Source organism: Terribacillus saccharophilus (genome assembly GCF_046592895.1).
GTDB classification, from domain to species: Bacteria; Bacillota; Bacilli; order Bacillales; family Amphibacillaceae; genus Terribacillus; species Terribacillus saccharophilus_D.
The window spans coordinates 1-112,970 of the sequence record NZ_JAWVPU010000001.1; the positions used below are offsets into that span (position 1 = coordinate 1).

Sequence of the window (112,970 nt, forward strand, 5' to 3'; positions counted from 1 at the left end):
GACTGCCTTACGACAGTAACTATATACTACCACCATGTTTCGAGACTGTCAACACTAGTTTCAAAGAAAAATAGATTATTAAAGAGGAAAACGTCGGAACGCCTTCCTCCATAGGATGTCTGCTTCTTATTTGAAGACTAGTTCGCCTTTCCACTCCAGCATTCCGCCATCCATATTGATCACATCGAATCCCTGGTTCTCCATGAACGCAGCAGCATTCATGCTACGGTGACCAGCACGGCACACTAGTACATATGTGTCATCAGTCGACAACTCAGATAGCTTCTCAGGTATCTGCTGAAGCGGGATATGGATTACACCAGGTATCATACCATGCTCCACTTCTTCATCTTCCCGAACATCGATCACTTTATAAGAAGATGTGCCATCTTCGATTAGTTCATCCAATTCTTCTGGTTGTATATTGCGCATTCGTAACTCTCCTTCACTTAAAATAGAATCCCTTCCGTAAAAACGGAAGGGATTCAAGCATTAATTTGCCACTACATTGACAAGCTTGCCTGGAACGACAATCACTTTACGGACCGTCTTCCCTTCCAGCCAGCTTTTCATTTGTTCGTCAGCCAGTGCGATTTTCTCAAGCTCTTCTTTGGAAGCATCATGAGGAACCATCACTTTTGCCCGCAATTTACCCATCGCTTGCAAAACGATTTCGATTTCCTGTTCCACAAGCTTCGACTCATCGTGAACCGGCCATGCTGTGTACGTAATTGTTTCTTCATGACCAAGTTTACGCCATAGCTCTTCCGCAATATGAGGAGCTACAGGGGAAAGCAGTTTGACGAATCCTTCCGCAAATTCACGCGGGATGACAGATGCTTTGTAACAATCGTTGATGAACACCATCAATTGGGATATACCCGTATTGAAGCGCAATGCTTCGAAGTTCTCTGTCACTTTCTTTACAGTTTCATGATACGTTTTTTGCAGTTCTTCCGTTTCTGTATCCTGCACTTTTTCGGAAAGCTCCCCTGCTTCTGTGATGAACAATCGCCATACACGATCAAGGAATCGACGGGAACCATCCAATCCATTTTCAGACCAAGCAATGGAAGCATCCAATGGACCCATGAACATTTCGTATAGACGAAGTGTATCTGCACCATGGGATTCGATGACATCATCAGGGTTGACGACGTTCCCTTTGGATTTACTCATCTTTTCATTATTTTCTCCAAGGATCATTCCTTGGTTATATAGCTTTTGGAAAGGTTCTTTTGTCGGTACGGCACCGATATCGAACAAGAATTTATGCCAGAAACGTGCGTACAGCAAGTGAAGAACTGCATGCTCCGCCCCACCGATATATACGTCCACCGGCAGCCATTTTTTCAGTGTCTCAAAGTCAGCTAGCTTTTCCGGGTTCTTCGGATCGATATAACGAAGGAAGTACCAGCAGCTGCCTGCCCACTGCGGCATTGTATGTGTTTCGCGTTTACCCTTCATGCCTGTTTCCGGATCGGTTACATTCACCCATTCCGTAATATTAGCAAGCGGAGATTCACCTGTACCGGATGACTTTATTTCATCTGTTTTTGGCAAAACAAGCGGAAGCTCTTCTTCCGGCACACTTGTCATAGTGCCATCTTCCCAATGGATAACAGGAATCGGCTCACCCCAGTAACGCTGACGGCTGAAGATCCAGTCGCGCAGACGGTAGCTGATTTTTTTCGTACCCTGTTTGTTTTCTTCCAGCCAAGTGATCGCCGCAGAGATCGCTTCTTGTTTATCCATACCATCAAGGAAATCAGAGTTGATATGCGCTCCTTCACCGGTATGTGCTTCTTTTTCTATATCCGCACCCTCGATGACAGCCTTGATCGGCAAATCGAAAGTCTTCGCAAATTCATAGTCGCGCTCATCATGAGCAGGTACGGCCATGATGGCGCCAGAACCATAACTCATCAGTACATAATCAGCGATCCAGATCGGCATTTTTTCGCCATTGACCGGATTGATGGCATACGCTCCGGTAAAGACACCCGTTTTTTCTTTTGCCAAATCGGTACGTTCCAAGTCACTTTTCGCTGCCACTTCTTGTTTATAAGCTTCCACAGCCTTCAGCTGCTCTTCTGTAGTGATTTGATCTACCAGGGGATGTTCTGGTGACATTACTGCAAATGTCGCACCGAATAAAGTATCCGGCCGAGTCGTGAACACATCGAAGCTTTCCTCTGTGCCTTCGATGCGGAATGTTACTTCTGCACCTTCCGAACGTCCGATCCAGTTGCGCTGCATTTCCTTCAAGCTATCCGGCCAGTCAAGTTCATCCAAGTCTTCTAGCAGTCGGTCTGCATAGGCAGTGATACGAAGCACCCATTGTTTCATTGGTTTGCGAATGACAGGGTGTCCGCCACGTTCACTCTTTCCGTCGATGACTTCTTCGTTGGAAAGTACAGTTCCAAGCGCAGGACACCAGTTCACTGCTACCTCATCCACATAAGCAAGACCTTTTTTATACAACTGAAGGAAAATCCATTGAGTCCATTTATAGTATTCCGGGTCTGTTGTATTTACTTCACGATCCCAATCGTAAGAGAATCCAAGCTCTTTGATTTGTCTTGTGAAAGTCGCGATATTTTTTTTCGTGAATTCTTCCGGGTCATTACCTGTATCAAGCGCGTATTGCTCCGCTGGTAAGCCGAAAGCATCCCAACCGATTGGATGAAGCACTTCATAACCTTGCATCCGCTTCATGCGGGATAGAATATCTGTTGCTGTATAACCTTCAGGGTGCCCTACATGCAGACCCGCTCCAGATGGATAAGGGAACATATCCAAGGCATAAAACTTTTCTTTTTCAGAGGAAGTATCCGTTTTGAACGTTTTGTTTTCTTCCCAATAAGCTTGCCATTTCTTTTCGATTTCATGATGATTGAATGACATATCGTGTGCCTCCTGTACTCTCTTCAACTTGAACAATCCTGACCGTGAAACAAAGAAAAAAGCCCCTCATCCCAATAAAGGGACGAGAGACTTCTCCCGCGGTACCACCCAACTTGGCGCTAAAAGCGCCCGCTCGAAATTCCTTAACGCGGAAAACGGCAAAAAGTACTGGCAGTTCCCTTTTGCAATTATGAAGGCGAGTTCACAAGATGCCGGGACGGCTTGCACCAGGATGCCGTCTCTCTTCAGCCAGACAGAGCTTGCTACTACTCCTTCTCCTCATCGTTCACAGTATTGTTGTGTCCAGTGTACGGAACTGCGCTGCGTTTGTCAAGATTCGGCAGCTTCCGTACGGAACACCGAAACAGCACCTTGGAGCTCTCGCGTTACACGATCAAGCTGACCGACCGTCATCGCCAGCTGCTCATAAGCTCCATACTGGGCGTTGGTGGAATGATGGACCACATCCGTCTTTGCTGTGTTTTCCTGGAGTGTGCTGCTGATTTGTTCCACCCTGCCCAGCACTTCTGCGCTCAATCGCTCAGATTGGACACTGCCGCTTTGGATTTGCTGGAGTCGATTGGATATGGACTGAAACTTTTCTTCGATCTCCATGAATGAGCTTTCCATGCTTTCCATCGAAGCTGTTTCCGCTTTGGATACCTCATGCCCGAACTGTACGGCTTCTGATAGAGTCATCGTACCCTGCCGGATTGCTCCAACAGTCCGGTAAATCGAATCCGCAGATGACTTGGATTCATCCGCAAGTTTTCGAATTTCATCCGCAACGACTGCAAAGCCTTTTCCCGCTTCACCAGCTCTGGCAGCTTCAATGGCAGCATTCAACGCAAGCAAGTTCGTTTGTTCAGCAACCGAAGATACCGATGCTACCATCTGCTCGATCTGCTGGGAATATTGAATGAAATCCTGCAACGAAGCCTCCATCAAGTCCCTGCTTTCTCCGTTCTTGACCGTAAGCTGCTGTTGATTATACACAGTCTCCCTGCCACGAACTGCTGCCTCCGATGCAAGCTTGCCAAGCGCAACGGTTTCCGTTGCAAATGTGCTGTTGGCACTTCCCTGCTTATCCATCTGCTCAATCAGCGTCACCGTCTGTTGCAAGTCCGCGGAAATACGCTGTGAACCAGACGTTATCTCGCCGACCGAGGAAGCAATTTCAGAATGAAGTCCTTGCAGATTCCGGTTATCCTTATCGATTTCTGCAGACATTCCAGCCACTTCATCACTTGCCTTTTCGATGGAACCGATCAAATTCTTCAACTGCTCCGTCATCTGTCCGAAAGCGTGATTCATTTCCCCGATTTCCAGGCTGCCAGTCTTTTTTATCGGCTCCACCGTCAAATCACCTGCTGCGATCTGGTTCGTCCTGGAGGCAAGTTCCAAAAGCGGATCCGCAATCGATTTGCTCGTCCTTCGAGATGTGTAGTTTGTGATGAGGATGAGCAGGAGCACCCCGATAACAGAGACCACGATGACAAACTTGATCTGATTTTGCAAAGCAAGCTGTTCATCTTCATATGCGGCTGTGCTGTAGGCATTAGCCATATAGATATCATTCAGCAAACCCTGGACACGGCTCGAGAGACGCAGTGCTTCCATCTCATTCACATTGGTGAGGAGGCTCGTCACTTCTCCTTGCCAGTCGTCATATTTTGATTTTCCTGCTTCAAGATATGCTGATGACTGCCCTTCGGATGATTGCAAGAGCTGTTTGAAGCTCGAATTGCTTTGCTCCATATAAGACTTTAATTCCGCGGCCGAAGCATCCGTACGGATTGTGGTCGTATTTCGCAGTACCTGCCCGGCATTGTTCAGCTGGCTGTCCAGCTGCTGAAGCTTTAAAAGATGCTGTACTTGTTCATAACTCGAAGCATTGATCCTTATCATGCTGAAAATGATAAAAGCAATGAGCACCAATGCCAATGCACTCGTCCCTGCTGCCTGCAGGAATAGTTTCCGTGTCAGTTTCATTCAGCTCACTCCGATTCTAACAGCTTTTGCGTCGCTGTATGGACTTTCCCTTCGACTGTGTCGGTGATGCTGACGACAGCGATAGGACTCAAACCGACAGCTTGCTCCTTCAAGCCGATCCTATTTTCCCCAGGCAATGCTTCACCTTTTGAGATACGTTCCAGAAAATCGAAAATAACATGGTCAATCTGCAGCTGAGCAGAAGTGACGACATTATCAGGAGCGAGATAACTTTGGTCACTGCCAGCCCCAATCGCATATATATCCGCCAAAGAAGCTTGCTCCAGCACTGCCTTGCCAGCATTTCCTGGCTCCGCAAAGAGAATCTCGGCTCCCTCGTCGATCAACTCCTTAGCAGCGGAACCACCCGAATTCTTATCATCCGGCGTCGCTTCCCCGACGAGCAATGTTGTATCCTTTGATGTATCGGCTATCCCTTGTTTGAACCCTTCCAAGTAAGGACTAGCTGGCTCACCGATATATCCTGCTTTACCATCGTTCGTAACGGTAGCAGCTGCCACACCCGCCAGATACCCTGCCTGCTCTGTATCGAATAGGTAACCGAACAGATTTTCACCTTTGAGCTCCGTACCAAAAGCTATGTAAGTAATCGCTGGATTGGCGGCAGCCTGTTCGGTGACTTCATTCTCCGCGGCTGCTTCCAAAGTGATGATCGTATCCATTCCTTCATCAGCCAATTCCTGTAATGCTTTTTCATAAGTTAGATTTGATGTGATTTCCTTGTAGGAATAGACGACATCCAGTCGATCCCTAGCCTTTGTCAATCCCTCGATCGCTGAATCATTCCATTCCTGATCTCCAAGTCCCGCTTCTGTCAAAACGATTCCGATACGTCTCTCTTCATCCAACGCAGCTGCAGCAGGGTTTGCGGAACACCCAGATAAATAACATAATATGAGGGCACAAATAGGTAATAGGATGCGCTTATACATGTCGATATACTCCCTTCTCTTTCTTCACACTACTACTATGGTCCTTATATCGACAGGTTTCTACATACATATGGTAAATTAATTGTAAATTTTCTTTTACATTAGGGAGATTTGATTTGCTAAATAAGTGCAGGTAGCGTAAAAATAAGAGAGAACATTTTGTCAGAGAGAGGATTCATGAAATGCTAAAACACGTCATCGCTTACGCTCACGAACTGATGGAGCAAGTAATAGAGCCTGGAGATACAGTTATCGATGCAACCTGCGGCAATGGGAACGATACCCTCGTCCTCAGCCGATTAGTCGGGGAAGAAGGAAGGGTGCTGGCATTCGATATACAGGAACAAGCCATTGAAATGACAAGCAAGCATCTGGCCATGCATGATGTCACGAATACGACTTTGATCTTGGATAGTCATCAGCGGGTCGATCATTATATAACTCCTGAAGATGAAGGGAAACTTGCAGGAGCCATTTTCAATCTCGGCTACTTGCCCGGCAGCAGTAAAGCCATCACCACAAATGCAGAAAGCACCATAACCGCAATCGAAAAGATCCAACAATCGCTAAAACCCGGCGGCAGAATCATCTTGGTCGTTTACCACGGGCATCCGGAAGGCGCCATCGAAAAGGAAGGATTGCTTGCTCACGTAAAAGATTACGACCAAAAGCATTATGGTGTCTTGCAATACCGTTTCCTGAACCAAAAAAATAATCCGCCTTTCATCATCGCTATAGAAAAGAAAAAATAAAAAGAAGCGCGAAACCCCTAGCTTATCGGGGTACGCGCTTCTTTCATTTTGTTGTACGCTTTGATATTCAAATGGAAAAACTTCGATTTGTTCCCGCTTGCCTTCAGCAGTGTCCTGATCATCTGCTTGCCATCCGATAGCATGCTCACTTTGCTATCGGCCAAATACAGCCCGACTAGTCCATGATGGACCATCTCATGGAATGACGCATGCGGCAGGCGCTGTACGCTTTCGTTCGTCCGCTCGATAAAGTACAAAAGCCTTTGCTTCATTTCCTCCGAATCTCTGTAATAATGGCAGAAATTCAGATCGCCTTCTTCTTCATCTTCCATTTGATCGATATAGTAATCCAGCAGAATATGCAGCCCTTGCATATAAGGGAAGTAGCTTTGGTAGATATCATCGGCCAATTGATGGTCGAGTTCCATCCCCATTCCATAAGATACGAAACAGAAGATTCCTAGAGTCGACCCGCTGCAAGCCGAGAATTCATACCACGTTAAATCGTGATATTCTTCCTGATGCTGCGAAAACCAATTTGTCAGCCTTTCGATGCGCTCTTCCTTCGCCACATGCTTATGCACTTGCAAATCACCATACAATCCGGAAAGTTTCAGCAAATAAGGCTGCATCACTTGCAGGTTGGGCTGTTTGCCGAGGATGGTTTGACAAGTGAATACAAGCGAGTGCAGATAGCCACCGTCTTCTCGTTCTTCGCGCAACGCATAATAATCTTTAAGTGGCTCACCCGGCTGAAGTGCATCCAGCATCGACTGATGCAAGAGTCGGAAATCATCGGGATCAAGTGATGTGCTACGATCACATAAGTTATCAAGATAGTCACTGATAGTCTGATAGGCTATGATGAATTTGATTGCCTGTTTCCACGCATCTCCAGCGAGAAGGCTGTAAACTGCACCGCCCTGGCAATGAAAGCGTTTGGTCCTGATGCTCTCAAGCGCTTGCTTACGCAGTTCGGGATCAGGAATCGCTTCTGCCCGCTGCTTCCATAGTTCCAATTCTTTATGTACTTCCGGGAATATTTTCCGATATACTTGATGCATTAGTAAAACTGATGACTTCGGTATTGGTTGGGCCATAATCTGATTTCGCTCCTCGAATCCGGAATTGTCGTTCTTCCAAAAAATCTATTAATTCTATAAGAACATAAACGAAGGGAGTATTCAAATGATATACGAATACGACAAGAAACGTCCACATGTTCACCATGATGCGTATGTCGCTCCTGATGCTGTCATTACAGGAGATGTCACCATCGGTAAAGACGCAAGCATTTGGTTCAAAACAGTGATAAGGGGGGATGTTTCACCTGTTATCATAGGTGAAGGTGCCAATGTCCAAGATCTCTGCGTGCTTCATCAAAGCCCTGATCTCCCTCTCATTATAAAGGATGGCGCCACTATTGGACACCAAGTTACCTTACATTCTTGTACAATTGGGGCAAATTCCCTGATCGGCATGGGGTCCCTCATCCTTGATGGAGCAGTTGTCGAAGATGGTGCGTATGTCGGAGCAGGTTCACTCGTTCCTCCCGGCAAAACAATTCCAAGCGGTAAGCTTGCATTCGGCAGACCCGCCAAAGTTGTACGGGATTTGACGGAATCCGATTATCAGGATATGGATCGCATACGAAAGGAATACATCCACAAAAGCAAACAGTATAAAGAAACAACATAAAAAAAGCCGTCCCCTCACAGGAACGGCTTTTCGATTATTATGTGGTCTGCAGTTTGCTTTCCACTCTATCTACTTTTTGGAACTCAGAAAAGTCATACTTACGTTCTACATAAATTTGATGCCATAGCATGAAGGCAAGAACAGTCCAGATCTTACGGCTGTAATCCCCTTTGCCCTGACAATGCGCATCAAGCAAATTGAGAATATAGTCTTTATGCAGCAAGTGGTCTGTCTGACTTTCATGGATAAGCGCTTTTGCCCAGCCATTCAATTCATTTTTCAGCCAATGGCGCATCGGTACAGGGAAACCAAGTTTCTTACGATGCAGCACATGATCCGGCACAATGCCTTCCACCGCTTCACGTAGCAAACTCTTCGTCGTGTTGTTAGCGATTTTCAGATCTTCCGGAATTTCACGCGCAACTCGGAATACTTCTTTATCCAGGAATGGCACACGAAGCTCCAATGAATGAGCCATCGTCATCTTATCAGCTTTCAAAAGGATATCTCCGCGCATCCATGTATGAATGTCAATATACTGCATTTGATCGACAAGCGATTCATTTTTCACATTTTCATACAATGGCGCTGTGATTTGCTGGTAGTGAACTTTATCGCTGTATGTTTTCAGAAGCTTTTTCTTGTCTGCATCTTCGAACATTTTGGCATTTCCGATATAGCGATCTTTCAGTGGTGTTGTACCACGCTCCAAGAAGCTTTTGCCGCGAACACCTTCGGGAAGGATTTTAGCCACTCTTGCAAGCAGTGCTTTGGCAGGTCCGGGAATGCTGTCGAACATACGCAGGGATTCTGGCTCGCGGTAAATATTGTATCCGCCAAACAGTTCATCTGAACCTTCCCCTGAAAGGACGACCGTTACATGTTTGCTAGCTTCCCTCGCTACAAAGTATAGTGCGACAGCGGATGGGTCAGCCAATGGATCATCCATATGCCACATGATTTTTGGGAGTTTTTCCAAATATTCTTCTGGTGTGATGATATGGGAATAGTTTTCCACGCCGAGTTTTTCAGCTGTTTCTTTTGCCACATCCACTTCAGAGAATCCTTCCCGTTCGAAACCGACCGAGAATGTTTTCAAATTCGGGTTGAATTGCTTCGCAATCGCCACGATGATACTGGAATCAATTCCGCCGGATAGGAAGGAACCGACCGGTACATCACTTCGCATATGCTTGCTTACGGAATCATGAAGCACCTCCTGGATACGTGTGATCCAAGCTTGCTTGTCCATTATTTTAGGTGAGAATGTCGCATGCCAGTAACGATGGAATTCCATCGGCTCGCCTTCACGCTTTTCGAAAAAGTGACCAGGCTCAAGCTTTTTGATACCTTCAGTCATCGTGAATGGTTCCGGTACATACTGGTAACTCAAATAATGCTGCAGTGCTTCGGTATCGACTGTTTCTGATCCTTCCAGGAGTGTGATGCTTTTCTTTTCGGAAGCGAAGAAAATCTCATCATCCGTCTCTTTATAGAAGAGCGGCTTGATGCCGAAAGGATCGCGCGCTCCGTAAAGCGTCTTCTTCTCTTTATCCCAAAGGAGAATACCGAACATACCGCGAAGCTCTTTGAAGGCTTCCGTTCCGTATGTATGGTACATCGCTGCGATGACCTCGGTGTCGGATTCCGTCTTGAACTCTGCGCCTTTTTTCAGCAGTTCTTCACGAAGCTCTACGTAGTTGTAGATTTCTCCGTTGAAAACCATCCAGATTTTCTCGTCGTCATAGCTTAATGGCTGCACACCAGCCTCGATATCAATAATACTCAAGCGGCGGAAACCGAATGAGACATGTTCGTCATGATAATATCCTTCATCATCCGGACCGCGGTGCGTGATGATGTTATTCTGTTGTTTAAATTTATCCTTATCAGCTTGCGTTAGTTGTTTTACGTTTTTTCTAATTACGCCAATCAAACCACACATTTAATGTTAGCCTCTCTTTCATTACTTCTAGCCATTAATTATAGCATAAAACAATTCGGTTCTTGAAGGAAGATTATGGGCGTCTGCACAAAAAAAGCAAGAGCGAATTGTACCGCTCTTGCTCCCGCAGCAAATTAGAATGTAAAGCTTTTCAGCTGTACAGCTCTATCCGTCTGCTCCCAAGGGAAGTTTTTATCTGTACGGCCGAAGTGACCGTATGCAGCCGTATCTTTGTAGATCGGCTGACGTAGATTCAGCATCTTGATGATGCCAGCTGGACGAAGGTCGAATAACGCACGTACTGCTTTTACCAATGCTTCCTGCGATTGTTTGCCTGTTCCAAATGTATCGATACTGATGGAAACAGGTTCTGCTACACCGATTGCATAAGCAAGCTGCACTTCACATTTTTCAGCAAGACCCGCAGCGACGATATTCTTCGCCACATAACGCGCAGCATAAGCACCGGAACGGTCTACTTTGGTAGCATCTTTTCCGCTGAATGCACCGCCGCCATGACGAGCATAGCCGCCATACGTATCAACGATGATTTTACGTCCCGTCAAACCAGCATCACCTTGCGGACCGCCGATTACGAAACGGCCTGTCGGGTTGATGATATACTTCGTATCCTCATCCAGCAATTCTGCAGGTACCACTGGCTTGATCACAAGTTCTTTCAGATCGGCATGGATCTGTTCTTGTTCCACTTCCGGATGGTGCTGCGTGGAGATGACAATCGTATCAACTCGTACCGGCTGATCGTTTTCATCATATTCAACGGTTACTTGCGTTTTTCCATCAGGACGCAAGTAATCCACGGTTTCATCTTTCCGTATGTTTGCCAATTGCTTGGACAAACGGTGTGCCAATGAGATCGGCAGCGGCATATATTCCGGTGTTTCATTGCTTGCATACCCAAACATCAAGCCTTGGTCACCTGCGCCGATTGCATCGATTTCTTCATCTGACATCAGCCCTTCACGAGCTTCAAGCGCTTGATCGACACCGCCTGCGATATCAGGAGATTGCTCATCGATCGCTGTCAATACAGCACATGTATCAGCGTCAAAACCATATTTCGCACGTGTATAACCAATTTCCTTGATTGTATTACGGACGATGCTTTGAATATCCACATAAGCGCTGGTCGTGATTTCACCTGCAACGAGTACAAGACCCGTCGTCACAGTGGTTTCACACGCAACACGAGCATTCGGATCCTTCGATAGGATTTCATCTAATATAGCATCCGAAATCTGGTCACAGATCTTATCCGGATGGCCTTCAGTAACGGATTCTGAGGTAAATAATCGACGATTAGCAGTCATTCTGCCAAATCCCCCTTCAACTACGATTAATACGGAAGTTTTACTCTTTCCAAGTATGTTATTAAGAAACTTGATAATGGGTGAAGGTCGAAAGAGCATTACATATAGTATTGCTCTTTTTCTATTATTAAGCCGTTACATGAAAAAAACCTTCCATCATAACAGAAGGCCGGCTTATTTTCCCTCTCTTATCGTTCAAGGTATCCCTTGCTCAGGTTGAGCACCATTTCACAAAATGTGACGGTTGCCGGGTTTCTTAGGGCCTGTCCCTCCGCCTACTCTGAATAAGAGTGTTTTCCGTTCGCAACTATGTTATCGAAACAGCCTGCAGAAGTCAACAAAATCATGCAAATACCGACTTTGTCGATAGGATTTAAAAACTCATTATTCAAAAGTTTTTAATTGCAATCAGAAATAGTATGTATTAATATCTTAATGTGTTACACTAATAAAAACTAAACGAAAAGGCGGGATTTACATGCGAATGATGCACGCATTATCAGCATTGGAGACGCTGCGCAACCAATCCAACGTGAAAAAGAACCTGAATGCAGCTCAATTGACAGAGGCGGCATTATCCCGCCAAGAGGCACGGTTGACAGAAACAGGCGCTTTACGCGCAGCTACTGGAAAATATACCGGCCGCTCTCCAAAGGACAAATTCATCGTCAAAGACGAACTATCCGAAAACAAAGTCGACTGGGGAAAAGTCAACCAGCCGATAAGCGAAGAAATTTTTGACAAACTGCTTGGAAAAGTCATCGAATATTTGCAGACAAAGGAAGAAGTATTTTCATTCCAAGGTTTTGCCGGAGCCGATGAACGCTATCACCTTCCGATCCAAGTCATCAATGAGTATGCATGGCATAATCTTTTCGCACGTCAGCTATTCATCCGCCCAAGCGAAGAAGAGCTGGCAGCGCATAAACCTTCGTTCACTGTCATCTCTGCTCCTGGTGTGAAAGCAGACCCACTGGTTGACGGTACCAACTCCGAAGCGTTTGTGATCGTTTCATTCAAACAGCGGGTGATTGTGATCGGCGGCACGGAATATGCCGGCGAGATGAAAAAATCGATTTTCTCCGTTATGAATTTCCTTCTTCCGCAGCGGGAAATCATGCCGATGCACTGCTCTGCAAATGTAGGGGAAGATGGTGACAGCGCCCTATTCTTCGGACTTTCCGGAACTGGTAAAACTACACTGTCCGCTGATCCGAACCGCCCTTTGATCGGTGATGACGAACACGGCTGGTCGCCAGATGGCATCTTCAACATCGAAGGCGGTTGTTATGCCAAGTGCATCAATCTCTCTGCAGAAAAGGAGCCGGAGATCCACGGGGCAATCAAATTCGGCACGATCCTTGAAAATGTCGCCGTAGACGAAGCTGGCATCTGTGATTATGACGATGGTTCCATCACGGAAAATACACGTGCAGCCTATCCGATCGATCATATCAAAGGCAGCCTGCCGAAGAGCTTGGCTGGCCACCCGAAAACGATCATCTTCCTGACTGCGGATGCAACGGGCGTGCTGCCTCCAATCAGTAAGCTTACTACCGAACAAGCCATGTATCACTTCTTGAGCGGTTATACAAGCAAACTTGCCGGCACCGAGCGAGGTGTCACAGAACCAGAAGCGACATTTTCCACTTGCTTCGGAGCACCATTCCTTCCGCTGGCACCTTCTGTTTATGCCAAAATGCTCGGAGAAAAAATCAGGGAACATCAAGCGGAAGTGTATTTGGTCAACACAGGCTGGACTGGCGGCGATTATCATACCGGCTCCCGTATGAAGCTAAACTACACAAGAACAATGGTGCAGGCTGCCCTACGCGGAGACCTACGCAATACAGAAACAAACCAAGATGCCATATTCGGTCTGCATGTCCCTGTCTTCATTGAAGATGTACCAGCAGATCTTTTGATGCCGGAAAATGCATGGGAAGATAAAGCTGCTTATAAGGAAAAAGCCCAGAATCTAGCAGTTGAATTTCACCAGAATTTCGCTAAATTCGATTTCATCGATGACGTGATCCGTCAAGCTGGCCCTCTGCACAGATAAAAAAAGAGCTGTCCTCCAATAAATCGGAGGACAGCTCTTTTTACATCGTTTTTTCGAACTTGTTTATATGATGCAAAGCACTAGGAAGTACCTTATCCTTCATCATGAAGCTATATTCTGCATGCTGAGCCAAATGGGAAGGAAATTTATCCACCAGCACGGGCCCATACGTTTCCAAGTAATTGGACTTTTTCTTCAATTCCGAGATGATGGCATAATAGACATTTTTCACGATATGCCCTGCCTTGCCGGCAACGAAGTACTGTCCGACATATTTCAGCTGCTGTACTACACCGCCGGTTTCTTCCATCACTTCCCGTAAAGCGGCATGCTCAGCCGTTTCCCCTTTTTCAACCTTGCCGCCAGGGAATTCCAATCCCCGGTCTTTGTGACGTGTGAGCAGCCATTTGCTCCCGTATCGGCAAATTACCCACACATGTTTGGGCTGGTCAGAAAATGGATGATCGGCGAAAGACATTTTCACTTCATTGTTATAGTAATCTCTGAACGTAATCATCATCCCACTGCTTTCTTCACATCAAACCAAACCTACAAGTATTTGACTGCTGCGATCTTCCAGCCTCCGTCATACAAGAATTTGATCTCGATTGTATAGTTACCGTACAATTCATCGGTATTGCTTTGTGTAATTGTAACATACTTATCGGAGTCTGTTTCCACTTTGTATGAATTATCCGGATTGAACCAAGCAGGTGTTTCTGTCGGCAGAATATATAATCCATCCGCTTCCTCCGTGAAATAAAAGTCGACGATCGGTTCGCTCACTTCCCTTGCCGCCACTTCATCAAAGCTCTTCAATAGTTCTTCTTTTGTATTATAGTTCAAAACCTTGTAATTTGAATCGATGTCTTGTGTGATCTTATCCATGAAAGCAGATGTAAGCTGATCGATTTGCTCGTCATTCAGCTCCTGCTGTTCAGAAGCCTGGTTCTTTTCAGCTCTAACTGCGGTTATATTGTCTGATTGGTATGTTAGTGTGAATGTGAGTGGGACTAGAATCATGACGATGACAGCTATTGCTTTTTTCAATGATGGCTGATTCATAGTTAGTCCTCCTTATGTAGTCTTATTATAAATATTCCTCATCTTGCCTTTTTTAAAACCCAAATATTTTGCAGGATTTCCTGTCTGTTTGTAGGATTTTGGCATCTAACCACAATTGTGATCATGTAATCAGCGCATTCACTCTCAGCGAAGCAGCCATCAATTATTAATTTTCGCATTCAAACAAAAGCACGTTTCGATTGTAAGAAAAAGGGAATTTGAAACATTGACTGCAGTTGGTCAGATTGAGGATGCCCTACATAGACAACTTCCCATACCGGGGCTTCTACCAATCCAAGTCTTAACACCCAGTTCTTGACGGAAATCTCAAGCACCTTGGAGACAACTTCACATGATCAACACATGCATAAATTGAATTGGAGGGATCAGATGACATCAGGGAAATCCAGCTTGATTCTACTTATAATGATATTGTTTTTGGCAGCCTGCAGCTCAGGGGGCGCTTCGGATCATCCGACCAAAACAACGGCTGCACCGCCAACTGGAGAGGAAATTTTAGAGCAGTCAATCAGCAGCATGACAGATGTCCCTAGCTTCAGAATGGAAAAGACAGAAGAGTTGAATATGGAAAGCACCACCGGTTATTCTCAGAGCACATCTGAAAGCGGCTGGATGATCATTGAAACAGAACCTTTTGCGATGCATTCCCGTTCGGTCAAAGATGGTGAAGAAAACCTCATGTACATCAAAGATAATTACTCCTATTTGCACAATCCCCTGAAGCAGACTTGGAACAAGGCTGATATTGCCTCTGACGAGACTGCAAGCAAAAACGCGGAACTACTAAAAGAACCGTTCAAAATCCAAGCCGAACAAATGACCAACATAGCCGATGATATCGAGGTAACAGAAAATGATAACAACTATGTTTTGAAAGCCACCGCAGATGCAAGTAAAGCTGAGAGCGTACTGGAGATGATTTCCGGCATTAGCAACGCCAGGCTTGAAGAAAATACTCAGACCGAATTCGAGAATTTCGAGTATACGATTTCCGTCGATAAAGATACACAGCTGCCGCAGCATCTAATGATGGATATCGCAATAAAAATTACAGATGGTGCCGAGTCCACAACCGTTAGCATTTTTTCAGATGTTTCATACAGTGATTATGGAGCAACAGAAAAAATTGCCTTATCCGAAGACGCTGCAAATGCACGCGATGTAACAGAAGAACGCAAAACCTGGTATTAAGTTCATTCCTCCCCAGAATAGTACAGATGTATCACGTCACTTCTAGGTACATCGCTGCCCTATCGCATCCATTTTAAAAAAAAACGTAGTAGTTTATTACTGAATGTAGAAATTTGAAGGAAATTGTGGAACGAAATCATGTAGAATACGTAAATGATTGATAAGCTTTCCATACGGACTAAATATTTACAGCAATTGTATTAAGACATACTCATCATGTAATAAAGTAACTAAGTCCGTGCAAAGTAAAAATTTTGGAGGGATTCGATGAAAAAATCAAAACACATTGGCTGGCTTGTATTGGCTCTGGCACTATTCTTGACTGGATGCGGGGCAGACAGCACTAAAACAGAGGCAGAAGCAGAAGCCAATGAGAAGAAAGTTCCGACACCGGAAGAAATCTTACAAAAAAGCTTCGAAGCTGATGAAAATCTGAATAGTTTCGATGTCGATATGACTGCTGAATCTACTGTAAAAGCTACTGGAATCGATCAGACTACTTCCACGACCATGAGTGGCTCCATCATAGATGACCCATTCACTTTCAAGCTGAATATGAATGCAATGGGGCAGGAAGTCGAAGCATATCTTAAAGATGACATGATGTATATGTATGAGCCTACCACTGCAATGTGGGTGAAAATGGATGCAGAATCAGCTGCCGGGGAATCTCTCAACACTGATCAGTTAACCAATCCAGAAGAACAGATCAAACAAGTGCAAGAGATAGCAGACAGTATTGAAGTGTCCGAAACGGATTCGACATATGTTTTGGATGTTAAAGTCGCAGAAGATAAAATGATGACTTTGATGGAAGAGCAAATGGGGCAGTCGATCGAAGAAGTACAGGAAGTGGATGATTTCACTTTCGATAAATTCAGTTACGTGATTACAATCGATAAAGAAACAAATCATATGCAGAATATGAAGATGGATATGGTAGTGAATGTCACAGCAGACGGTCAAGAAGGTACCGTCAACGCTTTAGTGGACATGAACGTATCCAACTTCAATGGATTTGATTCCATCGAACTTCCGGCAGAAGCAGAGGCAGCAATGGATATCAGCAATGCCGATCAAATGATGGAAGAAGAAGCATTTACGTATTAATGCAAAAGCACCAGGCGATGACCTGGTGCTTTTCTTCGTTTAAATATTATATTTCACATCTGCATCTTTTTCCAACTCATCAACTCTCTCAAGCATGACAGTCTGCAAATTCTGCTGTTCCATCGCTGCTTTCAGCTGATCTTTGATGTCTTCATATTTTTGCAGGTTGCCTTCTTGCTTGCTTTCTTTGGCCTGTTTTTCCATTTCTTCATAATACTTCTTCACATCGTCTTCCGTCACTTCTTTTGGTGACAGCTCGCCATCGACATATTTATTTACTAGTATGCCTTCTTTTAACCGTTCCTTGTACTCTTCTTCAGTTGTACCGGCAGCTTTTAGTGCTTCTTTGAACTTGTCTTCATTTTCAAATTGATCTTTTGCGGATTTCAATTGCTCATCCACTTCTTTATCAGAAGCCTCATAGTTTTGCTTCTCCGCTTCTTGGAAAAGCAGTTCATTTCCTACAAGACTTTTCAATACTTGATCTTTCATTTCTTTTGCAGCATCATCGGTTGTCGGATCGGAACCGCTTGCTTGCGCTTGCTGCTGTGCAGTGGATAGAAGGTTGTTATACTCTTCCCCTTTGATCTCGGTGCCATTGACAGTCGCAACTGTCTTATCTGCATCCACTTGCTGGTCTTCCATCTTCTTCTGCATTTCATCCATTTGCTTTTGTGCTTCTTCCTGGTCAGCACTGGATGCTTGATCAGATGAAGACTCATCATCATTCCCGCATGCTGCCAATACGATTGCAAGTACCAGCATCAAGCATAGGGTTGTCAAACGTTTCATAAGGTAGAAACCCCTCTCTTCGTGTATGACTACGAATGTAACATCTATTGCTAGTCAACTCAAGTATACCACGTCATTTTTAATAGAAATGTAAGAAAGGCACCCGATGCGGGCGCCTTTCCTTATGCTTGCTGCATTTTACTATTTTTATGATCTTTCACTACCAATGCTGCGTGCACGGCTCCCGGCACGAAGAAAATCAGTGTCAATACCAGATTCAATAATGCTTTGAAAGGTTTACCGGTGAATAATACAGCTACGGGCGGTACTAGAATCGCCAATAAATACATCAACATAGGTATTTCCTCCTCTTACTGCATTACTTTGGATATACCCTTATATGCTCTTCTTGACACTTAACAGCCTGTATGTATTTCTTTGGATACATGCAGCAAGTATTCCATATCCACTCCCAACCCGATTCCTGGATCATCCGGAATCTGGATACTACCCTCTTCCACTCGCAGCGGCTTTTGCAATAGATCGCGCTCGAAGTAGCGATCAGAACCAGACAAATCGCCAGGAATGGAGAATCCCGGCAAGCTGGCAAGCGCCAGATTATGGGCTTTCGAAATACCTGTCTCGACCATACCGCCACACCAGACAGGCAATCCAGCCTGCTGACATAGATCATGGATTTTGATGGCAGCAGTCAAGCCGCCGACACGCCCAATTTTGATATTGATCGTTCGGCATGCCCCCATCTCGAGAGCCTGCCAGGCGTCCTGAAAGCTTTCAACGGTTTCATCCAAACAAATAGGCGTCTGCATCTGCTCCTGTAAACGCTGATGCAGGATAATATCTCCCGGCGTGAATGGCTGTTCGATCATCAGCAAACCCAACTCATCCAAATCAGCAAGCAATCGCAAGTCTTGCTGATTGTACATACCATTGCCATCTATCATCAATGATAATTCAGGGTCGATCTGCTTTACCTGTTCAATCGCCTTGCGCTCGTCATATTTGGTGACTTTCAGTTTTGCCCGCTCAAAACCTTGGCTGCGTATCATATCAATCGACTGCTCCAGATCATCGGATAAACTGATGACAGCTCCTGCTTTTGCTTTCGTTCTCGTGCCGCCTATACAAGCTGACAGGCTCATTTCCTGCTGTTTGGCATATAGATCCCAAACAGCTCCTTCTGCTGCAGCTTTAGCCATTGGATTGCCTACGATACCAGCAAACAATTCCGGAACTTCTGACGGGTGGCTTACTTTTGCTTCAATTAAAAGTGGAAGCAGAGATTGCTGCAGCAGCATCCAGCTGGATGCTACTGTTTCACTTGTATAAAAAGGCGTAGCAAAGGCAACACCCTCACCATATCCAAGTCTGCCATCCGTATCCTGCAGCTCGACGATAATACCTTCTCTCTCATGCAAAACTCCTGCATGCGTCGTGAAAGGCTGTTTAAGCGGCAGTGTGTAACGAAACAGACGATAGCTTTTGAATTCCATCATGCCTTCTCCTCACCTAGCTGATCTTGCAGCTTATAACGCATCAGTTTGTTGCTTGCGTTCCGCGGAAGTTCATCAAGCCAGCGCCAATGCTTGGGGATTTTATAACGAGCTAGCTTCCCCTGGCAATAATCCTGCATTTCTTCCGTACTGATCTCTTTGTCTTTTACAAGGAAAGCAACTGGTACAGCCCCCCACCTGTCATCCGTTTTCCCGATGACAGCAGCCTCTTTGATGCACGGATGACTCGTCAATACACCTTCCACTTCAGCTGGATAAATGTTCTCCCCGCCTGAGATGATCAAGTCTTTTCGGCGGTCCAGCACATATAAATACCCGTCTTTGTCTGTATAGCCAATATCTCCTGTCGCAAGCCAGCCTTCCTGGAATGATGCCTCGGTTGCTTCTGGATTCCGGTAATAGCCTTTCGTCACCATCGGCCCTTTCACTTGTATTTCTCCTGGCTCCTCTGGTTTTGCCAAACCTGAATCACCAGCGATACGCAGCTGTGCCGGAACGAGCGCCTTTCCTGCTGAACCAAGCTTGCGGATACTATCCTCAGGGCTCAATGTCACGATTTGTGAAGCTGTTTCAGTCATGCCATAAGATTGGAACACAGGAATTCTGCGTTGTTTCGCCTCCTCCAGTACATGAAGCGGCGCAGGTCCTCCTCCAAGCAGCATGCAGCGGAATGAACTTGGATAAGTGATTCCTTCTGCTTCCTGCAGTTGCATCAATCGCTGCAGCATGACAGTCACGACAGAAACAATCGTCACTCCATGCTTTGTGATTGCTGTCTGGACAACTTCTTCATCAAAGCCTTGCGTCACATAAAGCGGCATCCCATAGATAGCGCTTTTGAAAAGGCTAGATAAGCCGCCGACATGAAACATCGGCAGCGGAGACAGCCATTTATCCTCCTTGGAAAGTCCAAGATTCAAGGCCGAACCAATGGCACTCCACCAATGGTTGCCATAAGTATGTTCGACTCCCTTCGGATTTCCTGTCGTCCCGGAGGTATAGATGATGCTGAATACATCATCTAAATCCAGTTCCGTATGGCGGCTGTATCCCTGGGACTCCTGCTCTGGCAGCTTCTCTATCGTTTGCACCGGAATACCTAGTGGTGAAGCCTGCTCCTCATATTTCGCTGCAAGAAGCAGCAGATCCGCTTCACTATCTTTCAGCTGAAATGACCATTCCGCCGCTGTCAGTCTGGTATTGAGCAGGATCAGCGTTGCACCGATATAACTGAGTGCATGCACAAGCACGACCATGCCGATGCTGTTATGGGAAAGCACAGCAACACGCGAGCCTGCCTGCACACCTATTCCAGCAAGTTTTTTTGCGCAGATGTCAGCTGCTTCATGAAGCTCAAGAAATGTCATTTTCTTGCCCTCTGGTGTTTCCAAAGCCAAATGCTCCGGACTTATGTCTGCCTGTTTTTGCAGCCAATGGGGAATGATTTCCGACATGTTTTCCATTCCTTTCTGTCATAAAGAAGAACCTTTGCAACATGCTGCAAAGGTTCTGGTAATTGTCTATTAAGGGAAACGCGGGAATTTCTTGAAGTCAGGCGTGCGTTTTTCTTTGAACGCGTCACGGCCTTCTTTCGCTTCATCCGTTGTATAGTAAAGCAATGTTGCGTCTCCGCCCATTTGCTGCAAGCCAGCAAGTCCATCTGTGTCTGCGTTCAAGGAAGCTTTCAAGAAACGCAATGCAGTTGGAGACATGCTAAGCATCTCTTCACACCATTTCACTGTTTCTGCTTCCAGCTGATCCAATGGAACAACTGTGTTGACTAGGCCCATATCCAATGCTTCTTGCGCATTGTACTGACGGCATAGGAACCAAATTTCGCGGGCTTTCTTCTGACCGATGTTACGAGCAAGAAGTCCAGCTCCATAACCAGCATCGAAGCTTCCTACACGAGGACCAGTTTGACCGAAGATCGCGTTATCAGCTGCAATCGTCAAGTCACAGACAACATGAAGCACATGCCCGCCGCCGATAGCATAACCGGAAACTTCCGCCACTACTGGTTTCGGGATGACACGGATCAAGCGCTGTAGATCAAGCACATTCAAACGAGGGATTTGGTCTTCCCCGACATAGCCGCCATGACCGCGGACTTTCTGGTCGCCTCCGGAACAAAATGCTTTATCGCCGACACCAGCCAGAACGATGACACCGATATTGGAATCGTCACGAGCGTATGTAAACGCGTCGATCAGTTCATTGACTGTTTGCGGACGGAATGCATTGCGCACTTCCGGACGGTTGATCGAAATCTTTGCGATTTGATTGTATTCTTCGTACAAAATATCTTCGTACGTACGGGTAGCTTCCCATGTGATTGCCATTATGATTCCTCCAATATATCTGCTTCGACATGAAGCAAGTATCTTCTTACTATTTTATCAAAAATTCGCGGTTGTTCAACATGGACGCAGTGACCGGCTTCAGCCACGATATGTAAATCGGCAGCAGGAAGCTGTTTCTCCATCTCTTGATTGATACCTACGAATTTACGATCATATGCTCCGGTGACAAGTGTCACCTGTGTTTTCAAGCTGTCAAGTTTGTCCCAATTGCTATCCTGTTTTCCTGTTCCCATGGTGCGGAGTGACTGGGCCAGTCCGCTTGCTTGCTGGGATAAACGTTCTTCCCTGATTGCTTTTTGGATCGAATCAGGCAAACTTTTTTGTGTTTCGAAAAGCGGAATGTTTTCCCAGAAATCCACAAACTGACTTACCCCTTCTTCTTCCAGCCGGCTGGCCAGACGCTCATCTTGCTGCTGTCTGGCTAGCCTCTCTTCCGCTGTCCGCAATCCTGGGGATGCACTTTCCAAAAGCATGCCGCTTACTCTGTCTGGGTAACGGCAAGCAAATGACAATGCTGCCCTGCCTCCCATGGAATAGCCAAGCAGCTTTATCTTATCGATATCATGCTCATCCAGGAAAGCGGCAATATCATCCGTGAAGCGGTCCATGGTCTGATCATCCAATATGGAAGTCTGACCGTGACCCGGCATATCGACTGCTATCACACGGTATGCTTCACTCCACGAGTCCATAAATGGCAGCCATGTTCCATGTGTACTGGTGAAACCGTGAAAAAGCAGCAGCGTGTCAGTTGCTTGCTCACTCGTGAGCTCCACATAGTGAAAATCAAGCATGACCGCTCTCCAGATAGTGCAGCAGCTTTTGTTCTGCTTGCTGCCATTTATCGCGGTGCCATATGACATTTGCTTCTCGTTCGGTACGCACTTCGATGATATGCATGCCTTTTTTATTGTAGCTTTCCTGCAGAGCATCGGCAAAGGCTTTCCGATCATTTGCCAATGTGTACGGCAATTGGTACAATCCGGCTGCATTGGCAAAATCCAAGTTTGTCGGTGTACCGAAAAGTGCCTCGAAATGTGCTGCTTCCTGCGCTTGCGGCAAGAAGCTGAAGATGCCCCCGCCATTGTTATTGATGACAACGATAGTCAGATCAAGACCGTAATTCCTTCCGAGCATCAACCCATTCATATCATGGTAAAAGGAAAGGTCGCCTATCACAAGCGTCGTGCGCTTGCCGCTGGCTGCAACACCCAGCGCTGTTGAAACGACGCCATCGATACCATTTGTCCCACGGTTGCACCAAGGCTGGATATGCTTGTCCGTGGCAAAGAAAAAGCTATCCAAATCACGTATCGGCATACTATTGCCGACGAATATATTGCTTTGTTCAGGAGTCTCCTTCAAGATGTCCTGCATTGCGATTCCTTCTGTCAGTTCAAACATTTCACTATCATCTGTCAATACTTCCCTCGCAATAGCATTCATGTGCTGCCACTGCGAAAGCCATGTATCCATGATACCAGATGCTGAATCCGCCAGTGCTTCACAAAGCTCGATGGGATCACTGTAAACAAATTGCGTGTTCATTCCAACAGGTTCCCGATATCCTGCATGTTTTTCCACGACGATATGATTGGCACCCTTATATTCCTTCATAAGGAATAAGTACGGCTTGGAAACAGGCATGGCTCCGAATCGAATGATGAAATCCGGCTGCAGCTTCTCCCGAACGGAAGCCGATTTCAAGATCGTATCATACGTTTCCATGATAACAGTTTTTGCATGCTTGCCGCTTCTTAATTGTGATAAAGGATCGGCCAGTACAGGAAGCTTCCAATTTTCCGCCAATCGGACGACCGCATCAGCAAGTGCTGCATCTTCCTGTGGTCCGACGACGATTAAACCTTTTTTACCTGTCTGAAGCATTTCAACCAGACGCTGGACATCGTTTTCATCCAAGCGGGATCTACCATATAAGGAAGGCTTGGCCGCCACCTCACCCGAAGACCACATGTTTTCTATCGTAAAATCAGGCGTAAGCGGCTCACGGAACGGAAAATTCAAATGAACCGGTCCCGGATTTCCTTCCAATGCTTGCTGCATCGCCCGCGCGGCTTGCTGCTGCGCATATCGTAGCGCTGCAGGATTTGCTTCAGGAAGCATCATTTCATGGAACCATTTCACGAACCCGCCGTACATCTGGATTTGGTTGATTGCTTGCGGGGCACCGACATCACGCAATTCATGCGGGCGGTCCGCTGTCAGCAGAATCAAAGGTATACGGCTGTAAAAAGCTTCGACAACTGCAGGCATATAATTGGCTGCAGCTGTACCTGATGTACAGACGAGCGCTACCGGCTTTTGGCTTTCCTTCGCCAAACCAAGCGCATAGAATGCTGCTGAACGCTCATCCAGATTCACCCATTGCTTCATATGCGGATGCTCCGTCATCATAAGGGCAAGCGGAGTCGAGCGGGATCCAGGTGAAATGACAACCTGCTCCACCCCACTTTGCCAAAGTGCATCCACAAAATGTCCAACGTATTTTGTCAGTGTCTCAATATGACTCATTCTGTTACCTCCAAAGCTTCCAGCATCGGACGGAATTTGATGGCAGTTTCCTCGAACTCCATTTCCGGATCGGAATCTTTCACAACTCCGCAGCCTGCAAACAGGACAGCTTGATCGTCATGCAGCAATCCAGAACGGATTGCAACTGCAGTATCGCCATTGCGATAACTGTCCAGCCAGCCTATCGGAGCACCATACCATCCCCGCTCGAGCGGCTCTTTTGTTTCGATGAAATCCAGCGCTTCCTGCTTGGGAAGTCCGCCCAAAGCAGGAGTCGGATGCAATTCTTGTACGATCTGCTGTAAAGAAGCCCCTGGAAGGAGCTTGGCAGTAACAGGCGTATACAAATGCTGCAGCTGACGAAGCTTCATTAATTGCGGACTGGCAGGCAAACGCAGATCTTTGCTATATTTACCAATCACACCAGTGATCATTTTCACGACATACTGATGTTCTTCGCGATTCTTACTATCCTGAAGCAGTGCTTCCCCGATTGATTGATCTTCCTTTTCGTCATTTCCCCGCGGGGCAGTCCCTGCCACGCAACTTGTATGCAAAACACCGGCCTCGACGCGAACAAGACGTTCAGGAGTGGCTCCGAGAAAACATCCGGTACCATTTTCAACCGCAAAAATAAAACTATCCTTTTGCGTTTCGAGCAAATTACGCAGCACACCTGCTGCTCGGATCTTTTCGTTGAATTCCAGTTTCATCCCACGCGCCAGCACGACTTTATCCAAATCCGTCGCTTTTATTGTATCTGTCGCTTGTTTCACTAATCGCTTCCAAGCTTGTGATTCAAGTTCTTCCTGATGCAAAAGCTCCATTTTGGAACCTGAAAGACTATTTTCTGCAAATAAATGCTCCAACTGACTTGAAACGGCGGCTATCTGACTGTCCAAATCAGTGTCATCGACTAACTGATTGATGGTCAAGTAATATTCTTCCTTCGTTTTGGTCAAAGTAAAAGCAGGTATCCGGTATTGCGTGTTTGGAAAGTCCTTCCACAGACTGCGTGTCCGCTCCTTTTGGAAGTGCATTCCGCTGAAAGCGACTGGTCCTGTACCAGGTTTTGAAGAAAGATTGTGAACAACTGCACTTTCCATGGCATGCTCCCATTCATCGGCAGTGCGCATATCCAATATTGCCGGTCCTGCTCCAACCAAGAAGAAATCATCTTTTTGGCTGTACCAGAAATTGCGGTGACCTTCCAAGGAAGCACCGTTGGCAAAGAAACGGATCGGATCGATTGCACCGATCTTTTCCGTCCAGCTTACTACTATTTGCTGCTGTTTCCCAGCAGCTGTCCTAAGAAAAGACTCATAATCTGTCTTATATTGTTGAATCATGTTTTTCCGACCTCCACATAACTGCAAGGACAAGTAAAGTACATTTACGTTCATTTTCTGATGTCCTTCCCTATTCTATTCCCTTTTTGGCCGATAAACAAGGAGGAGCACTTATTAACTTATTTTACGTAAGTAATTTACGTTGACAGGTTATCTTTGTTTCCCTAAAATTAATATGATATAATGCCCTGCATTTTAAGGAGAGAAAGAATTATGCAATCTATCGGAAACGATAATGTGCGCCAAGCACTTAATGAGCGCGAAGGCTTCCAAATCTGGTGGCGCCTGATGCGACCTCATACATTGACAGCATCTTTTGTGCCTGTCTTTATCGGAACGATGCTCGCTGCTTTGGACGGCAAGATCAACTGGCTGCTTTTTGGAGCCATGCTGCTTGCTTGTATGCTGATCCAATGTGCGACGAACATGTTCAATGAGTATTACGACTTTGTCCGCGGACTTGATAATGAACAGTCCGTCGGAATCGGCGGTACCATCGTACGCGATGGAATCAAGCCGAAAACCGTTTTGTCACTTGCACTGACATTTTACGCTATCAGCATGTTGCTCGGCGTTTATATTTGTATGGAATCCAGCTGGTATATCGCTTTGATCGGACTGGCATGTATGCTTTGCGGTTATTTGTATACAGGCGGGCCTTACCCGATTTCCTATACACCGTTCGGTGAGTTGACATCCGGCGTATTCATGGGTGCGATCATCATCTGCATCACGTACTTCATCCAGACAGATACACTTACCGGCAGTGTTGTATTGATCAGCATTCCGGTCACCATCTTTATCGCTTGTATCAATTTCGCCAATAATCTGCGCGACCATGACGGTGATAAATTGAATGGCCGACGCACGGTAGCCATTTTGCTTGGACGGAAAAAAGGTGTTACCTTCCTTGGTATCTGCTTTACTGTCAGCTATGTGATCACTGCAGTATTCATCGCTGTTGGCTTGCTTCCGATCTGGGCTGTCATCACATTCTTGAGCATCAAGAAAGCCCGTGATGCATACCGCGGTTTCATCGGCAAGAGTCAGCCGCTTGAAATGATGCCTGCCATGAAAGCTACAGGACAAACAAATACGATTTATGGTCTATTGCTTGTGATCGCTTTGCTGATCCAGCAGTTCGTACCATTTTCATTCTGATTTCAAAAGCGGGCATCCAGCCCGCTTTTTTTATAGGTTTGAGACATATTGTTACGGGAAATACATTACATACGGAAAGCAGGTTTATATATGAACTTCTCAGATACATTAATGGAGCAGCTGCAGATGCGGGTGGTCGAAGCAAATAAGGATAAAGTTGTGATGGAGATGCCAGTCGGACCGCATAACCGGCAGCCGATGGGTTTCCTGCATGGCGGTGCCAGCGTAGCACTGGCCGAGACAGCTGCAAGCATCGGCGGCAATCTGCACGCCGATCCTGCAACACAGGCAGTGTTCGGCCTTGAAATCAATGCCAACCATATCCGCAGTGTCCGTTCCGGGACCGTAACTGCAGTCGCATCCCCGATTCATATAGGGAAATCGACGATGGTATGGCAAGTGACCATTTCTGATGAAGACGAGGACCTGCTCTCTATCGCCCGCTGTACGCTGGCTGTGAAAACGAGAAGGCAATAAAGGAGATGGATTGATTATGGATAAAAATAAATTGGATGCATTCCGCAAGCAATTGCTTGCGATGAAAGAAGAAGCAGAGGAACAAATCAAAGGAAACGACAGCTATAACAGCGCGAAGGAATTCCCGAATGACAGCGTCGGTGAACTGTCCACGATCACGAACCACCCCGGCGACCTCGGCACAGAGATGCATGACCGCGAAACGGCTGAGACTTTAAAAGAAGCTGCCCGTGAACGTCTTCGTGATATTGAAGAAGCTTTGGATCGAATCGAAGAAGGTACTTATGGCGTAAGCGAGAAATCCGGCAAACCTATTCCAGAGGAGCGTCTGGAGGCTGAACCTACTGCCCGATTGCTCGTAGAAGAACAAGCCGAAGAAGAGGCTGCAAGAAGAGCATAAAAAAGCCATAAGAAAAGGCACCCTCGCAGGGTGCCTTTGTTAATTGCGGCGTGTAAAGCCGTGTGGCCACATCCACACGTGTCTAAGACGCGCTTTACCGACTTATGCAATTCAGCTCATCGCTAGGTTATTGTAGCATGGACCGGCTTAACTTGCAATGAATATTTGAGACAAATAAAAAAGCTCCCTTGCCGGGAGCTTTTTTCATGCTGCTGCTGATCTTTTCCGTTTAGCGAACCAAGGCTTCAGTTTCGCAAATAGCGGGATGAAGACAATGGCAATGACGATACCTTTCAAAAGGTTGAAAGGCAGGATACCGGCAACTACCGCTGCCATTTTCGCATCAGGGCCCATCGCAGCCGTGCCCAGGAAAATACTGTACAGGGGCAGGACGACAAAGTAATTCAGTACACCCATTCCGACTGCCATGGCTACCGTCCCCGTGGCAAGACCGGAAATGAGCGTTTTCTTACCTGCTTTGAATCTATGATAAAAGTATGCAACCGGCAAGACGAAGAGCATGCCAGCCAAGAAATTGGCTACGACTCCGATTGGGTCGCTGGCGCCTGTGAATATAAGATACAATAAGTTCTTGATCGCTTCGACGGCCACACCTGCAAGCGGTGAAAACAGAAGCGCTGCAATCAATACCGGAATTTCACTGAAGTCGATCTTCAAGTAAGACGGCAGGAATGGAAGCGGAAAGTTTACCAGCATCAATACCATGCTGATGGCTCCCAGTAAAGCAAAAGTGATTGTTTTTGTTAATTTGGATGAACGCATGATCGTTCTCCTCCTTCATCTTGTTCATCGATTCTAACTCTTGATGAAGGGAAAGCAGCTCATTTACGTCAAAAGGCCCCAAAGCTATACGCTCTGGGGCCTGGAATATACGCAAATAAGCAGGAAGACGTTTCTCGTTCGGAAACAAGGATAGCCTGTTTAGGCATCCGTCTTCTGCTTCGTATCTTCTCCCATCCAGACTTTCACTGTCGGTCCCGGACTTGCACCGGATCAGCCGCAGAACAATAAGTCCTGCGGGTCACGGACTTCAGCATATAACATGCTGTCACCGTCGGTCGGGAATTGCACCCTGCCCCGAAGATAGAATCGATTTAGTTTTAGTAATTTTATTATACCCGCTTTTGGTGTATTTGCAACCCCTTTGCTTACAGGTCGAGCGGGTTCAAACTTTCTTCGCCAGTCAGGTTTGTCAGGAATTTTACCAGCAGCTCGATTTCCTGCTGAATGACTTGCAAGCTGACAGTCTCGACTGGTGAGTGCATGTAGCGCAGCGGCAGAGATACAAGCGCTGTCGATACACCTTTTCCGGAGTAGCGCATCTTATCGGCATCCGTACCGGTCATACGCGGTGTCAATTCGTATTGAAGTGGGATGCTGAGTTCTTTTGCCGCTTGTTCCAATAGCAGATTCGCTTTGCGATTGATCGGCGCTCCTTTTGCAAGTACCGGTCCTCCATCCAAGCTGACATCGACTACTTTCCGGCGATTCACACCAGGGTGGTCGGTTGCGAACGTTACATCACAAGCAATCGCCAAGTCAGGCTGGATGCCCGCCGCTGCGAAGTAAGCTCCGCCCATATTCGTTTCTTCATTCACCGTGCTGACTGCATAGACGCCAACATTGAGCTTTTCTGTCTGAATACGGCGGATGACTTCCCCGACAATGAATGAACCGGTGCGATTATCCAGACCGCGGCCTGTCAAATATCGGTTCATCAGTACAGACGGCTGGCGCTGATACACAATCAGATCACCCACTTGCACATATTGCTCCATTTCCTGCTTGGACTTTGCTCCGCAATCTATGTACAAATCCGGAAGTTCAAAGTCTCCCTTCACTCCGCCATGATGCATCGCATTCACGCCGACAACTCCTGGAATCGTCTTGCCGTATCCAATTACTTGCACCGTCATACCCAGTGCCGCTTTGGCATTGAACCGTCCCATTTCATCAATGCGCAGGAACCCATTTTCATCGATACCTGTCACCACCATCGCAATCTCGTCGCAATGCCCGGCAAGCAAGACCTTGAACTCTGCTTCTGGATTCAAGACAGCAATCGCGTTTCCAGATACATCGGTACGCATGTCATCCGCATAAGGAGTATATTCTTTTATCCACTTTTTCTGTATGTCCATCTCATAACTTGATGGAGAAGCCGTACTCAATAGTTCCATCAAGAATTCCTGATTATCTAGCTGCATATCCATTCCGCCTTTTTATGTAGTCTTTTAACACTGTAGCACAAACAGAGACATATTTGTTTAGTTTAGCCGGCTGGTCGGGTAAACTAAACATCAGAAAGGGTGAGGCACATGACGACATTGAATGAATGGTTCGAAAAAGGTATCAATATCGATGCTTATTTGGATTCCATGCAAACACATAAAGAAAATACAATGCATATTTATGATAATTATCAGCTCCCTGACGATACGGAATTTTTCAGCACACTTCGCTCGCAAAAACTTCGTGCAATCATTTTGACCGAAGACTGGTGTGGAGATGCGATGCTGAATCTGCCGATTTTTTATCACATTGCGCAGGCAGGGGCAATCGATACCCGCATCCTCCGCCGGGATGAGAATCTTGAGCTGATGGATCAATACTTGACGAACGGGAAAAGCCGTTCCATTCCGATCATCATCTTCATCAACCAAAACGGCGATGCTGTAGCAAAATGGGGCCCGCGCGCTCCCGAACTGCAAGTATATATCGACGAATCCTTCAGCAGCCTCCCGGATAAGGATGCTCCTGAATATGAGGAAAAACGTGACCAGATGCTCACTTTCATCACGAAATCCTACCGTGATAACCATGATTTCTGGCAGCGCGTATATGCTAGTATGAAAAGAGGACTTGAAGAAGCTTAAAACACCCGTTATGGGTGTTTTTTGTTTTACCAGTCACTTTGTTGGTTCCCTCTCCATTTCTTTCAATAATGCGTCGCTCGGACCATTTTGCAGCAAGTCATAATACAAACCCAGCCTATGTAATTGTCCCGCCCGCAGTGAAATGCCTTCCTTATCACCATCATAATGCTGAAGCACTTGTTCCATAAATGTATTGCCAACTTGTGAAATCCCGGCAAAATCGATAGCGGGGTCACCGACATGCGCATCGCTGAAATCAAGGATACCGATTTTCCTTGTCGTCTTATCCCACAATATATGAGCTCCCCTCAAGTCTCCATGTACTACAGCGTTATGATCGGTTTGCAACACAGAAAACAATTGCTCGGTCTGATTGATAACGGATAACGGCATGTCCGGATAAAATTTCCTCACCGCATTTAACAGTCGTTCATAATAACTTTCATCGCGCTTTGGCAAACAAGGGTCTGCCTCCATGTGATGAAGATGTGATAACAATGAACCCAGTTGTACAGCAATTTCCGTCATATCTTGCGAGGGAATAGCCATTGAAATAGGATTTCCTGAAATAAACCGGTAAAGCATTGCCTCTTTGCCATCCGGGACTGTGCAACTTTGAAATACTGGCAGGCGTATGTCCGTCTTGATCTGTAATTTCAATAACAACTGCTGTTCGGTCCGTATGAAGCCATTTTCCTCCCTTGGTATCCGCAACACCCACCTACCATTCAGCACATGCACTTCATGATCCCAGCCAGTTTCAATGGTCTTCCAGATCTTGATTGGTTCCCTGATATATGATTCCAACCATGTAATATCCGTCATATCCCCCACGCTCCCTCTTCTACCGTTTAAAGCATGCATTTAGACATATACTAACAAAAAAAGAGGAGAATCAGCATGCTCACTCAATTCCTGCGGCGGTTTTATTTTCGCCTGCCGATTTTCATTCGGCTTTTCTCGACTGTCCTGCTGGTGATGATTCTATTCGGCATCTGTATGCACCGGCTGGAGCCAAAGCAGTTCCCAACCTATTTTGATGGTATCTGGTGGGCTTTCGTAACTGCATCGACTGTCGGTTATGGAGACTTGATTCCAGAGACATTGTCTGGAAAAATTCTTGCAATCATCCTCATTCTCTCAGGTGCAGGTTTGGTAACTTTTTATTTGGCCACCATTGCAGCCGGAACGGTAAAGTATACCCAGGATCTCTCCAAAGGACTTACCGAATTCAAAGGCTCCAACCATATTGTCATCATCGGCTGGAACGAACGTGCACGCACATTATTACAGCGGTTAAGCGAAAAACATCCGGAACAGCCTGTCGTCTTGATCGATCAGACAGTCACACAACTTCCATACCGCGAACATCCATTACACTTCATCCGCGGCGATGCTTCAGAAGATAAGACACTTCAAAAAGCTAGAATACGGCAAGCGACTACGGCGATCATTACGGCGAATACTGGTAAAAACGAAAAACAAATTGATTATATGACAATCCTGACCACCATTGCATTGCGGGGAAATAATCCCAAACTTCATATAGTGGCTGAAGTGTTGACACATAATCAAAAAGAAAATCTCCGCCGGGCAGGAGCGGATGTCGTGATTCGCACGAACGATTTCGTCAGTACGCTTTTTTTCCACGAAGTATATCATAAGGAAAAGAAAAGCCATTTGGAGCTGTTATTGCATTTCCTGAAAGAACAAGAAATCCGGGTCATCCCTTTGCCAGGTGAATTGAACGGCAAAAGCTACTTTGAAGCCAACCGCCATTTCGCCCGCAACGAAAAGACGGCTATCGGTTATATGCGCGGAGAAAAAATCGATATGTGCCCAGACTTCCAGGAACCGATGAACACTGGGGATCATATCATCACCTTGCAGCATATCGAATGAAAAATCCCTTCTGCCATGACGGCAAGAAGGGATTGGTCACTTTTATAATCTTTTTTCCAAAGCTGCTTTTTCTTCTTCGTAGCCAGGTTTGCCTAGCAGCGCGAACATATTTTTCTTATATGCTTCCACTCCCGGCTGATCAAACGGATTCACACCAAGTAAGTATCCGCTGATGGCACAAGCTTTTTCGAAGAAATAAACCAGATAGCCGAAGCTGAACGAATCAAGCGCTGGAACCTCTACGATCAAGTTCGGTACGTCACCGTCAGTATGGGCAAGTAAAGTACCCTGGAACGCCTTGTGATTCACTTGATCGACTGTTTGTCCCGCAAGGTAGTTCAGTCCATCCAGATCTTCTTCTTCCGCTTCGATCGTCACATCAGAGACAGGCTGTTTGACATGCACAACCGTTTCGAACAAATCGCGACGGCCTTCCTGGACGTATTGACCAAGGGAATGCAGATCTGTCGAGAAGTTCGCCGATGCCGGGAACAATCCTTTCAGGTCTTTTCCTTCACTCTCTCCGAACAGTTGCTTCCACCATTCACTGAAATATTGCAGAGATGGCTCATAGTTCACGAGCAATTCGATATTTTTTCCTTTGTTATACAAGACGTTACGCACTGCAGCGTACTGATATGCAGGGTTTTCTTTCAGATTGGATACAGCCAGTTCTTCCTGCGCTTTTTGTGCACCATCCATAAGGCTATCGATATCGATGCCAGCTGCTGCAATCGGCAATAATCCCACTGCTGTCAAAACAGAGAAACGGCCGCCAACATCATCAGGGATGACAAATGACTCGTACCCTTCTTTGCTCGCTAGGGTTTTCAATGCTCCTCTTGCTTTATCCGTCGTCGCGTATATACGTTTGCGCGCTTCTTCTGCACCGTATTTTTCCTCCAAGAACTTTTTGAATACGCGGAAAGCAATCGCCGGTTCCGTCGTTGTGCCGCTTTTGGAAATAACGTTCACACTGACATCTTTATCTTTGATGACGTCCATCAGCTGATTCAGATATGGTGCACTGATGCTATTGCCGACGAAAAATACTTGCGGTGCTTTGCGGTCTTCTTTGGATAGGACATTGAAGAAGCTGTGCGTCAATGCTTCGATAGCTGCACGGGCACCAAGATAGGAACCACCGATTCCGACAACGAGCAAGACGTCAGAATCTGATTGGATTTTGCTGGCTGCCTGCTTGATGCGGGCAAACTCCTCTTTATCGAAATCCATCGGTAAATCAAGCCAGCCTAGATAGTCGTTGCCAGCCCCTGTTTTATTATGTAATTGTTCATGCGCAGCCTGAACGAGCGGTGCCAAATAATCCAGCTCCTGCTCCCCGATATATGGCATCGCTTTCTTATAATCGAATCCGATGTGTGTCATATTCATCCTCCTTGAAACTGCTTACTAATGCAACTTTACCGAAACTGACCAAGTAAAGCAAGAATTGTTATAGGAATAAAATCACCCAATGAACGCATCCTAATAAAGATTTATCATCTTGCTTCATGAAATGGAGGTTATGCAGTTGAATTTAGTACAGCGTATCGCTCTTGTTCTTGTCATCATCGGCGCGATCAACTGGGGACTAGTCGGTTTATTCAACTATGACTTAGTTGCAGGTATCTTTGGCGATGGCAGCCAAGCGGCTGCTTTCCCGCGGATCATCTACAGTCTGGTTGGCTTGGCCGGTCTTGTATCGATTTCTGCTCTGTTCCTTGAGCGCAAAGAAGTCGAAGAAGCGAGAACAACCAAAGCATAAACGGATAAATCAAAAAAAGACCCCCGAATCGGGGGTCTTTCCAATTATTTGCGGTTGCCTTCAGTTTGTTTGATCCAATCCTGAAGCTTGTCTTTCAACGTATTGAAGCCTGCTGGAGCTTCTTCGGAAACAGCTTGCTTTTGGCTGCTGTTTTGCGGCTGCTTTGCAGGTGCTTCTTCTGTTGCACGGATGGAAAGGGAATATTTACCATTTTCTTCGTTGATATCAAGGATTTTGACTTTGACTTCATCACCTACGGATAGGTGTTCATTGATATCTTTAACGAAACCATGTGTAACTTCGGAAATGTGAACCAAACCTTGAACCTGCTCATCCAATGCTACGAACGCACCGTAAGGCTGGATTCCTGTTACTTTACCTGTCAATACTTGTCCTGCTTCGAACTTCTCTGCCATACTAAACAACTCCTGATATTTTCTACTTTTATACGCAATAAATAATTCTATCATAGTAAGTTGAATTCGGCAAAAATTTTAAAAAAGATGATTTTTTTCACCAGAACAGGTTTGCATGCTTCCGCTTTTGGCAATACATAGTACTGTAAGACTTTCTCGTATTCCCCCTGTAGGCAAAGCGATGCGTATCGCTTTGCTCTTTTTTTGCATACAAAAGCACATAATAAGCGAAACTAATCCTAACTGCAGGCAAAGGGGCAAGTCAGAATGTCTTACTATAACCACACCTTCCATCACGATGGTATCGCTGTCGATTACTGTATCTACCCTTCCCATAAAAAGGAGACAGCACATACCATCCTTTTGCTCCACGGTTTCTTGGCTTCCGGGAGCTGCTTTCACAGCATGATTCCCAGGCTGCGGTCGCGCTATCATGTACTCACATTGGACTTCCCCCCCTTTGGCAATAGCGGAAAAAGTGCCACGACAGCTTTTTCTTATGACTACTATACCCGCCTTGTCATCTCCCTTTTGAACTATTTGCAAATAGAAAAACTGCATATCGCCGGCCACTCCATGGGCGGCCAAATAGCGATGCGTCTTGCGTATGAGCATCCTGATCGAATCGCGAAACTTTTCTTGTTTGCACCATCAAGCTATATGCTGCCGACAGACGCCTTCAGCAGTTTGATTGCCTCGGCCGGCATTTTCCCTTCCATCATGCGGCTCGTATTTGAAGCGAGCAGTGTCGTCGGTTTTTTACGTCACCTTGTTGCCGATCCCGAGCAAGTCACTTTGCGCATGGTAGTCGCCTACAGCATCCCCTTCATGGACAAAACGCTTTTTACCGGTCTGGCAGATTTCATCCAGGCACGCGGCGGGGATCTGCCAAACGACAGCTTACAACAGATACAAGCTGAAACATTGATTTTCTGGGGTAGCAAGGATCCTTTGCTTCCGCCTTCCATTGGCTATCGTCTGCTGGCGGAGTTGCCACATGCGACGCTTCACATCCTTCCTGATGCAGGTCATCTGCTGCCCGAGGAGACACCTGAGACACTGCTTGCCTACATGGACTGATCAATCATTTCGCTTTTCGAGGCATTTATTTATATAATGGGAGCAAGAAATGATGGAAGGAGCGGGAACTATGCATGATTTTGAATTGGTTCATGACCGCCGGAACACCAGATCCGTAAAGTGGGATAACTTGAAGGAATTATATGGAGGAGAAGATGTTTTGCCGATGTGGGTTGCGGATATGGACTTTCAGTCACCGCAAGCAGTCATCCATGCATTGAAAGACAGAGCGGAACATGGCATTTATGGGTATACGATCACGGATGCCGCCATTTCCAAAGCTGTATCACGCTGGGTCGAAAAACGCCATGGCTGGCGCATCAAGCCGAGCTTTCTACTATACAGCCCTGGTGTCGTGACAAGCCTGCATATGGCTGTACAGACATTCACTGAACCAGGGGATAAAGTTGTGATCCAGACGCCTGTTTATACACCGTTCTATAACGTTGTGAAAGCACATGATCGCACACTCGTCGAAAATCCCCTTCTCTTCGAAGATGGTACATATCGGATGGATTTTGCACATTTGGAGAAATGCTTCCAAGACGGCGCTAAAGCCATGATCCTGTGCAATCCGCATAATCCAGTCGGACGAGTCTGGACGATCGAGGAACTGAAGCAACTTGCGGATTTATGCGTATCATATGATGTTTTATTATTATCAGATGAAATTCATGCCGATTTGATCCATGAAGGATATACGCATATCCCTATCGCCTCGTTATCAGAAGAAATCAGCCAACGGACGATTACATTCCTATCACCGTCGAAGACGTTCAACCTTGCTGGTCTCCAAGTATCTTATGCTGTTGTCGAACAGGAAGGGATGCGGAAACAGCTGCAGGAAACGTTCTCCAAGCAGGGCTTTTATATGCTGAATACAATGGCAGTCGCAGCGCTGGAAGCTGCCTACAATGATGGCGAAGAATGGCTTCAAGGTCTGCTCGATATACTGGCTGTCAATAAAAAGCTTGCAGAAGAAGCATTGGCGGATAATCCGTATATCAGCGTATCGCCGCTTGAAGGTACTTATTTGATGTGGCTCGATTGCCGAAACCTGAATCTGGACCAAAAAGATTTGATGGAGTTCTTTGCCAAGAAAGCGAAGCTCGGATTCAATGACGGCATTCAATTCGGAGAAGCAGGCAAAGGGTTTGTCCGTATGAATATCGCTTGTCCACCTGAAACGATGCGCGAAGCTCTGAAGCGGCTGACGGACAGCCTGAAAGAGTTCGAGGCAGCACTATGACAGCATTGTCCATCGGAAGCATTGTTAAAGCACGATACAAGACTGGAACATATGCAGGAATGATAAAGGAAGAACGAGGTAAGTTTTATCTGGTGGAAATGCTGGCTGTCTTGAAGCATCCGCAGCAAGGAGACTTGCACAATCCGAAAGAAACGGAAAATGTTTTATTCCATGAACGCCGGGCACTGGCTCATCACGAGAAAGCCAATATACCGAAAACAGCCGTGTCTGCTTTCACGGAAGAACTGCCGGAGTACCCCGCCTCTTTGCGTGCAGCATTGGAGCAGCTCAAAAGAGATCTACACGAGCAGCCAGCTTCCAAGTATCGTGAACTTGCACTCGCAAATACTGCTTCATTGGAACATGACTATTTCAAATAAACGAAATAAAGCAGGAGCTCGCGCGCTTCTTGCTTTTTTCTATAAGGCTGGGACGAGGAGACTCACAACCCCGCAGGAAAGCAGAGTGTATTTCCGGAGCGGCAGCATAACTCTATATTTCTCATTGCAGCAAAAAAACCAGACAATGTCGTATTACTTAACGGCATTGTCTGGTTTTTATAATGCTTAAGAGTTTTGACCCAGTCTCGTACATCGGACTAAGTAGGGAGCCTGTATCAGCTCAAATGATTCTCCAGTACATCCTGGATAGCTTCCATCGCTGCTTCTTCATCATTGCCTTCTGTCATGATCGTCACTTGTGCACCTTGCGGGACGCCCAAGGACATGACACCCATGATGGATTTCAAATTGACCTTCTTATCCTTGAAGGAAAGGTTGATTTCCGAATTGAACTGGCTAGCTTTATTCACAAGTAAGGTTGCAGGACGTGCATGGATACCCGTTTCACTTGTAATTGTAAATGTCTTCTCTTGCATGCTGATTACCTCCAAAGCTGATATATGAATAGGTATTTGTGATTGTTATAACATAGCTTATTATAGGAGAAAAGAAAGCGTTTTTAAATGAATTTTCCACTTTTTTAAGTTTAAAAACTGCTTTACAGTCAAAGTTTGAGTTTCTTATGGAATTGTGGTAATTTTGACACATCTAGAAAAAGGAGTGCTGACATGAGTGTACATATAAATGCAGAAGCTGGCCAGATTGCGGACAAAATCCTGCTTCCTGGAGATCCGCTGCGCGCAAAATATATCGCGGAAACATTTTTGGAAGATGCTGAGCTTTATAACGAAGTAAGAGGAATGTACGGCTATACTGGTACATATAAGGGTGAAAGAATCTCTGTGCAAGGTACTGGTATGGGAGTCCCTTCCATCAGCATTTATGCCAACGAATTGATCCAAAGCTATGGCGTGAAAAAGCTGATTCGCGTTGGTACTGCGGGTGCTATCCAAAAAGACGTGAAAGTCCGTGATGTTATCCTTGCTTCCACCTCAAGCTCCGATTCCCAAATCAACCGTCAAGAATTCGGCACCGTCGACTTTGCTCCGACAGCTGACTTTGATTTGCTGCTGAAAGCATATCAAGCCGGACAAGCAAAAGGACTGAACATCCGCGTCGGTAACGTATTTACGAGCGATCGATTCTATCGTGACAATACGTTGGAATTCTACGGAAAATTGGCTGATTATAACGTGCTGGCTGTCGAAATGGAAACAACCGCTCTTTATACGATTGCGGCGAAGCATGGCTGCCAGGCCCTTTCTGTCCTTACAGTCAGTGATCACATCCTTACAGGCGAAGAAACAACTGCTAAAGAACGCCAGACTACATTCAGCGATATGATGGAAATCGCATTGGATGCAGCAATACAGGCATAGAAGAGGGCTTTTATGCCTTTTTCTACGCCAATAATGTAAACCTTGTTTAAAATTAGGTTGACAATAGAATGCGTGTCGATTACTATTTTTTCAAGGAGTTGATGCGTTATGAGTCGTACTGGTAAATTGACTGCCAGCGCAATGTTTGTCGGCTTGATGACTGTGGGAGCGAACATCTCTGTCTGGCTGCCTTTTCTCGCCGTTCCCATCGGAGGACAAACAGTGCCTTTATCTCTTCAGCCATTTTTCGCGATACTCGCTGGTCTGCTGCTCGGCTATAAATGGGGAGCCTACAGTATGATCTGTTATGTATTGCTCGGTTTGACTGGTCTGCCTATTTTTGCTGATCTTTCAGGCGGATTCGGGGTATTTGCCGGCCCTACCGGCGGTTTCTTGCTATCATTCATCCCAATCGCTTTTGTCACTGGGTTGATCATGGAGAAAACAAGCTTCCATTTCCGTGTGTTTGTGGCAGTGATTGCCGGTGTGATCGTGAATTATCTGATCGGCGTCACATACATGTATGGTGCCATGAACCTTTGGATCAGTGTTGATATCAGTTATTTAGCCGCTTGGATCAGCATGCTGCCTTTCTTTATCAAAGATTTTGGTTTTGCCATTTTAGCAGCCTTATTTTATCCGAGGGTGGCTCATGCTTTCAGAAAAGGTAAAGTATCGTATAATACTTCGTTTAAATGACATTTTCTCAGGGAAATTTAGTTATAATGGTTACATCATATTATAGCTTTTCCTTGAAAGGATGTCGCAGTACATGTCATTGTTCCAAAACTTGCCTTTATGGAGTGCATTGATTGCCATCGTATTCGCACAAGTTGTCAAAGTGCCGATTCGTGCGATTGCAGATAAGCGCATTCAAGCAGATTTAGCATTCAGTACAGGCGGCATGCCAAGCAGTCATTCAGCTGCAGTTGCAGCATTGACGACGTCGATAGGATTTGAAAGCGGTCTTGACTCCCCTGTATTTGCTGCTTCCTTTGTTTTTAGCATCATCATCATGTTCGATGCTTCCGGCGTGAGACGGCAGGCAGGCGAACAAGCTATCCTGCTGAATTTACTCCTAAAGGATTTCCAGCGGTTTGTCGATGAAGCAAAAAATTGGGGCAGTAAGCAGGAATTCGAAAAAAACCGTGAAATCAGGGAAATGCTCGGTCATCAGCCGATTGAAGTCTTCTTCGGCGCTTTAACCGGCATCGCCATTTCGCTTGTCATCTACTTGCTGTTTTGATTGCAGATGCAGCTGTTTAACTACTGAGTCGCTTACAGGGAGCTCCCTTTGTTTATATTGGATGACATCCTCAGCCGTCAAATTGGTCAACTGACTCCATGTCATATACATAGCCGTAAGCCAGAGCGCGGTCAGCATTATTCTCTTGCACCAATGTAAATTCATATTTTCACCTCTGCTACAGCATCGACAAATAGGAAATCCTCTATACAAAGGGAAACTTTCTTACATCGCAAGCAAAGAAGGAGTGCCGAATCGGCATTCCTTCTTTTATTTTTGTAAATAAAACTAAAATATGGATTTCGTTTGGTAAACTAGTATCTAATGTAGTTGCAAAATTGAAGGAGCGGAAGTTCTTTTATTGGAGCTGGAATAGTTCTAGGACTTGCATTAGGCACTGCTTTGGGGACTATATTTGATACTATTGCTCTTGGGGCTGCAATAGGAATGACTTTCGGAATCAGCGTAACATCAGCACTGAATTTTTCGGCAAAAGGAAAAAATAAATGATAGATAAAAACGGTCATTGGCTAGCTGCCTATGACCGTTCTTCCATATAATCATTCGAATAAATTGAATTTCCCTTTTTTCAAAACCAGTCCGACTCCGCCCAGCTGATAAAGATAGCGATTGTCGGATGCTTTTTTCATCACATCCGCTGGTTTACCGAACAACTTCTTGCCCATGACCGTCCCGACTGCATCTCCTCCGCCTAGCGAAGCCAATGTGCCTTTGATATCCGGTACGAATTTTTGAGTTAAGTTTTCTTTACGGATGAGTGCTTTCAAATTCTGCGCACAGTTGATCCCCATTTGAGTGGCAATCTGTGCTGTTGGCGGATATGGCCGGCCTGTTTCCTCGTTCATGATTGCCGCACAATCCCCTACGATGAAAATGTCATCATGATTCGGATCACGCAGATCTTCTGTGACCATGACCTTGTTCCGTTTCACATCGAAACCGGATCTTTCAAGGACAGAGCTGCCTTGGACACCAGCCGCCCATACTGTTGTATTGGTTTTCACTGTATGTCTTTCGCCGTCTTTTTCAAAGACGATGCTGTCTGGTTTGACTTCCTTCAGGAAGGAATTCGTCTGGAATTCAATACCTCTGGTTTCCAAGGAATTCAAGGCATATTCCACAAGCTGCGGATCAAATCCCATCATGACGGATGCTCCGGCCTCAACGACGATGACCCGTACTTTATCACGGTCGATGTCATATTCCTTGCACAGCTCGGGCACACGTTCTGCAAGCTCCCCGGCAAACTCGATGCCAGTGAACCCGCCGCCTCCGATGACAATATTCAGACGCTCTTCCTTCTTTTCTTTTTCATTATTGTAGACTGCGAAATTATGTTCGATATGCTCCCGGATCAAACGGGACGAGTTGATGCTTCGAATATTGAACGCATTATCAAGCAGCCCTTCTATACCGAAGTTCGCAGGCTCGAAACCAAGTCCGACAACAAGGTAGTCGTAAGAAAGTGTTCCATTCTCCAGCACAACCTTTTTTTCATCCGGTTTGATTTCCGTTACCGTATCCTGGACGAAATTGACTTTTTTCGCATCGATGACGTCCTTGATTGCGATACGTGTTTGGTCGTGGTGCCTAGTACCGGCCGCATTTTCATGGAGCCACGTTGTTTGGTAATGATAATCATGTTTGTTGACGAGTGTGATACTCGCCTCGTCCGTTCCAATCAGTTTCTGAAGTTTCACTGTCGTGATCAGGCCGCCATAACCGGCTCCTGCAATCACAATCTTTGGTTTGCTCATCTTCGATCACATCCATTAATATAGTTTGGTTTTCCATGACTTGCCGCAACCTAACAACACATTAATTTTGGGGTTTGTGATACTATTCACTTTAAAAAGCGGATGAAAACATAAAACTGTCACAAAACCTTCATCAATATTATGGTAAACGTTTTCTTTCCTTTTATCAACCAAAAAAGGGGAAGGCAACCAGCTGCGGGGCATACTATTTTACGGATAAAAACCTTCTTCTTACTCATATTTCAGCAACTATGATAAAATACCAGTTGTTACGTTCAAAATTACTAGGAGGAACCGGTATGTCAGATCAAGTTTATGATGTGACCATCATCGGTGCAGGTCCAGTCGGACTTTTCACTGCATTCTATGGTGGGATGCGTCAGCAAAGTGTCAAAATCATTGAAAGCCTTCCCCAAGTAGGCGGACAGCTTTCTGCTTTATACCCGGAAAAATACATCTACGATATAGCAGGCTTCCCTCAAATCCGTGCTCAGGAATTGGTGGACAACCTCATGGAACAGTTGAAACGATTCGATCCGACGATTGCTCTCGGAGAGTCTGTCGATAAAGTCGAGCGTTTGGAAGACAATACTTTCCGTATTGAGACTGATAAAGGCGTCCATCTTTCCAAGACCATCATCATCACGGCAGGAAACGGTGCCTTCCAGCCCCGCCGCTTGACGGTTGAACGCTGCGATGAGTTTGAAGGCGTCAACTTGAACTATTATGTAGACAATATGCAGAAATACGCTGACAAGCGTGTTCTATTGGCAGGCGGCGGCGACTCTGCAGTCGACTGGGCACTCATGCTCGAACCGATTGCCAAAGAAGTCATCCTTGTTCACCGACGTGATGAATTCCGTGCCCACGAGCATAGTGTGGAGCGCCTCATGCAGTCCAATGTCAGAATCATGACTCCTTATACTCCAGTTGAAATGCTGGGAACAGACCGCATCGAGCAAGTTGTCCTGCAGAAAGTGAAAAGTGAAGAAAAAGAAACAGTCGATGTTGACGAAGTGCTCGTAAACTATGGCTTCATCTCTTCCCTTGGCCCAATCAAGCAATGGGATCTGGAAATCGAGAAAAACAGCATCGTCGTCAATACCAAACAAGAAACGAATATCCCTGGCATCTATGCTGCAGGCGATATTTGCACATATCCCGGCAAGGTCAACCTGATCGCCTCTGGTTTCGGCGAAGGTCCGACTGCCATCAATAATGCCAAAACATACATCGACCCAGATGCTCGTGTACAGCCGAAGCACTCCACAAGCATGTTTTAAACAGCACCGCACCGGTTACCTTTAAGGAAACCGGTGTTTTTTTGTGTGCTTCTTGCATAAGGAAGCCCTGCTTTCACACACTAGTAGCGATAAAGGAGGAGCTGTATGGAAAACGAATTCGAACATCGCTTGATTCCGCTTGCCTCGATCAAGAGCGGAAAAGAAACGACTGTCTCTCCGACTGTGCATGGTTATCTTGATAAAATCGTCAATGTTTTTTTCATTGAAAACCCAGATAAAAAGGAATGGGTGTTGGTCGATGCCGGTGTGCCTGATACTGCGGATAATATCAAAAAAGCGGCCGCCGAGCTGTTCGGTGAAGGAGCCAAACCGGTATGTATCATCCTCACGCACGGTCACTTCGATCATGTCGGCAGTATCGTCGAACTTGTGAAAGAATGGGATGTGCCTGTTTATGCACATGAACTTGAATTGCCTTATCTGACAGGACAGCAGAATTACCCTGAAGCTGACACAAATGCTGGCGGCGGTTTGATCACGAAGATATCCAAGACATTCCCGAACGCAGGAATCGATTTGAGTCAGCACGTCCGACTCATTCCGCTCGACCACCAAATACCGCATCTGCCCGGTTGGGAGTGGATCCATACACCCGGACATACCCCGGGTCATATCAGCTTATTTCATCCGGAAGATAAGGTTTTGATTGCTGGCGACGCCTTTACAACAGTACAGCAGGAGTCCTTGCACAAAGTATTGACGCAGCAGAAGGAATTCAACGGTCCTCCCCGCTACTTCACCATGGATGAACCAGAAGCCTTCCGCTCCATCCGCAAGCTGCAGGAACTTCACCCGCAAGCTGCAGGCACTGGTCATGGAATGCCCGCATTTTTTGAGGAGCTGGAACAAGGACTGCAGAAATTAGCAGAAACTAGCAAATAATAATCACAATCAGTCCAATTCTTGATGAATTGGACTTTTCCTATTGTCCTTCGTTACCTGAATACGGGAATATGTGGAAATCACTTTATGCTATACTTTTAGTTGAGGATAGCCTTATTTTTTGGGGGGGAGTATAAATATGATTGAAGCAGCTCAAATATATTGGGATGATTATTGGAAAGATCAAGATAAAGAGAAACCGAAATCCGTCACCGCTTGGCAATTCGGTGCTGATCCGGATCAATTGGCTCAATTAGTGATCGAAGGTACAAAAACAGCAACTTGTTCAGGATTGGTTTTTTATGAGATGGAAAATGAGGCTCTTCCTGCGGTTGGTGATTATAGCATTGTCTTGGACAGCAAGGACGAACCAACCGCAATCATCAAAACAGTGGATGTCACGATCATGCCTATGAATGAGGTTCCCGAGGAATTCGCCATTGCAGAAGGCGAAGGAGATCGAACGTATCAATATTGGAAAGATGTGCATGTCGACTTCTTCACCAAAGAACTGCACGCATTGGGCATGGAATATACAGAAGATATGATGCTGGTGTGTGAACGATTTGAATTGGTGGATGTCAAAAACAAATAAAAATGCTTGGGATATCCCAAGCATTTTTTAATTTATACCAAGGAGATTAAACTCTCTCTCCAACTTGTGGTTTGTTTTTTAATTTTGGTACCGTTTTGCGGATTGTCATCTGACGGAAATCCTGCTCCAGTTCTTCCAATGTACGATCTTTCGTTTCCGGCAGGAATTTCTGGATAAAGAGAATGGCTCCGATACCGAGTACCACAAAGATCAAGAAAGTACTGGACAAACCGATTGCACTAAGCAATACAGGGAATGTCAAACTGATGGTGAAGTTCGTCATCCAGTGGAAGAACACGGCAATCCCCATTCCCATCCCGCGCAGCCTTGAAGGGAAAATTTCCGCTAACATCAGCCATGTGACCGGTGAAACAGCGCCCTGCTGGAAGGCTAGGAATGTGACAGTCAAAGTAAGTACCATGTACGGCAGGGCTGTCGTTCCTTCAAAGAAGCTAGAGACGAAGGTTAAGAGCAATAGCGCACTTGTTGTTCCGATAAACCCTACCGTCAGCATTTTCCTGCGCCCTACTCTTCCCAAGAGCCAGATACCAACGAACGTAGCAAGCACCGAAATGATACCATTTGCAATATTACCAATCAATGCTGCTTGTGTACCGAACCCTGATTGACTTAAGATTTCCGTTCCATAATACATAATGGAGTTCACACCGGTTATCTGCTGGATGACTCCGATACCAAGTCCGATGAAAACAATCTTCCTTATCCACGGCGTGGCCAGATCTTTGAATGAAGCCTTATCCAATTTTTCTTCTTTTTCCACCGTTTTGCGTATTTCCGTCATTTCCTGTTTAGCCTGATTTTTGTGGCGGATTTTTGAAAGTATCTGGAATGCCGTCTTCAGCATCCCTTGCTGTGCAAGCCATCTCGGGCTCTCCGGCATGACCAGCATTCCGAACCAAAGGACGATGGCAGGCAAGGTTGCAATGACGAGCATATAACGCCAGATATGCCCCGTATCACCGAAAAGACTGCCGAGTGCTGCATTGGAAGAATAAGCAAGCAGCTGACCGGTTACGATCATCAATTCATTCTGCGTGACCATCCGTCCGCGCTTTGCAGCCGGTGACATCTCTGCGAGGTAAGCTGGTACCGTTACGCTGGCACCACCAACCGCAAGGCCAAGTAGCACGCGGAAGACTACCATCATTTCCGTATTCGGTGCGAATGAACAGCCTAGTGTAGCAATAAAGAATAAGACAGCAAGATACATTATGATACGGCGACGACCTATTTTATCAGCAAGCTTCCCGCCGAATACAGCTCCAAATGCCGCTCCGAGCAACAAAGAGCTAGCCACGACACCTTCTGTGAGCGGTGTCAGGTTCAACTGATCCGGCTGCCCCATGAATGGCAATGCACCGTTGATGACGCCTGTATCATAACCAAACAATAATCCTCCGAAAGTGGATATGATGGCAATCCATCTCAGTCTCCGCTTCGAAGTTGTTCCATCATCCTCAATCTGTGGGATCTGCTCATTTCCAGCCTTATGTTTGTCCATATTATTCTCCTCCATTTACGCTTTTGACTGCTGCTGAACAACGCATCCACCCTTTTTCCTTATGTATGGGCTGATATGATGTATATACCCCATGTTTTATCAGAATAATCACTTTTGTTATATTACAACTTCGGAACAGATGCACAGTTGTACCACAGTGAGCATGATAACAAGCATTTTAAGGAACTTTAGCGGTATGATAATTTCTTTCTGAATAGAAAAATCCCCTCCTGTATGCCAGGAAGGGATAGATTCGTTTACACTCTTTCACGTAATTCTGTTTTTTTATTTAGCTTTGGGACTGTTTTGCGAGTCGTATTATTACGGAAATCTTGTTCCAGCTCTTCCAGAGTACGGTCTTTTGTTTCAGGAAGGAATTTCTGGATAAAGATAATCGCACTGATACCCAAAATAACAAAGATAAGGAATGTGCTGGATAGCCCGATTGCACTAAGCAGGACCGGGAATGTCAGGCTGACTGTAAAGTTCGTCATCCAATGGAAGAAAATCGCAATTCCCATACCCATACCGCGAATACGGGATGGGAAAATCTCTGACAGCATCAACCATGTAACAGGTGACACCGCTCCTTGCTGAAATGCCAGGAATGTCACTGTCAAGCTCAGCACGATATATGGCAGTGCTGCAGAACCATCAAAGAACATCGTTGCAAGCGTCAGCAATAGCAATGCCGTCGTCGTACCGATGAAACCGACTGTCAGCATCCGTCTGCGTCTCACTCTGCCCAATAGCCAGATACCAAAAATAGTAGCTGCAACGGAAATGATACCATTGGCAATGTTACCGATAAGAGCGGCATTTCTGCCGAATCCGGCGTCTTTCAGGATTTCGGTACCATAATACATGATGGAGTTGACACCAGTTATTTGCTGGATGACGCCGATACCCAAACCAATAAGGACAATTCTCCTGATCCAAGGAATGGTTAAATCTTTGAACGAAGCTTTATCCAGCTTCTTTTCTTTTTCGACTGTTTTCTTGATTTGTTCCATTTCCTGTTTCGCACGATTTTTACGGCGAATCTGTGAAAGGATCTGGAATGCCGTCTTCAGCATGCCTTGCTGTGCAAGCCAGCGCGGACTCTCCGGCATAACGAGCATCCCGAACCATAGTACAAGTGCTGGTATTGTTGCAATAGCCAGCATATAACGCCAGATATGACCAGCATCACCGAACATGTTTCCAAGGAATGCATTGGAAGAATACGCAAGCAGCTGACCGGTAACGATCATCAAATCATTCATCGTTACCATTTTCCCGCGAGTTTCAGTCGGGGAAACTTCCGCCAAGTAAGCAGGTACAGTTACAGAAGCACCACCGACAGCCAGTCCAAGCAGAACTCGGAAGATAACCATCGTCTCGACGTTCGGCGCAAAAGAACAACCTAAAGTAGCTAAAAAGAATAATACTGCTAAACATAATATCACGCGACGCCGGCCGATTTTATCTGCGAGCTTACCACCGGAAACAGCACCGAACGCTGCACCAAGAAGCAAGGAACTTGCTACCATACCTTCCGTAAAAGGCGTCAGATTCAATTGATCCTCTTGCCCCATGAAAGGTAAAGCACCATTTATAACACCTGTATCATAACCGAATAACAATCCACCGAAGGTAGAAATGATTGCAATCAATCTCAGTCTTCGCTTCGAACTTCGACCATCATCCTCTGTATGGGGGACATGACCCTGTCCATTAGCTTGTTTGTCCATCTTTTTCTCTCCTCCATTTTTTGCACATCGTTTGTCGTCCAAACAATGTTATTACCCTTTTCATTTATGTAGGGTTGGTAGGAGTTATATACCCGGATTTTATCAAGATAATCATATTTATTGTATTACAATCTCAATTTCGGCATAACAACAGCGATGCAGTGCGTTTTTTCCTTGTTACAGCTTTTTGTTTACAATGACTGTTCCAATGTCTTATCGTTTGAATTCCGTGACTATATTACCATCATAATATAAAAATATTTCTATGTGTGAGAATAGTAGTCTCCGAAAGCTGACACCGGTCAGCCCTTATTCAGCTTTCGCATGAGCCGGAATGCTGCTTCTTTCTTCCTATTGATGTTAGAATGATCCATTCAGTCCATCAAAAATTCACCAAACAAAAAACCTTCCTTTCGTTTATATAACGAAAAGGAAGGTTAACTATAATTATCAGCAATTCTCAGGCGTACCAGCATTCGTCGCTGTCTTGAACGATGAACCGCATCCGCAGCTGACGATGGCGTTCGGATTATCGATGGTGAACCCGCCGCCCATCATATTTTGTTTGAAGTCGATCGTGGTGCCTTCGATGACCGGGATATCCATGGAGCGGATGATGACCGGGATGTCGTTGGTCACTTCGAATGTATCCAAATCCGCGTTCTTTTCATATTCAAAGCCCAGGCTGTAGGAAAGCCCGCTGCAGCCGCCACCTTTGACGCCAAAGCGCAGGAAGACAGTTTCTGCATCTTCTTCTTTCAGCATTTCCTTGATCTGAAGGCTGGCACTGTCCGTGATATTCAAAACCATTCAGGTTACCTCCCATTCTAATCTTATTATCAGTATACGCTCCTATAAGCGGATGCTCAAGCTTCTTGCTCCCAGTGGAAAATTCCGGATACTGTTTTTTCGGCTGCACCGCGCATCCATACAGAGCCATCTTTTTCCCAGCGGATGAACAAGTCCCCGCCGCTCAAGTGGACCGTCACTTCTTCTCCGTATGGGGATTTTCCGTTCAAGATAGCTGCAACAACTGCTGCACAAGCACCGGTACCGCATGCCTGCGTCACGCCGGAACCGCGTTCCCAGACACGGAAGTGCATCTCTTTATCGGAAAGCATCTCAATGAACTCGACGTTCACACCTTCCGGGAAGCGCGAATCATTGGTGATGGCTGGTCCTTGTGTGTAAAGCGGCGCATCATCGATGTTATCGACAAAGAATACCGCATGCGGGTTGCCCATGCTCACCGCTGTTACGGAAAGCTGTTCGTCACCTGCTTGGAAATCTTCCGCTACCACTGTTGCTGCAGGCGCACCTTGCATCGGAATCCGTTCACGCTCCAATATCGGCGCTCCCATGTCGACTGTCACTTCGTGTACATGCTGCTTTGAACCATGCACTTGCGCTTCCACTTGCCCAGCTTTTGTCTGGATTGTGAAAGTATCGTTTTCCACCAACCCATTTTCATAAGCATATTTGGCAACACAGCGCAGACCGTTACCGCAATTCATCGCTTCCGAACCATCAAGGTTGAAAATCCGCATGCCGACATCACATGACTCACTAGGATGAATGAGAATCAAGCCGTCGGAGCCGATTCCGGTATCCCTATCCGCCACAGCAATCGCAAGCGGAGCCAACTGTTCTTCAGCCAGCTGAAATTGGAACAAATCCACAAAAATGTAGCTATTCTTCAAGCCATGCAATTTTACAAAAGGTATGTCCATTGTCTATTCTCCTCTACTATGAAAAAAGCCATGGCCTGCGGAATGCAGACGCACGGCCAATTAAAATAACGGATTTTCTTCGATGAACTTGTAAACATTCGCAACAAGTTCATCAGGTGTCTCGGCTGTCACCGGTTCGCCGTTGACGAGTGCGAACATATGCTGTGCACAAATGCCGCAAAAGCTGGTGCAGCCATATTCTATCACATCAAGACCTGGGTCGCTGTCGAGCTTCTCGAAAGCTTCCTGCGAACCGGAGGCTAGATTATTCACACAAAATTCGATGATCGGATTCATCCCGCTCACTCCTATTCTAGGATGTAACACTATCAAGTGATAATCCTACCATAATGCGGGATGTCAGTACAACTAGGCTGACTTTTCGACTGCTTTCGCGACCGCTTTGAGTGAGATGATCCCTTCTCCAGCAATTTCTTCATCGACAAGCACCACCGGATAAAAGAGATCGTCTTCTATCACTTTGGCAGCGAACTGTACGTGCTTATCATCCGCTGGCGGTTCATGGATGTCGATATATTCGAAGTGGAATTGCTTGTTCTCGAACTTCCTTGCAAGTGCAGCCTGGAGCCATTCATATGTATCCTTGGAACTTGGCGCATTCACGCAGCTCGCGCAAATGATGTCCGCACCATACACGGTGATTTTCGTTGTCATCCCGCTCCACCCTCTCTTATTCTGTTAGTTTCAGTTTACCGCAACCCATACATTGTTGGAATATATTTTTTAATTGATAAAATTTCTCAGTTAGCCAGCGTGGATTTTTTTTAGGAAAGGATTTATAATGAATATATAATCGTAAGGGGGATAATGGATGATGGAAAACCAAGTACAAGAAGTATTGAATAAATTACGTCCATTCTTGCTGCGTGATGGCGGCGACGTCGAGCTTGTCGATGTTGATGAAGGTATCGTTCGCCTGCGTCTTATGGGAGCATGCGGTAACTGCCCAAGCTCTACGATCACATTGAAAGCAGGGATTGAACGTGCCTTGATGGCAGAAGTTCCTGGCGTGCGTGAGATCGAGCAAGTTTTCTAATAGAAACAACAGACCCACAGAGAAGTGCTGCTTCTCTGTGGGTTTTTTCTATCCACTACTTTACTGGAAACTATCTGCTTACTTAAGTAAAAGCGAAAAGCAGCAAAAACATAAAAACCACAGAAATCGATATTTCTGTGGTTCCACTTATGCTTCGACAGCCAATTCTTCCGTACAACTCCCATTGGCAGCACAAGAAAGCAAAAGCCATTCAAAGTCAGGATACATATTCTGATAATGTGCATGTACTGCCTCCGCATGTGCTTCATCTATTACAGCAATCATCGTCGGACCCGCTCCGCTCAAATAGACGCCGTATGCTGCCTTTTTCAAGGAGTCTGCGATTTCTCCATAATGCGGAATCATTGCTTGTCTGTATGGCTGATGAAAAAGATCCTTTGACATCATCTCTCCGAGCAGCTTCCAGTTTTGCTGCAGCAGGGCAGCTACGGCAACATTTGCGATTCCGCTAGCCTTTACAGCATCTTTATACATAAGCTGCTCTGGAAGAACGGCCCGGGCATCTGCAGTTGCGAGCTCGAACGGCGGAATGACTGCCAGGAATCGTACATCTTTGATCAGCGTTTGCACATAATGCACCTTGTCATCGTAATAGCCGATGACACATCCGCCTAAAATGGATGGTGCAGCGTTATCCGGATGCCCTTCCAAACTGACAGCGATGTCCAATTTTTCTTCATTGCTTAACTGAAGGGCCAGAAGGCAATCCGCCAGCTCGATTCCGGCCACTAGGGCAGTTGCACTGCTGCCGAGTCCTCTTGCCAGCGGGATATTGCTGTTCATTCGGACGGTACAGGCTGGCAGTTTTTTAAATCCGCAGCGTCTTGCCACATGCTGCGCCGTTTGATAGATCAGATTATCTTCACCTGCTGGCAGACCTTGTACGGCTTCTGACATCGGGATGAATTCCCATTTTGATCCTGCTTGCACTTCCAGCTCCAGATACAAATCCAAAGCGATGCCGATCGAATCAAAACCTGGTCCGATATTAGCCGTACTTGCCGGTACGCTTATATGCCAGCGTTTCATTACATTCGCCCCTTGATAGCTTCTGCAATCACCGTTTCTTCGTTCGGAAGCACTACCGGCTTGATTGTGCTGTATTCAATCGCTGTATTCGGATCCTTCAGTCCGTTTCCTGTCAGCACACTGACAACTGTCGAGCCTTTTGGTACATCACCTTGCTCCAATGCCTTCAGCAGTCCGGCAAAAGAAGCACAGGAACCCGGCTCGGCGAAAATACCTTCTTCACGCGCGATCCGTTGATAAGCGGCGATGATTTGCTCATCTGTCACTTCATCGATCGTTCCGCCTGATTCATCCCTTGCATCTGTCGCCTTTTGCCAGCTTGCCGGATTTCCGATGCGGATGGCGGTACCGACTGTCTCAGGGTTCTCGAACACGCGGTCATGTACGATCGGTGCTGCCCCGCTTGCCTGGTATCCTTTCAAGACTGGCAGGCTGAACCCTTTTTCCTGTTCATATTCTTTGAACCCTTTCCAATAAGCACTTATATTGCCTGCATTCCCGACAGGAATGAATAGATAATCCGGTGCTTGTCCCAATTGTTCGCACAGCTCGAAGGCTGCTGTCTTCTGTCCTTCGAGACGATAGGGATTTACGGAATTGACAAGCGCCACCGGCTCGGTCTCGCTTACATTCCGCACCACATGCAATGCATCATCGAAATTGCCTGCAATGGAAAAGATTTCAGCTCCGTACATGACAGCCTGCGCAAGCTTTCCTTGGGCGATTTTTCCCTCAGGAATGACAACGAAGCAGCGCATGCCGGCGCGTGCCGCATAGGCAGCTGCTGATGCGGATGTGTTTCCTGTCGACGCACAGATCACTGCTTTGGCTCCTGCTTCTTTTGCCTTGGCAATCGCCATCACCATACCGCGGTCCTTGAAACTTCCCGTCGGGTTCGCCCCTTCGATCTTGGCATAAGCTTCGATTCCGTATTCTGCAGATAGCTTTTCCAGCTTCACTAACGGTGTATTTCCTTCACCCAAACTCAAGGCAGGTGTTTCCTCGGAAATCGGTAAATGATTCTTATACGCTTTTAATAGTCCATTCCATACCATCCTGCTCAATCCTCTCCGTCTACACGATAACAGCTGATGACACGTTTCACGACGTCCAATTTTTCCAGCTGCATGATGCTGTTTTCGATTTGCTGCTTGCTGTGTTTATGCGTCACCATGACGACTTCCGCTGTCTTTGACTTGCTATGGGGCAGCTGAAGGATTTTTGCAAACGAGACATTTTGACCTGCAAAAACATTCGTGACAGCGTGAAACGCGCCTGTCTGATCCTCTGCTTCCACTCTGACGAAATATTTGGCATGCTTTTGTGTATCGTCTTTCAAAGCTGTCTTATATTGCGGCTGCACATAAGCTTTTCCGCTTACGCCGAGTCGGATGTTCTTGACAACATCCATCAGATCGGATACAACCGCTGTCGCTGTCGGCAGCCCGCCTGCACCAGGTCCATAGAACATCGTCTCCCCGACTGCCTGCCCGTACACATAAACGGCATTGTATTCGTTCTTCACTTGTGCCAGCGGATGTGCTTCCGGCAGCAAAGTAGGCTCGACGCTCACTTCGACTTTGCCATCATCCATGGCAGCTATTCCGATCAGCTTCACGATATAGCCAAGTTTTCCGGCAAATTCGATATCCTGCTGGCTGATGGACGTAATACCGGAAACTTGGACATCGCTGTATGCGACCGGCATCTTGAAAGCCAAATTTGCCAGCAATGTCATTTTGCGGGCCGCATCCAAGCCTTCTACATCAGCTGTTGGATCTGCTTCGGCAAACCCAAGCTCCTGCGCTTCCTTGAGCACCGTATCAAATGATAGTTTTTCATCGGTCATCTTCGTGAGGATGAAGTTCGTCGTCCCGTTTACGATCCCCATCACTTTTTGGATCTTATCTGAAGCGAGACCGTCACTGAGCGAACGAAGTATCGGAATTCCTCCGGCGACGCTGGCCTCGTAATAAATATCGGTATCATATTCCTGTGACAGTGCAAAAAGTTTATGTCCATGCTCTGCCATCAAGTCCTTATTTGCTGTCACGATATGCTTGCGATTTCGGATGCTGCGCTCCAGAACCTGGTACGTGCTCTCCAAGCCGCCCATCACTTCCACAACTATATCAATTGCCGGGTTATCGGTGATTTCCGCTGAATCGGTCGTCAATAAGTCACTGTTGATGTAGGCACGCTTTTTATCTTTATTTTTGACGAGTACCTTCACCACTTCCACTTCACAGCCGAGCTTGTAACGGATCTGCTCCTGATGTTCTTGTAAAATCTGCACTACCCCGCTGCCGACTGTACCTAAGCCGCATAAACCGATTTGTATCTTTTGTTTCATTTCACCCAGCCCCCTGTCCGCCTGTAATAAACAATTGTTTTTCTATAAAGGACATTATAACGCTATGAATCTACTATCGCAACCAACTTTACAAAAAATTTTCCAATATCGGTATCTCGAGTGTCTGCGCATCCACCTGCATGTGACCAAATAAACCTGCCAGCCGCTGCTCATAAACACTTTGCCCAAAAATAAGTTTCTCGTATTGTTTGCCTGCTGTACCTGTCAATCCTTTCTCCATCTGATCAAATAAATGAAGCGGCATGATCAACCTGGCATACAGCAGCCTCATGCCAAAGACAGATAGAGGACGTGCCTGCATATACGACTGCAGAAATTCTCCTGTATCCTTCCTTTCTTCCTGACAAAAAGCAGCTCTTGTATACTCCGCCAGATCGCGTGCAGGATGATCATAAATCAAGCCATGGGGCAGCACGTATGTATCTGCCAGTTCCGATTGATATTTCATGAATACCGTCGTAGGCTGATCGTATTCTGTGAACCGAAATTCCTGGCTTGAATCATTCAAATATTGGATTGCCAGCTCCGTCCTGCCGATCACATAATAAAACGTGTCCAGAAATATTCGCTCCTCATGCACAAGCGGCCGTTTCTGATAAAGATCGGCATATAGCTTTTCCGCCTGTGATAAACGAACAGTCCATAAATCCGACCATTTTCCGTAACTTGATAAAGTATCCGGCGCAAAAGGGCAGGCAGCACCAAGCTGATGGAATGCAGCCAATTCCGCACCGTGTGAAGTGAGCTTTCGCTGATATGGGGGCGGCATCTCAGCGACCAGATACGCTGTGTTTTCATAAACGGTCAATATTTGTCCTTCGGTTGTGAGCATTGGCTGTGCGAGACGCGGAAAACCCGCTTCCTGCATATATGCGGTTATGGCAGCGAGTTCATAATAGCTGTCTTGATCTGTCCTGGCTGGTATAATGACATATAATCGATCATTTGTCTGATAAGCGTGATAGTTCCGATAAGATACCGGCTTACCGGTGAAACCGGGTATATACTGCTGCATAAGCTGCAACACGGGCAAACACCTCCTGCTTCATTTTATGAGGATACCGGTAAAATCATGTTCAAGAGCTGACGGTTGACGCATAGAATGGATGGGTATACTTCTTACAGAACCATACATAGGGAAAGTGAAGTGATGTTATGACAGCTGAATTGGAGAAAAAAGCGCGGGAATGGCTGATTGAACGAGGTGTGCAAGTTGAGGATATTGCAGAGTTGGTCCATTTCCTGCAAGAAAAATATTATCCAGGTCTGACGATGGACCGTTGTATTTATAACGTCGAGCGGGTGCTCTCCAAACGTGAGGTGCAAAACGCCATCCTTACCGGTATCCAGCTTGATGTACTGACCGAACAGGGAAAATTGGAGCAGCCTTTGCAGGATAATCTGGCCAGGGATGAAAGCCTCTATGGAATCGACGAAGTGATCGCTCTTTCGATCATCAATTTATACGGCTCCATCGGTTTTACCAATTATGGCTACATCGATAAGCAAAAACCAGGAATACTGGCAAAGCTGAATGACAAAAGCAGCGGGGAATGCCATACTTTCCTCGATGATATCGTCGGTGCCATCGCTGCTGCCGCTGCCAGCAGGCTGGCGCACAGCCAAAATGATGAAGACAATATCGATGGATGAACAAAAGGAGCAGCTTATAAAGGCTGCTTCTTTTTTCATAGGAAAGAGTAGCAATAAGATGCAGCTCGAATATAGTGTAAATGTCTATTACATGAGGAGGGAATCTCTTGGAAAATACATCTGCCAGCTTTCCAAATCACTTGGCATGGCATGAAACACTTGAGCTGCATGAACTTGTTGCTTCCCAGGCTGTCGCATTGATGAAGCTTAAACAGTTCATTGGAAATGTCAACGATGGAGAACTTCGCACAATATATGAACAGACAATTCAAGGTCTGGAAAATAATCTTAATGAATTACTTCAGTTTTTCCCCTACGCACCCAGCTCGCAGGATGCAGCAGACACCAGGGTGAGTACTGCTTTCTACGCTGGTGATTTACTTATTTTCGCTAAGACATCCGTTCGGAACTATTCCATTGCAATCACGGAAACGGCAACACCAGCACTTCGGGAAGTATTAAGGAAACAATTACAGCTGGCAATAGATACCCATGCAAGGATATTTGATTTCATGTACAGAAGAGGTCTTTATCCTGCCTACAATTTTGAACGTTTGCTGCAAAATGATATCCAGAATGCCAATAGGGCCCTGCAAATGGGCTACTGATTGTAATCAATTTTTGAAGTTTTTTTTACCGAACTGACTTTGCATTCAAAAGAAATAGGAGCAGCCCCAAGCGGGTACTGCTCCTATTTGATTTCCCATTCATCCAATGAATCGATTGTATATGTCGGTTTCGGCTCCAGTAAAGGCAGCTCTTCCCGTTTCGTAAAACCAGTACAAACCATCAGCGTATCCATTCCTGCCCTGATTCCTGCTGTGATATCTGTCAAGTAATTGTCCCCTACCATGAGCACTTGTTGCTTCTCCAGATCCAAAAGCTTCCTTGCTTGCTCCATCATGATATTCTCTGGCTTCCCGATGAAGGTAGGCTCAATTCCCGTACTAACAGAGATGACAGCAGTAAGTGATCCGTTCCCCGGCATCAAACCAGCTTCAGTCGGAAGTGCACGGTCACTGTTTGTGGAAAGGAATGTTGCCCCTGCACGGACAAGCAGACATGCCTTCGCCAGTTTTTCATAAGTGATCGATGTATCAAGACCTATCACGACATAATCGCAGTCTTCTTCCGCCACCGTAAGTTCTTCTTTTGCCAAAGCATCGAAAAGACCTTCTTCACCGATGGCATATACCCGAGCTTTTGGATTGTGCTCGCGAATATAGGCTGCTGTCGCCATGCTCGTCGTAAATACATCCTCCGGCTTGGCATCGATATCCATTTGCCGCAGCTTGGCTGCCACCTGCTCCTGGGTGCGAGTGGAATTATTCGTCACATAAAGATGCTTCTTCCCAGCATCTTTCAAGCTGCGGATGAAACCTGGTGCTGCTTCGATTCGTTCTTGCCCAAGATACATCGTCCCATCCAGATCGATCAAATATCCTTCATATGCTTTCATTTTCACTGCTCCTTGCAAAAGCGGATGCTGTCCGCGTTTCGTTCACCAAGTAAGCTCTGACCCATTCCACATACTTACCAATCAATGCATGATGTTTGTCCATCATTTCGTTGAGCTTTTGGTGATCCACATGCAAATAATCACCCGTAAGCATTTTGCGCAAACTGATGATTTCCTTGAAGGCAGGTGCTGTATCTGCTGCTATCACTTGCTCATCGGCAAGGATATCGATTATATCATCATAGCTTCCCGGGTCGCGCATGATGAATCCATCGATCACACTATTACCTGTATCGAGGATAGCTTCGATCAACAGCTGCGCTCTGCGTTCAGCCGCCAGATCACTGGAAAACCCGTCTGCTGAAGACAGCTGTGCAGCAAGCAGTTTCTCCATATATGTAAGAATATCTTCGATTTTTTGTTTATCCACAAAATACATCGTGATTGCCCCTCTCTTGCCCTTATTTTGCCGGAATCTTTTTCACAACAAAATAAGCGCAGCCAAAATTGCAATACTCATACAAATACTCTTCCAATGTACTGATTTTCGTATCAAAGGTAGCTTTAGGATTATTGTCGTCAAAAAAACCTTTCAGACGCAGCTGTTCATATCCCCAGTCGCCGACAATGTAATCATACTTCGTCAAGATTTCGCTGTAGCGATTCTGGAATGCCTGTTCCTGAAAAGCCCCTTTTATATCTTGGACGACTTCATAATGTTTGCCTTGCACTGTTGTTTTCACCATCTATCGACTCCCCTATCATGCTTCTAGTGTAGCATATTTCTTATATATTTTCGCTTCACTTCTTTCTGTTTGGCAATTGCGGCTCATGAAATACCGATCATTGTACAAACTAACGTTAAACGTGTAAAGAAAGGTGAGCAGCATATGAAAAAGATACACATTGCCATACTGCTGATCCTTCTGTTTGCAAGCTTCCCTTCCAATGTTTCAGCCAAAGGTGAAGATAAAAAAGATGAAGCAAAACAGGAGCGCATGGCACTATACAAAAAAACAGCCGCAGCAACAGGCCTTCCCTGGTATTATTTAGCTGCGATCGATCAGTATGAGCATAATCTACCTTCCCAATCCAAAGAAGAGAAACTGGTCGCGATTGAAATATCTGATGAAAAATGGTTTGGTGCTGCCCAGCATGGGGAAAAGGCGGACGAATCGTCCATTACCTGGTTTCACGGCTTAGGACGTGATGGGAACGGAGATGAACTAGCCGACCCTGATGATCCCGAGGACGTTCTTTACACGATCGCATCATTCATCCAGAAAACCGGGACGACAAAAAACGATATCAAAATTGCCTTATGGCATTATTATGAGCGAGACCTCACCGTCCAGACCATCATGAATACCGCCAAGCTGTATGAGCAGTTTGATACGATTCAATTGGATAAGCGTTCTTTCCCGCTGCCGCTTCATCATAATTACAGCTACCGGAACACCTGGGGCGATGCACGCGGCTTCGGTGGCAGAAGAATCCATGAAGGCACGGATATTTTCGCCAATTACGGCGTGCCTGTTTATGCGACAACATATGGCGTCATCGAACTGCAAGGCTGGAATCTTTATGGCGGCTGGCGTGTCGGCCTCCGGGACAGCAATAATATTTATCACTACTATGCCCATTTGAACGGATTTGAAAAAGGCGTATCCGTCGGAGATGTCGTAAAACCCGGCGATGTCATCGGTTATGTCGGGGCGAGCGGATACGGTCCTCCCGGCACATCAGGTAAATTCCCGCCACATTTGCATTATGGTATGTACAAAGATAATGGAAGGTCGGAATTTTCCTTTGATCCATATCCGTACCTGCGGATATGGGAACAAAAATCCAAGCAGCAAAAAAAGGAAGGCTGAATTCATTCGCCTTCCTTTTGCATTGGTATGGAGAAAGATGGAGATGAACCAGTTCCGCCGCCATTATAAAACTCCGGCACCTGCCCTTGGATGACGGTGCTGCCTAGCAGCACATCCTGTGTCACTGTCGTCGTTTTGGTCGAAAATGGGATGATGATCCGGACATTTGCTTTGATCTCGACCATGAAGACAAACATCGCATTATTGATGCCGTACTCCTCCACTTTGACATCGACACCGGATTCCACATATCCGATCATTTCAAATTTCACTGGAATCCTTGGACCGAGATTGGCAAGCAAAGCATTGTTGGTTGCTTGACCGAGCGGTATATCGACCACAGTCGGGTCTTCTTCCAACTTTTCCTGGATGATATCCGCGGCCGCTTCCTCCGCCAGCTGCTCCTGGCTGACTGCCGGCATCTCACCGTCTTCCATCAGCCGCAAGTAATTTTGCACGCGAAAAGTCACTTTTCTGAGCACCTCGTTGACGGTCGCAGCATCCCAGCTGGCATGTGTGACATTCCCATTGCCATCTTTCTCGACTTGCACGAACGCATTCAAGTCCAAATCTGCTTCCTTCTCCGCCTGCACAGCTTGATTGATCGCCTGTTTGGCAAATTGCTCTGTCTTTGTTTCGGCTATCGCCATCAGAGTCGGCTCCAGGCCCTTATTCACCAGCCAAAGACTTAAAGAGATGAACAGCATGAAAAGCAATATGCTCATCAGGAGCACATGCCGAAAGGAAGGTGGTGCTTTAGAAGCTCTCCGCTGCCATGGACGCATAAAAAAACCCCCTCGACCAAGCTTATGCTTGGTCATGGGAGCTTAGAATGAACTAGTCCTTCTCAGCGGATGTCGAGCAGGCAACAACGGTGATATTCAAATGCTCATACAAATCCACTTCGTATGGTTCAGGTTCCGTTCCATCTTCCTCTTGCAGAATCCGGATGATCGGACGGGTATTGATATCTTCATTCTGCCGGATGACGATGCCCGTTCGCCCATCGCTCAGACGCACTGTCAATCCGGTCGGATATATGGCCACGCTCCGTTTGAAAGCTTCGACCATTTCCATATCGAACTGATCGCCGGCCCCTGCAAACAGAATTTCCAGCCCTTCATGTGGCAGCATGGCATCGCGATAAACACGATTGCTTGTCACCGCATCGAATACATCGGCTATGCCGATGATCTTGGCATACAGGTGAATATCCGAGCCGCTTATCCCCCGCGGATATCCGGAGCCGTTGATCCGTTCATGATGCTGATAGGCACAATGCGCAATCACAAGCGGGATGTTGTTCATTTTGCGCAAGTAGTGAAAACCTTTCGTTGTGTGCTCCTTGATTTTCCCGAACTCTTCATCCGTCAGTTTACCTGTCTTTTGAAGTATCTCCTGCGGTACAAACATTTTGCCCACATCATGCAAAATGGCCCCGAACCCAATCTCCTCCACCACTGAAACCGGAAGACGCATTTCATTTGCGATCGCCATTGCATATAGCGCTACATTGACCGAATGGGAAAATATATAATCATCATAGATCAGCATATCGGACAGGATTGTCAGTGTCTGGCGTTTCGGACGCAAATTGCTGACCATTTCCTGAATGGAACTGGTGATTTTGTCTGTCATCTTGTCTGTCAAATACCGGCCATTGTCACTCTTTTTGATTTCCTGAAAGGACTTATGAATGACTTGCATCGCCTGTAGCCGTTCTTCATTGGAAGTGGAGAATTCGATCTCGATGTCCTCCAGCCTGTTATCCCGGATATAGACATAGGTATAACGTAATTGCTGCAGGCGCTCGATAATACCAGCTGTCAATTCCACATCCCGCTGGATCAGAATACTGCCTTTATCATTATATACAGGCTGAGCGAGCTTACTGCCGGGCTTTACCGATTTTGTCGAAACTAATCTCATTGCCGTACCCCTTATCTTCTCCAACATTCCATTCTGATAAAATAGTACCAGAAAAGAGGCAAACAATCCAGATTATAACGCAAGCTTCGACATTTTTTTCAAGTCAATAGCAATAAAGCATCCTTTCCCGTCATTCCCGCCTTCCAGCCATATGCTAAAGAAGCATCCGTCACTTTCTCAAGCGGGGCCGAAAGCAGCTGCTGGATCGTCTTGACACCTACCGCCCTTCCGGAAATGATATTCCGATCAGCCAGTTTTTCGTTAAGTAAATCCACATCAAGTGCACCGCACATAATATAGCCGACATCGTTCGACACAACCAATAATGTTGTCTTCGGCAATTTGACCGTCACAGCTGTAAAAGGCTTGCCATCCAGGAACATGGGTTCGACTGTCATCATTATAAAAAACACCTCCGCTATATCCTATGAAGGAGAAACGAAGGTGTTTGCTCATTTTTCGATTTCTTTGAATGTCTGCAAAAGTAAATCACGCAGCATTTCCGGCATGAAGTATTTCTTGCTCTTTGCCTGTTTGATACAAGGAAGCAAATCGCCGAATGTGAATGTATCTGCCATTGCGGTCAAATATTGTTCATCCCTCTGCAGCGGTTCCCCGTGGATCATCAGGTTGACAGCCCTTGGTTTTGCCTTTGTGCCAGCAAGATCGAATGTCAGCCCACTGTAAACCATCTTTCCGATCACTTTCCCCCGGAATCCGAAACCTTTAAGCTGGAAGCTGACAAAATCCGGCTGCAGTGCTGCATCCACGATTTGCTGCAGCTCTTCCCCTGTCAACGGAACGGTGGCAGGATTGATCGGATGCGGACAGATACGGTGGATATCCATATATGATATAGCCCCTTCCGGAAAGCTATCCAGCAGCACCCCTGCATTGAGGAAAGCAAGATCTGCACTGGTCCACCGACGCAAATAATCGGTCAGACGGTCCATTACCCGGGAATCCTCATAGGGAGCTGACGGCATGGGATCCGGAAGGACGACAGCCGGGCGGTGCATTGCTTTTACGGCATTTTCCGAATATAGCGCAACCAGCTCCGCCGTGCCCGGATCATCATCCAATCCCGCCACAGGAATGGCCATGGCGCGCTTGTCAACGATACACTTTTGTTCGTGGTCCCAGATGATCTCCACTTCACCAAAATAGAAACCTTGCTTGCCAGCGGTCGTTATCAGACATTGATTCACATATTCTCCTTCATGAAGAAGATGATGCGTATGTCCGCCGATGATCACATCGATGTCCGGAAAGGCAGCTGCAATGTCCCGATCTGCATAAATCCCAAGGTGGGAAAGCAAGACAACCACATCACATGCCTCCCGAAGCTGGCCGAGTTCCCGTCTCAGCACATCGATCGGATCCTCGATATCCCAGCCGATCAGACTGTAAAAATCAGGGAAAGGCGCTGTCAGACCAATCATACCGACCTTCAATCCGCCAGACGTTTCGGAGATCCATGATGATTCCAGCCAGCTCGGATCATCATTTTCCTGCGCGTGGAGATTAGCGACAGCAACCCGGAATTCCGCTTCATCGTACAAGTGATACAAATCATCATGATCAAGCGTGATACCTTCATTATTTCCGATTGTGGCAAAGTCGAAGCCAGCTTCATTCAGCAAGCTTACATTCGCTTTGCCGCGGAATGCTTCTGCAATCGGACGGGAGCGATCGACATGATCGCCAATATCAATCAGCCAGCACGTTTCCCCGCTATCGGTCACTTCTTGTTTATTCTGTTTAAAATAGCCGGCAATCTTCGGCCAATTCTCAAAATGGCTATGCAAATCATTTGTGTAGTTGATAGTCAGCTTTTCCTGCATCCTTTTCTACTCCTTTATTACGACAACCCATCCCAAATCAGACGGACAGCAACTAATACGAGCATGATACGCAATATCCAGACAAGTGTTTTTCCATTCAGGAGCTGACCGACTCTCGCTCCGATGATACCGCCCAGAATGGCTCCCGGAATGAACGCCCATACATAACTCCATTCCACATGTCCAAGCGAAATATGCGTAACAGCACTGATGAGGCTGAGAAAGAAAATCGTGAACATACTGGTGGCGACTGCAATCTGCGCAGGAAAGCCGAATAATAGTATCATTGCCGGCACCATGAAGCTGCCGCCGCCAATACCGAACATACCGGACAATAGTCCGACAAACAAAGACAGCACAAACGCCACCATGAAATGGAAGCTATATGTATAAGTCGCCCCTTCAAGCTCTTTTTTTATGATGATGCCTTTAGGATTCACCACTTCTTTTTCTTTCCGTTTCACAAAGAACATGAAAAATACAATCAAAACAAGTATTCCGAAATAAAGGGAAAAACCATCTCCCGATACATAACGATTCAGGAGCGAACCGATGATGGCTCCCGGTACTCCTCCTGCCAAGAAGATGAAACCGCTTTTGTAATCCACACGATTGCTCTTCATATATGTCAGTGTCGACGAAACAGAAGCAAAAATCATAAAGATAACCGACACACCGACAATCGCCTGCGGTGTAGCCCAGCTGAAATCATCCCAGAATGCACTGAGAATGAGCAGCGACGGTACGAGGATGATTCCTCCTCCCAAACCTACCAGGCTGCCAAGTGCTGCTGCAAGCAGCCCTATTAGTAAACTTACGGCAAAAACCATCGTTATCCCTTCCATCTTTTATGTAGAATATATAAAAATAGTATGACTGTGTACCGCAGTCATACCATTATAACAGAATTTATTTGTATTTGACCGAGCCGCCGTTCACAGGGAATTCAGCACCATTTACATACGCTGCTTTGTCTGAAGCAAGGAAGACGATCACATTGGCAATCTCTTCTGGTTTTCCGATTTCGCCGCGCGGAATCTGACGGACTTCCTTCGCGAAATAGCTGACAGCCTCTTCACCCGGCTTGTCGAACATATCACTGAGCATATCGACCATACCGCCCGGCTTATTCCACATCGTCGTCCGAGTCGGGCCAGGAGATACGACATTCACCCGGATATCGCCGCCGAATTCGTCAGCCAAAGCTTGTGTAAGATTGAGGACCGCTGCTTTGCTGCCGCTGTAATCGATCGCGAACGAATCCGGCACGTGGCCGCTTTCGGACGCTACATTGACGATGCTTGCACCCGGCTGTTTTTTCAGCTCCGGAATTGCTGCTTTCGTCAATGCCACAACCGCAAACACATTCGTTTCGAACGTTTCTTTCCAGATATCCATCGACACATCCATGAAGCTCTGCTTATAAGTAGCCACACCCGCCACGTTGGCAAGGATGTCCAATTTCCCGAATTGGGTCACTGCTTTGTCGACGACCTTCTCAGCAGCCCCATCTTCGGTTAGGTCAATCGCCATTGGCACAAAAGAATCATGATGGATAAGTTCCCCCATATCATCCGTTTTTAAGCTGACACCGACCACTTTAACGCCCTCATCCAGCAATGCCTGTGCCGTAGCATAACCGATGCCGTCATTTGCACCTGTCACGATGGCAACTTTATCTTGTAATTGATAACTCATGGAACACATCTCCTTTTTGTTTGCACATAAAAAAGAAGTTCCCATACCGAAAGAGTGCGAAACATAATCTGCTCAAATCATTCCAATGCTTCCCTTACCTCTTCACGATACTTTTCAGATAAAGTAGGGGTGAGCGAAGATAGATAATTCGGATGCATCCGCTCGACATTGGCAGCCAATTCTTTCGTTTCTTCATTATGCATATAATGTTTTCCATCCGAAAGAACGAATCCTTCGGGTAAATCACCATATTTCTCATTATATGCGTTATATAATTCAATGAAATTCACTGTTGCTTCCGATTCAGCTACATCGTACATATCCGTGCTATCATTCTCCAACTTTCCCCCTGCTTCTGATACAAGTGCGTTGTACACTTCTTTGCTATCTTGCTTTAGTTCTTCCGGCACTCCCTCTGTCCTTATTTTATCCGGGTATTTCCCAATCAAGTCAGAAGGCAATTCCTCTTCACTTTTTATTTTCAACAATTCCTTGAATGCTGCCCGCGCTTCCCGGTAATCTTCTTGATATGATCTATCCAAAGAGTCGTCATCCAGTTCGGCACCATACGGATTCTCATCATCCTGTGTAGCCAATGCAGCAGCCGCACGTACAAATCCCCGTTCGAAATCGGTTAAATGATGGGTATCTCCATCTTTCGTCTCAAATGATCCTATATAGTATTTATCCTGAAAAGCTTCCACCTTACCATATTCTTCTTCTGTCCAATATCTGTCACGGCCATTCACTTCTTCCTCCCTGATATCTTCCCCCAGCAATAAAATCTCGTCTGCGTCCGCACCAATTTCTTCATGCAGCATATCATTCTCCACTGCTTTCGCGGAAGTCAGGCTGCATCCTGTCAAAACCAAAAGTAACATAACTAAAACCAAAATGGATTTCAGCTGTCCCACTCCCTTTGATTGATACTATATACACGATTGAACAGGCAAGGAGGACTCAATCCTTCTGTAAATATTATGTAAAAGAAAGACTTACAAAGCATGTATCCTTTGTAAGTCTTTCTGCTAGATACCATTCCCTCTTAAGGGCCGGCGTTTTTCCTTATACAGTTTCAATGTGGCCACAATCAGGAAACTGACGATTACGAGTAACAGCCATGAACTTACTTTCCCAAGATGCACAAGGCTCCAAGCACCAGCTTGGTTCGGGTATTGCCACGCCTTGAAATATGTAGCGATGTTTTCCGCTATCCAGATGAAAAAGCCGATCAAGAAAAACGAAAGCGCCAGCGGCATCCGGTAACACTTGCCGTTCACCTTGTATATCACCCATGTCTTCCAAAAAACGACTAGGACAAGCCCGGATAAAATCCACCTTATATCCAGCCAAAAGTGATGTGTAAAGAAGTTTAAATAGATAACAGCCGCAAGCGGGACAGCTGCGGTGAAAGGCGGCCATTGGATCAAGTCCACCTGCAGCCGGCGCCAAGCCTGACACAAATAACTAGCCACACTGGCGTACATAAAACCGCTGTAAAGCGGTACGCCGAAAATCTTGGAATAACCTTCTTCCGGATAACTCCACGAACCCATATGGACCTTGAACAGCTCCAAACATAGCCCAATCAGATGAAACAGCGTAATCACCTTTACTTCATCACGTGTCTCAAGACCGGTTCGGAGCATGATGATCTGCATCGTGAGACAAATGATCAACAGCCAGTCATAGCGCGGAAGCAATGGCAGCGGGATGAATTGAGTCAGAGCAAGCGCTGCAAATATGACAACTGGAAATGAACATGCCATGCTCTGCTGCCAGCCAAAATGAACAAGCTGATAGAGGCTTCCAAGCAGCTTTATAGTTGAAGTGCTGCTTCCATGCACGTTAGCTTCTTTAACGAAAAATTGGTTTCTCATCTCGATTCCCTCCGCTGCACATAAAGTATGCTTACTCCGCCTCTTCGTCCAACCGGTATTCCAAAATATCGCCTGGCTGACAATCCAGCGCCTTGCAAATGGCATCCAATGTCGACACGCGGATGGCCTTTGCCTTTCCATTTTTCAGAATGGACAAGTTCGCCATCGTAATCCCCACTTTCTCAGAGAGCTCGGTCACGCTCATCTTTCTTTTGGCCAGCATTACATCAATGTTTATAATAATCGCCATGTTCTCACCTCAGACCGTCAAGTCATTTTCTGATTTTATATCGATGGCATTTTGCAAAAGCTTCTGCAGCACCGCAGCAAAGAAGGTGATCACTAACGCACCGAAGATAATGGCGGCGCCGACCAGGATCAAACCTGGCGCATCATCCCGCTCAGCGACTAGATAGATCATCGGCATAAGCAGCACATAAATAATGCTGATCAAGATGCCGCATTGCTTGATTCGTTTCAACGCTTGCACTGACAAGTCGGAAAATGCGATGTTTTTGTCAATATAGCCGAGTAAGCGGAAGGAATGATATAACGCAGCAAAGAAAGCTAAGGCTGACAGATATAGGGCAACAAGCACAAAGTACTTCAGAAATTCAGCCTCCGGATAATAATCAGCCGATCCAAATGATATGGCGGGAATGACGAAGATACATAAAGCCACCATCGGAAGAGCCATAAAGAAAACAGCAAACTTTAAAAATAGGGTTTCTCGTTTCATAAAAGCACCTCTCTTTATTTTCTTATTTATGATTCTAACCTAATATTTATCGTTTTACAATAAATTATTATTGATTAATATATAAATATTATTGTTAATTATAAATACCAATGGTGAATTACAGAGTGCGTCCCTATTTTACTGCACAAAAAAAAGACGAACTTTAAAAGTTCGTCTTCCATTTATATTCCATTTAAAAAGTTATTAACCGATGGAACCTTCCATCTCGAATTTGATCAGACGGTTCATCTCAACGGCATATTCCATTGGAAGTTCTTTCGTGAATGGCTCGATGAAGCCCATTACGATCATTTCTGTTGCTTCTTCTTCAGAGATACCACGGCTCATCAAGTAGAACAATTGCTCTTCGGATACTTTGGAAACTTTCGCTTCGTGCTCCAAAGAGATGTTTTCGTTGAAGATCTCGTTGTATGGAATCGTGTCGGAAGTGGATTTGTTATCCAGGATAAGCGTGTCACACTCGATATTGGAGCGTGCGCCGTCTGCTTTCTTACCGAAGTGAACGATTCCTCGATACGTTACTTTACCACCTTGCTTGGAGATGGATTTGGAAACAATCGTAGAAGATGTGTTTGGTGCCAAGTGGTGCATTTTTGCACCGGCATCCTGATGCTGGCCTTTACCTGCAAGTGCGATGGACAATGTCATACCGCGTGCGCCTTCACCTTTTAGGATGATGGCAGGGTATTTCATTGTAAGTTTGGAACCGATGTTACCATCGACCCATTCCATCGTACCGTTTGCATCAACAGTCGCACGTTTTGTAACCAAGTTATAAACGTTGTTCGCCCAGTTCTGGATCGTAGTGTAACGGCAGTAAGCATCTTTACCGACAAAGATCTCAACAACCGCACTGTGCAAGGAGTTCGTTGTGTACACTGGTGCTGTACAGCCTTCCACATAATGGATGGATGCATCATCATCAACGATGATCAGTGTACGCTCGAACTGTCCCATATTCTCGGAGTTGATCCGGAAATATGCTTGCAATGGGATATCCGTTTTAACGCCCTTCGGTACATAAATGAAGGATCCGCCGGACCATACTGCTGAGTTCAAAGCAGCGAATTTATTATCGGAAGCAGGAATCAACTTACCAAAGTACTCACGGAATAGATCTTCATTTTCTTTAAGAGCTGTATCCGTGTCTTTGAAGACGATACCCATTTCTTCCAAGTCTTCTTTCAAGTTGTGATAGACAACTTCGGACTCGTACTGCGCGGAAACACCAGCAAGGTATTTCTGCTCCGCTTCCGGAATACCAAGTTTATCGAATGTGTTCTTGATTTCTTCCGGTACTTCATCCCAAGAACGCTCAGAACGCTCGGAAGGTTTCACGTAATATGTGATTTCATCGAAGTCAAGCTCAGCAAGATCTCCGCCCCACTGCGGCATTGGCTTCTTATAGAACTGCTCCAAGGATTTAAGACGGAAGTCAAGCATCCATTGTGGTTCTTCTTTCATTTTAGAGATTTCTTCAACGATTCTAGGTGTCAGTCCTTTTTCCGTACGGAAAATGGAAACATCACGATCACTGAAGCCATACCGATAATCTCCAATCTCAGGCGCTTTTTTAGCCATGGTAAAACCTCCTTATAGGATTGCATCTATTTCACACGACAGTGTTCAAGTATTATTTCTTTTCGACGCCTTGCTCCATCGCCTTCCAGGCGAGTGTCGCACATTTGATGCGTGCCGGGAATTTCGCAACTCCCTGCAGCGCTTCGACATCACCGAGTTCCAAGTTGCCAGGATCAATGTCTTTCCCAAGCATCATATCGGAAAACAGGTGTGACATCCGGAGTGCATCTTCAATGGATTTGCCTTTGATGGCCTGGGTCATCATCGAAGCGGAAGACATGCTGATGGAGCAGCCTTCCCCTTCGAATTTTGCTTCCTTCACCTTGCCATCCTCCACCTGAAGCTGCAGCTGGATGCGATCCCCGCAAGTCGGGTTGTTCATGTCGACCACCAATGCGTCTCCTTCAAGCTTACCACGATTCCGCGGATGTTTATAGTGATCCATGATCACTTGGCGGTAGAGTGTATCAAGGTTATCAAAAGACATTTCCGAAAAACTCCTTCGTTTTTGTCAGTCCGCTGACAAGTTTATCGATATCGTCTTCGGTATTGTAAACGTACATGCTGGCACGGGCAGTCGCTGTGGCATTCAACCAGCGCATGAGCGGCTGTGCACAGTGATGTCCGGCACGGACAGCGATTCCTTCTGTATCGAGGGCAGTCGCGGTATCATGCGGGTGGACACCATCGATATTGAAGGTGACAACAGCAGAGCGTTTGTCTGCGGAAGGACCAAATATGGTCAATCCTTCGATTTCGCTCATACGCTCCATCGCATAGACTGTCAGCTTCTGATCATGCGCTGCAATGTCATCCATTCCGATTTCATTGAGAAAATCAATCGCGGCACCAAGACCGATCGCTCCGGCTATGATTGGTGTGCCACCTTCGAATTTCCACGGAAGTTCCTTCCACGTTGAATCATACAAGTGGACAAAATCAATCATTTCACCGCCGAATTCAACTGGCTCCATTTCTTCCAGCAGCTCCTGCTTCCCATAAAGGACACCGATCCCCGTAGGTCCGCACATCTTATGGCCGCTGAAGCAATAGAAATCGCAATCGATGTCCTGTACATCCACTTTCACATGCGGAGCGCCTTGTGCACCATCCACAAGCACGACCGCATTCTGCCGATGAGCGAGCTCGACGATTTCTTTTATTGGATTGATGGTTCCCAGCACGTTGGAGATGTGTGTGAGTGCGACGATCTTCGTTTGCGGACCGATCGATTTCTTCACATCTTCCATGTTCAGTGTTCCATCTTCATTCAGTTCAACATATTTCAATGTGGCTCCGGTCGCTTTGACCGCCTGCTGCCACGGAATGATATTGCTATGATGCTCCATCGGGGTGATGATCACTTCATCACCAGGCTCCAAGTTCGCACGGGCATAACTATGAGCAACCGTATTGATTGCTGTCGTCGTACCGCGCGTGAAAATGACTTCCTTGGTGCTTCTGGCATTGATGAACTGCTGCACCTTTTCCCTGGCACCTTCGTATTTATCCGTGGCCCGGCTTCCCAGCGTATGCACACCGCGGTGTACATTGCTGTTATCATTCCGGTAATAGGCATCCACAGCTTCCAGCACCTTTATCGGTTTGTGGGAAGTTGCAGAAGAATCCAAGTAGACCAGTGGATGTCCGTTAACCTCCTGATGAAGGATCGGGAACTGTTCCCGGATAGAGCGCGCATCCATTAGTTTACTTTCCCTTCGATTACTTGAGTCAGCTGGTTTTTAACCGTTTCGATCGGCAGCTGATTCACGACAGGGGCAAGGAAGCCATGGATGATCAGACGTTCTGCTTCATGTTTCGTGATACCGCGGCTCATCAAGTAATAAAGCTGAAGCGGATCCACTCGGCCGACAGAAGCAGCGTGTCCAGCGATAACATCATCTTCATCAATCAAAAGAATCGGGTTTGCATCCCCGCGTGCGCCTTGACTCAGCATCAAGACACGCGTCTCTTGGTTGGCGTCGGATTTGCTGGCACCATGTTCGATTTTACCGATTCCGTTGAATACAGAGCTTGCTTGTTCTTTCATGACACCATGAGACAAGATGTTACCAACGGAATTTTTACCAAAGTGGACGATATTCGTCGTGAAGTTCTGGATTTGTTTTCCGCGTCCTACAACAACACTCTTCGCATCGGATGCGGAGTTATCACCGATCAAGTTCGTGATATGCTCACTGATCGTGTTACCATCGTTCATTTGGCCGATAGCCCAATCGATGCGGGCATCACGGTAAGCAACGCCGCGGCGTTTCGCATAAACAGTCGTACCTGCTGCAAAATTATCAACCGCGCCATATGACACGTTTGCATTATCCGCAGCAATGACTTCTGTCACGACATTGGCAAATGTCGCTTGGTCCGCATTATGGGAAATGCTGTTTTCAACATATGTTACAGAGCTGTTCGCCTCGGCAACGATCAAAATGTGGTTGAAAGAAGCGACTTTGTCGTCTTCCTGCCAGAAGATCGTCTGAAGCGGCTCATCCACAACAACATTTTTCGGTACATAAACGAATACTCCGCCGTTCATCAATGCTGCATGCAGAGCAGTCAGACGGTTTTCATCGATGCTCACGGCATCCTTCATGTAATAGCGCTGCACCAAGTCAGCATGCTGCTGCATCGCTGTGAAGATATCGGTGAAGATGACGCCTTGTTCGCTCCATTTTTCGTTTAGAGCAAGATATGCTGCGCTATTGTTGCGCTGAATGTAAAGGTTCGGAGCGTTTTCCGTATCGATCAGTGCTGCCACACTTTCAGGCAAGCTGTTCAATGCACTGATTTTCTCCCCTTCGACTTCATGCACATATGTGTCGAAATCCCAGTTCTTGATCCCAGTTTTATCGGGTTTTGGCATGTCCAAAGCTTCCGATTGGGAAAGAGCTTGCTGGCGAAGTTCCTTCATCCATTCAGGCTCATTGCGGGAACTGGAAAAACGGCTGATATATTCATCGTTATATGGTTGCTTCGTTTCAACAGTCATTAGATCCCTCCTCCAGTTTACGCGTTAATCGTTTCGTCTTCGATGTTTAGCTCTTTTTTGATCCAGTCATAGCCTTCTGCTTCCAAACGCTGGGAAAGCTCGGAACCGCCAGACTTAACAACACGGCCTTGCATCATAACGTGTACGAAGTCAGGCTCGATGTAGTTTAGCAAACGCTGGTAGTGGGTAATGATTAGGCAACCGAAGTTTTCATCACGCAATTTGTTGATACCTTTTGCAACGACTTTCAATGCATCGATGTCAAGACCGGAGTCGATTTCATCAAGAATACCAATTTCAGCTTTCATCATCATCAACTGTAGGATTTCATTACGTTTTTTCTCACCGCCGGAGAAACCTTCGTTCAAGTAGCGCTGCGCCATATTTTTATCCATTTCAAGGAAGTCCATTGCTTCGTCCATTTCCTTGATGAATTTCATCAATGGAATCTCATCGCCTTCTTCGCGGCGGGCATTGATGGAAGAACGAAGGAAGTCGGCATTTGTCACACCGCTGATTTCGCTTGGATACTGCATAGCAAGGAATAGACCGGCACGTGCACGCTCGTCCACTTCCATTTCCAATACATCTTCACCGTCAAGTGTGATGCTTCCGCTAGTCACTTCGTATTTCGGATGTCCCATGATAGCGGACGCCAATGTGGATTTACCAGTACCGTTTGGTCCCATTACCGCGTGGAATTCCCCGCTTTTTATCGTAAGGTTCACACCTTTAAGAATTTCCTTATCTTCAATCGAAACATGTAGGTCTTTGATCTCTAGAACTGAACCTGCCATTAATAAACCCTCCGATAGCTGCTATAATTTATAAATTTCGATAATGTTATTTAAACACATTATCAATTTATTCTCATTCCAATCTTAAAGCATTGCGCGACCATTATCAACTTTTTTACTGGATTAAAACACAGTTTTAACATGGTCTTGTCCTATTGTATCACACTTCCATTTGAAGCCAAAAACAATGCCTTTGCTGAGAATACCAGCAAAGGCATGAGAATGCTACTTCTTATTTATCGACAGGGAGAATCGCCCCGTCATAATTCTCTTCGATGAATTGTTTGATTTCATCGGAATGGAGGACTTCCATCAGTTTTTGCAGTGCTTCATTATCCTTATCTTCGGCACGTGCAGCGACGATGTTACCATAAGGAGAGTCTGTTCCTTCAAGGATCAGCGCATCTTTTGAAGGTGTAAGACCTGCTTGCAAAGCATAGTTCGTATTGATTACCACTAGGGAGTTTTCTTCGGATTCATACATATCGGGAAGGAATGCCGGCTCACTATCCATGTTGAATTTCAAGTTTTTCGGATTTTCACCAATGTCATCCAGAGTAGCATCTACAGGCTCGACGCCTTCTTTGATCTTGATAAGTCCTGCTTCTTGGAAGATGGATAGGATACGCCCTTGTTCGGAGACGTTACGCCCCATGATTACTTCTGTACCATCTTGGATGTCTTCGACTTTCTTGATGTTTTTGGAATATACACCCATTGGTTCTAAATGAACCGCTCCCAGGCTGATCAAGTCATATCCAGTATCTTTATTGGAAGTCTCCAAGTAAGGGATGTGCTGGAAGTAGTTCGCATCCAGGTCACCGCTTTCCAAGTCATCATTTGGAAGGACATAATCCTGGTACTCTTCGATTTCAAGATTGATTCCTTCTTTTTCAAGGATTGGCTGTGCTTCTTTAAGGATTTCCGCGTGTGGTGTGCTGGAAGCACCTACTTTGATTGTTGTTTCCCCGTCGCCCGAGCCGCTGCCTGAAGAGCCGCAAGCTGCCAGGAACACCATGAGTGCTGCTGATAAAATAGCCAATAATGCCTTTTTCAATTGAATCCCTCTCCTTTATCGCTTATCTAATTTATTTGAAATCAAGTCCCCAATGAATTGGAAGACGAATACCACGATGACGATCAATAAAGTACAAATGAATACAACGTCGAACTGACGGCGCTGGAATCCATAGAAGTAAGCAAAGTCGCCTAATCCTCCTGCTCCGATGACTCCCGCTACCGCTGTAGATCCGATAAGTGCGATTGCTGTTACGGTAAGACCGGATACAAGTGCTGGTGTGGATTCTTTCAGCAATACCTTGAACATGATCGTGCTGTTCTTTGCACCCATTGCTTTGGCAGCTTCCACTACTCCGTTATCCACTTCTTTCAGTGCAATCTCGACCAAGCGCGCATAGAACGGTGCAGATCCGATGATAAGCGCAGGCAATGCAGCTTCCGGACCGCGGATCGTACCGACGATGAAATCGGTGAATGGGAATAATAGCAAAATAAGGATGATGAACGGAATCGCACGGAATACGTTGACGACCGCTGCTACGATCCAATACACGATTTTATTTTCCCACAGTTTCCCTTTACTAGTCAGGTAAAGCAATAACCCAAGGATGATACCGATGATGAATGTTCCGATCAGGGATAGGATCGTCATATAGAAAGTCTCATAGATGGCTGTGCTCAAGTCTGCAATATCTACATTCGGAAACCATTTCTCAAACAAGTTCCTGCACCTCCGCTTTTACATTTGCACTGCGGATGAAGTCCAGAGCCTTATCCACTTCCGTGTCATTCCCTACAAGCTGCAGGAACAAACTGCCGACTGCGCCGGTTTGTGTCTGCAATACATTTCCTTGCAGGATATTGATATCCACATCGAATTGTTTCGCCGTTTGGCTGACGACGGTTTGGTTGACATTTTCGCCAGAGAAGGTAAGCTTCACAATTGTCCCCGCGCCTTCTTTCAAAGCGGCTGCCGATAAGGATTCATATTGTTCGCTGCCATCCAATTGCTGGACGAAACGCTTCGTGATGGCTTGCTGCGGATTTTGGAAGACATGGGCTGCTTCGCCTTCTTCCACGATTTTCCCTGATTCCATCACGGCAACACGATGGCAGATCTTGCGGATGACGTTCATCTCATGCGTGATCAAGACGATGGTCAGGCCGAGGCGTTTGTTGATGTCGACGAGCAAGTCAAGGATGGAATCCGTCGTTTCGGGATCCAGTGCTGAAGTTGCTTCATCACAAAGCAGTACCTTCGGATCATTGGCCAATGCCCTTGCAATACCGACCCGCTGCTTTTGACCACCACTCAGTTGGGATGGATAAGCGTACTCGCGCCCTTTCAAGCCGACAAGCTCTATCAAACGGTCCACTTTCGCTTTCCTTTCTTTCTTCGGCACTCCTGCGATTTCGAGCGGAAAAGCGATATTCTGGTGCACGGTACGGGACCATAATAAGTTGAAGTGCTGGAAGATCATGCCGATTTCCTGCCTGGCAAGACGAAGCTCGTTTTTACGCTGTTTCACGATGTCTTTGCCGTTTATGATGATTTCACCGGCTGACGGATCCTCGAGACGGTTCAATAAACGGACGAAAGTACTCTTTCCGGCTCCGCTGTAACCGATCACGCCGAAGATTTCACCAGAATCGATAGTCAAATCTAGCTGATCGACCGCCGTAATATTCTGTTTTTTTGTATGATAAATTTTGGAGAGGTTTTTGATGGTGATCATATTCCGCTCCTCCTTCCACTTGCTGTATTGCAAACATAAAAAAAGCGCCTTTTGTCCAGAGAACAAAAAGACGCTTTTGTGTGCGAAAATTGTTCTCTCATCTGTACAGGTTTCCCTGCAGGAATTGGCACCATACAGGTAAACCTGTGGTTGCCGGGCTTCATCGGGCCAGTCCCTCCGCCACTCTTGATAAGAGTTTTATATATGATTGCTAAAAAGGAGTTTAGCACTAGTACAAAGTTCTGTCAACATATATTACTACCTTCCTCGGGCGCCAAGGTATAATAGTGCTTCCACTAGAAGAATATGCTGGTAATCACCTTCCACAACCTGGTTGTCGCTAATGTTGCGCAGCTGTATTTCACCCTTCAGCAGCTGATGAAGGGTATGTTCATCTGTCCGGATATGCAAAAAGCCATAAGGCCTGGAAGCAGGCGTCGTCAGGCTGCTTTTATCGATATACAAGTCGAAATGGTCATCTTCCCATTCGATGAAGACCTTGAGGCGTTTATCATTGCATAAAGGCAGCAAGTCCTCTCTTTTTTCGATTTGCTGTTTGAAGTGTTTCAATTCTTTGATGATCATTCCGCCATTCCCCCTTGCTTTCTATTTAGCGCAAGGGATGTGTTTTTCCTGCAAGAAAAACAGCTTTCCAATAGGAAAGCTGCTTAATCACCCAGCGTTTTCGCCAGCATATGCTGAACAGAATGAAACGCATATATTTTTTCCTGAACTTTCCCTTGTTTGAAAGTGATCAGACAAGGTACGCTTTCAATCTGGTTTTCCTGCATGAAATCAGGGAATAGCGAAGCATTCAGTTTGTGATAATACTCTTGGCCCATGACAGTTTCCACTGTAAGCAGCATTTTTTCTGCAAGCTGGCATGTGCCGCAAAATGGCGTGTGCACGAATATCCTTGCCTGCTCCTGGTTTGTTACTGCTTGGACCTCTGATTCGATGATATTGATAATTCATCCCTTCTTTCTTCAGACAAGGAAGAATGGATGCACCATGATACTTCTGCTAAGCAGAGCTGTAGCCAATTCAGGTGCCGGGGTCGCCGCTACCTCTCGATAGGTTCTGTCTACGTAAATATGCTGTGCATGCGGAAGCTCCCTGGCAAGCTGTTTCCTCAGCTTATGTCCTGCGCTGTCCTCATCCACCATGATATATACTTGCTTGTGATCCAAGTCATAGTCATACAACAGTTGTTCCAGCCGCTCGATTCCCAACGTACCATTGGTGCAGACGATCGTTACTTCCTCATCAATGATCTTCTTGATCTGCTCTTTATCCGAGCGCCCTTCCACAATAATGACTTTTTCCTCATCACCCATACTGGCATCACCTATTCTGATCGATATTTGATTGCTTCCTTGCCCGTGCTCCGAAAAAAGGCAGCTTAGCAATGACGCTTGCCATAGTATATGAAAAGAAATCGCTGCCCTTGCCTATCAAGGCTTCAAAAATTAATCCTCTTTGGTTCTTGCTTCGTAATCCTCTGCAGAAAGCAAATCATCATATGCTGCTTCATCACTTGTTTCCAATACGATCATCCATGCTTTCTCGTATGGGGATTCATTTACAAATTCAGGGCTGTCATCCAAGTCTTCGTTCACAGCCACGACTTTACCGCTTATGGGAGCATACAGCTCGGAAACTGTTTTTACAGATTCGACGCTGCCGAATGGCTCGTCCGCTTTTAATTCGTCACCGACGGATGGAAGCTCGACAAATACGATATCCCCAAGTTCATCCTGGGCGAAATCGGTGATACCGATACGGTATTGATTGCCTTCTTCTTTTTTGATCCATTCATGTTCTTCTGTATAACGTAGATCTTTCGGTAAGTTGCTCATTATTATTCCTCCACCTATTTTCTACAAGAATAGCTAACATATTTACTATAAGAGGTAATACATAAAATTACCACCGATTCAGCTTAATTCGAAGCTGTTGCCGCGGCATAAGTTTCGGGTTTGAATCCAACAGCTGCATTTCTATCCCCGATCAAAAGCGGGCGCTTGATCAGCATGCCGTTTCCGGACAGCCACGCTTTGAGCTGCGTTTCATCGGCATCTTTGATTTTTTCTTTATAGCCGCCCTCACGATACACTTTCCCGCTTGTATTGAACAGTTTCGTAAGTGCCAGTCCGCTCTTATCCGCCGCTTCTTGCAGCACTTCAGGACTTGGCGGAGTTTCTACGATATGTATTGCTTCATAAGCTACTCCATTTTCATCGAGCCATTTTTTTGCTTTTTTGCATGTGCTGCAATTCGGGTACCAATAAAATCGGAACATACCAATCCCCTACCTTTCTTACAGCTATTTTAGCATAGTCATCCGCATCTTACGCACAGAATAATCGATGCGATACCGGGCAGTATAAAAAGGAAAAAGGAGGGATTCCATGTCGATGGATAATACAAATGATATCATGCTGCAGCCGCCGGAAATGATTTCTGAAAAGGACTTGCTGTACTTGGCCGACATGCTCAACTGGAACTTGAATGCAGCCAAAAAAGCACAGCATGCCGCAGGGGAGTTACAGCTGACAGATGCGCAGGAAGCCCTGCATTCCGTCGGTCAGATGCATCAGCGCCATTACGATATGCTGCTGGAGCATTTACAGACGAAACCGCTCAATTAAGGAGGAGAAACATGCCTGAGAACGAAAAGATCCAAAATCCCAAGACAGCAGTACCGACGACACAGAACATGAATGACCGTGATCATGTAACGGATTTACTTGCAACTGAAAAATATATGACAGCTTCCTATAGCACTGCTTTGAATGAAATGAGCAACCAGTCACTATATGAAACAGTGGCTCGCATTTTCAAGGAATCACAGGATGCACAGCGTAATTTGTATAATCTGATGTTCCAGCACGGCTGGTACAGCCTGGAACAAGCGCAGCAGCAAAAAGTGGATCAAACTTTCCAGCAATTCAGCAAGATGCGCCAGGAACTTCCTTATACATGAACCGAAAGGACAATCAGCAGCTGATTGTCCTTTTTCCTGCGAATCTAAAAAAATCATTGACGGGAGACGTGCAAGTCTGTAATATACTTGCATGTGCAACTATTTGGAAGGAGCAGATCATGAACAGGACACAGGACGAATTGGGACTGATCTTATCCCGGACATACCTATCCTTGAAACGTGAAACTTCCCGGATGCTTCAGCAGTTTGATTTGACACCAGAGCAGTTATCGCTGGTCGCTGAATTGACCAAGCAGGATAATATCACGCAAAAAGAGCTTGCTGATTTAACGGAGAGAGAACAGACTACCGTTACGAAGATCATCGATAAGCTTGTCAAAAAGGGACTGGTCACCCGCGGACATGACCCGCATGACAGAAGGGCGATCCGCTTGAAGATCACAGCAGACGGCCGGGATTTGGTCGAAACGATCAAACCGAAGCTCAAGGAAGTCGAAAATCATGCTTACCAGGGTTTCCAAGAAAGTGATATTGAATTGCTGCATAATCTGATTCATAAGCTGTATCAGAACTTGCAGTGATTTTTTTCTTCAAATACATGCATGTGCAATTATTATAGAATGGAGTTTTTAATTTTGCGTTTACAACCTTTACGGGAAATGTTCAAAATCCCAAATACGAAAGTCGGCATTGCTTTTGCCATCATTGTTCCACTACTCTTTTCCATCATCTGGCTCACCGGTTATCACGATGCGACAACACATCTGGATCGCCTACAGGTGGCTGTCGTCAATGAAGATGGTGAACAAGCAACTGGATTGGCAGAACAAATGATGAACAACATGCCATTCGATGCGGAACTAGCTTCATATGATGAGGCTCAAGAACAGCTGGATAACAACGACATCACGATGCTTGTTGTCATTCCGAAAGCTTTCACAGAAAACTTGGCCAAACAGAATGACACATCTTTGCAATTCCATATGAACAGCTCTAACTCACAAGTTGCTATATCGGCAGCTGAAAGCATTGCACGACAAATGACAGCTGGCATTGCTGGCTCTCATGTACAAGCTGATATCATCAAAGAAAACCAAATCGGAAACTTTGCCACTTCGATGGTTCCGATGATTATGGGCTTCATCGTATTCATCGCGGTCATGACAATGAATATCCAAATGAATATCGTGACGCAAATCGTGAATCGCAAGTTCGGCAAATGGCAAGTCTTTTGGAACAAACAGCTGCTTTTGCTGATCATCGGAGTCGTTACTTCGACCATCATCGTTACCATTCATTACTTTGCCAATGATACAGCAGCTTCTTATATGCAGCTATGGAGCTACGAGCTGCTTGTCGTGTTTGCATGCATCTGCTTCACACAGATGAGCTTCACCATTTTCGGCAATGCCGGTGCCTTGGTGAATGTGGCAATGATACCTTTCCAGCTGATGGCAGCCGGAAATATCATCCCGACCGATCTTTTGTCTCCAGTATTCCGTGTGATTGGAGCGGTGCTTCCAGCTTCCAATGGGGTGCAAGGCTTCAGCCAGCTCATTTATTCCGGACACAGTGTTCCTTCAGCAGTCCTTCATTTAAGCTTGATTCTAGTGATCACATTCTTGCTTACTTGTCTGGCATTGGCACTGAAAAAACAGCAGCCGATTCAATACGTCAAAAAAGACGAAAAAGCTGCCGCAGTATAAAAAATGGACCTCCGCTCACGAAAGCGGAGGTCCATTTTCTTATATCGCTACATCATAGCCTTGTTCTTCAATCGCTTCTTTCATTTCTTCCTTCGTTACAAGCGCGTCATCATAAGCAACATCCACTTTTCCGCTGGCAAGGTCCACTTCCACTCCCTGGATTCCTTCCAGTTCGCTTAGGGCTCCCTTTACCGCTTTCTCACAATGTCCGCAAGTCATACCATTTACTTGAATTGTCATATCCATTATTTATCTCTCCTTTAATTGTCTTTTCAATCGCAATGCATTCGCCACGACACTGACGGAACTGAAAGCCATCGCTGCCCCGGCAAGCCAAGGAGCCAAGAGGCCAACAGCTGCAACAGGTATGCCGGCACTATTATAAGCTAACGCCCAAAACAGATTTTGCTTTATGTTCCGAATCGTTTTGGCACTATATTGTAAAGCTTTCGGTACAAGTCGGAGGTCCCCACCTAAAATGGTCACCCCTGCTGCTTCAATGGCAACATCAGTACCTGTCCCGATGGCAATTCCGATATCGGCAGCCGCCAAAGCAGGGGCATCATTGATACCGTCGCCAACCATCGCCACTGTATAGCCTTCTTGCTGCAATGCAGTGATATGGTCTGACTTTCCGGTAGGCAGGACATCAGCGAAGACTGTATCGATGCCGACCTTGGCCGCTATGCTATCAGCCGTCCGCTGATTATCACCTGTCAGCATCACCGTCCGGATACCTTGTGTCTTCAATTGTCCAATCGCCTCGGCTGCATCCGGTTTGACTGCATCACTGACAGCGATGATGGCTTTCACTTCCTTATCCGCAGCAAGGAACATGACAGTCTTTCCGTCCCTTTCCAAAGCATCCGCTTGTTCCATGAACGCTTCAAAGGATAACTCTTTCCCTGTCATGAGGGCTCGATTACCAATCAGGACGGGAATGCCTTCCACCACTCCAGCAATACCCCTGCCAGGTATGTTTTCAAACTTCTCCACTGCTTTGATGGGGAGACTATGTTCTTCGGCATATTGCACAAAGGCTTGAGCGAGTGGATGCTCTGATTGTTTTTCCAAGGCGATCGCTTCAGGCAAGTGCTTTGAATCGCCAAGAATATCCGTCACCTGTGGTCTTCCCTGTGTGATGGTGCCGGTTTTATCGAAAACGACCGCATTTACCTTATATGCTGTTTCCAGTTGTTCGCCGCCTTTGAAAAGAATGCCCGCTTCGGCTGCTTTGCCGGTACCGACCATGATGCTGGTTGGCGTAGCGAGCCCCAATGCACAAGGACATGCAATGACAAGCACGGCGATGGCCGCTGTCAAAGCCGGAGCCATCTCCCCTGGATTGACTAACAATATCCATATTGCAAAAGTTAGTACACTGATTACGATGACTGCCGGTACAAAAAATGACGATACACGATCGGCAAAGCGCTGAATAGGCGCTTTTGACCCTTGCGCTCGCTCAACTGCCCGGATGATCTCCGCCAGGACCGATTCATCATTTGCATGGGTCACTTTCACTTGGATGTTTCCATTCGTATTGACGGTGGCTCCTGCAACATTGTCACCAATTGCCTTGCTGACTGGAATGCTTTCGCCGGTAAGCATCGACTCGTCAATATGGGTGCTTCCTTTCATGATGATGCCATCTGCCGGAATCTTTTCTCCCGGACGCACAATGACGATATCACCCTGAATCAAGTCTGCTGCTGCAACTTTCTCTTCTGATGCTCCGCGCAATACGGTCGCTTCTTTTGCCTGTAGACCGACAAGCGAGGTAATGGCGGTGGTTGTCCGGCCTTTTGCAACTTTTTCCATATATTTACCGAGCAGGATCAACGTTATCAGAATGGCACTAGTCTCGAAATACAATGCTGGCATGTATCCGCTGCCTTGATACCGGATCACTTCATATAAACTATAGAAATATGCAGCACTGGTCCCAAGTGCAACAAGCACATCCATATTGGCAGAACCGCTCCGCAAACTATGATAAGCCCCGCGATAGAACTGCCAGCCGATCACAAATTGAACCGGTGTGGCTAAAACCAACTGCACCCATGGATTCATGAGGATATGCGGAACATCATACCATCCTAAATGCCCGCCCATCGTTGCAAGCAGCGGCAAAGATAGCAAAGCAGAAAGTAAAAGCTTCATTTGCATCATCATGATAGCTTTATCTTGCGATTTTGCATTCTCGTCCCTGGATTTCCGCAGACTGGCATCATAACCCAGCTTGCGGATGCGGCCGATCAATTCCTGTGTACCGGTAAGCAGCGGATTGAACTCGATGGCAGCTGTCTCACCAGCCAGGTTAACAGCCGCACGCTGCACGCCTTCTTGCTTGTTCAGCACTTTTTCGATCCTAGCTGAGCAGGCTGCACAGGTCATCCCTTTTATATCAAGCGATACTTCTTCCTGTTTCACGCCGTAACCAAGCTTTTCGATTTTTCCTGCTAAATCGGTCTCGTCGACTGTATCAGGTTCAAAAGTAATCGCTGCTTTTTCCGTCGCCAAATTGACATTTGCATCGACGGTATCCATTTTATTGAGCACTTTTTCGATACGGGTGGCACAGGCTGCACAAGTCATACCCGTGATGGGTACTGTCACTTGTTTCTTCTCCAAATGGATCGCCTCCTATTTCCCGAATTGCTGAAGTACTTTCATCAGCTCTTCGATAGCATCATCACCATCACCATGCTGGATTGCATGGGAAACACAGTGCTTCATATGTCTTTCGGTCACTGCAGCTCCCGTCTTTTTCAAAGCTGCCTGAATGGCAGATATTTGTACAAGGATGTCGACACAGTACCTGTCTTCCTCGATCATATTCTGCAGTCCTCTTACTTGCCCTTCAATCCGCTTCAGCCGATTGACTAGTGCTTGCTTTTCCGTCGTCGTCCTCGGTGTGACTGGCTTTTTATCAGAATGCTCCATAGTGTTCCTCCTTTTTATACCCCCAGTAGGTATACATTCATGATATACCCCCTATAGGTATACGTCAACCAATAAAACTCAAATCGAAACGATTATGATTTACAAATCGAAATGATTACGATAGAATAGTTCCTTGTGAACTAGTACGTGATTAGAAAGGTGATAGAATATGACATCTATCCTTCAAATAGATAATATTAATTTTTCCTATGAACAAAAGGTTGCCTTGCGCGAGGTTTCCCTACAAGTCAAAAAAGGTGACTTCCTTGGTCTGATCGGACCAAATGGCGGCGGCAAAACGACATTGATCAAGCTGGCACTCAATATGCTGCAGCCGAATAAAGGTTCCATCAAGCTTTTCGGACACCCTGTATCCACTTTTAAGGATTGGAATAAAATCAGCTTTGTATCCCAAAAAGCGAATGCCTTCAATAAAGGCTTCCCGGCTACGGTTTTCGAGGTGGTGGCAATGGGGCTTACGCCTAAAATCGGCTATTTCCGCAGATTCTCCGCCAAACACAGAGCTGCGGTGAAGCAAGCCGTGGCTCAAGTTGATATGAGTGATTATCTGCATGAAAATATCACCAGCTTGTCCGGCGGTCAGCAGCAGCGTGTCTTCATCGCCAGAGCGCTTGTAAGCCAGCCGGAACTGATCATCCTGGATGAACCGACGGTCGGGATCGATCATGCCAATGTAAAAGGTTTTTATGAACTATTGCAGCGTCTCAATAGTGAAAACGGACTGACGCTCGTGATGATCACCCATGATTTGGCTGGTATTGCACATTATGCGTCCAAACTTGTTTATTTGGATCAGCAAGTGCAATACGAAGGCAGCCCGGAGCAATTCAGCCTGCCAGAATCCGATTTACACGTATTGCGAGGTATTCATGCATGATTGCAGATTTTTTTCAATTCGAATTTTTGCGTAACACATTATATACCGGTCTGCTGATCGGCTTGATCGCACCCTTATTGGGCTGCTTCATCGTTGTCCGCAGGCTTTCCCTGATCGCTGATGCCTTATCACATGTGACGCTTGCCGGGATTGCTTTTGGCCTCCTGCTCGAGAAAAAACTGGCAACACCTTTGATCAGTCCATTTTACGCCGGACTAGGTTTCTCGGTAGTCGCTTCTTTATTGATCGAGAAGCTGCGCAGTATGTTCCGCAACTTCCAGGAAATCGCCATCCCGATCATTTTGTCCGGCGGTGTCGGATTGAGCGTCATCTTCATTTCGCTGGCCAATGGTTTTACCACTGATTTGTTTTCTTATCTATTCGGCTCGGTATCTGCTGTCAGCAGTGAAGATCTGCGCGTGATCATCATCATTTCGATCATCGTTTTGCTTGTGATCGGAGTGCTTTACAAACAGCTGCTTGTGCTTTCTTTCGATGAAGAGCATGCACGTGTCAGCGGCTTGCATGCCAAAGCGATCCATTTCATTTTCATGCTGCTGACGGCACTTGTGATAGCTGCAAGCATCCGTATCGTAGGTGTGCTGCTTGTAAGTGCGTTGATGACCATCCCTGTCGCTGCAGCCATCAGATTGGCAAAAGGCTTCAAACAAGCGATGATTCTTGCAATCGTCTTCGGTGAGACATCTGTTCTTGTCGGATTGTTCTCAGGGTATTATTTCGAAATACCACCAGGGGGTACCATCGTAGTAGTGTCGATCCTTATTCTGCTGTTGAGTTTCATCGTTCAAAAGCTGCTGCTTGCGAACAAACGAAAAGCTGCATTCGAGAAAGGAGTTTCCTGATATGCAAGTGGACGAAGGTCTTGCGATTTTAAAGGAACATGGTCATAAGTACACAGATAAACGTGCGGATATATTATCTTATTTCATCCATGCTAAGGGCTATCGAAGCGCAAAAGCATTGCTTGCCTTCATGGAGACAAGCTATAAAGGCATCAGCTTGGACACGATCTACCGGAATCTCCGTCTGTTTGAAGAACTGAAGCTGCTGGAGTCCCGCGAGAAAAATGGGGAAAAGCTGTTTAAAATAGCCTGTACTAGCGGAACGCATCATCATCATTTCATTTGTGAAAGCTGCGGATTGACCAAGCCGCTGCAAAAATGCCCGCTCCCGGTTTACACGGATGAACTGGCAGATTATCATATAAATACACACGCTTTCGAGCTTTATGGACTTTGCCCGACGTGTCATAACCACTAAGGAGTCGATATATATGCCAATCATCACCGTTAAAATGCTGGAAGGCAGAACGGATGAGCAGAAAGAACAAATGATCAAGCAAATGACCGACGTCATGGTCGAAACGACAGGTGCACGCGCCGAAGCGGTCTCCATCGTCATCGAAGAAATGAATAAAGCAAATTACGGAGTCGCTGGAAAGCGTCCATCCTAATGGAAAAGCAGCATGCCCGTCGGCATGCTGCTTTTTTTACAAGATGACTTCTTCCAATACTTTTCGTTCTTCCTGATCAAATAGATTCTTGCCTTCTGTCTGCTGCACTTGCTTTTGCATATAGCTTTCGATCAATTTCGCTTCTTCTTTATTTCCAACAAGATGGATGCTTTTCCATTCCTTCTCTTTGGCAAGTCTATCAAGGTCTGGAGCCAGTGATTTGTACCAGCGTTTTTGATTGGCTTCCAACCGGTTTTCTATCGTGTCCTTTTTGGATCCTTTCCCGCCTTTGCCTTTGACGGATAGTGCTCGCTGCGGGCTAGCCTGTACCTTCCACTTCTCTGTATCCAAATCCATTTCGTAGACTTTTGTATCGTTGATCTTACCTAATACGGCATCGATCACTTTGACTTGATTTCTCTGAACCAGAATGACACCTGATTCCGGAAATCGTTCATATAATGCTTCGAACTGCTGGAGCTTCGGCTCATCTTCCCAATGAAATTCAGTTGTCACAGGCATCTGCAGACATTCGGCGAACCATATATCATCTGCCGAAGCAAACACCACACAGCTTTTCTTCATGCTTTGCCCGTTATCTTCCAAGAAAGCTTTTACTTTCTGCTTCACTTTCAGGAATTGTCCCAATTCTTCCGGGTCATTCTTGAGATATGTTTCGAAGTTGTTCAACCCATTTTTCACGTGAATCTTCCACTCCCCGCCTGTTTGATCGCGGTTGGAAGGATCGGTATTCACATACATGCTTAGTACTTTCTGAGGATGGCGCTTGGCTTTATCTGCAAGTTTCTCCATGTCTTTGGCGTAACACAAACTGCAATCACTCCTCTTCCAGATTTGCTTATGCACCGTAATGCAAACCAGCATATAGCATTACATACCACATACAAACTGCTTGAAACGTTAAAAGTTGAGGAAATAAGGGAATGTAGTTAGAATCGAACTATGTAAATTGAAGGCTGTGATAAATCATGTTAAAAAGAACGCGCACCCAAATCCTGCAATTTACGTCCATTGGCGTACTGAATGCGGCTGTAGACATTGTTGCACTTAATATCTTACTACTTATCTGGCCGACCAAAAATAATCTCCTGCTGCTGCTTTTCAATACAATCAGTTACTTGATATGCATATGGAACAGCTACTATTGGAATACAAGATTCACGTTCCGCAAGCAGAAAAGATCCGGCAAATCAGAAAAAGGTCTGTTTTTCGCTCAAGCATTGGTTGCATTAGTGATCAGTAATATAGTCTTCATAGCAGGTCTGGCGATATTGCGTGGTATCACTTTCGTCACCATCCCTGCGTATATCGAAAATAATATAGCCAAAGGAGCAGCCATGTTCCTCTCTTCTGCCAGCAGTTTTCTGTTTATGAAGTACTTTGTATTCAAAACAAAGAAATGAGGCCCACACCGTTTGGTGTGAGCCTCATTTTCATGTGTGGATATAAGCTGCTCGCTTATCGACCAATGCCTGACTGGCATGATCCAGATTGCGGATTTCGACATGAATGCCATAATCCCGATACTTCAGCACCAGTTTATCCAATGCCCCTACTGCTGAATCATCCCATAATCTCGCTTCCTGGAAATCCAGGATGATATGTTTTGCAGTTTCTTGTTTCGGTTCAAAGGATGACAGGAAATCAGTGACCGAAACAAAGAACAGCTGGCCTTTCACCATGAAGATCTTTTGCTCGTGTAGCGTTGTACTTCTGACATCGACTTTGGATATTTTACTTGCAAAGAAAACAGCACTCATCAATACGCCGATGATGACACCGACTGAGAGATTATGTGTCCATAGTACAGCAGCAACTGTAACGATCATGACAGCAGCATCCGTCAGCGGCATGCGATGCAAGTTGCGGACCGAACTCCAGTCAAACGTCCCGATGCTGACCATGAACATGACAGCAACAAGCGCCCCCATCGGTATTTGCACCAATACATCCTGGAAAACTATGATAAGCAGCATCAGGAAAGCACCAGCGATAAACGTTGATAACCGGGTGCGCCCCCCTGCTTTGACATTGATGACCGATTGACCGATCATGGCACAGCCTGCCATTCCGCCAAATAAACCAGCAGCAATATTAGCTATCCCCTGGCCGCGTGCTTCACGATTTTTATTACTGTTCGTATCTGTATACTCATCCAGCAGCTGCGCTGTGAGGAATGTCTCCATCAGGCCGACGATGGCCAAAGCAATCGCATATGGAAAAATGATTTGCAATGTTTCCATATTGAATGGTACATCCGGGATGAAAAATGATGGCAGGGATTGCTTGAGCTCTCCCATATCGCCTACAGTTTTCGTCGAGCTATGTGTCACAATGGCGATGATCGTCATCACTGCAATAGCTACAAGAGGTGATGGAACAGCTTTTACGAAGCGAGGCAGCAGATAGATGATCAGCAGCGCCCCAGCCAAGAACGCATAAATCTGCCAGGATTCACCCTCAAAATGAACAAGTTGAGCCATGAAAATCAAAATTGCCAAGCTGTTGACGAATCCGATCATCACCGGTCGCGGAATGAAGATCATCAGTCTTGCCACTTTGAAGACACCGAATAAAATTTGAATGATTCCTGTCAATATTGTCACAGCGAACAAATATTGAATACCATGGTCAGCCACCAGGCTGCCCATCACAAGTGCCATCGCTCCAGTCGCAGCAGATATCATTGCCGGCCTGCCACCTGTAAATGAAATGACAACCGCAATACAGAATGATGCATACAGGCCGACCATCGGATCGACACCAGCAATGATCGAAAAGGCAATCGCTTCTGGGATAAGCGCCAAGGCAACTAAAATACCGGATAAAACATCCTTCGGCACATTGGAAAACCAAGCTTCTCTTATATTTGTAATCATGTACGTGATAAACTCCTATCTCTTAACTTACAACGGGTTATTATACCATAATTCCAAGACTTGTTGCAGCTGCGTATACAAGCAGCCGAAAATGGACATATTGTATAAAAAAAGCAGCAGGTGAAGAATGATGAAACATGTCAAAGCCATACTTCTGAAAGGGATCTTTACTTTCGCAGTCCTTTATCTTTTCACAGGTTTAATCTATCAGTTATCCTTTACCAGGGTATTCCAGCTAACAGTCGTCCTGACTGTGATAGGCTACCTCATCGACATGCTATTACTGCCGGGTAAAGCAAATAAGACAACCGGATGGCTTGATTGCATATTCTTCGCCATTGTCAGCTGGATGCTGATCGTCCTGGCGGCAGATGGTCCTGTGCACCCATTGGTAGGTGCAATACCGGCAAGTTTGATCCTTGCTTGGCTGGATGGGACTTTTTTGCATGCTTACGTCCGTAAATATGTGATCCGAAGCGGCAGGGACCAGTATTATAATGTCATTTTCCTGGATCAGTCCCGTGCCAAAATCGCGGAAGATCTGCATATACGCGGACCCCATAAGGATTCCTGATCATGAAGAAAGCCCGCGGAGATTGCTCCGCGGGCTCATTTTTTATGCTTTTGGATCCCATTTGATGATGATACCGCATTCGGTCAAACCGCCGCCGAATCCGTATAATAACATTGTATCGCCATCTTTGACTTTGTTTTCTTGTAAAGCGAAATCAAATGCCAAAGGAATTGTTGCAGAAGATGTATTACCTGCATATGCCATGCTTGTCAGCGTTTTTTCAACTGGATAGTCCAGGCGATCACAGATGGATTCCACCATGCGCATATTGGCACTATGCGGGATGAACCAATCGATGTCATCCAATGACATATTTGCTTCTTCCACTAGTTTCTTGACACCTTTTGGTACACCTGAAACGGCCCATTTGTAGACTTCACGTCCGTTTTGAACCAATTTCCCTGGGTTGGCAAGTTCTTCGCCGTTCAATGTCGTGGATAAGCCTGTTTGATAAAGATGACGGCCTCCTTCTCCTTTTGTTCCCATATGGAAACCGAAGAATCCAGGATTTTCCGCATCATATTCCACCAAAGCAGCTCCCGCTCCGTCACCGAACAAGATACAGCTTGTACGATCAGTATAATCAGTGATTTTGGACAATGTTTCTCCGCCCAATACTAGCACTTTCTTATGCAAACCGGATGATACCAATCCGTTAGCCATGTGCAGTCCGTAAACGAAACCAGCACATGCGCCGCCCAAATCGATGGCACCTGTGTTTTTCAAACCAAGTCTTGCTTGCAGCTGACTGGATACACTAGGGAATTTAAATTCCCCTGTCACAGTCGCAACAAGAATCAGGTCCACATCATCCAGTGACTTGTTGAAGTTCTTTGCAAGGTTCCTTGCAGCATTTTCACAAAGATCAGTTACGTATTCATCTTCAGCAGCGATTCTTCTTTCTTTGATACCAGTTCGCTGTACGATCCATTCATCGGAAGTATCGACCATTTTCTCAAAATCTGCATTGGTCAGCACTTTTTCCGGGATATATGTTCCAATTGCTGTTACACGTGCTTTGGATTCCATATTATCTGCCTCCTTCACATCTTCCTCCATTATACCATCTAGTTTTAATACCTGGTACTAAAAAGAAGAAATTAATTATCTTTTTTCTCTGCTTGGGAAGCGAGCAGCTCTAATACGGCATCGTCCATCGGCGGATTATGCAGCCCGGCACGCACATCCCGATAATGCTGCTCGAAGGCTTGAGACTTGGACAGCCCCCTGCCGCCTGCGATTCGCATCGCCAAATCGACTACTTCAGCTGCTGCTTTCGTTGCATTGACTTTGACTGCTGCAAGCTCTGGCCCCATATGTTTCCGCTTCTCAGGATAGCTATCCCACAAGTTGGCTACATGATACATAAAATGTCTTGCTTGCATGAGCTCCAAGTCCATCCGTCCGATTTTCTCCCGAATATGCGGCACACTGATAATCGGTTCATTCAGTGTATTGGGCTGAAATTCTTTGGCAAACGTAACTGCTTCATCACGAGCACTTTTGGCTATACCAAGATAACAAGCTGGAATATGCAGCAAAGATCCTTTTGGTCCTGACTTCTTTTTATTTCTTTCGACATAATGATTCCTTGGCACTCTCACTTGTTCCAAAATCAAATCATCACTTCCGGTTGCTCGCATACCCATCGGATTCCATGTCTTTTCGACAGAAACGCCATTTATTTCCCTGGAAATCAAAAAGCTCCCGACAGCATCATCTTCTTCTACATAAGCCGTCACTAAATAATAATCCAAGTCAGCAGCCATTGAGGTGAACGTCTTCCGTCCGGTGATGACATAATGATCGTCCTCCCGCACCGCTTTCGTTTCGGGGATACCGCCGCGTGTAGGACTGCCTGTATTCGGTTCTGAAGCAGCACGATTGACTATCTTTTGTTTTTGAACAACCTCTTTCAAGAAGCTTTCGAACATATCTTCCGGCCAACCGGCATTTTCACATAAGTCTTGCATCGTACTAAGATGCCAGCCGATCGATAAGGCAGCAGCGCCGTCTCCTGCAGCAAGCGTTTCCTGAGCCAGAAGGAAGTCATACAGATTGGCTCCATCTCCGCCTTCTGCTTTTCCTATCGTAAGTAATGTATAACCCGTAGTACGGAATGCATCCACCACTTCAGGTGCCAGCTGTGCCTGTTCATCGCCGATTTTTTTATATTGTTTAGCTATCTTGGCAGCTTGACGGGCTTTTTCGATAATGTGTTCATCATGTGCTATGATCATTTGCCGTACCTCCTTTTATCTCTTCTCCATTTTAGTGAAAAGTAAAAAAGAATACAAAAAAACCCGCTCAGAGAGCGGGTCTTATTTACATACTCATACCCATGTGCATGTGTCCGGAAGTCATCAGCCAGTAAGTACCTAGAATGATAACGATAGCGATGAAGAATCCGAAAAGTGTATTCCCGGTAATCAATCCACCGTCTTCTCCTTCCGTCATGTGCATGAACATAACGAGCTGCAAAGCAGCCTGGATAACTGCGAAAATCAAGATAATGATGAAAATCGTTGATGAAGACCAGTCTGTCCATAGAGCTGTTGCGAAGGCTACAAGTGTCAACGCGATCGAAATCAAAAATCCGATGATATGCTTCCAAGGGAAATGTCCTTTTTTCGTTTGTTGACTCATATTAATTCACCATCCCCATCAAGTAAACGCATGTGAAGATAAAGATCCACACAACATCCAAGAAGTGCCAATAGAGACTAGAGATAAATACTTTTGAAGCCGTTTTTGGCGTAAGTCCTCTTCTTGCAAGTTGGATCAAAAGAAGAATGATCCAGCCGATACCGATGGATACGTGTAATCCATGCGTACCAAGCAAAATGAAGAACATAGACCAATGTGCACTAGTGCCTAGTGTAACACCTTCATGTACATAATGTACAAATTCATATAACTCATAGCCGATGAAGCCTGCACCTAGGATGAGTGTAATGATCATCCAGATGATAACGCCTTTTACATTGTTCGCACGCATTTCGTGAATCGCGAGTCCGCAAGTGAAACTACTTGTAAGAAGCAGCATTGTCATAATCATGACCAAGCCAGCTTCGAACATCTCAGGAGATGTTGGTCCGTCGCCTACACGTGATTGTAACGCGAAATAGGATGCGAATAGTGTCGAGAACAAAGCGATCTCTGCACCAAGGAAGGTCCAGAAACCGGTGATGTTCAACCGGCCGGTTTCTGATTGGTATTCCAATGGAGCGTTGGGGTTCACATTGTGATCATGTGCCATTTCTTCACAACCTCCTTTATTTATTCGCTTTCGCTTCTGTTTCTTTTATTTCTTCCACACTCACATAATAACCGTCATTGTAATCGAAAGAACGGACGATCATTGTGATGAAGATGCCGACAGCACCTACGATTCCAAGCCAATACCACTGGAAGACAAGTCCGAAGGCTGCCATACCCATCAATACGGACATGATTGCCGGTATGGAAGAGTTGCTTGGCATGTGAATCGGTTTATAATCCGTGACCTTCTGCTGATCAAGACCTTTTTCCTTCATATCCCAGTAAGGATCAAGACCTGTCACTTCAGGAAGGACAGCGAAGTTGTAATGCGGTGGGATAGACGAAGTTGTCGCCCATTCCAAGTTACGTCCAAGACCCCAAGCATCACCAGTTTTCTCTCTTGGTGAATATCTCCAGCTATAGTAGATATTGTATACGAAGATTAGGAATGCAAGACCCATCATGAATGCTCCGATTGTGGAGATCATGTTCAATCCTGTCCAGCCATCTTCTGGCAAATAAGTGGAAATACGTCTTGGCATACCGTCCAACCCTAGGAAGTACTGCGGGAAGAAACATACGTTGAAGCCGATAACGAAAATCCAGAAAGCCCATTTACCGATTTTTTCGTTCAATTTATGTCCGAACATTTTCGGATACCAGTAAATCAAACCTGCGAAACAAGCAAATACAGTACCCGAGATCAACACATAGTGGAAGTGAGATACTAGGAAGTACGTATTATGGTACTGATAGTCAGCCGCTGCCATCGCAAGCATTACCCCTGTCACACCACCGATAACGAAGTTCGGGATGAAAGCAAGGGACCAAAGCATCGGAGTCGTGAATGTGATACGTCCTCGATACATCGTGAATAACCAGTTGAATATCTTAACCCCGGTCGGGATCGAGATAGCCATCGTCGTAATAGAGAAGAAGCTGTTCGCTTCTGCGCTGTTACCCATTGTGAAGAAGTGGTGAACCCATACAAGGAAGCTCAATACAGAAATCGTCACAATGGACACAACCATCGCTTTATAGGCGAATAGCTGTTTTCTTGCAAACGTCGAAATGATCTCCGAGAAAATACCGAATGCAGGAAGAATAACGATATAAACCTCAGGGTGACCCCATACCCAGAACAAGTTGACCCAAAGCATCGGGTTACCATCACCTTGCAAGGTGAAGAGTACCGAACCGAATAGTCGGTCGAATGTTTGCATAGCAAGTGCAACTGTAAGCACTGGGAATGCGAAGATGATGATCAGCATTGTGATCAAAGTCGTCCATGTGAACATGGACATTTTCATCAATGTCATACCTTTCGTACGCATCTTAAGGATGGTAACGAAGAAGTTGATACCTGTCATCAATGTACCGATACCAGCGATCTGGATAGCAAGTACATAGTAGTTCTGACCTGGGCCAGGACTGAATTCATTCGTCGCAAGCGGCGTATAACCAGTCCATCCGGCATCCGGTGAACCACCGATGATGAAGGAGATGTTGAATAGAGCCATACCGACAAAGAATGTCCAGAAGCTCAAGTTGTTCAAATAAGGAAATGCAACGTCACGTGCACCGATTTGCAACGGTATGATGTAGTTGATCAAACCGATTAAGAATGGCATCGCCATGAATAGGATCATGATAACACCGTGTGTTGAGAATACCTCGTTGTAATGCTGCGGATCCAGGAATTCCATCCCTGGCTTAGCAAGCTGCGTACGGATCATCAAACCATCGATACCGCCGCGGAAAAGCATTAAGAGGGCACTAAGGATATACATGATACCCAGTTTCTTATGGTCAACGGATGTCAGCCATTCTTTCCATAGCCAACTCCATTTTTTAAAGTAAGTAAGGGCAGCTACAACGGCGATACCACCGAGCAAGATGCTGATTTGCGCGCCCAGGATCAATGGATCGCCGGTAATGATAAACTCATTCCATTTTAAGTCCAAAACTCTTCCCCCTCTCTCTGTTACTCATGACCCGCATGTGCATGTTCTTCAGAGCCCATGTCTTCATCCGAGTAGTCTACAGTATTGTCTTGCTGATAGTATGGAATTTCATCTTCAGGCAAGAGATTTTGAGATTTGTCTTTTGCATGTGGATTCTTCGGCTCATAGCCTAGGCGATCCCATGCTTCCAATGTGTATTCCGCGTCCTTGGAATGGTCGATCCATTGCAAGTGCGTACCATTGTATTCAGTTGTTCCATCAGCTGTTTTATCGTAAACACCAGGAATCAGAAGATTGTCATACTCGTATTGTGTCAGTTCCGGAGCGGAATTCTTTACATCTTCCACCCACTGTTGATAGTCTGCTTCTTCATCGGCATGGACTTTAAAACGCTGTTCGTTGAAGCCTTCGCCTGTGAAGTTGGCATTTCGTCCGTCATAGACGCCTACTTCGTCAGCTTGCAGGAATAAAGTCGTCTGCATGCCTGCCATGTTATATTTCTGACCGCCAAGGCTTGGAATCCATAGGGCAGCCATGGAATCGGCAGATGTTAGTTTGAATTCCACCGGACGGTGAATCGGAATGTGCAGATAGTTCACTGTTTCGATGTCTTCATCTGGATATGTGAATACCCATTTCCAGTTGATGGATGTTGCATGAATTACTAGAGGGTCTTCATTCGCAGCTTCAGCCGTTTTCGGCTCAGGTGCGTCCTCTAATGAATAGATCGTTCTGACAGTCGGAACAGCCAAGATGACAACGATGATGATCGGGATGATCGTCCAAATCGTTTCAAGCAGCATGCTGCCGTGTAATTCAGGGCTGTACTTGTCGTGATCCTTTCTTTCTCTGTACTTGACAAGGATGATCGTCAAAAGTACGAATACAACCGCAACGATTGTAAGCATGAAGATGATCGATAGAATAATAAGGTCACTTTGCTGACTTGCCACTGGTCCTTTCGGATCGAGCACTTCCGGTGTAGAACAGCCGGCGAGCATTAGCGGCAGGGCAAGGAACAACAGAAGACTTAAGGGTTTCAATTTTTTAAGCATGCGCCTGCTTCCCTTCCTTTCTTTACCTGAGTTCACGAAATGCGTCATCTTCCCTCTGCATAAAAAGATGACCCTTTCGCTATGATAGGGTTTTGATAAGTATTTCACAATGAAACTTCCACGATCCCGAGGGAGCGGCAGAAATCCAGCTGGAAACACACAATCACACTGCCTGATAGGCAGTGCCTGACAACAATCCAGAAACTAGTGTAATACAAAGCAGCCAAAAAAACCAGACTTGCCTGGTAAGTAAACAGTTCATTTTACATTCTAACACCGGCTCAAAGAAAGAATAAGAACAAGTAGTGAACAAAATTTGAACGTTTTATGTAATTCAGCCGCAATTTCTGGTCACATAACCTTTATCTGGTTTTACTATAGTACGCTGTATTGCGTATTTCCTTGCCATCTGCACTGAGGCTGTCGTGATAATGGATTCCTTCCAGCTTGAAACCTAGCTTTTCCGGGATCGCACGGCTGGCGTGATTTTCTTCATCGCATAGTATCTGGACGCGGCGGACACCGAGCTCGCTGAAGGCATATGCTGTCTGGGCTTCGACCGCCTCAGTCATGAATCCCTGCCCGGTGTGCCGTGAGTCCATCCAATATCCTATTTCGACTTTTGGTACATCCCAGTCGATTGCATGAAAACCGCTGGAAGCAATGAACGCTTCTGTATCCTTCCGGAAGATCAGCATACGCAAGCCGGTGCGATTGATCCAATTTGCGATGGAATGCCTGATATTCTCCTCCGTCTCTTCCACTGACGGCACTTCCTGTGCAAACGCCATCCACTGTTTCAATTCGGGAAATGATGCCCTGATAGAGTCATTGACCGCTTTCCCATCGCCGATCTTAGGCTGCCTGATGATAAGGCGCTCTGTTTCGATGACAGTCTGGAAATCTCTTAAGATTGGATTCATGCACCGCTCCTCCTGCTAGAAATTTATTTCTAGTATGCAGGAAGAGAATAAGACTTACAACCTGTTCAGGCTCTTTCCGGCTCTTTTTTTTCTTCGCGATAGCTAATGGCTGATATCAAGATACCAATAATCGATATTCCTGCTCCGATTAAGGAAAGCCATGTATAGCCAAGATTCGCATCCAGGACCAGTCCGCCTATATATGCACCTGCTGCATTTGCAAGATTGAACGCCGAAACGCTTGCAGCCGCAGCAATCGTCGGCCCTTCCACGGCAGCCATGACGATTTTGGATTGCAGCAATGGTGTCGTCCCAAATGCACCAGCTCCGAACAAACCGATGATCAAGACAGCCGTGATGCTATATGGCGTTGCCAGCGGAAACAGCAATAAAATGGCTGTAAGGATGGCGAATACATAAATAAGCGTTCTGGTCACATTGCTTCCGGCAAGTTTAGGTGTTGAAAAGTTACCGATGACACTGCCCATCCCGAAGAAGAACAGACTGATCATGATACCTATGCCGCCAAAGCCTGTGACGGAACGTAATAAAGGTTCTATGAATGTATAAGCTGTGAATACCCCTGAATAACCAAAAATAATGATGGCAATCGTCAGCAGCACTTGCTTATGCCTGAACACGCTGAGCTCTTGTTTGATGCGCGGCGCTTCCGCAGGCTTTGTGTTCGGTGCACAAATAAGCAGTCCGATCAAACCGATCACCCCAAGCAAGGCAATCAGCCAAAACACAAGACGCCACTCGATAAGAGAACCAAGATAGGCACCGAATGGTACACCGATCATGATGGCAATCGTAAGTCCGCCGTTTACGGCCGCGATTGCTTGGACTCGTTTACGCGGCTCCACCAGTTCGCTTGCCATGACGAAAGACAAAGCGAAAAACGGACCATGAATAAAAGCGGATGTTACCCTTGAAACAAGCAGCACCCCAAAATTCGGTGCCGTTGCACTGATGATGTTACTGATGATGAAAATCAGCATGAATAAAAGCAGCATCGGCTTGCGGGGCAGCTTAACCGACAGTGTGGTCATAAGCGGTCCGAATACCGCCACTCCAAGCGCATACATACTCACCACAAGACCTGCCGATGCAATCGTCACCCCAAGGTCCTTTGCAATATGTGAAAGCACTCCCGTCACGACGTATTCCGTCGTTCCAATGGAGAAAGCACAGATCATCAAAACGGCGATGACTGTTTTAGGTTCGAACTGTCTGCTTGTTATAGACATCTTAACTCCTCCTTTTGAGACATGACATTCGCTAAAGATACAACAGAAATGTTAACGAGACAAACCAAAACCCATCAATTTAACAAAAAAATTATAGGAAGCGCATCCAAAAGTTTTATTAGGTTTTATGGAGCTGAAGTTGGGGTAATTCATATGGGGTTCATTATGGTTTTTGCTTATGAAGATCGTAATCAAAAAAAGCGACCTGGACGGCCGCTCGTCATTCCCTATTCATCTATTCTGGAACTTCTGCTGAATATCGTGCGTAATGGCAGTTACCTCCTGCATACTTGCTGCATTCTGCTCTGCAACGGTCACGATGCTATTGATACTATCGGTAACACCGCGTGTGTTATCGAGAATGTCATACATAGCTGTGGAAATCTCGTCGATTTGCCGGCTCGTCATTATTATCTCTTTCTGCATCTGTTCAAAAGTACTTTTCGTTGTTGTAACTGTATCAGATCCGGCTGCAACTGCATCTTTCCCAGAGCTGAGTGCGTCGACGGCTTCCTTTGATTCCAACTGGATCGATTGGAAAACAGCAGTTATATCAATCACGGCAACACGCACTTGATCGGAAAGCTTACGCACTTCGTCTGCCACTACTGCAAATCCGCGCCCTTGATCGCCTGCTCGTGCTGCTTCGATGGCAGCATTGAGTGCGAGCAAATTCGTCTGGTCGGCAATTTCCTTGATTGTTTGCAGCAAAGAACTGATTTGATCAGCCTTGCCATTCAAACCTGTGACTTTTTCATAGGAAAAAGTGATTTTATTTGTTATCGTGTCCATTTGACGGACAGAATCATCCATATATGATGCGCCTTCTTTTGTCAGGGCATCCATTTCAGCGGCAGCCTGCTTCGCCTCTTCCCCTTTCAATGCAACCATCATGACATTTTCTGCGAACTTCTGCATTCTTCCAGCAAGATCTGCTGACGCTTGGGATTGATTCTCAGAGCCGATCGTCACTTCTTCGATAGCGGTTACAATTTGATTCCACGATTCTTCCGTTTGCTCAAGCTCAACGGATGTCTGTTCTTTGCTTGACTCCAACTCGGGCTCAACGGTTGCTGCCGACTCAATCGGAGCAGCGATGACAGGCATCATTCCTGCTTCCGGCTCCCTCTCTGCCTTCTTGTAAGACAAAATATAAACAAAACTTGCAGCTGCTAAAAGAAGACCGATGATCAAATTGATCCACCAATCCACTAAGAAAACCCTTTCATTTTGCAGGAATAGAAAACCTGCATATACAAATCCCCCACTGCAAATGCTTACTGCATGTCTTTTATTCATTTGTCCTCCCCCTTTCACTCTATTTTTTTATCGGCTGAATAGCGCGATTCATGAACCTTTTTTTACATTTTTCGACTCTTAACGTCTTTTGGTGCCACAAATGCTATACTACAAGCTGACTAAAGGAGGCTGCTGCTAATGGACGTAATAATGCAAGAAGCGACGGCATTTATTAACGAGTGTTATTCCGAGCTGGGAAAATCTGATTTGGAGATATATGAGCGTCTGTCCGGCATTCAAGATGAAATCATCCGAACGGGAACGTATGCCCATTCGGCAGAAGAGTTGGTGCACGGCGCCAGGATTGCGTGGAGAAATTCAAACCGCTGTATCGGCCGCCTGTTTTGGAATGGCCTTCATGTTATTGACGCACGGGAAGTGACAGAAGCTGAGGACGTGCTGGAGAAGCTATTCCATCATATCGAGCAAGCTACGAATGCGGGCAAGGTAAAGCCGATGATCACTATCTTCCCAGCAAATGAAAATATACGCATCTGGAATCATCAACTGCTTCGATATGCGGGATATGAGACGGAGTATGGCATTCTCGGGGATCCTGCTTCCGTACGCTTTACCAATAAGTGCAAATCACTCGGCTGGGAGGGTGAAGGAACAGCTTTCGACATCCTGCCGCTTGTTGTGCAAGTCGGTGACGAGCCACCTATTTTAAGGGAAATACCACCAAAAATCGTGAAAGAAGTACAAATAGAGCATGATGCATATCCTGCATTCGCAGATTTAGATATACGCTGGTATGCTGTTCCGATCATTTCGGATATGCAATTGGAGATTGGCGGTATCATCTATCATGCTGCTCCTTTTAACGGCTGGTATATGGGAACGGAAATCGGTGCACGGAATCTTGCCGATGAAGATCGTTATAACATGCTGCCTAAAGTAGCAGAACTGATAGGCTTGGATCAAAGCAAGTCATCTACCTTATGGAAGGACCGGGCATTGGTGGAACTGAATATCGCAGTGCTCCAATCATTCCAAAAAGCAGGAATCACCATTGTGGATCACCATACAGCAGCCCAACAATTTGCACAATTCGAGAAAAAAGAAGAAAAAGCCGATCGCGATGTGACAGGCATGTGGAACTGGCTCATTCCGCCGATGTCACCAGCTTTGACGCATATCTTTCACAAACCTTACGCAAATACAATCAAAAAACCCAATTACTTCCATCAGCCAGATACCTATTGAAAAAAGCGCAAATGCATTAGCATTTGCGCTTTTCTTCTATATTAGTTCAATGCATCGGAGATTTCTTTCACTTTCTCCAATTCAGACTCCAGTCCGCCGCCAGACAGATACCAGTAACCTGGGTCCAAGTACGTGATATGTTTTTCTTTTGCAGCATTTGTATCGTTCACCAGTTCATTATCCAACACTTTCTCAGCAGAAGAAGTTCCGCCGCCTACAACAGCTCCGCGATCGACTACAAACAAATAATCAGGGTTTTTATCGGAAATATATTCAAACCCGATGGATTGGCCATGCGTGGAAGATTCGATCGTTTCATCAACAGCAGGTACACCATACACATCATGGATGACTCCAAAACGGGAGGCTTTACCATAAGCACTCACGCTGCCGTCATTCACAAGCGTGATCAAGGCTTTTCCATCCATGCCCTCTGCTTTTGTCTTTAAATCAGCGATTGCATCATCGATTTCTCCCAGCGCCGTTTCCGCTTCTTTTTCTTTCCCTACCACTTTAGCAATCGTTTCTGTATTCTTCTTGAATGAATTCATATAGTCGGTTGTATCGACACCAACGAATATAGTCGGTGCAAGCTCACTGAGCTGTTCATAATAATCACTTTGGCGACCAGAGATGAAAATGACATCCGGCTGCATTCCAGCGATTTTCTCCAAATCAGGTTCCTTCAGGCCACCGACATTCTCGTAATCCCCACTGCTATATTTGGAAAGATAGTCAGGAAGATTCTCTTGCGGAACGCCAGCTACATCGACTCCAAGTTTGTCCAGCGTATCCAAAGCTCCCATGTCGAATGTTACAATCTTCTCCGGATTCTTTGTAACTTCCGTTTTGCCTAGCCCATGCTCGATTGTCAGTTTCTCTTCCTTTTTATCAGCTCCGCTTGCGCTACCGGAATTGCTTCCGCATGCTGCCAGTAAAAGTACGAGTAATAGCCCTGTCATCAGCAAAGTCAGTTTCTTCATATATCATTTCTCCTTTTTCTTTTGGTTGGATGCATGGTGTAGCTGAAAGGCTGTATGCTTCATAGTGGCATCACCCCTTTGATCTGCACGGTTTTAGAAATAGACACAAATACGATTGCAGCTGATATTGTGGACATCGATATCCAGATCATAAATCGATTTAAGAACGTCTGATTGGATGATATCTTCGGTAGGACCTTCAGCGACGATTCTGCCATCTTTCATTGCCACGATGCGATCTGAATACACAGAAGCGAAATTGATGTCATGGATGACAAGCAGGATCGTCTTGCCAAAATCCTCCACAAGCTTCCGGAGCAGCTTCATCATCTGAACAGCATGCTTCATATCCAGATTATTCAGCGGCTCATCAAGCAGGATATAATCGGTATCCTGTGCCAGGACCATCGCGATGAATGCTCGCTGCTTCTGACCTCCGCTGAGTTCATTCAGATATTTATCTTCCATTTCATCCAGATTCACATAACTGATGGCTTCCGAGACCTTCTGTTCATCTTCGTCCGTAAGGCGCCCGCTGGAATAAGGGAACCGCCCAAAGCTCACTAGCTCCCGGACAGTCAATCTCATCTGGACGACATTGGACTGACGCAGAATGGCAATCGTCTTTGCCAGATCTTTGCTTTTTTGTTTATGAACATCCTTACCATCAAGATAGACGATGCCATCATCTTGTTTCAGCAAGCGGCTTACCATCGAAAGCAAGGTACTTTTCCCGGCACCGTTCGGACCGATGAAACTAGTGACCGCCCCGCGCTTAACTTCGATGGAAACATCCTGGATGACTTTCTTCGATCCAAAAAACTTGGAAAGCTTTTCTGCAACGATCATATTTTTTTACTCTCCTTTACTAATAAGTAGATGAAGTAAATGCCACCGACAAAGTTGATGATGACACTGATTGGTGTGGTGAAGGAAAATATCCTTTCCACTACGAGCTGACCGCCGATCAATGCAATCACACTGAGCAGACTCGCTGCTATCAGCAAGTACGTATGCCGGAATGTCTGGAGAAATTCCCGTGCCAGATTGGCAGTCAGCAATCCAAGGAAAGTGATTGGCCCGACCAAAGCCGTGGATACGGCAACAAGCACCGCTACCGCCAAGAACATCCGTTTAACGATCTTTTCGTATGGCACGCCCAAATTCACCGCATGATCACGTCCCATCGACATGACATCAAAATAGTGCCGATAACGGAATATGTACATACAAAGCAAGACGATGACCACTGCAGAGATTAGCAGAAGGTCTGTGTTCACATTGGTGAAACTTGCGAACATGCTGTCCTGGATCAAAAGGAATTCATTCGGATCGATGATCATCTGCATGAACGACGATAGACTGCTGAAAAAAGTACCCAGCACCAATCCGACCAACAGCAAGAGGAACAGATTATTATGTCCTTTGCGGAACAGCAGCTGATAAAGTCCAAATGCAAAACCGACCATCAGTAATATAGTAAGGAAGAAATACGCATCACTCTGCATGATGACGAATGTTCCCGAACCGAATAAGAAAACGACGATGGTTTGAATGAACATATACACACTGTCGAGACCCATGATGCTCGGCGTCAGTATCCTGTTATGTGTTATCGTCTGGAACACAACAGTGGAAACCCCGATGGAGACAGCACATAAAATCATGGCCAGGATTTTCTCCAGCCTTGTGCGCAACAGGTACTCCATCGCCTGGAAATTCATATGGATGAAAAGATACAGGGCAGCTAAAGACAATGCGATAACGGTGAGAAAGACAATTTTTCGCTTAAGCATAGGCGTTCCTCCTCAAAAGCATATAAAGGAAGATTCCTGTACCAATGACGCCAACCATGAGCCCCACCGAGATTTCATAAGGATAGATGATCAAGCGTCCTGCGATATCGCATAGAAGCAGGAAGGCTGCACCAAGGAAGGCTGTATGCCAGATGCTGTTTTTCAGATTGTCGCCGCGATACATGCTTACGATATTCGGAACGATCAATCCGAGGAATGGTATGACACCGACCGTCAGGATGACTGCTGCCGTGATGATGGCCACAATGATCAATCCGACATTCACAACGTATTTATAAGGAAGACCCAGATTTGTGGCGAAGTCTTCTCCCATACCAGCGACTGTGAACATATTGGCAAATAAGAAAGCGATGATCAAAAGCGGCACACTTATGTAAAGGAGTTCGTAACGCCCTTGCATGATCAAAGAAAAATCTCCTTGAAGCCAGGAAGACATATTTTGGACGAGATCAAACTTTAGTGCAAAGAATGTCGCAATCGAACTGACCACATTTCCCAGCATGATTCCGACAAGCGGGATAAAAATGGTATCCTTCTGCTTCAGCCTCTGCAGGATGCCCATGAAGAGCAATGTGCCGAATAATGCAAAGCCAGCAGCGATACACATCTTCCAAATCGGGCTGGCATCGGTGAAGAACAGCAAGGAAACAAGAATCCCCAGTCTCGCCCAGTCCATCGTCCCCGCAGTCGTAGGTGATACGAATTTGTTTTGCGTCAGCTGCTGCATGATCAGCCCGCATATGCTGAGACTCACACCTGCCATGACAATGCTGAGCATCCTCGGTAGCCTGCTGATCATCACGATATGCCAAGCCTCTTCATCCATATTCCACAAAGCAGAAAACGACACGTTTTCCACTCCGACAAACAGGGAACAAACAGCTAATGTAACAGTAATAAGAAACAAGTAAATTAACTTCATAAGCGTAAACCTCTTTGGCAGCATCGGTGATACTGATATTCATTATCAATTAGATTCTAGACTTAGTATATTAAATGGAAAAAGACTAGTCAATAGGATATTCGGACTGCCGAAAAAAGAAGTTAACATACAAACTATAATTAGGAGTGTATACATGCTACCGCTATTGAATAAAGAAGACATCCGTCCCGATAACCAACAGCTTCCCGAATGGGCACTTGAAGCATACCAGCCTTTTGCAGACACAGTCGCCAAAAAAGATTTCCCTTGCTATTTTGGTATCGCAGCCCAGAAGAAAGGCGACTTGCGCTACGGTTTTGTGCCACACGACAACTGGGATGGCGCGCTTCATATCATCAATGATTTCACAACATTGATGCATACACAGGAGAAAGCTGTCCGCAGAGGCCTCTTCCTTTTCTTTGAACCAGAGAAAGAGGAAAAGGATTTGGAATATTACCGGGATTATTTCTGGAATTTCCTGCAGCAGCTCCATGAAGTGGACGACATCGCATGGCCAGCTGACCGACCGCGGGATCCGGAACATTTCCTTTTTGATTATCATATCGGTGGAGAGGCTTATTTCTTATTTGGAAATGCACCCGCATATAAACAGCGCATCACACGTGACTTGGGCCCTTCCTTGGTCATCGGTTTGCAGCCCCGCAGTATATTTGACGGTCTTGAAGGAGACAAGCCTGCGGGGACGAAATCGCGCGGCTCTGTCCGTGATCGTGTGGAAAAATGGGACCAGCTGCCGAAACACCCCGACATCGGACATTTCGGCGATCATACCCACAACGAATGGAAACAATATTTCATCGGGGATGATGCCGAACCAATAAAGGGAGGATGCCCTTTCCATCATAAGGAGCTAAAGCATACATAACCTTCTCTTTCCGGGCAGATACTACGTAAGATCTGTTTTGGAAAGGAGGTCTATGAATCATGCCGAACCCAGATAATCGCGCAGATAACGCGGAGCGTATCGAGGATACGATCCAGCACACCCTGCAAAACGTCCATCAAACAGAGGATTTCGTCAAAGCGAACAGTGAGCATTTGACAGATGAAGAAATCTCATTCCTGAAAGAAAAAAACGACCGACGAGCTGCCAGTGTCGACAGCCTGCGTCATGAGCTGAAAGAAGAAGCAAATTACCAGCAGCAAAAAGACAAATAAGAAGGTCCGCCATGTGGCGGACCTTCTTATTTAATGCATTTGATTCATAGTGGCTGTTGTATCATAGCTCTGCATCATGGCTGCCATGTCACTCGGCTGCAGCTGTGGTACTTGGTAATAATGATGTTTGTTCTGATACAAGAAAATCTCATAGCTCATCTCGATCAGGTTCGGGATCGAATCTGCCACTACCCTTCTTGCAACCGGGTTGGTGATTTCACAAGCACCTCGCGCACCCATCGTAGCCAAGCTTTTCATCTGTGTCAGCAAATACGTGGAAACACATTCATCCGTCACCTCATTCGCGGATGCAATCGGCTTTTTGGGCTGTGAAGGTTTTACGCCATATACGACATCATTACTTTGCTGCATACTATAGGAAGTAGTCGGAACTGTCGGATCCTGTCCAGTCTTGAAAGATTCCACCAGCGTGTTATAAGTCTGGGTCAGGAATTCTCCCTGATGCTGTGCAATTGCCTTCAGTTCCGGATCTTGAATGAACTGCTGGAAGATCTTATTCTGATCCAAGGCAGAAATCATTCCTGTAAGGAGTTCATGGGTATCAAAAATCTCATGGCCGCCATGGTTTTGCTTGCCATGTAAGATAGTCGGCTGATTTGTCTGTGCAGTCTGCATGTTGTTTTCCAAAGTGATTACCCCCTATGAAATGTCGTGCTCTGTTAGTATGGCGTGCCGCTTGTTCACTTATGACCGGTTATTTATGCCTTTTCGCTACACGGGCATCGGCTGCATCGGAACGAGCCTGAGCCTCCAGATCATCCACGTCTGCTTCCTCTTGGGAAAATGAGATATCTTTTCCGTCTCCATCCAAATCGGTGTATCTCATATAATAATCTTCCAAAGACTTATCTTTGTCATTCATCGGCTTTTCCTCCTTAACGGTGCTTCAGATTTTCTTCCGCCATCCGTACGAGTTCACGGACCATGTTACCGCCGATACTGCCGCCAGTCTTTCCATTTTCCCGGCTTGTTGCATTGCCAAGATCACCGGCTTGTTCTGTATGATAAGGCAAGTTGGCTTCCCGAATAATTTGATGCTTCAGCTGAACCAGACCTTCCCGCGCTTCGGGAACCAAAATGCGATTGCGTCTTGTCATCGGTAATGCCCAAGCGTATGCGCATCTCCCGAATCACCTTCGTAGTCAGCGCGCACATGTTTCTTATTCGGATCCTGTTCATCACGATTGGCTGTAAGGCCTTCTTCCATGCCAGGCTGATACGTATCATCTATCCAGATTCCGCCATCCACTCGATGTTTGTTCATGATGTCTCTCCTCCTTTCCGCATTAGTTTCTGTCTTTTGCGTCATAATATGAAAGGCACTTCTAGCCAAAAAAAAAGAACCCTGCACAAGACAGGGATCAGTTGATGATCAAGAAAATCACGATTACGATCGCCAAGGCAATGCGGTAGAAAGCGAACGGAACGAGTTTGTATTTGGAAATGATCTTTAAGAATGTGCGGATGGCAATCAATGCAAAAACAAACGCGCTGATGAATCCGACGATAAAGAATGGAATCACATCAGGTGTGAAAGCATGCAAGTGATTGCGCAATGACACTAGACTTGCACCAGCCATGATCGGTACCGCCATGATGAAAGTGAAGTCCGATGCGACGCGGTGATTCAAACCGAGGATTACACCGCCGGAGATCGTTGCTCCGGAACGGGAAAAGCCAGGCCAAAGTGAAATACATTGGAATAACCCGATCAGGAATGCCTTTTTGTACGTAAGACCATCCAATGAATCGATTGTATTTGTTTTCTTCGATGATACTTTATCCGCAAAGATCATGAACAATGCACCTACAACCAATGCGACGATAACGTACCACACAGAAAATAGATACTTATCGATCAAATCATCGAACAATAGTCCAAGAACACCTGCCGGCAGCAATCCGACGATGACGATGCCAAGATTGAATTTATTCTTCTTCCCAGGCATTGTCTCTTCTTTGCCCTGCAATTTGCGAATGCCTAAAATTTGCATGAACTTGTCCCAAAATACAATGACAGAAGCCAAGATACTGCCAAGCTGAATCACAATGATGAATGTATTCGCCACTTCATCGTTGAACAACTCATGAATTTTCAGCCACATGTCATCGACGATGATCAAGTGACCTGTGGATGAAACCGGGGCAAACTCTGTCAGCCCCTCAACCAGCCCCATGATCAAGGCCGAAAAGAATTCAATGATACTCATTTCATTACTCCCCTAGCTACTTTTTTTCTTTTTATTCCTTCTGATGAACCAAATGACAAACAGTACGATAAGAATCGCCAATACGACGATGACTACATCCTGGTAATATCCAAGATATGTTTCCACTGTTGTCCAGGACTCACCGAGCCACATACCAAGCAACACTAATACTGTATTCCAAATCAGTGTCCCTAATGTCGTGAAAATAAGGAACAAAGGGAAATTCATATTGGACATCCCGGCTGGTATGGAAATCAAACTCCGGATTACCGGTACAAAACGGCATAGGAAGATTGTCCACACGCCATACTTATCGAACCAAGCATCTGCTTTATGTATGTCTTCTTTTTTAATGCGCAAAATATGTCCCCAGCGGCCCACGATTTTCTCCAGACGTTCGACATCCAGGAGAAGCCCGATACCATAGAGGATAATGGCTCCAATGACTGCACCGATCGTCGCAGCGATGATGACACCGACTGCCGTGACACTATCGGAAGTAGTTGTAAGGAAGCCGCCGAACAGCAGGATGATTTCTGAAGGAATCGGCGGGAATACGTTTTCCCCTGCCATCAGCAATACAATCGCAAAATAACCGAATTGTTCCATAAACTGCGTTATCCAATTATCCATTTCACAACTCCAAACGTAAATTATTTACCAAATCATTATAGCATCCTGCAGTAAAAAAAGTGGAATTTTTTACGGATAATTAACATTCTAGCAGACCATCCCACAGAGGTTAATAGAAACAGAGACTCAGTTTTGATTGGGCTCAGGTCCTAGAGCCGCATTGTCGCAACTTCCCCTTAACCTGTGATATAGTCTATAGGAAGAAACTGATTATTGTATATAAGGGGGAATACGATGAAAATCGTGACTATCGAGCCTACCCCAAGTCCATATTCGATGAAGATCGTAGTGGATGACATGCTGCCGATGGGCAGTAGTTTCGATTATAAAAAAGAAACGTCAACATCCGCCGATCCCGACTATATTCAGGCTCTGTTCCAAATAGACGGTGTCAAAGGCCTTTATCGCGTTGCTGATTTCATTGCATTGGAACGGAGTCCGAAAACTGCCTGGGAAAACATACTGCCTGCTGTCCGGGCAGCACTCGGTGAGGATGCCCAAGATGATGCAGCGGCATCAGGAACAGAGGCGCCGCAATATGGGCAGGTGGATGTCCACATTCAAACCATTCATGGTATTCCGATGCAAATAAAGCTTCTATATGATGAGCAGGAGCAGCGAATCGGTCTGCCGGCTTCGTTCACAGAAGCAGCAATGGATGCAGCAGGAGACGATAATATCGTTTTCGCCCGAAAATGGGAAGAACAATATCCGCGCTATGGCGACCCCGAGCAAGTCGGTCAGGATATATATGAAGAATTGCTCGCCAGTTACAGCCCTAATCGGCTGCAGGAACTTGTGCAGCGCGCTAAAAATCCCAAAGCCCCTCCGGCTAAACTGGAGCAGCCGACGATGCAGATTTGGGAAGAGGAAGACTGGCGCGTGCGTTACCGGGCATTGGATGCGCTGGAACCGAGTGTTGACCACCTCGCATTTTTGGAAAGAGCGCTGCAAGATCCCAAAACTTCCATACGTAGGCTGGCAACAGCTTATCTGGGCATGATAGAAGATCGCGCTGTACTGCCTCTCCTCTATCGCGCCTTGCAAGACAAAGTGGTGACAGTCCGCCGCACAGCTGGCGACTGCCTTTCCGACCTTGGCTTCAAGGAAGCAGCACCGGCCATGGAAGCGACACTTGCCGATCCGAATCGGATTGTCCGCTGGCGGGCAGCGATGTTCCTTTATGAACTCGGTGATAGCGACAGCTTGCCTGTCCTTGAAAAAGCAGCAAGGCAGGAGAAGGAATTTGAAGTGAAGCTGCAGCTGAATATGGCCATCGAGCGCATTGCCGGCGGCGAAGAAGCAAAAGGATCTGTCTGGAAACAAATGACGGAAGCAGCAAAATTAAAGGAGGAAAAATAAATGAATGCATATGAAGAATACATGCGCGGTATCGTCCAGCCGATGAGGGACGAATTGACACAGGCTGGATTTCAGGAATTGACGGATGCCGAACAAGTAGAAAATTATGTGAAGCAAGCAAAAGGCAGCACATTGGTAGTTGTCAATTCCGTTTGCGGCTGTGCAGCCGGTCTTGCCCGTCCAGCTGTGCGTGAAAGCTTGCAAAACGCAAAGAAACCGGAACATCTCGTCACGGTATTTGCAGGACAGGATAAAGAAGCGACAGAACATATGCGGACATTCTTCACAAATCAGCCGCCTTCTTCTCCTTCCATCGCATTGATGCAAGATGGGGAACTGGTCCATTTCATCCCGCGTGAACAAATTGAAGGTTATGACGTGGAAGAAATCGTAGAGAATCTGACAACCGCCTATAATAACCATCTGTAAGAGCTGCTGACGCAGCTCTTTTTCATTTGCAGTCAGCTGGCAACAGTCATTGCACCTCCATCCTGCGCGAATTATATTTCATTGTTGCAAAAAGCGTTATGAAATCAAATAATGTGACGCTTTCTGCTTGTTTATATAGTAAACTAATCTAAAAACGCGAAGGGACATTCATGAAGCAAATTAACGATTTCGATAAACATCATCAGTCCATATTATCGTACAGGCTAAAACTGAGTTCCATAACCTTGCTAGCTGGCTACCCGCTATTCTTACTTGCGGATATATCCATGTTCAGAACGCTCGATAACCCGTCATATGTCCTTCCATTGGCATTCGTCCATCTATTAGGCATGCTGATGTCTGTTTGCTATCTCCTATTCTTTCAAAAATTGCACTTAAGCGCCCTAAGCTGCACTTATAACATGCTGTTTATCGCCCAAGGTGCGTTCTCTTCCTTTAACAGCTACCAGCAAGAAGGGAATATGTATGCTTATTTGATCATTCTGCTTGCCTGTGCTGCACTTTTACCAATTAAGCCTTTGCTCTATTTCCTTTTAGCAGGAACAGTACATATTTTGTTACTCAGCGGATTATACATTTATTTTCCAGATGCTTTGACTATCATCATGCTTATCAACGTTACAGGCGGAATGATAGTGAGTGCTTTGATCAATCTCAGTTTCTATCACTACTTGAGAAAAGACTACAGCAGTCAAATACAGCTCAAGGAAGAAAAGCGCAATTTTAAAAGCTTGTTCTTCGCCAATCCTCAGCCAGTTGTACTGATTTGCTTAAATACGGAAAATATCATTCTCTATAATAAACAAGCTGGTGAATTTTTCGGTATCAGCAGTGATAATATCACCAGCTTCTCCCTTTCCTTCTTCTTTCCTGATCAAGATGAACTGCAGCTATTGCTCGGACAGCTTAAGAACGAAGTGAAAATAGAGAATTACATAACGCACCATCAGGTTCACCATGCAAACTGGATGATGCTTAATTTTGAATTACTCAACTATAACAAGAAAGATGCGCTTTTGATCAGTGTGGCGGATGTGACCAATTTCAAGCGGATAGAACAAGAATTGCAGGAACACGCCAACCGCGATGCACTGACTGGTGTATTCAACAGACGTGCCGGGATCCAGTTCATCGAAAATCTCATCGAGCAGGGAAAACATCCATTCTGCCTCTGTTTTGTGGATGTGAATAATCTGAAGCAGGTGAATGACAGATATGGTCATAATGAGGGTGATCAGCTTATTCAGCTGATTGCATCCACAATCGTTTCCACCCTGAGAAAGGATGAATACCTTTTCCGCTATGGCGGGGATGAATTCATCATCCTCCTGCCAAAAAAAACACGCAGCCAGGCTGAGAAGTTCATTGTCATACTGAAGGATAAATTAACGTTGCTGGATGAAACAGAGATTAAACCCTATCCGATTTCCGCAAGTTTCGGTATCCATCACCAAGCACCAGATTCCACCCTGCCAGTATCAGAAATGATCAAGCTTGCCGACCAGGAAATGTATCGTGCAAAGCAGCAACAGAAACAGGTCCAATTCCAGTAATTGGACCTGTTTCCTTATTGAAAACCCTTTCATATTTTGCTAGACTATAACTAGCAAAAGGAGGGAATGCCAATGTGGAAAACTAATCTATATATTAATGGCTGTATAATCGGGTTTGCTTTAGTCACATGGGTGGCTTCTTTATAATTCATTATGAAAACGATATCATTTATATGCAGAAGGCAAATTGGCTGAATAGTCGTTTGCCTTCTTTTATGTTCATCGACAAAATATATTTATAATCATTATAATTAAGTATTGATTTTTAATAAAAACATGTTACTATATTGTTAGATTTACTAAACAATACATATTATGAGGTGATTTTCTTGGCAGATAAAAAATTGACTACAAGCTGGGGCGCTCCAGTCGGCGATAACCAGAATTCACAAACAGCTGGCTCCCGCGGCCCGACACTGATCCAGGATGTGCATTTGCTTGAGAAGCTTGCACACTTTAACCGTGAACGCGTTCCTGAACGTGTTGTACACGCTAAAGGTGCCGGTGCACATGGCTACTTTGAAGTCACCAATGATGTTTCCAACTATACAAAAGCAGCCTTCCTTTCTGAAGTCGGCAAAAAAACAGACATGTTCATCCGTTTCTCCACTGTAGCTGGTGAGCTTGGTTCTGCTGATACGGTACGCGACCCACGTGGATTTGCTGTTAAATTTTATACAGAAGAAGGCAACTATGATCTAGTCGGAAACAATACACCTGTATTCTTCATCCGCGATGCGATCAAGTTCCCGGACTTCATCCATACACAAAAAAGACATCCGCAAACACATTTGAAAAATCCAGACGCAGTATGGGATTTCTGGTCACTATCTCCAGAGAGCCTGCACCAAGTCACAATCCTTATGTCTGACCGCGGGATACCAGCGACATTGCGTAATATGCATGGTTTCGGTTCTCACACATTCAAATGGGTCAACGAACAAGGAGAAGGTTTCTGGGTGAAATATCACTTCAAGACACAGCAAGGCGTCAAGAACATGGATCCTGCTGTAGCTGCGAAAATTGCCGGTGAACATCCGGACTACCACACAGAAGATCTATTCAACGCAATCGAAAACGGTGATTTCCCTGAGTGGAAGCTTTATGTTCAAATCATGCCGCTTGAAGATGCAAACTCATACCGCTTCGATCCATTCGATGTGACAAAAGTTTGGTCTCAAAAAGATTACCCGTTGATCGAAGTTGGACGCATGGTATTGAACCGCAACCCAGAGAACTACTTTGCGGAAGTGGAGCAAGCTACTTTCTCTCCAGGAACGCTTGTACCAGGTATCGAAGTATCTCCTGACAAGATGCTTCAAGGTCGTCTGTTCGCTTACCATGATGCTCACCGTTACCGTGTAGGTGCCAACCACCAGGCACTTCCGATCAACCGTGCGCGCAACGAAGTGAATAATTACCAGCGCGACGGTCAGATGCGTTTCGACAACAATGGCGGCAGCGGTGTTTACTACGAGCCAAACAGTGTTGCAGGAACACCAAAAGAAGATCCAGCAAGCAAGATGGCGCCATTTGAGGTGTCCGGCCAAGCGGATAGTGTCGGTTATGATGAGAACGACCACTATACACAGCCCGGAGATCTTTACCGTCTGATGACTGCTGACGAAAAAAGTCGCCTTGTACAGAACTTCGTTGATGCAATGAAGCCTGTTACAAGAAAAGAAATTCTGGAACGCCAAGTGGCTCATATCTTCAAAGCAGATAAAGAATGGGGTCAGCGTGTAGCTGACGGTCTTGGAATCAAGCTTCCACAGGAAGTCTAATCCAAGATACAAATAAAGGATAGATGAACAGTGATGTTCGTCTATCCTTTTTCTTTTTCGCATTCCGTTAACACTGCCAATAAGTGATTCAATACCAGGACTGCTTCTTCCCTTTGCCTAAAATATGCCGTAGTGAACCTGATCATTTCAATTTCCTGCCTCGCTTCATCAACTGCTGCTGCATAGTGAACGCACACGTCACATCCGGTCAATTTTTCTTCAAGTTCTTTTAGCGATATTTCATTTTCTTTATAGTTTGTACATATCAGCTTTATTTCGTATACATCATCTTTTATCGGCTTCCACACGGAATCTTTCTTATCGCTAGCATTCGGTTTTCTGGTATACTGCAAAACACTTTTTTCACAAGCCCCAAAGTCCTTATAATTCTTCTGAGCCCTTATCAGAGAAACGGTATTGGCACCGCCATCTTCATAAGCATGTTCTTTTTGGTAAGGATCATCTTCCCAAAA

General features: G+C 45.8%; 126 protein-coding genes, 1 pseudogene, 3 riboswitches and 1 other annotated feature (1 of these 131 running past the window's edge). Of the genes and pseudogenes, 42 read left to right on the forward strand and 85 right to left on the reverse strand.

What is annotated here, in order from left to right; genetic code table 11:
- Positions 1-126 precede the first annotated feature (126 nt).
- The 4 genes from SFC66_RS00005 to SFC66_RS00020 form a co-directional block, all read right to left on the reverse strand.
- Positions 127-432, reverse strand: a complete 306-nt coding sequence (locus tag SFC66_RS00005) for a rhodanese-like domain-containing protein (RefSeq protein WP_411216656.1) — start codon at positions 430-432, stop codon at positions 127-129.
- A 60-nt stretch (positions 433-492) separates the two neighbouring features.
- Entirely contained in the window at positions 493-2,907 is a 2,415-nt protein-coding gene (gene leuS / locus SFC66_RS00010) for a leucine--tRNA ligase (protein WP_411216657.1), read from the reverse strand.
- Between the two features lie 75 nt (positions 2,908-2,982).
- Positions 2,983-3,196, reverse strand: a binding site (T-box leader).
- A gap of 41 nt (positions 3,197-3,237) precedes the next feature.
- Positions 3,238-4,899, reverse strand: coding sequence for a methyl-accepting chemotaxis protein (locus SFC66_RS00015; RefSeq protein WP_411216658.1), 1,662 nt, complete (start codon positions 4,897-4,899; stop codon positions 3,238-3,240).
- A gap of 5 nt (positions 4,900-4,904) precedes the next feature.
- Positions 4,905-5,852 (reverse strand): BMP family ABC transporter substrate-binding protein, encoded by a 948-nt coding sequence (locus tag SFC66_RS00020; protein ID WP_411216659.1) that lies wholly within the window; start codon positions 5,850-5,852, stop codon positions 4,905-4,907.
- Positions 5,853-6,034: 182 nt separating this feature from the next.
- On the opposite strand from SFC66_RS00020, the gene mnmM reads away from it, so the two are divergent.
- Positions 6,035-6,604, forward strand: a complete 570-nt coding sequence (gene mnmM / locus SFC66_RS00025) for a tRNA 5-(aminomethyl)-2-thiouridylate-methyltransferase MnmM (RefSeq protein WP_411216660.1) — start codon at positions 6,035-6,037, stop codon at positions 6,602-6,604.
- 17 nt (positions 6,605-6,621) lie between these two features.
- Here the strand turns inward: mnmM and SFC66_RS00030 are convergent, their stop codons facing one another.
- The gene (locus SFC66_RS00030; protein ID WP_411216661.1) at positions 6,622-7,704 is read right to left on the reverse strand and encodes a tetraprenyl-beta-curcumene synthase family protein; all 1,083 of its coding nucleotides are present in this window, start codon (positions 7,702-7,704) and stop codon (positions 6,622-6,624) included.
- 88 nt (positions 7,705-7,792) lie between these two features.
- Between SFC66_RS00030 and SFC66_RS00035 the strand changes: the two genes are divergently transcribed.
- Positions 7,793-8,302, forward strand: coding sequence for a gamma carbonic anhydrase (locus SFC66_RS00035; protein ID WP_411216662.1), 510 nt, complete (start codon positions 7,793-7,795; stop codon positions 8,300-8,302).
- 37 nt (positions 8,303-8,339) lie between these two features.
- Here SFC66_RS00035 and asnB read toward each other — a convergent pair whose 3' ends face one another.
- Both asnB and metK read right to left on the reverse strand, forming a co-directional pair.
- Complete coding sequence (asnB, locus tag SFC66_RS00040; protein WP_411216663.1) at positions 8,340-10,247, reverse strand: asparagine synthase (glutamine-hydrolyzing); 1,908 nt, start codon at positions 10,245-10,247, stop codon at positions 8,340-8,342.
- Positions 10,248-10,381: 134 nt separating this feature from the next.
- Positions 10,382-11,578 (reverse strand): methionine adenosyltransferase, encoded by a 1,197-nt coding sequence (gene metK / locus SFC66_RS00045; protein ID WP_411216664.1) that lies wholly within the window; start codon positions 11,576-11,578, stop codon positions 10,382-10,384.
- 185 nt (positions 11,579-11,763) lie between these two features.
- A riboswitch (SAM riboswitch) is annotated at positions 11,764-11,869 on the reverse strand.
- A gap of 187 nt (positions 11,870-12,056) precedes the next feature.
- Between metK and pckA the strand changes: the two genes are divergently transcribed.
- Positions 12,057-13,640 (forward strand): phosphoenolpyruvate carboxykinase (ATP), encoded by a 1,584-nt coding sequence (gene pckA / locus SFC66_RS00050; RefSeq protein ID WP_411216665.1) that lies wholly within the window; start codon positions 12,057-12,059, stop codon positions 13,638-13,640.
- Between the two features lie 40 nt (positions 13,641-13,680).
- Here the strand turns inward: pckA and ytkD are convergent, their stop codons facing one another.
- Both ytkD and SFC66_RS00060 read right to left on the reverse strand, forming a co-directional pair.
- Entirely contained in the window at positions 13,681-14,157 is a 477-nt protein-coding gene (ytkD, locus tag SFC66_RS00055; RefSeq protein ID WP_411217719.1) for an RNA deprotection pyrophosphohydrolase, read from the reverse strand.
- A 32-nt stretch (positions 14,158-14,189) separates the two neighbouring features.
- Positions 14,190-14,705, reverse strand: coding sequence for a hypothetical protein (locus tag SFC66_RS00060; RefSeq protein ID WP_411216666.1), 516 nt, complete (start codon positions 14,703-14,705; stop codon positions 14,190-14,192).
- Positions 14,706-15,095: 390 nt separating this feature from the next.
- Here SFC66_RS00060 and SFC66_RS00065 point away from each other — a divergent pair, with 390 nt between their 5' ends.
- Both SFC66_RS00065 and SFC66_RS00070 read left to right on the forward strand, forming a co-directional pair.
- Positions 15,096-15,917, forward strand: coding sequence for a DUF6612 family protein (locus SFC66_RS00065; protein WP_411216667.1), 822 nt, complete (start codon positions 15,096-15,098; stop codon positions 15,915-15,917).
- A gap of 267 nt (positions 15,918-16,184) precedes the next feature.
- Positions 16,185-17,027, forward strand: a complete 843-nt coding sequence (locus tag SFC66_RS00070; protein ID WP_411216668.1) for a DUF6612 family protein — start codon at positions 16,185-16,187, stop codon at positions 17,025-17,027.
- 39 nt (positions 17,028-17,066) lie between these two features.
- On the opposite strand, the gene SFC66_RS00075 is transcribed toward SFC66_RS00070, so the two are convergent.
- The 8 genes from SFC66_RS00075 to SFC66_RS00110 all read right to left on the reverse strand — a co-directional run bounded on the left by SFC66_RS00075 (position 17,067) and on the right by SFC66_RS00110 (position 25,538).
- Complete coding sequence (locus tag SFC66_RS00075; RefSeq protein WP_411216669.1) at positions 17,067-17,819, reverse strand: SurA N-terminal domain-containing protein; 753 nt, start codon at positions 17,817-17,819, stop codon at positions 17,067-17,069.
- Positions 17,820-17,941: 122 nt separating this feature from the next.
- The gene (locus SFC66_RS00080) at positions 17,942-18,112 is read right to left on the reverse strand and encodes a YqaE/Pmp3 family membrane protein (protein WP_411217720.1); all 171 of its coding nucleotides are present in this window, start codon (positions 18,110-18,112) and stop codon (positions 17,942-17,944) included.
- Between the two features lie 63 nt (positions 18,113-18,175).
- Positions 18,176-19,276: an o-succinylbenzoate synthase gene (gene menC, locus SFC66_RS00085; RefSeq protein ID WP_411216670.1), complete on the reverse strand. Its 1,101-nt coding sequence runs from the start codon at positions 19,274-19,276 to the stop codon at positions 18,176-18,178.
- Positions 19,273-20,748, reverse strand: a complete 1,476-nt coding sequence (locus SFC66_RS00090) for an o-succinylbenzoate--CoA ligase (protein WP_411216671.1) — start codon at positions 20,746-20,748, stop codon at positions 19,273-19,275. Before SFC66_RS00090 ends, menC begins: the two co-directional genes overlap by 4 nt.
- A gap of 69 nt (positions 20,749-20,817) precedes the next feature.
- Entirely contained in the window at positions 20,818-21,636 is an 819-nt protein-coding gene (gene menB / locus SFC66_RS00095; RefSeq protein WP_038565044.1) for a 1,4-dihydroxy-2-naphthoyl-CoA synthase, read from the reverse strand.
- Positions 21,636-22,451, reverse strand: coding sequence for a 2-succinyl-6-hydroxy-2,4-cyclohexadiene-1-carboxylate synthase (menH, locus tag SFC66_RS00100; RefSeq protein WP_411216672.1), 816 nt, complete (start codon positions 22,449-22,451; stop codon positions 21,636-21,638). The genes menB and menH overlap by 1 nt, the downstream gene beginning before the upstream one ends.
- A complete protein-coding gene (gene menD / locus SFC66_RS00105; protein WP_411216673.1) occupies positions 22,444-24,189 on the reverse strand; it encodes a 2-succinyl-5-enolpyruvyl-6-hydroxy-3-cyclohexene-1-carboxylic-acid synthase in 1,746 nt (581 codons plus the stop codon). Before menD ends, menH begins: the two co-directional genes overlap by 8 nt.
- Positions 24,186-25,538: an isochorismate synthase gene (locus tag SFC66_RS00110; protein ID WP_411216674.1), complete on the reverse strand. Its 1,353-nt coding sequence runs from the start codon at positions 25,536-25,538 to the stop codon at positions 24,186-24,188. Before SFC66_RS00110 ends, menD begins: the two co-directional genes overlap by 4 nt.
- Positions 25,539-25,751: 213 nt before the next feature.
- Here SFC66_RS00110 and SFC66_RS00115 point away from each other — a divergent pair, with 213 nt between their 5' ends.
- From SFC66_RS00115 to SFC66_RS00125, 3 genes are all read left to right on the forward strand, one after another.
- Positions 25,752-26,699, forward strand: a complete 948-nt coding sequence (locus tag SFC66_RS00115) for a 1,4-dihydroxy-2-naphthoate polyprenyltransferase (protein ID WP_411216675.1) — start codon at positions 25,752-25,754, stop codon at positions 26,697-26,699.
- 90 nt (positions 26,700-26,789) lie between these two features.
- Positions 26,790-27,176 carry a PaaI family thioesterase gene (locus tag SFC66_RS00120; RefSeq protein ID WP_411216676.1) on the forward strand — a complete coding sequence of 129 codons (387 nt, stop codon included), beginning with the start codon at positions 26,790-26,792 and terminating at the stop codon, positions 27,174-27,176.
- 16 nt (positions 27,177-27,192) lie between these two features.
- Positions 27,193-27,576 carry a TraR/DksA C4-type zinc finger protein gene (locus SFC66_RS00125; protein WP_411216677.1) on the forward strand — a complete coding sequence of 128 codons (384 nt, stop codon included), beginning with the start codon at positions 27,193-27,195 and terminating at the stop codon, positions 27,574-27,576.
- A 204-nt stretch (positions 27,577-27,780) separates the two neighbouring features.
- Here SFC66_RS00125 and SFC66_RS00130 read toward each other — a convergent pair whose 3' ends face one another.
- The gene (locus tag SFC66_RS00130; protein ID WP_411216678.1) at positions 27,781-28,359 is read right to left on the reverse strand and encodes an ECF transporter S component; all 579 of its coding nucleotides are present in this window, start codon (positions 28,357-28,359) and stop codon (positions 27,781-27,783) included.
- A 179-nt stretch (positions 28,360-28,538) separates the two neighbouring features.
- A riboswitch (FMN riboswitch) is annotated at positions 28,539-28,686 on the reverse strand.
- A gap of 59 nt (positions 28,687-28,745) precedes the next feature.
- Positions 28,746-29,804, reverse strand: a complete 1,059-nt coding sequence (locus SFC66_RS00135; RefSeq protein ID WP_411216679.1) for a M20/M25/M40 family metallo-hydrolase — start codon at positions 29,802-29,804, stop codon at positions 28,746-28,748.
- A gap of 111 nt (positions 29,805-29,915) precedes the next feature.
- Between SFC66_RS00135 and SFC66_RS00140 the strand changes: the two genes are divergently transcribed.
- Positions 29,916-30,473: a thioredoxin family protein gene (locus SFC66_RS00140; protein WP_411216680.1), complete on the forward strand. Its 558-nt coding sequence runs from the start codon at positions 29,916-29,918 to the stop codon at positions 30,471-30,473.
- 33 nt (positions 30,474-30,506) lie between these two features.
- Here SFC66_RS00140 and SFC66_RS00145 read toward each other — a convergent pair whose 3' ends face one another.
- Positions 30,507-31,298, reverse strand: coding sequence for a phosphotransferase (locus SFC66_RS00145; RefSeq protein WP_411216681.1), 792 nt, complete (start codon positions 31,296-31,298; stop codon positions 30,507-30,509).
- Positions 31,299-31,373: 75 nt separating this feature from the next.
- Here SFC66_RS00145 and SFC66_RS00150 point away from each other — a divergent pair, with 75 nt between their 5' ends.
- Positions 31,374-32,375 carry a potassium channel family protein gene (locus SFC66_RS00150; protein WP_411216682.1) on the forward strand — a complete coding sequence of 334 codons (1,002 nt, stop codon included), beginning with the start codon at positions 31,374-31,376 and terminating at the stop codon, positions 32,373-32,375.
- A gap of 42 nt (positions 32,376-32,417) precedes the next feature.
- Here the strand turns inward: SFC66_RS00150 and SFC66_RS00155 are convergent, their stop codons facing one another.
- Entirely contained in the window at positions 32,418-33,764 is a 1,347-nt protein-coding gene (locus SFC66_RS00155) for a glucose-6-phosphate isomerase (RefSeq protein WP_411216683.1), read from the reverse strand.
- 145 nt (positions 33,765-33,909) lie between these two features.
- On the opposite strand from SFC66_RS00155, the gene SFC66_RS00160 reads away from it, so the two are divergent.
- Positions 33,910-34,143 carry a DUF378 domain-containing protein gene (locus SFC66_RS00160; protein WP_411216684.1) on the forward strand — a complete coding sequence of 78 codons (234 nt, stop codon included), beginning with the start codon at positions 33,910-33,912 and terminating at the stop codon, positions 34,141-34,143.
- A 44-nt stretch (positions 34,144-34,187) separates the two neighbouring features.
- On the opposite strand, the gene yugI is transcribed toward SFC66_RS00160, so the two are convergent.
- Positions 34,188-34,559, reverse strand: a complete 372-nt coding sequence (gene yugI, locus SFC66_RS00165) for a S1 domain-containing post-transcriptional regulator GSP13 (protein WP_411216685.1) — start codon at positions 34,557-34,559, stop codon at positions 34,188-34,190.
- Positions 34,560-34,826: 267 nt separating this feature from the next.
- Between yugI and SFC66_RS00170 the strand changes: the two genes are divergently transcribed.
- From SFC66_RS00170 to kapB, 3 genes are all read left to right on the forward strand, one after another.
- A complete protein-coding gene (locus SFC66_RS00170) occupies positions 34,827-35,639 on the forward strand; it encodes an alpha/beta fold hydrolase (protein ID WP_411216686.1) in 813 nt (270 codons plus the stop codon).
- Positions 35,640-35,709: 70 nt separating this feature from the next.
- Positions 35,710-36,888: a MalY/PatB family protein gene (locus SFC66_RS00175; protein WP_411216687.1), complete on the forward strand. Its 1,179-nt coding sequence runs from the start codon at positions 35,710-35,712 to the stop codon at positions 36,886-36,888.
- Entirely contained in the window at positions 36,885-37,268 is a 384-nt protein-coding gene (gene kapB, locus SFC66_RS00180; RefSeq protein ID WP_411216688.1) for a kinase-associated lipoprotein KapB, read from the forward strand. The genes SFC66_RS00175 and kapB overlap by 4 nt, the downstream gene beginning before the upstream one ends.
- A 236-nt stretch (positions 37,269-37,504) precedes the next feature.
- On the opposite strand, the gene SFC66_RS00185 is transcribed toward kapB, so the two are convergent.
- Positions 37,505-37,765: a phosphocarrier protein HPr gene (locus tag SFC66_RS00185; protein ID WP_411216689.1), complete on the reverse strand. Its 261-nt coding sequence runs from the start codon at positions 37,763-37,765 to the stop codon at positions 37,505-37,507.
- A 192-nt stretch (positions 37,766-37,957) separates the two neighbouring features.
- Here SFC66_RS00185 and deoD point away from each other — a divergent pair, with 192 nt between their 5' ends.
- The 4 genes from deoD (at position 37,958) to SFC66_RS17210 (ending at position 40,424) form a co-directional block, all read left to right on the forward strand.
- Positions 37,958-38,668 (forward strand): purine-nucleoside phosphorylase, encoded by a 711-nt coding sequence (gene deoD, locus SFC66_RS00190; protein ID WP_411216690.1) that lies wholly within the window; start codon positions 37,958-37,960, stop codon positions 38,666-38,668.
- Positions 38,669-38,776: 108 nt separating this feature from the next.
- Entirely contained in the window at positions 38,777-39,367 is a 591-nt protein-coding gene (locus tag SFC66_RS00195) for a biotin transporter BioY (protein ID WP_411216691.1), read from the forward strand.
- Positions 39,368-39,440: 73 nt separating this feature from the next.
- Complete coding sequence (locus SFC66_RS00200; RefSeq protein ID WP_411216692.1) at positions 39,441-39,914, forward strand: divergent PAP2 family protein; 474 nt, start codon at positions 39,441-39,443, stop codon at positions 39,912-39,914.
- 360 nt (positions 39,915-40,274) lie between these two features.
- Positions 40,275-40,424, forward strand: coding sequence for a glycine zipper domain-containing protein (locus tag SFC66_RS17210; protein WP_486388639.1), 150 nt, complete (start codon positions 40,275-40,277; stop codon positions 40,422-40,424).
- A gap of 50 nt (positions 40,425-40,474) precedes the next feature.
- Here the strand turns inward: SFC66_RS17210 and SFC66_RS00205 are convergent, their stop codons facing one another.
- Entirely contained in the window at positions 40,475-41,692 is a 1,218-nt protein-coding gene (locus SFC66_RS00205) for an NAD(P)/FAD-dependent oxidoreductase (protein ID WP_411216693.1), read from the reverse strand.
- Between the two features lie 299 nt (positions 41,693-41,991).
- Between SFC66_RS00205 and SFC66_RS00210 the strand changes: the two genes are divergently transcribed.
- The 3 genes from SFC66_RS00210 to SFC66_RS00220 all read left to right on the forward strand — a co-directional run bounded on the left by SFC66_RS00210 (position 41,992) and on the right by SFC66_RS00220 (position 44,473).
- On the forward strand, positions 41,992-42,975 hold the full coding sequence (locus SFC66_RS00210; protein WP_411216694.1) for an NAD(P)/FAD-dependent oxidoreductase: 984 nt from the start codon (positions 41,992-41,994) through the stop codon (positions 42,973-42,975).
- A 105-nt stretch (positions 42,976-43,080) separates the two neighbouring features.
- Positions 43,081-43,878: an MBL fold metallo-hydrolase gene (locus tag SFC66_RS00215; RefSeq protein ID WP_411216695.1), complete on the forward strand. Its 798-nt coding sequence runs from the start codon at positions 43,081-43,083 to the stop codon at positions 43,876-43,878.
- Positions 43,879-44,017: 139 nt separating this feature from the next.
- Complete coding sequence (locus SFC66_RS00220; protein ID WP_411216696.1) at positions 44,018-44,473, forward strand: ASCH domain-containing protein; 456 nt, start codon at positions 44,018-44,020, stop codon at positions 44,471-44,473.
- 46 nt (positions 44,474-44,519) lie between these two features.
- Here SFC66_RS00220 and SFC66_RS00225 read toward each other — a convergent pair whose 3' ends face one another.
- The 6 genes from SFC66_RS00225 to SFC66_RS00250 form a co-directional block, all read right to left on the reverse strand.
- A complete protein-coding gene (locus SFC66_RS00225; protein WP_411216697.1) occupies positions 44,520-45,995 on the reverse strand; it encodes a sugar porter family MFS transporter in 1,476 nt (491 codons plus the stop codon).
- A gap of 257 nt (positions 45,996-46,252) precedes the next feature.
- Entirely contained in the window at positions 46,253-47,728 is a 1,476-nt protein-coding gene (locus tag SFC66_RS00230; protein ID WP_411216698.1) for a sugar porter family MFS transporter, read from the reverse strand.
- Between the two features lie 450 nt (positions 47,729-48,178).
- Positions 48,179-48,538, reverse strand: a complete 360-nt coding sequence (locus SFC66_RS00235; RefSeq protein ID WP_411216699.1) for a HesB/IscA family protein — start codon at positions 48,536-48,538, stop codon at positions 48,179-48,181.
- 56 nt (positions 48,539-48,594) lie between these two features.
- Positions 48,595-49,458 (reverse strand): diaminopimelate epimerase, encoded by an 864-nt coding sequence (gene dapF, locus SFC66_RS00240; protein ID WP_411216700.1) that lies wholly within the window; start codon positions 49,456-49,458, stop codon positions 48,595-48,597.
- Between the two features lie 60 nt (positions 49,459-49,518).
- Positions 49,519-49,755, reverse strand: a complete 237-nt coding sequence (locus tag SFC66_RS00245; RefSeq protein ID WP_411216701.1) for a YuzB family protein — start codon at positions 49,753-49,755, stop codon at positions 49,519-49,521.
- A 72-nt stretch (positions 49,756-49,827) separates the two neighbouring features.
- Positions 49,828-50,133 carry a YuzD family protein gene (locus SFC66_RS00250; protein WP_411216702.1) on the reverse strand — a complete coding sequence of 102 codons (306 nt, stop codon included), beginning with the start codon at positions 50,131-50,133 and terminating at the stop codon, positions 49,828-49,830.
- A gap of 157 nt (positions 50,134-50,290) precedes the next feature.
- Between SFC66_RS00250 and SFC66_RS00255 the strand changes: the two genes are divergently transcribed.
- Entirely contained in the window at positions 50,291-50,515 is a 225-nt protein-coding gene (locus tag SFC66_RS00255; protein ID WP_038564952.1) for a NifU family protein, read from the forward strand.
- Positions 50,516-50,662: 147 nt separating this feature from the next.
- Here SFC66_RS00255 and thrB read toward each other — a convergent pair whose 3' ends face one another.
- From thrB to SFC66_RS00275, 4 genes are all read right to left on the reverse strand, one after another.
- Positions 50,663-51,565 carry a homoserine kinase gene (gene thrB / locus SFC66_RS00260; protein ID WP_411216703.1) on the reverse strand — a complete coding sequence of 301 codons (903 nt, stop codon included), beginning with the start codon at positions 51,563-51,565 and terminating at the stop codon, positions 50,663-50,665.
- Entirely contained in the window at positions 51,565-52,620 is a 1,056-nt protein-coding gene (gene thrC / locus SFC66_RS00265) for a threonine synthase (RefSeq protein ID WP_411216704.1), read from the reverse strand. Before thrC ends, thrB begins: the two co-directional genes overlap by 1 nt.
- A gap of 5 nt (positions 52,621-52,625) precedes the next feature.
- Positions 52,626-53,918 (reverse strand): homoserine dehydrogenase, encoded by a 1,293-nt coding sequence (locus tag SFC66_RS00270; RefSeq protein WP_411216705.1) that lies wholly within the window; start codon positions 53,916-53,918, stop codon positions 52,626-52,628.
- 88 nt (positions 53,919-54,006) lie between these two features.
- Positions 54,007-54,966, reverse strand: coding sequence for a protein kinase family protein (locus SFC66_RS00275; protein WP_411216706.1), 960 nt, complete (start codon positions 54,964-54,966; stop codon positions 54,007-54,009).
- 128 nt (positions 54,967-55,094) lie between these two features.
- Here SFC66_RS00275 and SFC66_RS00280 point away from each other — a divergent pair, with 128 nt between their 5' ends.
- Together SFC66_RS00280 and SFC66_RS00285 are read left to right on the forward strand one after the other, a co-directional pair.
- A complete protein-coding gene (locus tag SFC66_RS00280; RefSeq protein WP_411216707.1) occupies positions 55,095-55,592 on the forward strand; it encodes a phosphatidylglycerophosphatase A family protein in 498 nt (165 codons plus the stop codon).
- Between the two features lie 107 nt (positions 55,593-55,699).
- Positions 55,700-56,200: a spore coat protein gene (locus SFC66_RS00285; RefSeq protein WP_411216708.1), complete on the forward strand. Its 501-nt coding sequence runs from the start codon at positions 55,700-55,702 to the stop codon at positions 56,198-56,200.
- Positions 56,201-56,283: 83 nt separating this feature from the next.
- On the opposite strand, the gene SFC66_RS00290 is transcribed toward SFC66_RS00285, so the two are convergent.
- Genes SFC66_RS00290 through SFC66_RS00300 form a run of 3 tightly spaced genes read right to left on the reverse strand, consistent with a single transcriptional unit; the run spans position 56,284 to position 57,797 of the window.
- Positions 56,284-57,051, reverse strand: a complete 768-nt coding sequence (locus SFC66_RS00290; RefSeq protein ID WP_411216709.1) for a TIGR01457 family HAD-type hydrolase — start codon at positions 57,049-57,051, stop codon at positions 56,284-56,286.
- Positions 57,038-57,490 (reverse strand): DUF86 domain-containing protein, encoded by a 453-nt coding sequence (locus SFC66_RS00295; protein WP_411216710.1) that lies wholly within the window; start codon positions 57,488-57,490, stop codon positions 57,038-57,040. Before SFC66_RS00295 ends, SFC66_RS00290 begins: the two co-directional genes overlap by 14 nt.
- Positions 57,491-57,512: 22 nt before the next feature.
- Entirely contained in the window at positions 57,513-57,797 is a 285-nt protein-coding gene (locus SFC66_RS00300) for a YutD family protein (RefSeq protein WP_411216711.1), read from the reverse strand.
- A gap of 144 nt (positions 57,798-57,941) precedes the next feature.
- Here SFC66_RS00300 and SFC66_RS00305 point away from each other — a divergent pair, with 144 nt between their 5' ends.
- Complete coding sequence (locus SFC66_RS00305; RefSeq protein ID WP_411216712.1) at positions 57,942-58,925, forward strand: M23 family metallopeptidase; 984 nt, start codon at positions 57,942-57,944, stop codon at positions 58,923-58,925.
- A 2-nt stretch (positions 58,926-58,927) separates the two neighbouring features.
- Here the strand turns inward: SFC66_RS00305 and yunB are convergent, their stop codons facing one another.
- The 23 genes from yunB to SFC66_RS00420 form a co-directional block, all read right to left on the reverse strand.
- A complete protein-coding gene (gene yunB, locus SFC66_RS00310) occupies positions 58,928-59,710 on the reverse strand; it encodes a sporulation protein YunB (RefSeq protein WP_411216713.1) in 783 nt (260 codons plus the stop codon).
- 52 nt (positions 59,711-59,762) lie between these two features.
- Complete coding sequence (locus SFC66_RS00315; RefSeq protein ID WP_411216714.1) at positions 59,763-60,854, reverse strand: HD-GYP domain-containing protein; 1,092 nt, start codon at positions 60,852-60,854, stop codon at positions 59,763-59,765.
- Positions 60,855-60,952: 98 nt separating this feature from the next.
- The gene (locus SFC66_RS00320; RefSeq protein WP_411216715.1) at positions 60,953-61,255 is read right to left on the reverse strand and encodes a YunC family protein; all 303 of its coding nucleotides are present in this window, start codon (positions 61,253-61,255) and stop codon (positions 60,953-60,955) included.
- A gap of 51 nt (positions 61,256-61,306) precedes the next feature.
- A complete protein-coding gene (locus tag SFC66_RS00325) occupies positions 61,307-62,698 on the reverse strand; it encodes a bifunctional metallophosphatase/5'-nucleotidase (protein ID WP_411216716.1) in 1,392 nt (463 codons plus the stop codon).
- Positions 62,699-62,715: 17 nt separating this feature from the next.
- On the reverse strand, positions 62,716-63,528 hold the full coding sequence (locus tag SFC66_RS00330; RefSeq protein ID WP_411216717.1) for a sulfite exporter TauE/SafE family protein: 813 nt from the start codon (positions 63,526-63,528) through the stop codon (positions 62,716-62,718).
- Between the two features lie 79 nt (positions 63,529-63,607).
- Positions 63,608-64,396 (reverse strand): SDR family NAD(P)-dependent oxidoreductase, encoded by a 789-nt coding sequence (locus tag SFC66_RS00335; protein WP_411216718.1) that lies wholly within the window; start codon positions 64,394-64,396, stop codon positions 63,608-63,610.
- Between the two features lie 77 nt (positions 64,397-64,473).
- The gene (locus tag SFC66_RS00340) at positions 64,474-65,217 is read right to left on the reverse strand and encodes a hypothetical protein (RefSeq protein ID WP_411216719.1); all 744 of its coding nucleotides are present in this window, start codon (positions 65,215-65,217) and stop codon (positions 64,474-64,476) included.
- A 207-nt stretch (positions 65,218-65,424) separates the two neighbouring features.
- A complete protein-coding gene (locus tag SFC66_RS00345) occupies positions 65,425-66,276 on the reverse strand; it encodes a DUF817 domain-containing protein (RefSeq protein WP_411216720.1) in 852 nt (283 codons plus the stop codon).
- Positions 66,277-66,307: 31 nt separating this feature from the next.
- On the reverse strand, positions 66,308-66,526 hold the full coding sequence (locus SFC66_RS00350) for a helix-turn-helix domain-containing protein (RefSeq protein ID WP_411216721.1): 219 nt from the start codon (positions 66,524-66,526) through the stop codon (positions 66,308-66,310).
- A gap of 9 nt (positions 66,527-66,535) precedes the next feature.
- Positions 66,536-67,015 (reverse strand): DUF2975 domain-containing protein, encoded by a 480-nt coding sequence (locus tag SFC66_RS00355; RefSeq protein WP_411216722.1) that lies wholly within the window; start codon positions 67,013-67,015, stop codon positions 66,536-66,538.
- 204 nt (positions 67,016-67,219) lie between these two features.
- On the reverse strand, positions 67,220-68,617 hold the full coding sequence (gene sufB / locus SFC66_RS00360; RefSeq protein ID WP_411216723.1) for a Fe-S cluster assembly protein SufB: 1,398 nt from the start codon (positions 68,615-68,617) through the stop codon (positions 67,220-67,222).
- Positions 68,618-68,669: 52 nt separating this feature from the next.
- The gene (sufU, locus tag SFC66_RS00365; protein WP_411216724.1) at positions 68,670-69,104 is read right to left on the reverse strand and encodes a Fe-S cluster assembly sulfur transfer protein SufU; all 435 of its coding nucleotides are present in this window, start codon (positions 69,102-69,104) and stop codon (positions 68,670-68,672) included.
- Positions 69,094-70,320 carry a cysteine desulfurase gene (locus tag SFC66_RS00370; RefSeq protein ID WP_411216725.1) on the reverse strand — a complete coding sequence of 409 codons (1,227 nt, stop codon included), beginning with the start codon at positions 70,318-70,320 and terminating at the stop codon, positions 69,094-69,096. Before SFC66_RS00370 ends, sufU begins: the two co-directional genes overlap by 11 nt.
- A complete protein-coding gene (sufD, locus tag SFC66_RS00375) occupies positions 70,320-71,624 on the reverse strand; it encodes a Fe-S cluster assembly protein SufD (protein ID WP_411216726.1) in 1,305 nt (434 codons plus the stop codon). Before sufD ends, SFC66_RS00370 begins: the two co-directional genes overlap by 1 nt.
- A 17-nt stretch (positions 71,625-71,641) precedes the next feature.
- Entirely contained in the window at positions 71,642-72,421 is a 780-nt protein-coding gene (sufC, locus tag SFC66_RS00380; protein WP_411216727.1) for a Fe-S cluster assembly ATPase SufC, read from the reverse strand.
- 232 nt (positions 72,422-72,653) lie between these two features.
- Positions 72,654-73,478 carry a MetQ/NlpA family ABC transporter substrate-binding protein gene (locus tag SFC66_RS00385; RefSeq protein WP_411216728.1) on the reverse strand — a complete coding sequence of 275 codons (825 nt, stop codon included), beginning with the start codon at positions 73,476-73,478 and terminating at the stop codon, positions 72,654-72,656.
- Between the two features lie 15 nt (positions 73,479-73,493).
- The gene (locus SFC66_RS00390) at positions 73,494-74,162 is read right to left on the reverse strand and encodes a methionine ABC transporter permease (RefSeq protein ID WP_411216729.1); all 669 of its coding nucleotides are present in this window, start codon (positions 74,160-74,162) and stop codon (positions 73,494-73,496) included.
- Positions 74,155-75,177: a methionine ABC transporter ATP-binding protein gene (locus SFC66_RS00395; protein WP_411216730.1), complete on the reverse strand. Its 1,023-nt coding sequence runs from the start codon at positions 75,175-75,177 to the stop codon at positions 74,155-74,157. Before SFC66_RS00395 ends, SFC66_RS00390 begins: the two co-directional genes overlap by 8 nt.
- Positions 75,178-75,271: 94 nt before the next feature.
- Positions 75,272-75,373: riboswitch (SAM riboswitch) on the reverse strand.
- 62 nt (positions 75,374-75,435) lie between these two features.
- A complete protein-coding gene (locus SFC66_RS00400) occupies positions 75,436-75,762 on the reverse strand; it encodes a hypothetical protein (RefSeq protein WP_411216731.1) in 327 nt (108 codons plus the stop codon).
- 83 nt (positions 75,763-75,845) lie between these two features.
- A complete protein-coding gene (locus SFC66_RS00405; protein ID WP_411217721.1) occupies positions 75,846-76,148 on the reverse strand; it encodes a thioredoxin family protein in 303 nt (100 codons plus the stop codon).
- A gap of 15 nt (positions 76,149-76,163) precedes the next feature.
- Complete coding sequence (locus tag SFC66_RS00410) at positions 76,164-76,514, reverse strand: toprim domain-containing protein (RefSeq protein ID WP_411216732.1); 351 nt, start codon at positions 76,512-76,514, stop codon at positions 76,164-76,166.
- A 132-nt stretch (positions 76,515-76,646) separates the two neighbouring features.
- On the reverse strand, positions 76,647-77,036 hold the full coding sequence (gene gcvH, locus SFC66_RS00415; RefSeq protein WP_411216733.1) for a glycine cleavage system protein GcvH: 390 nt from the start codon (positions 77,034-77,036) through the stop codon (positions 76,647-76,649).
- Positions 77,037-77,119: 83 nt separating this feature from the next.
- Positions 77,120-77,479 (reverse strand): arsenate reductase family protein, encoded by a 360-nt coding sequence (locus SFC66_RS00420; protein ID WP_411216734.1) that lies wholly within the window; start codon positions 77,477-77,479, stop codon positions 77,120-77,122.
- 109 nt (positions 77,480-77,588) lie between these two features.
- On the opposite strand from SFC66_RS00420, the gene SFC66_RS00425 reads away from it, so the two are divergent.
- The 4 genes from SFC66_RS00425 (at position 77,589) to SFC66_RS00440 (ending at position 79,830) form a co-directional block, all read left to right on the forward strand.
- Positions 77,589-77,828 (forward strand): hypothetical protein, encoded by a 240-nt coding sequence (locus tag SFC66_RS00425; RefSeq protein WP_411216735.1) that lies wholly within the window; start codon positions 77,589-77,591, stop codon positions 77,826-77,828.
- Positions 77,829-77,839: 11 nt separating this feature from the next.
- Positions 77,840-78,163: a spore coat protein gene (locus SFC66_RS00430; RefSeq protein WP_411216736.1), complete on the forward strand. Its 324-nt coding sequence runs from the start codon at positions 77,840-77,842 to the stop codon at positions 78,161-78,163.
- A 119-nt stretch (positions 78,164-78,282) separates the two neighbouring features.
- Entirely contained in the window at positions 78,283-78,705 is a 423-nt protein-coding gene (locus SFC66_RS00435) for a MarR family winged helix-turn-helix transcriptional regulator (RefSeq protein WP_411216737.1), read from the forward strand.
- A 54-nt stretch (positions 78,706-78,759) separates the two neighbouring features.
- Entirely contained in the window at positions 78,760-79,830 is a 1,071-nt protein-coding gene (locus SFC66_RS00440; RefSeq protein WP_411216738.1) for a YhgE/Pip domain-containing protein, read from the forward strand.
- Between the two features lie 39 nt (positions 79,831-79,869).
- Here SFC66_RS00440 and copZ read toward each other — a convergent pair whose 3' ends face one another.
- The 3 genes from copZ to SFC66_RS00455 are packed head-to-tail and all read right to left on the reverse strand — an operon-like array spanning position 79,870 to position 82,776.
- On the reverse strand, positions 79,870-80,076 hold the full coding sequence (gene copZ / locus SFC66_RS00445; RefSeq protein ID WP_411216739.1) for a copper chaperone CopZ: 207 nt from the start codon (positions 80,074-80,076) through the stop codon (positions 79,870-79,872).
- Between the two features lie 3 nt (positions 80,077-80,079).
- Positions 80,080-82,464 carry a heavy metal translocating P-type ATPase gene (locus SFC66_RS00450; RefSeq protein ID WP_411216740.1) on the reverse strand — a complete coding sequence of 795 codons (2,385 nt, stop codon included), beginning with the start codon at positions 82,462-82,464 and terminating at the stop codon, positions 80,080-80,082.
- A gap of 12 nt (positions 82,465-82,476) precedes the next feature.
- Positions 82,477-82,776 carry a metal-sensing transcriptional repressor gene (locus SFC66_RS00455; protein WP_411216741.1) on the reverse strand — a complete coding sequence of 100 codons (300 nt, stop codon included), beginning with the start codon at positions 82,774-82,776 and terminating at the stop codon, positions 82,477-82,479.
- Positions 82,777-82,945: 169 nt separating this feature from the next.
- Here SFC66_RS00455 and SFC66_RS00460 point away from each other — a divergent pair, with 169 nt between their 5' ends.
- From SFC66_RS00460 to SFC66_RS00475, 4 genes are read left to right on the forward strand one after another with little or no spacing between them, the layout of a single operon-like run.
- Complete coding sequence (locus SFC66_RS00460) at positions 82,946-83,674, forward strand: metal ABC transporter ATP-binding protein (protein ID WP_411216742.1); 729 nt, start codon at positions 82,946-82,948, stop codon at positions 83,672-83,674.
- Positions 83,671-84,537: a metal ABC transporter permease gene (locus SFC66_RS00465; RefSeq protein WP_411216743.1), complete on the forward strand. Its 867-nt coding sequence runs from the start codon at positions 83,671-83,673 to the stop codon at positions 84,535-84,537. The genes SFC66_RS00460 and SFC66_RS00465 overlap by 4 nt, the downstream gene beginning before the upstream one ends.
- A 1-nt stretch (position 84,538) precedes the next feature.
- Positions 84,539-84,955, forward strand: coding sequence for a Fur family transcriptional regulator (locus SFC66_RS00470; protein WP_411216744.1), 417 nt, complete (start codon positions 84,539-84,541; stop codon positions 84,953-84,955).
- Positions 84,924-85,148 (forward strand): 2-hydroxymuconate tautomerase, encoded by a 225-nt coding sequence (locus tag SFC66_RS00475; protein ID WP_411216745.1) that lies wholly within the window; start codon positions 84,924-84,926, stop codon positions 85,146-85,148. Before SFC66_RS00470 ends, SFC66_RS00475 begins: the two co-directional genes overlap by 32 nt.
- 36 nt (positions 85,149-85,184) lie before the next feature.
- Here SFC66_RS00475 and SFC66_RS00480 read toward each other — a convergent pair whose 3' ends face one another.
- Positions 85,185-85,979 carry a VLRF1 family aeRF1-type release factor gene (locus tag SFC66_RS00480; RefSeq protein WP_411216746.1) on the reverse strand — a complete coding sequence of 265 codons (795 nt, stop codon included), beginning with the start codon at positions 85,977-85,979 and terminating at the stop codon, positions 85,185-85,187.
- Between the two features lie 158 nt (positions 85,980-86,137).
- Between SFC66_RS00480 and SFC66_RS00485 the strand changes: the two genes are divergently transcribed.
- A complete protein-coding gene (locus SFC66_RS00485; protein WP_411216747.1) occupies positions 86,138-86,572 on the forward strand; it encodes a GtrA family protein in 435 nt (144 codons plus the stop codon).
- A 30-nt stretch (positions 86,573-86,602) separates the two neighbouring features.
- On the opposite strand, the gene SFC66_RS00490 is transcribed toward SFC66_RS00485, so the two are convergent.
- Positions 86,603-88,048, reverse strand: coding sequence for a SulP family inorganic anion transporter (locus SFC66_RS00490; RefSeq protein ID WP_411216748.1), 1,446 nt, complete (start codon positions 88,046-88,048; stop codon positions 86,603-86,605).
- A 127-nt stretch (positions 88,049-88,175) separates the two neighbouring features.
- Between SFC66_RS00490 and SFC66_RS00495 the strand changes: the two genes are divergently transcribed.
- On the forward strand, positions 88,176-88,622 hold the full coding sequence (locus SFC66_RS00495; RefSeq protein ID WP_411216749.1) for a DUF2512 family protein: 447 nt from the start codon (positions 88,176-88,178) through the stop codon (positions 88,620-88,622).
- A gap of 42 nt (positions 88,623-88,664) precedes the next feature.
- Here SFC66_RS00495 and SFC66_RS00500 read toward each other — a convergent pair whose 3' ends face one another.
- The 9 genes from SFC66_RS00500 to SFC66_RS00540 all read right to left on the reverse strand — a co-directional run bounded on the left by SFC66_RS00500 (position 88,665) and on the right by SFC66_RS00540 (position 98,374).
- Positions 88,665-89,651 carry a ketoacyl-ACP synthase III gene (locus SFC66_RS00500; protein WP_411216750.1) on the reverse strand — a complete coding sequence of 329 codons (987 nt, stop codon included), beginning with the start codon at positions 89,649-89,651 and terminating at the stop codon, positions 88,665-88,667.
- Between the two features lie 71 nt (positions 89,652-89,722).
- A complete protein-coding gene (locus SFC66_RS00505; RefSeq protein ID WP_411216751.1) occupies positions 89,723-90,862 on the reverse strand; it encodes an acyl-CoA dehydrogenase family protein in 1,140 nt (379 codons plus the stop codon).
- An 85-nt stretch (positions 90,863-90,947) separates the two neighbouring features.
- On the reverse strand, positions 90,948-91,268 hold the full coding sequence (gene qoxD, locus SFC66_RS00510) for a cytochrome aa3 quinol oxidase subunit IV (protein ID WP_411216752.1): 321 nt from the start codon (positions 91,266-91,268) through the stop codon (positions 90,948-90,950).
- Between the two features lies 1 nt (position 91,269).
- Positions 91,270-91,881, reverse strand: a complete 612-nt coding sequence (gene qoxC, locus SFC66_RS00515; RefSeq protein WP_411216753.1) for a cytochrome aa3 quinol oxidase subunit III — start codon at positions 91,879-91,881, stop codon at positions 91,270-91,272.
- A gap of 16 nt (positions 91,882-91,897) precedes the next feature.
- Positions 91,898-93,847: a cytochrome aa3 quinol oxidase subunit I gene (gene qoxB / locus SFC66_RS00520; RefSeq protein WP_411216754.1), complete on the reverse strand. Its 1,950-nt coding sequence runs from the start codon at positions 93,845-93,847 to the stop codon at positions 91,898-91,900.
- A 20-nt stretch (positions 93,848-93,867) separates the two neighbouring features.
- On the reverse strand, positions 93,868-94,902 hold the full coding sequence (gene qoxA / locus SFC66_RS00525) for a cytochrome aa3 quinol oxidase subunit II (RefSeq protein WP_411216755.1): 1,035 nt from the start codon (positions 94,900-94,902) through the stop codon (positions 93,868-93,870).
- Positions 94,903-95,264: 362 nt separating this feature from the next.
- Complete coding sequence (locus SFC66_RS00530) at positions 95,265-95,825, reverse strand: GNAT family N-acetyltransferase (protein ID WP_411216756.1); 561 nt, start codon at positions 95,823-95,825, stop codon at positions 95,265-95,267.
- Positions 95,826-95,890: 65 nt separating this feature from the next.
- Positions 95,891-97,075 (reverse strand): MFS transporter, encoded by a 1,185-nt coding sequence (locus SFC66_RS00535; protein ID WP_411216757.1) that lies wholly within the window; start codon positions 97,073-97,075, stop codon positions 95,891-95,893.
- A gap of 231 nt (positions 97,076-97,306) precedes the next feature.
- Entirely contained in the window at positions 97,307-98,374 is a 1,068-nt protein-coding gene (locus tag SFC66_RS00540) for a methyl-accepting chemotaxis protein (protein WP_411216758.1), read from the reverse strand.
- Between the two features lie 138 nt (positions 98,375-98,512).
- Between SFC66_RS00540 and SFC66_RS00545 the strand changes: the two genes are divergently transcribed.
- Complete coding sequence (locus tag SFC66_RS00545; RefSeq protein ID WP_411216759.1) at positions 98,513-99,580, forward strand: nitric oxide synthase oxygenase; 1,068 nt, start codon at positions 98,513-98,515, stop codon at positions 99,578-99,580.
- A 41-nt stretch (positions 99,581-99,621) separates the two neighbouring features.
- Here SFC66_RS00545 and SFC66_RS00550 read toward each other — a convergent pair whose 3' ends face one another.
- The 4 genes from SFC66_RS00550 to SFC66_RS00565 all read right to left on the reverse strand — a co-directional run bounded on the left by SFC66_RS00550 (position 99,622) and on the right by SFC66_RS00565 (position 103,302).
- Entirely contained in the window at positions 99,622-100,563 is a 942-nt protein-coding gene (locus tag SFC66_RS00550) for a siderophore ABC transporter substrate-binding protein (protein ID WP_411216760.1), read from the reverse strand.
- 93 nt (positions 100,564-100,656) lie between these two features.
- Positions 100,657-101,412: an iron ABC transporter ATP-binding protein gene (locus SFC66_RS00555; protein ID WP_411216761.1), complete on the reverse strand. Its 756-nt coding sequence runs from the start codon at positions 101,410-101,412 to the stop codon at positions 100,657-100,659.
- Positions 101,409-102,359, reverse strand: a complete 951-nt coding sequence (locus tag SFC66_RS00560) for an iron chelate uptake ABC transporter family permease subunit (protein ID WP_411216762.1) — start codon at positions 102,357-102,359, stop codon at positions 101,409-101,411. Before SFC66_RS00560 ends, SFC66_RS00555 begins: the two co-directional genes overlap by 4 nt.
- On the reverse strand, positions 102,352-103,302 hold the full coding sequence (locus SFC66_RS00565) for an ABC transporter permease (RefSeq protein WP_411216763.1): 951 nt from the start codon (positions 103,300-103,302) through the stop codon (positions 102,352-102,354). The genes SFC66_RS00560 and SFC66_RS00565 overlap by 8 nt, the downstream gene beginning before the upstream one ends.
- 154 nt (positions 103,303-103,456) lie before the next feature.
- On the opposite strand from SFC66_RS00565, the gene SFC66_RS00570 reads away from it, so the two are divergent.
- Positions 103,457-104,191 (forward strand): YqcI/YcgG family protein, encoded by a 735-nt coding sequence (locus tag SFC66_RS00570; RefSeq protein WP_411216764.1) that lies wholly within the window; start codon positions 103,457-103,459, stop codon positions 104,189-104,191.
- Positions 104,192-104,250: 59 nt separating this feature from the next.
- A complete protein-coding gene (gene tlp, locus SFC66_RS00575; RefSeq protein WP_411216765.1) occupies positions 104,251-104,484 on the forward strand; it encodes a small acid-soluble spore protein Tlp in 234 nt (77 codons plus the stop codon).
- 30 nt (positions 104,485-104,514) lie between these two features.
- Here the strand turns inward: tlp and SFC66_RS00580 are convergent, their stop codons facing one another.
- From SFC66_RS00580 to SFC66_RS00605, 6 genes are all read right to left on the reverse strand, one after another.
- Positions 104,515-105,132 carry a spore coat protein gene (locus SFC66_RS00580; RefSeq protein WP_411216766.1) on the reverse strand — a complete coding sequence of 206 codons (618 nt, stop codon included), beginning with the start codon at positions 105,130-105,132 and terminating at the stop codon, positions 104,515-104,517.
- A 67-nt stretch (positions 105,133-105,199) separates the two neighbouring features.
- Positions 105,200-105,331, reverse strand: a complete 132-nt coding sequence (locus SFC66_RS00585; protein ID WP_084160843.1) for a YfhD family protein — start codon at positions 105,329-105,331, stop codon at positions 105,200-105,202.
- A 49-nt stretch (positions 105,332-105,380) separates the two neighbouring features.
- Complete coding sequence (locus SFC66_RS00590) at positions 105,381-105,602, reverse strand: alpha/beta-type small acid-soluble spore protein (protein ID WP_411216767.1); 222 nt, start codon at positions 105,600-105,602, stop codon at positions 105,381-105,383.
- On the reverse strand, positions 105,599-105,769 hold the full coding sequence (locus SFC66_RS00595; RefSeq protein WP_411216768.1) for a hypothetical protein: 171 nt from the start codon (positions 105,767-105,769) through the stop codon (positions 105,599-105,601). Before SFC66_RS00595 ends, SFC66_RS00590 begins: the two co-directional genes overlap by 4 nt.
- Before the next feature lie 97 nt (positions 105,770-105,866).
- On the reverse strand, positions 105,867-106,715 hold the full coding sequence (locus SFC66_RS00600; protein WP_411216769.1) for an undecaprenyl-diphosphate phosphatase: 849 nt from the start codon (positions 106,713-106,715) through the stop codon (positions 105,867-105,869).
- A 12-nt stretch (positions 106,716-106,727) separates the two neighbouring features.
- Positions 106,728-107,348, reverse strand: coding sequence for a DedA family protein (locus tag SFC66_RS00605; RefSeq protein WP_095229355.1), 621 nt, complete (start codon positions 107,346-107,348; stop codon positions 106,728-106,730).
- Positions 107,349-107,582: 234 nt separating this feature from the next.
- Between SFC66_RS00605 and SFC66_RS00610 the strand changes: the two genes are divergently transcribed.
- The 4 genes from SFC66_RS00610 (at position 107,583) to katA (ending at position 112,497) form a co-directional block, all read left to right on the forward strand.
- The gene (locus SFC66_RS00610) at positions 107,583-108,710 is read left to right on the forward strand and encodes a conserved virulence factor C family protein (protein WP_411216770.1); all 1,128 of its coding nucleotides are present in this window, start codon (positions 107,583-107,585) and stop codon (positions 108,708-108,710) included.
- The gene (locus SFC66_RS00615) at positions 108,711-109,139 is read left to right on the forward strand and encodes a BrxA/BrxB family bacilliredoxin (RefSeq protein WP_411216771.1); all 429 of its coding nucleotides are present in this window, start codon (positions 108,711-108,713) and stop codon (positions 109,137-109,139) included. It abuts the gene before it with no gap.
- 170 nt (positions 109,140-109,309) lie between these two features.
- Positions 109,310-110,713: a sensor domain-containing diguanylate cyclase gene (locus SFC66_RS00620; protein ID WP_411216772.1), complete on the forward strand. Its 1,404-nt coding sequence runs from the start codon at positions 109,310-109,312 to the stop codon at positions 110,711-110,713.
- A gap of 329 nt (positions 110,714-111,042) precedes the next feature.
- The gene (katA, locus tag SFC66_RS00625; protein ID WP_411216773.1) at positions 111,043-112,497 is read left to right on the forward strand and encodes a catalase KatA; all 1,455 of its coding nucleotides are present in this window, start codon (positions 111,043-111,045) and stop codon (positions 112,495-112,497) included.
- A gap of 293 nt (positions 112,498-112,790) precedes the next feature.
- On the opposite strand, the pseudogene SFC66_RS00630 reads toward katA, so the two are convergent.
- A pseudogene (locus SFC66_RS00630) lies at positions 112,791-112,970 on the reverse strand (CPCC family cysteine-rich protein) (its annotated part continues 78 nt past the right edge of the window); the annotation flags it as partial.

Excerpts from the sequence above, each read along its gene's own strand:
- SFC66_RS00005 (WP_411216656.1), bottom strand. The coding sequence starts at position 432 with ATGCGCAATATACAACCAGAAGAATTGGATGAACTAATCGAAGATGGC.
- leuS (WP_411216657.1), bottom strand. The coding sequence starts at position 2,907 with ATGTCATTCAATCATCATGAAATCGAAAAGAAATGGCAAGCTTATTGG.
- SFC66_RS00015 (WP_411216658.1), bottom strand. The coding sequence starts at position 4,899 with ATGAAACTGACACGGAAACTATTCCTGCAGGCAGCAGGGACGAGTGCA.
- SFC66_RS00020 (WP_411216659.1), bottom strand. The coding sequence starts at position 5,852 with ATGTATAAGCGCATCCTATTACCTATTTGTGCCCTCATATTATGTTAT.
- mnmM (WP_411216660.1), top strand. The coding sequence starts at position 6,035 with ATGCTAAAACACGTCATCGCTTACGCTCACGAACTGATGGAGCAAGTA.
- SFC66_RS00030 (WP_411216661.1), bottom strand. The coding sequence starts at position 7,704 with ATGGCCCAACCAATACCGAAGTCATCAGTTTTACTAATGCATCAAGTA.
- SFC66_RS00035 (WP_411216662.1), top strand. The coding sequence starts at position 7,793 with ATGATATACGAATACGACAAGAAACGTCCACATGTTCACCATGATGCG.
- asnB (WP_411216663.1), bottom strand. The coding sequence starts at position 10,247 with ATGTGTGGTTTGATTGGCGTAATTAGAAAAAACGTAAAACAACTAACG.
- metK (WP_411216664.1), bottom strand. The coding sequence starts at position 11,578 with ATGACTGCTAATCGTCGATTATTTACCTCAGAATCCGTTACTGAAGGC.
- pckA (WP_411216665.1), top strand. The coding sequence starts at position 12,057 with ATGCGAATGATGCACGCATTATCAGCATTGGAGACGCTGCGCAACCAA.
- ytkD (WP_411217719.1), bottom strand. The coding sequence starts at position 14,157 with ATGATTACGTTCAGAGATTACTATAACAATGAAGTGAAAATGTCTTTC.
- SFC66_RS00060 (WP_411216666.1), bottom strand. The coding sequence starts at position 14,705 with ATGAATCAGCCATCATTGAAAAAAGCAATAGCTGTCATCGTCATGATT.
- SFC66_RS00065 (WP_411216667.1), top strand. The coding sequence starts at position 15,096 with ATGACATCAGGGAAATCCAGCTTGATTCTACTTATAATGATATTGTTT.
- SFC66_RS00070 (WP_411216668.1), top strand. The coding sequence starts at position 16,185 with ATGAAAAAATCAAAACACATTGGCTGGCTTGTATTGGCTCTGGCACTA.
- SFC66_RS00075 (WP_411216669.1), bottom strand. The coding sequence starts at position 17,819 with ATGAAACGTTTGACAACCCTATGCTTGATGCTGGTACTTGCAATCGTA.
- menC (WP_411216670.1), bottom strand. The coding sequence starts at position 19,276 with ATGATGGAATTCAAAAGCTATCGTCTGTTTCGTTACACACTGCCGCTT.
- SFC66_RS00090 (WP_411216671.1), bottom strand. The coding sequence starts at position 20,748 with ATGTCGGAAATCATTCCCCATTGGCTGCAAAAACAGGCAGACATAAGT.
- menB (WP_038565044.1), bottom strand. The coding sequence starts at position 21,636 with ATGGCAATCACATGGGAAGCTACCCGTACGTACGAAGATATTTTGTAC.
- menH (WP_411216672.1), bottom strand. The coding sequence starts at position 22,451 with ATGCTTGATTTTCACTATGTGGAGCTCACGAGTGAGCAAGCAACTGAC.
- menD (WP_411216673.1), bottom strand. The coding sequence starts at position 24,189 with ATGAGTCATATTGAGACACTGACAAAATACGTTGGACATTTTGTGGAT.
- SFC66_RS00110 (WP_411216674.1), bottom strand. The coding sequence starts at position 25,538 with ATGATTCAACAATATAAGACAGATTATGAGTCTTTTCTTAGGACAGCT.
- SFC66_RS00115 (WP_411216675.1), top strand. The coding sequence starts at position 25,752 with ATGCAATCTATCGGAAACGATAATGTGCGCCAAGCACTTAATGAGCGC.
- SFC66_RS00120 (WP_411216676.1), top strand. The coding sequence starts at position 26,790 with ATGAACTTCTCAGATACATTAATGGAGCAGCTGCAGATGCGGGTGGTC.
- SFC66_RS00125 (WP_411216677.1), top strand. The coding sequence starts at position 27,193 with ATGGATAAAAATAAATTGGATGCATTCCGCAAGCAATTGCTTGCGATG.
- SFC66_RS00130 (WP_411216678.1), bottom strand. The coding sequence starts at position 28,359 with ATGCGTTCATCCAAATTAACAAAAACAATCACTTTTGCTTTACTGGGA.
- SFC66_RS00135 (WP_411216679.1), bottom strand. The coding sequence starts at position 29,804 with ATGCAGCTAGATAATCAGGAATTCTTGATGGAACTATTGAGTACGGCT.
- SFC66_RS00140 (WP_411216680.1), top strand. The coding sequence starts at position 29,916 with ATGACGACATTGAATGAATGGTTCGAAAAAGGTATCAATATCGATGCT.
- SFC66_RS00145 (WP_411216681.1), bottom strand. The coding sequence starts at position 31,298 with ATGACGGATATTACATGGTTGGAATCATATATCAGGGAACCAATCAAG.
- SFC66_RS00150 (WP_411216682.1), top strand. The coding sequence starts at position 31,374 with ATGCTCACTCAATTCCTGCGGCGGTTTTATTTTCGCCTGCCGATTTTC.
- SFC66_RS00155 (WP_411216683.1), bottom strand. The coding sequence starts at position 33,764 with ATGACACACATCGGATTCGATTATAAGAAAGCGATGCCATATATCGGG.
- yugI (WP_411216685.1), bottom strand. The coding sequence starts at position 34,559 with ATGGCAGAGAAGTTCGAAGCAGGACAAGTATTGACAGGTAAAGTAACA.
- SFC66_RS00170 (WP_411216686.1), top strand. The coding sequence starts at position 34,827 with ATGTCTTACTATAACCACACCTTCCATCACGATGGTATCGCTGTCGAT.
- SFC66_RS00175 (WP_411216687.1), top strand. The coding sequence starts at position 35,710 with ATGCATGATTTTGAATTGGTTCATGACCGCCGGAACACCAGATCCGTA.
- kapB (WP_411216688.1), top strand. The coding sequence starts at position 36,885 with ATGACAGCATTGTCCATCGGAAGCATTGTTAAAGCACGATACAAGACT.
- SFC66_RS00185 (WP_411216689.1), bottom strand. The coding sequence starts at position 37,765 with ATGCAAGAGAAGACATTTACAATTACAAGTGAAACGGGTATCCATGCA.
- deoD (WP_411216690.1), top strand. The coding sequence starts at position 37,958 with ATGAGTGTACATATAAATGCAGAAGCTGGCCAGATTGCGGACAAAATC.
- SFC66_RS00195 (WP_411216691.1), top strand. The coding sequence starts at position 38,777 with ATGAGTCGTACTGGTAAATTGACTGCCAGCGCAATGTTTGTCGGCTTG.
- SFC66_RS00200 (WP_411216692.1), top strand. The coding sequence starts at position 39,441 with ATGTCATTGTTCCAAAACTTGCCTTTATGGAGTGCATTGATTGCCATC.
- SFC66_RS00205 (WP_411216693.1), bottom strand. The coding sequence starts at position 41,692 with ATGAGCAAACCAAAGATTGTGATTGCAGGAGCCGGTTATGGCGGCCTG.
- SFC66_RS00210 (WP_411216694.1), top strand. The coding sequence starts at position 41,992 with ATGTCAGATCAAGTTTATGATGTGACCATCATCGGTGCAGGTCCAGTC.
- SFC66_RS00215 (WP_411216695.1), top strand. The coding sequence starts at position 43,081 with ATGGAAAACGAATTCGAACATCGCTTGATTCCGCTTGCCTCGATCAAG.
- SFC66_RS00220 (WP_411216696.1), top strand. The coding sequence starts at position 44,018 with ATGATTGAAGCAGCTCAAATATATTGGGATGATTATTGGAAAGATCAA.
- SFC66_RS00225 (WP_411216697.1), bottom strand. The coding sequence starts at position 45,995 with ATGGACAAACATAAGGCTGGAAATGAGCAGATCCCACAGATTGAGGAT.
- SFC66_RS00230 (WP_411216698.1), bottom strand. The coding sequence starts at position 47,728 with ATGGACAAACAAGCTAATGGACAGGGTCATGTCCCCCATACAGAGGAT.
- SFC66_RS00235 (WP_411216699.1), bottom strand. The coding sequence starts at position 48,538 with ATGGTTTTGAATATCACGGACAGTGCCAGCCTTCAGATCAAGGAAATG.
- dapF (WP_411216700.1), bottom strand. The coding sequence starts at position 49,458 with ATGGACATACCTTTTGTAAAATTGCATGGCTTGAAGAATAGCTACATT.
- SFC66_RS00245 (WP_411216701.1), bottom strand. The coding sequence starts at position 49,755 with ATGAATCCGATCATCGAATTTTGTGTGAATAATCTAGCCTCCGGTTCG.
- SFC66_RS00250 (WP_411216702.1), bottom strand. The coding sequence starts at position 50,133 with ATGACAACGAAAATCACCGTGTATGGTGCGGACATCATTTGCGCGAGC.
- SFC66_RS00255 (WP_038564952.1), top strand. The coding sequence starts at position 50,291 with ATGATGGAAAACCAAGTACAAGAAGTATTGAATAAATTACGTCCATTC.
- thrB (WP_411216703.1), bottom strand. The coding sequence starts at position 51,565 with ATGAAACGCTGGCATATAAGCGTACCGGCAAGTACGGCTAATATCGGA.
- thrC (WP_411216704.1), bottom strand. The coding sequence starts at position 52,620 with ATGGTATGGAATGGACTATTAAAAGCGTATAAGAATCATTTACCGATT.
- SFC66_RS00270 (WP_411216705.1), bottom strand. The coding sequence starts at position 53,918 with ATGAAACAAAAGATACAAATCGGTTTATGCGGCTTAGGTACAGTCGGC.
- SFC66_RS00280 (WP_411216707.1), top strand. The coding sequence starts at position 55,095 with ATGACAGCTGAATTGGAGAAAAAAGCGCGGGAATGGCTGATTGAACGA.
- SFC66_RS00290 (WP_411216709.1), bottom strand. The coding sequence starts at position 57,051 with ATGAAAGCATATGAAGGATATTTGATCGATCTGGATGGGACGATGTAT.
- SFC66_RS00295 (WP_411216710.1), bottom strand. The coding sequence starts at position 57,490 with ATGTATTTTGTGGATAAACAAAAAATCGAAGATATTCTTACATATATG.
- SFC66_RS00300 (WP_411216711.1), bottom strand. The coding sequence starts at position 57,797 with ATGGTGAAAACAACAGTGCAAGGCAAACATTATGAAGTCGTCCAAGAT.
- SFC66_RS00305 (WP_411216712.1), top strand. The coding sequence starts at position 57,942 with ATGAAAAAGATACACATTGCCATACTGCTGATCCTTCTGTTTGCAAGC.
- yunB (WP_411216713.1), bottom strand. The coding sequence starts at position 59,710 with ATGCGTCCATGGCAGCGGAGAGCTTCTAAAGCACCACCTTCCTTTCGG.
- SFC66_RS00315 (WP_411216714.1), bottom strand. The coding sequence starts at position 60,854 with ATGAGATTAGTTTCGACAAAATCGGTAAAGCCCGGCAGTAAGCTCGCT.
- SFC66_RS00320 (WP_411216715.1), bottom strand. The coding sequence starts at position 61,255 with ATGATGACAGTCGAACCCATGTTCCTGGATGGCAAGCCTTTTACAGCT.
- SFC66_RS00325 (WP_411216716.1), bottom strand. The coding sequence starts at position 62,698 with ATGCAGGAAAAGCTGACTATCAACTACACAAATGATTTGCATAGCCAT.
- SFC66_RS00330 (WP_411216717.1), bottom strand. The coding sequence starts at position 63,528 with ATGGTTTTTGCCGTAAGTTTACTAATAGGGCTGCTTGCAGCAGCACTT.
- SFC66_RS00335 (WP_411216718.1), bottom strand. The coding sequence starts at position 64,396 with ATGAGTTATCAATTACAAGATAAAGTTGCCATCGTGACAGGTGCAAAT.
- SFC66_RS00340 (WP_411216719.1), bottom strand. The coding sequence starts at position 65,217 with ATGCTGCATGAAGAAATTGGTGCGGACGCAGACGAGATTTTATTGCTG.
- SFC66_RS00345 (WP_411216720.1), bottom strand. The coding sequence starts at position 66,276 with ATGAGAAACCAATTTTTCGTTAAAGAAGCTAACGTGCATGGAAGCAGC.
- SFC66_RS00350 (WP_411216721.1), bottom strand. The coding sequence starts at position 66,526 with ATGGCGATTATTATAAACATTGATGTAATGCTGGCCAAAAGAAAGATG.
- SFC66_RS00355 (WP_411216722.1), bottom strand. The coding sequence starts at position 67,015 with ATGAAACGAGAAACCCTATTTTTAAAGTTTGCTGTTTTCTTTATGGCT.
- sufB (WP_411216723.1), bottom strand. The coding sequence starts at position 68,617 with ATGGCTAAAAAAGCGCCTGAGATTGGAGATTATCGGTATGGCTTCAGT.
- sufU (WP_411216724.1), bottom strand. The coding sequence starts at position 69,104 with ATGTCTTTTGATAACCTTGATACACTCTACCGCCAAGTGATCATGGAT.
- SFC66_RS00370 (WP_411216725.1), bottom strand. The coding sequence starts at position 70,320 with ATGGATGCGCGCTCTATCCGGGAACAGTTCCCGATCCTTCATCAGGAG.
- sufD (WP_411216726.1), bottom strand. The coding sequence starts at position 71,624 with ATGACTGTTGAAACGAAGCAACCATATAACGATGAATATATCAGCCGT.
- sufC (WP_411216727.1), bottom strand. The coding sequence starts at position 72,421 with ATGGCAGGTTCAGTTCTAGAGATCAAAGACCTACATGTTTCGATTGAA.
- SFC66_RS00395 (WP_411216730.1), bottom strand. The coding sequence starts at position 75,177 with ATGATCACCATCAAAAACCTCTCCAAAATTTATCATACAAAAAAACAG.
- SFC66_RS00400 (WP_411216731.1), bottom strand. The coding sequence starts at position 75,762 with ATGATCATCAAAGAATTGAAACACTTCAAACAGCAAATCGAAAAAAGA.
- SFC66_RS00410 (WP_411216732.1), bottom strand. The coding sequence starts at position 76,514 with ATGGGTGATGAGGAAAAAGTCATTATTGTGGAAGGGCGCTCGGATAAA.
- gcvH (WP_411216733.1), bottom strand. The coding sequence starts at position 77,036 with ATGAGCAACTTACCGAAAGATCTACGTTATACAGAAGAACATGAATGG.
- SFC66_RS00420 (WP_411216734.1), bottom strand. The coding sequence starts at position 77,479 with ATGTTCCGATTTTATTGGTACCCGAATTGCAGCACATGCAAAAAAGCA.
- SFC66_RS00425 (WP_411216735.1), top strand. The coding sequence starts at position 77,589 with ATGTCGATGGATAATACAAATGATATCATGCTGCAGCCGCCGGAAATG.
- SFC66_RS00430 (WP_411216736.1), top strand. The coding sequence starts at position 77,840 with ATGCCTGAGAACGAAAAGATCCAAAATCCCAAGACAGCAGTACCGACG.
- SFC66_RS00435 (WP_411216737.1), top strand. The coding sequence starts at position 78,283 with ATGAACAGGACACAGGACGAATTGGGACTGATCTTATCCCGGACATAC.
- copZ (WP_411216739.1), bottom strand. The coding sequence starts at position 80,076 with ATGGATATGACAATTCAAGTAAATGGTATGACTTGCGGACATTGTGAG.
- SFC66_RS00455 (WP_411216741.1), bottom strand. The coding sequence starts at position 82,776 with ATGGAGCATTCTGATAAAAAGCCAGTCACACCGAGGACGACGACGGAA.
- SFC66_RS00460 (WP_411216742.1), top strand. The coding sequence starts at position 82,946 with ATGACATCTATCCTTCAAATAGATAATATTAATTTTTCCTATGAACAA.
- SFC66_RS00465 (WP_411216743.1), top strand. The coding sequence starts at position 83,671 with ATGATTGCAGATTTTTTTCAATTCGAATTTTTGCGTAACACATTATAT.
- SFC66_RS00470 (WP_411216744.1), top strand. The coding sequence starts at position 84,539 with ATGCAAGTGGACGAAGGTCTTGCGATTTTAAAGGAACATGGTCATAAG.
- SFC66_RS00475 (WP_411216745.1), top strand. The coding sequence starts at position 84,924 with ATGGACTTTGCCCGACGTGTCATAACCACTAAGGAGTCGATATATATG.
- SFC66_RS00485 (WP_411216747.1), top strand. The coding sequence starts at position 86,138 with ATGTTAAAAAGAACGCGCACCCAAATCCTGCAATTTACGTCCATTGGC.
- SFC66_RS00490 (WP_411216748.1), bottom strand. The coding sequence starts at position 88,048 with ATGATTACAAATATAAGAGAAGCTTGGTTTTCCAATGTGCCGAAGGAT.
- SFC66_RS00495 (WP_411216749.1), top strand. The coding sequence starts at position 88,176 with ATGATGAAACATGTCAAAGCCATACTTCTGAAAGGGATCTTTACTTTC.
- SFC66_RS00500 (WP_411216750.1), bottom strand. The coding sequence starts at position 89,651 with ATGGAATCCAAAGCACGTGTAACAGCAATTGGAACATATATCCCGGAA.
- SFC66_RS00505 (WP_411216751.1), bottom strand. The coding sequence starts at position 90,862 with ATGATCATAGCACATGATGAACACATTATCGAAAAAGCCCGTCAAGCT.
- qoxD (WP_411216752.1), bottom strand. The coding sequence starts at position 91,268 with ATGAGTCAACAAACGAAAAAAGGACATTTCCCTTGGAAGCATATCATC.
- qoxC (WP_411216753.1), bottom strand. The coding sequence starts at position 91,881 with ATGGCACATGATCACAATGTGAACCCCAACGCTCCATTGGAATACCAA.
- qoxA (WP_411216755.1), bottom strand. The coding sequence starts at position 94,902 with ATGCTTAAAAAATTGAAACCCTTAAGTCTTCTGTTGTTCCTTGCCCTG.
- SFC66_RS00530 (WP_411216756.1), bottom strand. The coding sequence starts at position 95,825 with ATGAATCCAATCTTAAGAGATTTCCAGACTGTCATCGAAACAGAGCGC.
- SFC66_RS00535 (WP_411216757.1), bottom strand. The coding sequence starts at position 97,075 with ATGTCTATAACAAGCAGACAGTTCGAACCTAAAACAGTCATCGCCGTT.
- SFC66_RS00540 (WP_411216758.1), bottom strand. The coding sequence starts at position 98,374 with ATGAATAAAAGACATGCAGTAAGCATTTGCAGTGGGGGATTTGTATAT.
- SFC66_RS00545 (WP_411216759.1), top strand. The coding sequence starts at position 98,513 with ATGGACGTAATAATGCAAGAAGCGACGGCATTTATTAACGAGTGTTAT.
- SFC66_RS00550 (WP_411216760.1), bottom strand. The coding sequence starts at position 100,563 with ATGAAGAAACTGACTTTGCTGATGACAGGGCTATTACTCGTACTTTTA.
- SFC66_RS00555 (WP_411216761.1), bottom strand. The coding sequence starts at position 101,412 with ATGATCGTTGCAGAAAAGCTTTCCAAGTTTTTTGGATCGAAGAAAGTC.
- SFC66_RS00560 (WP_411216762.1), bottom strand. The coding sequence starts at position 102,359 with ATGCTTAAGCGAAAAATTGTCTTTCTCACCGTTATCGCATTGTCTTTA.
- SFC66_RS00565 (WP_411216763.1), bottom strand. The coding sequence starts at position 103,302 with ATGAAGTTAATTTACTTGTTTCTTATTACTGTTACATTAGCTGTTTGT.
- SFC66_RS00570 (WP_411216764.1), top strand. The coding sequence starts at position 103,457 with ATGCTACCGCTATTGAATAAAGAAGACATCCGTCCCGATAACCAACAG.
- tlp (WP_411216765.1), top strand. The coding sequence starts at position 104,251 with ATGCCGAACCCAGATAATCGCGCAGATAACGCGGAGCGTATCGAGGAT.
- SFC66_RS00585 (WP_084160843.1), bottom strand. The coding sequence starts at position 105,331 with ATGAGATACACCGATTTGGATGGAGACGGAAAAGATATCTCATTTTCC.
- SFC66_RS00590 (WP_411216767.1), bottom strand. The coding sequence starts at position 105,602 with ATGACAAGACGCAATCGCATTTTGGTTCCCGAAGCGCGGGAAGGTCTG.
- SFC66_RS00595 (WP_411216768.1), bottom strand. The coding sequence starts at position 105,769 with ATGAACAAACATCGAGTGGATGGCGGAATCTGGATAGATGATACGTAT.
- SFC66_RS00600 (WP_411216769.1), bottom strand. The coding sequence starts at position 106,715 with ATGAGTATCATTGAATTCTTTTCGGCCTTGATCATGGGGCTGGTTGAG.
- SFC66_RS00605 (WP_095229355.1), bottom strand. The coding sequence starts at position 107,348 with ATGGATAATTGGATAACGCAGTTTATGGAACAATTCGGTTATTTTGCG.
- SFC66_RS00610 (WP_411216770.1), top strand. The coding sequence starts at position 107,583 with ATGAAAATCGTGACTATCGAGCCTACCCCAAGTCCATATTCGATGAAG.
- SFC66_RS00615 (WP_411216771.1), top strand. The coding sequence starts at position 108,711 with ATGAATGCATATGAAGAATACATGCGCGGTATCGTCCAGCCGATGAGG.
- SFC66_RS00620 (WP_411216772.1), top strand. The coding sequence starts at position 109,310 with ATGAAGCAAATTAACGATTTCGATAAACATCATCAGTCCATATTATCG.